The sequence below is a fragment of the Mariniflexile sp. genome, from assembly GCF_041583155.1.
In the GTDB taxonomy this organism is placed as follows: domain Bacteria; phylum Bacteroidota; class Bacteroidia; order Flavobacteriales; family Flavobacteriaceae; genus Mariniflexile.
Genome location: NZ_JBFHGK010000001.1, coordinates 115,344 through 215,727, shown reverse-complemented (window position 1 = coordinate 215,727; position 100,384 = coordinate 115,344). Strand labels below are relative to the sequence as shown.

Genomic DNA, 100,384 nt, shown 5'->3' with positions numbered 1-100,384 from the left:
GGGGCAAAATTCAAGGTGGTTATAGCGACGGGGCTCACCTCTTACCATTCCGAACAGAGAAGTTAAGCCCGTTAGCGCCGATGGTACTGCATTGTGGGAGAGTAGGTCGTTGCCTTTTTTGGAAGCCCTTCATTGAAAAATGAAGGGCTTTTTTGTGCTTGTATGTTTCCTGGATACAAGTTTTTTTTGTTTTTCGTATAAAGCGCTATGATGATTCTTCTGTTACCATTCTTCATTTTTCTATAACTTTTTTTAAAATATAACTGATTAAGGTTGTATTGGGCATAATTCTTTTTTATTTGTCTCTATTTTTTATGCTTTTAATTGAATTTTTAGTGTAAAAATGTCTATGAATTCCAGTTTTCCTGCTTATTCTATTAGAGAGTCAGTTAGGCTTCTTTATATTTTAATTCAACAAATTCAAATTATTAAATGAAGTATCTTTTTATACTTATCGTATCAATCCCTATTTTGTTAGGTTCCGGAAAATTTCAAAGCACATCACAATCAACGAACGCTACCATTACATATGATGTAGTATTTAGAGAAAGTCTTGCAGGAATTTATAAAAAGTGGTCTATTGACGATAATAGTTTTGGTTTTTCTTATGAATATACTGATAGAGGTCGCGGTCCTAAATACTTCGAAGAATTAACGCTAAACTCCAAAGGTTTTATAAAAAAACAATCCATTACTGGTGTAAATTATCTGAAAGATTCAGTTAATGAGACTTTTGAAAGCATAGACACTAAAGCGTACTGGATTAATCCGGAAGGGAAGAATGAAAGCGATTTTAATGGTGAAGCATTATATATGCGTTATGATGGATCTCCTGGGGCTTATGAAGTGCTTGCCAAACTACTATTAAAGTCAATAGATAAAAAGGTAAGGTTGTTTCCAAAGGGAGAAGTGGAGCTTGTTGATCATGTTTACGTTACTATAAAAGATTCTTTTACGGCAAAGCTTCTTACCATAAAAGGGTTAGACATGGGGCCTTCTTATCTATGGTTAGATAATGATAACCAATTAATAGCTCAAATTTCTGGAAATCTACATATAGTGCGAAAAGATTTAAATTCTTTACGTCTTGAAATGAAAAGAATTCAAGATAGTGTAGAAGATGACTACCTTTTTAATGTGGCAAGAAATTTTACGCATTCATTAGATAAAGTAGTAATTAAGAACGTAAATGTTTTTACAGAAAGGGGAACTTTAATTTTAAATCAAGATGTTTTTGTAGAATCGAATACAATACAGTTAATAGTACCAACTGGAACTAAAGATATTGCTCATGGTGTAAAAGTTATGATTGGTACAGGGAAAACACTTATGCCAGGTATGTTTGATATGCATACTCATAATGATAAATTTCGAGGAGCCATGCACATTGCTGGAGGTGTAACTTCTGTTAGGGATTTGGCCAATAATAAACAGTTAAAGAATTTGAGTAATCAGTTTGACGATAATAAGATTGTTGGCCCCCGCATTGTAACTTTTTGTGGAATTATAGATGGTTCAGGACCCTATGCCAACCAACGAAATGTAGTTGATAACTTGGAAGCTGGTTTAGCGGAAATCCAGGAATATAAGGATCTAGGATATCAACAAATTAAATTATATAGTTCCATTAGGCCAGAGTGGGTGGAACCTTTAACTAAAAAGGCTCATGAGCTGGGTATGAAGGTAAGTGGGCATATTCCTGCGTATATGACGGCATCACAAGCTATTAACAAAGGATATAATGAGATTCAGCACATTAATATGGTATTGCTTAATTTTCTTTCTGATACCATAGATACGCGTACACCCTTGCGGTTTACTATGGTAGCCAAACATAGTGCTGATCTTGATTTAAAATCTAAGGAATATTTGGATTTTATTAGTCTTTTGAAAACGAAGGAAATTCGTGTAGACCCAACGGTTTCTATTTTTGAGAATATGTTCACGGCAAATAGAGGGGAAGCCAGTGCGACTTATAACAAGATTATTGACAGATTACCATTGTTGAACCAACGAACCTATTTAATTGGTGGACTACCTAAACTTAAAGGTCAGGAAAAACGCCATGAAGACTCCTTCAATAAAATGTTGGAAGTTGTTAATGATTTATATAACAAAGGAGTTCAAATTGTGCCAGGAACAGACGGATTGCCAGGATTTTTATATCACCGTGAATTAGAACTATATGTGCAGGCGGGTATTCCTGCATCTGAGGTTTTAAAATTGGCAACAATAAAATCTGCTGAAATAACGGGCGTTTCGGATTTGTACGGATCTATTAAAGTAGGTAAACAAGCCGACCTTATATTAATTGATGGGAATCCGCTAGAAGATATTAGTAACATAAGAAGAGTGGAATGGACTATGAAAGGAGGAAAACTTTTTTATGCCAAGGAATTGTACGCCTCTATGGGAGTGAAACATTTTAAATAAGAATACTAATAACAAATAAAGTTTAAAACAAAGAATTGCAATAATTAAAATGTGTTTAAAATATTAGATATATGGAAAAAAAACGTAGAGATTTCATTAAAAAGCTTCCTTTTGGACTGCTTTTACCAGGGTATGTTTTAAATAGCTTTTCAAGTGAGTTGGTTTCAATGGATGGACTATCTGCTGGAATTTCTTATGATTATAATCAAAAACATATTGATAAATTATATAAAAATGCCATAGTTATTGATGGATTGATTATTCCAAGAGGATGGGATGAAGCTTCATTTAGAGCCTTAAAGGAGTCCGGTTATACGGGAATGAGTATTTCATTAGAATCAGGGAATTTGAATGTTGCTTTAAAATCTTTGGCAGAATGGCAAAAGCGAATTAAGGATAATCCTGATAAATTGATATATGCTACAAGCGCCGCCGATTTTGTACAGGCAAAAAAAGAGAATAAAGCAGCAGTACTTTTGGGGTTTCAAAATGCGACTATGATTGAAAAGTCGATTGACAATATCAATAAGTTATATGATGCCGGTACCAGATGGATACAATTAACTTATAATGAAAGAAATTTGTTGGGAGATGGTAGTACCGAACGTACCAATGCAGGTTTATCCGATTTTGGTGTAGAGGCTGTGGAACGCATGAATGAATTAGGGATTATAGTGGATTTATCTCATTGTGGGCGTCAAACAACAGATGATGGCATAGCATTTAGTAAAACTGGGGCGTGTTTTAACCACAGTATGTGTGAGTCTTTGCATAAGAACCACCCACGCGCTAAAACAGATAAGCAAATAAGAGCCATGGCCGATAAAGGAGGTATTATAGGTATTATTTGCCTTGGTTACATGATTGGGCCAGAACTTGGTACTAAAACGACAATTGAAACTTATGTAGACCATATAGACCATGCCGTTAAAATAGGAGGTATAGACCATGTGGGAGTTGCAGCAGATTTTGCCATTCAAGGACTTGAAGCCACGGGAGCTACTCGCGAAAATTGGTACGTACCACGTTTAACTCGCTTTAAATCGTCTTATGATGTGCAATGGCCACCTTGGATTCCGGAATTGGATAAACCTGATAGGTATTTGCAAGTCGCCAAAATATTAGATAAGCGAGGTTATAAAACTGGAGATATAGAAAAAATACTTGGGCAGAATTGGTTGCGATATTTTGGAGAGGTATTAAAATAGTTTTAACTACCTTATTTTTTAGTACTAATATAATTTAAGAAAACACAGTAAACAAGAATATTAAATTTCTTATTTACTGTGTTTTGTAGTTTTAGTAAGGTTTTTTTATTACGAAAAATAATACATATCAAATTATGGATTACTCATCAAATTCTTAATTTAATTAGATTTTAATTAAGTATTTGTGAATTTTTTAAAGGTTTTTTGTAAAAATGCTTTTTTTTATTAAAATTAATGTAATAGTGTCTATAAAATGTGGTTAGGACGCTTAATATTGTGATAGCAAGCTATAATTATAAACGCTTTAAAATTATAATTCATGCAAAATGAATATAGACAAACTTCCGCAAAAAGAATGGATTTTAATGCAGAAGAAGATTTTAATAGTAAAAGTTCTCAATTGACTACAGGTAATTTAAAAGTAGTTAAAGAGTCTGAGGCAAGTATTTGGGCAGACCTTAAAAAAGGAGATAAGATAGCCTTAGGGAAACTATACAATATCTATATAGATTCCTTATTTGCATTTGGTATTCAAAATTCACAAGACCGAAGTTTTGTGATGGATTGTATTCATGATTTATTTCTAGATTTATATAAATACCGAAAAAATTTATTGATTACAGATAATGCCAAAAATTACCTATTTAAGTCATTATCTCGTAAAATTAATAAAAAGTACTCCCGAAAAACAACTCCAGAATCGGATGAGTTTATTAACTCTAAAAATAAAATCCGTAGAAATCATACAGATTCTTGCGAGAAGGATATGATTGTTAATGAACGTAATTTAGAGAAAAAAGCCGCTTTAGAGAATGCCCTAAGTACCTTAACATCTAAGCAGCGCGAATGCTTGTATTTAAGGTTCGATCAAGAAAAATCATACGAAGAGATTTCTTTTATAATGGATGTGTCTGTTCAATCTGCAAGAACCAATATATATAGAGCTATTAAATCTTTAAGGCACTATAGAATCAACTATTAATTCTAAAAAAAAAACAACAAATAGTGTCTATATATAGTAATCATCTTACTTATTAGTATAGATGGAAAACTATAACAATTGCTTTTTAAAATAGTATTTAGGTTATATAATACCTTGATATATGAAAGAAAAACTACCATATAATGTGAAATTTTTACCAATAACGGAATTGGAAAAAGCGGATTTAAAAAATAAAATTTTTAATTCCATTCACAAATCAGATTCTCGTAAACGAAGTGTGTTTTATGCCATGATGGGCGTAGCGGCATCGTTGGTAATACTAATAGGATTAGGCTTATATTTTAAACCGAAACAAAATGAGTCTATTACCGATTTTGTTAAAACTCTAGAACCTGCCAATAACAATTCAGCAAGCGAAGTAACACTTGTTTTAGGAGCAGGAGAAAATTTAAAAATCGATGATAAAGTGGCTTCTATAAGTTATTCAAATTCGGGTGAAGAAGTAAAAATAGGATCGGCACAAACAGTAAATCAGCAATCAGTAAAAAATAACAAGTTGGTTTATAATACCCTTCTTGTTCCATATGGTAAGAGAACCAAAATTCAACTTTCTGATGGTAGTACTGTTTGGTTAAATTCTGGTTCTAGATTGGTATACCCCATCGTATTTAAAGGGAAAAGAAGAGAAGTGTATCTAGAAGGAGAGGCAATTTTTGATGTTGCCCATAACAAGAAGCAACCTTTTATAGTAATGTCTCAAAACCAGGAGGTTGAAGTGTTAGGAACTGTTTTTGGAGTCACTAATTATTTGGATGAAAATTCAATTAATACTGTGCTTAAAAGTGGTAGTGTGCAAATTAGCTATAAAAACAATTCAGCTTCACATTCAGATAAAATGAAAATAACCCCAGGGACGATAGCGAGCTACAACAAAAAAACAAAAGGTATTATTTCAGAAAAGGTAAATGTTGATAATTATTTTTCATGGAGAGAGGGCGTTCTAATATTTAAAAATAACGATTTGCAGTTTATCATGAAAAGGTTATCACGCTATTATAATATTGATATTGAAATCAGTAATGCGCTTAAGTCAACCACAGAAGAGGTTGAAACATTTTCTGGTTATTTAGATCTAAACGAAGATGTTGATAAGGTGATAGAAAGTATAGAAATGAGTACAAACTTGAATTATACTTTTAAGAACAATAAACTAACAATTAACTAACAAATATTAAAAACAGAAGAAACTTTATGATGTAAAATTAAAAATTATTTTGAATTAATCACAAAAAGCCAGAAGGTGCTCCAACAGCTTCTGGCTATTAAAAGAACATTGTTGAAATTCAACAACATTACTAACAAAAAACAAAAGTATGAAAAAAAATTTAAGTAACGCAATTCTGACGGTTATGAAGGTATTTTTACTATTTATAGCAATTGGACTTACTTCTGCCTACGCCAATACTGCAGTAGGACAAGTTAAAGTAGATATTGATGTAAAGAGTATTTCTATAGAAGAATTATTCAAGGAAATCCAAAAAACGAGTGATTATATCTTTTTTTATAAAGATGATGTGCTAAAAACTAACAAGAAAATTTCTTTGAAGTTTGATAATGCAAAAGTGACAAAAATTCTAGATGAAGCTTTTCAAAATACGAACTTAACTTATAAAATTATTGGAAAGCAAATAGTTGTAAAAAAAAATGAAAATAAAATTTCTGAATCTATTTCAGATGAAGAAATTGTTTCTCAAGAAAAAAATATAAAAGGTGTTGTGGCCGATGCTAATGGACAACCATTACCAGGTGCTAACATCATTATTAAAGGAACCACAAAAGGAGTACAAACAGATTTTGATGGTAAATATTCCATAGAGGCTAAAGCAGGGGATATTTTGGTAGCATCTTATGTAGGTTTTATAACTAAAAGTGCAACAGTAGGAAGTAGTTTGGTTATAAATTTCGTTTTAAACGAAGACGCCGCTTCTCTGGATGAAGTATTAATTGTTGGTTATGGTTCTCAAACCAAAGAATCGTTAACTGGTGCTGTTTCGGTAATAAAAGCAGATGAATTACAGCAAGCTCCAACATCATCTTTTGAACAGTCACTACGAGGAAGTGTTGCAGGTATTCAAGCTTCGGCGATTGATGGCGCTCCTGGTGCAAATACTGAAATTAGAATTAGAGGTATTGGTTCTATAAACGCATCTAGTGAGCCATTATATGTTATTGATGGTATTCCAATTTCTGCAGGTAGTCAATCTACAAATGATAATGATGGTGCTAGTTCAAACGTAATGGCATCCATAAATCCAAACGATATTGAAAGTATTAGTGTCTTGAAAGATGCTGCTTCTACAGCTATTTATGGATCTAGAGGTGCAAATGGTGTTATTTTAATCACTACTAAACAAGGTAAATCAGGTAAGGCAACTATTGAATTAAAAACCCTAACTGGTTTTAATTCACAAGCGTCAAAAAATATATTAAAGCCTTTAAATGCAGAACAGTATAAAGAATTATATATAGAAGGTTATGTAAACAAAGGGCTTACCGCTGAAGCGGCACAAGCACAATTGGATAATTTGTACACACAACAAATAGATCCTTCTACCGGTGAAGCAACAGATACAAATTGGTTAGATGCCATAACGCGTACAGGTGTTACACAAAGTTACGATTTAAGCGTTAGAGGAGCTACAGATAAAGTTAAGTACTTCATGTCTGGAGGTTACATGGACCAAGAGAGTTATATTATAGGGTATGGTTTTTCAAGGTTTAGTGGACGATCGAACATAGAATATAAAGTTAATGATTATTTAACCTTGTCTAATAATATATCAGTTTCAGATATTACCTCCAGTACAGCGCCTGATGGTGGTTCTTGGAACAACCCTTTTAAAAGTACGCTAGAGTTATCTCCACTAATTCCTATATATGATGAAGAAGGACAATTCAATTCAGAACACGTATCTTATTTTCCTATAGGAAGTAACCCTGTGGGTAGTTTAAGTGGTGATGATTTATGGGAAACCAATACATCCCGAATCATTGATAACTTTGCGGTATCCATCAATCCAATAAAGAATTTGGTATTCAGATCTCAATGGAATTTTGATGTTCTTAGCATTAACGAATCTACATATTATAACCGTCGTTATGGATCGGGTTATGAAACTAATGGTTATGCTTATGAAGCCAATACTACAAATAAGACTTGGGTAGGAACTCAAACTTTAGATTATACTTTTGATTTTCAAAGTAATCATAATTTAAACTTACTAGGAGGTTATGAGGCACAACAAACTATTCGTGAATCATTTTCAGCCTCGGGTACAGATTTTCCAAATGATGTAGTTAAAACATTAAGTACAGCTGCTGCCGAGTATTCAATTGCTGGTTCAAAAAGTGAATACACTTTTAGTTCTATGTTCTTAAGAGCTAATTACAATTTTAACAGCAAATATTACCTTTCTGGAAGTATTAGAAATGATGGGTCTTCAAGATTTGGTGCCGATAATAAATACGGAACGTTTTATTCTGTAGGTGCAAGCTGGAACATAAACAAAGAGGCTTTTATGGCCAATCTTTCGTTCATCAATATGCTAAAATTAAGAACCTCATATGGTCTTACAGGAAATGCAGCTATTGGTAACTTTGCTTCATTAGGCTTGTATGGTTATGGTAATGATTATAACGGATCACCTGGTGGAACCCCAAGCCAACTTGCAAACCCAGATCTTACCTGGGAAACACAAGAAAACTTTAATATTGGTTTAGATTTTGGTCTTTTCAAAAGAATTAATGGTACTGTTGAGTATTTCGACAGACTTTCTTCTGATCTTATTCTGGATGTTCCAATCTCTCCAACAACAGGATTTACTTCGCTTACACAAAATTTTGGTTCTATGTCTAATAAAGGTTTAGAACTTACTTTGAACGCTGATATCATTGATAAAAATGATTTTAGATGGAGTCTTGGTTTCAACACTACATTTATTAAAAATAAAATTACTGAGCTAGATGAAGATTATACAGATGGCGCTTATAGAAGACAAGTAGGTGAAGATTTTCAATCTTTCTACATGTACGGTTGGGCTGGTATAGACCAAACTACTGGTAGTGTTCAGTATTATACAGACGAAACAGAAACTACAATTACAAATAATATCGGCCAAGCTTCACGATACTTAGTAGGCAAGTCGGCTACTCCAGATTTTTACGGTGGTTTTAATACGTCGTTTTCATACAAGGGCTTTAGCTTAAATGCAAACTTCATGTATTCTTATGGAAACTATTTGCATGATAGTAGAGCAGTAGGATCTTTAGGAGATGGTAGATTAACACCTAGAAGTACTGCAACATATTTGTTTGAAAACAGATGGGTTGAAGGAAAAACAGATGCATTATTTCCTAAATTTCAATGGGGAGGACATTCTGGTAGTAACCAAGCGAATATTACAAGATGGTTATATGATGGTAGTTATATTCGTTTAAAAGATTTAACAATTGCATACAGTGTTCCAGAAAAGTACACATCCTTATTACACCTTAATTCAGCAAGGATTTACGCAAGAGGTACAAATATCTTAACATTTACAAAAGACAAAGATTTGTATATAGATCCAGAACAAGCTATTAATGGAAGCTATAGCGCATTAACTCCCGCAATGAAAACCATTTCAGTAGGATTAGATATTCAATTGTAAATTAAAAAAAGACTTATGAAAAATTATAATAAAATAATATTATTGATAATGATAGGATTTATGCTATCATGTTCAGAATCATTTTTAGAGCTTTCTCCTCAAGATTCAGTGTCCGATGAAGAAGCAATAACAAATTTAGAAGATCTAGAAACTTCTGTAACAGGAGTATATGATGAAATATCGGGAGCATATTATTATGGTAGATATATGTTTATGATTCCCGACGTTATGGCTGATGATGTTAAACAAAATTTATCAGCAAATAGAATTGTTGATTATGCAGAACACGTACAAAATGTATCAGATTCTCAGGCTAATGCTCTTTGGACTGGAATGTACTTTGCTAACAATGCATTAAATAATATCATTAATTCCGATGTGGAAGTAACAGCATCCACTCAAGATGAAAAAGATCATTTAATCGGTGAGGCTTATGCCTTAAGAGGATTGGTATATTTTGATTTAGTGAAACTTTTTGCTCAACATTATACCTTTACAGCAGATGCAAGTCATGCAGGCGTGCCAATTATTCTTGAATTTGATCCAACCTTAGAACCAGAAAGAAATACCGTTAAAGAAGTTTACGACCAAATTATTTCTGATATGACCAAGGCAATTTCTTTAATGAAAACAACTTCTAGAAGTGCAAATTCAAATACCTTATCTTCTGTAGCAGTTAAAGCATTATTGTCTAGAGTTTATTTATACAAGGAAGATTGGGTAAACGCAGAAGCAATGGCTACTGATGTTATTGAATCTGGCTATACTTTAGAAACAAATGCCAATTATTTAAATTTATGGGCGGCAGATAATTCAACCGAATCCATATTTGAAATTGCTATGACAGAAACGGACAACGTGGGTTCAAATAGTATTTCAGGTTTATACCTTTCTCCAGCTGCAGGTGGGTATGGTGATTATTTACCTTCTAATGATGTAGTTTCATTGTATGAAGCTGGCGATGCTAGATTAGGTGTTTTTATTGACGATCCGCTTTTAGCAGGCGACTATGCGCCATACCGAGTTAATAAATACCCTGAAGTTTTAGGTTATGATAATGTAAAGGTTATTCGATTAGCCGAGATGTATTTAATTAGAGCAGAAGCAAGAGCTGAAATTGGGACAAATATCTTAGGTGCTCAGCAGGATTTAGATGTAGTTCGCCAAAGAGCCTTACCAACAGCGCCAACTACAATTGCAATTGGAGATGCACTTAAGGATGCCATATTTTTAGAAAGACGTTTGGAATTATGTTTTGAAGGTCAAAGACTTTGGGACTTAATGAGAAAAAAGAAAAATATCGTAAGAACTCAATGTACATCTAGCATTTGCGAAATACCATATGGTGATGATACTAACATCTTACCAATACCTCAAAATGAAACTGATGTTAACCCAAATATTGCCCAAAACCCGGGTTATAATAAATAATATCAAAATGTAATTCTTATTGGCACTAACTGTAACCGAGTTTCGTATTCAGTTAGTGTCAATTTTTATTTAAAATATTAATATTTAGTGTACCACACTAAGTATGATACCGACTTCAAACTCTTAAACCATGAAATACACTTTTTCCTTTATTTTATTTTGCTTCTTACTATCCGTAAATGGGCAAACTTTAGAATTTTTTCACAACGACAGATTAATACTTGGTACTTCCAAGGAGCGTACAGCATCTATTAGTTTGGGCGATATTGATAATGACGGTGATATAGATGCCTTGGTTGCTAATGGCAGACATTGGCCGGGTCAAAACCGAATTTTTTTAAATAATGGTAAGGGAATATATACCGTATCTCGGCTTTTAGGAGATGAGGAAGAAACAAGTTACTCCACAGAGCTTGCCGATTTTGATGGTGATGGCGATTTAGATGTGGCAGTGGGGAATGATATGGCTCCTAACTACATTTTTATTAATGATGGTAAGGGTAATTTTACTAAAGGATCTAGTTTCGGCGTTGCTTATGCACCAACACGAAATATTGTAGTTGCAGATATCGATCAGGATGGTGACATCGATATACTGATTACAAACCGAGGAAGAGAAAATGAAATTTGCTTAAATGATGGGAAAGGCAATTTCTCAAAATCTATTGGATTTGGTTCTAAAGACGATTCTACTATTGATGTTGAAGTCATGGATATGAATGGTGATGGTCACCTCGATTTAATATTGGCGAATAGAGATGATCAACCAAATTATATCTATTTAAATGACGGTAATTTAAAATTCAATAAAAAGATCCCATTTGGAACAGGAAAAGATATCACAAGATCTATCGCAATAGCAGATATTGATAAAGATGGTTTTCTTGATATTATTACTGCCAACATTGGCGAGCCAAACGTAATATACTTTGGTAGTAAAAACCAAACTTACGAGCGAAAAATTGTATTTGATGCGAGTTTAGATGAATCTTATTGCATTGCAATTGGTGATTTAGATTTAGATGGTGATATTGATATTGTTATTGGTAATGTTAAAGCTCCAAATAATGTTTTTGTAAATAGCAACAAGGGCGCTACTTGGGAAAAAATACAGCTCAATAATGAGAATTTCAACACCTATGATATTGCTGTTTTCGATTTAAATGGTGATAATAAATTAGATATCATTGAAAGCAATTCGGACGAATTGAATAACTATTATTTTAATCGCTTTAAACCGTATTTCCCTTAATTTTTTAAAATTATAATTAAATGAAAAGCTTATTAAATTCAAAATTCCTTAATATAAAATTTGGATACACACTAAAAATAGTATCGGTTTTATTATTAACAGGATGTGCTTCAAAACCATCCCAATGGGAAAACATTACAGAAGAAGGTGTGTTTCTAGTACACAGACGTCAATCGCTAATCGGTGAAGAAACCTATAGCATTACTTCAAACAAAGATTCCATTGTTGTGAAGTCCTTACAAGGTGAAAACGAAAGAGGTAGGATAACAGGTGAAGAAACCGAGTTGCATTTAAAAATGGATTTAACACCAACTTATTACGAAAATAGACGTGTTACAGCCAAGGATACAATCAACAATTTAAAAGTGAAAGTAACTCCAAGTAAGGTTTTAGTTTGGGAATCGGATACAGAAGTTGTTACGAGTGATAAAACTAGTTTTTTTCCCCTACATAGTGGTGTCTCAACTGCAGCAGAAATGATGTTGTACTACTATTATTTTGAAAATGGAAAACCCAAAAGTATTCCAACCTTACCACGTGGTGAAGTTTCAATTACTTTCAGACAAAAAGATACTGTTGAAGTAAATGGGAATAAAATACCTTTAGATCGCTACATTGTTACAGGAATCAATTGGGGAACTCGAACAATTTGGGTAGATGAATCTAATAAACTAGTCGCTGTTGTGCAGGCTAATACTCAAATTAGGGAAATGATTAGAAAAGAGTACGGTAGCGCCTTAAAATTCTTTGTTAACGGGAACGTTGAAGAGCAAATGGCTGTGCTTTCTGGTTACACTAACAAACTTAAAAATTCAAGTGAAATTACAGCACTTGTTGGAGGTGATGTTGTTGATGGTTTAAGTGATAATACAAAAAAGGATATGACCATTATAGTTGAAAATGGTCTTATTAAAACCATTGGAAGCAGAGCCGAAGTTGTAATCCCTAAAAATGCTAAAATCATTGATGTTTCAGGAAAAACTTTAATACCGGGTTTGTGGGATATGCATGCACATTCTAACCAAGTACAATGGGCTCCAACGTACCTAGCTGGAGGTGTTACAACTATTCGCGATAATGGCAACGAGGTAGAGTTTGCTACTGCATTTAGAGACGCTATTGCATTAAATGGTGCATTAGGTCCAGATATTCTGTTAGCGGGTATGACGGATGGTGAAGGTATTCGTGGTAATGGTATTATTAGAGCAAGAACCCCAGAAGAAGCAAAAGAAGTAGTAGCTATGTACCATAAAAATGGTTATAAACAGATTAAGATTTACTCTTCAGTTGAACCTGAAATTGTAAAAATTCTTTCTGATGAAGCTCATAAAATAGGAATGACTGTAGCAGGACATGTTCCAAATCCAGTTGGTAATGCCAAACCAGCTATTGAATTAGGTATGGATTTATTAAGCCATAGCAATAGAATACTTACAGTACTTTTTCCAGAGAAGGATGCATCCGAGCTTAATGGAAATTACCTTACAGAAAATGGTGTGAGTGAAGAACGCATACAAAGAGCAATTGCTTTTTTATTAGAACATAAAACGGTGTTAGACCCAACAATTGGCTTGTATGTGAAAAGAGGTTTACTAAAAGGCGTTCCAGTTGAAACTATTATGCCACGTATCGGTGATATGCCTTATGAGTTATGGGAAGGAAAACGATTTCAGAAAGGAATGAATCCAAAAGCATCTAAAGCACATAATGAAGAGGTTGCGTTATCGATGGAAATATTGGGTCGCTTTTATAATGCAGGCATACCAGTAGTAGCTGGTACTGATAATTCTGCGCCAGGTTTTGGGCTGTATCTAGAAATGGAAACATATTGTAAATTAGGTAAGTTAACACCGTTTCAATCTCTTCAAACAGCTACCATTGTTCCTGCCAAAGCCATGGGGTTAGATTCTAAAACAGGGTCGTTAGAGGTTGGTAAAGAAGCTGATATTGCCATTTTAGATAAAAATCCATTAGAAAATATTGAGAATATAAGAACGGTAACTTCGGTAATGACCAATGGCAATTACTATGAAAGCAATCCGCTTTGGAAAGCAGCTGATTTTAATGTTAAAGAATAATAAATAGGTTATACAAAACTAAAAATTTTAAAACTATGATGAAAAAATGTTTAATACTAATAACATTTAGTATCGTTTTCGTAATATCAGGATGTGCTAATAAAGAAAAGCCTGAAGCAGATTATAACCCAGAAGGCAGACTAAAAGAACTGAACATCACCCTTCCTTCTCCACCAGAACCAATAGCTAATTATGTAAATGCAGTTAGAACTGGAAATCTTATTTTTTTAGCAGGAAAAGGCCCTAAGTATCCCGATGGGTCCGAGATGTCTGGAAAATTAGGACAAGAAATTACTATAGAACAAGGTTATGAAGGAGCCAGGCAAACGGCTATCAATCAATTAGCTGTTTTAAAAACAATGCTTGGTGATTTAAATAAAGTTAAGCGCATTGTAAAGGTTTTGGGCTTGGTGAACTCGGACCCGTCGTTTGTTGAACAACCTAAAGTGATTAATGGGTTTTCAGATTTAATGGTAGATGTTTTTGGAGAGAAAGGAAAACATGCCCGTGCAGCAATTGGTGTGGCATCATTACCAAGAGCGCAGACTGTTGAAATAGAATTGATCGTTGAAGTCTACGAATAAAAAAGTTGATGAGGTTCAGAATAAAAATGTCTTGTAACCAATAATCATTCACTATTAAATTACGTATTTAAAAACTAATTATTAAATGTTATTATTTAAAAAAAATAGGTTGTTGCCCATTACTTGCATCGCCTTGGTGTTTTGTGTCAATTTTTTAAGCGCACAAAACAATCCGCTTAAATTAAAATATTTGGGCGCTGCTGGTTGGGAAATGACAGATGGCAATGTAACTATACTGGTTGATCCTTATATTTCAAGATACAAATTAGGGAATGGTCCAGGAACAAGTAAAGAAGATACCAGAAGGAGTTATGAAGATGACGATTTTTATGAGTCGGATACAGTAGCTATTAATAAAATAATTACTAAAGCTGATTATATATTGGTACATCATTCTCATTTGGATCATTTGGCAGATGTGCCATATATCGCAAAAAAAACAGGGGCAAAAGTAATTGCTACGGAAACCAGTTGTAACATATTACGTTCCTATGGAATTCCAGAAAAGCAACTTTACACCGTAAAAGGTGGTGAAGATTATCAGTTTGAAAAATTTTCAGTTAGGATAGTGCCTTCCATCCATTCGGCTTTAGGAGGTAAACATTATTTTGAATCGGAAACTCATAATGAAATACTCCCATTGCCACTTAAACTTAAAGATTTTGTAGAAGGTGGTTCGTTAATGTTTTTAGTGCGTTTTAATTCGCATAAAGTATTAACGGCAGGGTCTATGAATTATCTAGAAAAGGAAGTAGAGGGGTTAAGACCAGATATTATTATTCCAGGTGTTAATTTATCAAGACTTGAAATTTATAACTATACGGAGCGATTACTTAAAGCAACCGGGTTTCCAAAAATAGTGATTCCAACGCATTGGGATAACTTCCGTATGCCCTATGGCTTTTCACAGGAAGATGCTATTGAGAAAAAGGTTAAGCCTTTTATTGAAGAGGTTAAAGCGGCATCTCCAAATTCTAAAGTCATCGTTCCTGTACACTTGGAGACTATAACTATAAAATAATTTACTGGTTTTTTAAATTTTTAATGTTTCACTACTAATTAACTATATTATGCGAACTATTAATTGTTTGTTTTTTTTAATAATCTTTATAAATTTTAATCTGAATGCCCAAGCAAATCCACTTTGGAAAGAGCAAAAGGTGAAAAATTATTTACCACACATGACAGTTCCAGAGGTTAAGGCGCTTTTAACCAAATCGGATATGGTAATCATTCCGGTTGGCGCTTTAGAGCAGCATGGCGATCATTTGCCCATAGGCACCGATTTTATTAGTGGTGTAGAGCGGTGTAAGCTCATTGCCCAAGAACGCGATATTTTGGTGTGTCCTGTATTAATGGCTGGCCAATCTCCGTATCATCTGGGCTTTGAAGGGAGTATTACACTAAGTGCAGAAACCATAGTTAAAGTACATTTAGAAACAGTAGAGAGTCTTATAAAACACGGTTTCAAACGATTTATATTCATGAATTCTCATGGTGGAAATAGAGCAATTACAACGTATTTGGTTGATCAAATAAACCAAACAACTAGTGCTGTTGCTGTTGATCTTGCTGATGCGATGAAGCCCTTTTTGGAATCTGTACCTAAAGAAAAACAAACTGTTTTAGATAGGCATGCCGGAACATCTGAAACTTCAAATTCGTTATACCTGATGCCTAATTTAGTGCAGTTAGATAAAGCCTTTGCTTCAAAATTAACATTGCCGGAACACTTAAGAAATATGGTGCCATTGGTAGTAAAAAATGATCCTACGGCAACAATGCTTTTTCTTGCAGAAGGTTTAAAAGCAGAAGAAACTGGTAAAAAAACATCCTCAGCTGAAATGTCTGTAACAGGTGTTTGGGGAGAGCGCGACCCAAGAGAATCAACTGCAAAAAGAGGTGAAGATGATACCAGATCTTTAGTGAATGCCACAGTTAAATTTATAGATAAATGGAATGAACTCATTAAAATTTAAAAGTTCTGATTACATTTAATCATTCATAAGTATTCTATTTTACCAACTATGCTAATTTCTAAAAAACGAATAGGATTAATTTTAGGTCCTTTATCTTTTGTATATATCTTATTTTTTTTTCATCCGGAGGGCTTAAATGCAGCTGCTAATGCGATTCTTGCCTCAACGGTTTGGATAGCTATTTGGTGGATTACAGAAGCCCTACATATTGCGGTTACGGCATTATTACCTATCGTGCTTTTTCCTTTGTCAGGTGGATTAGGTCTCGATGCAACAACGGCAACTTACGGACATAAATATATATTCCTTTTTATTGGAGGGTTTATGATTGCCATCGCTATTGAAAAATGGAATCTTCACCGTAGAATTGCCTTGTCTATTATAAATGTAGTAGGAACTAATGTTGTAAACATTATTCTTGGTTTTATGATTGCAACAGCGTTTCTGTCTATGTGGATATCTAATACGGCTACGGCAGTTATGATTTTACCTATAGGTATGGCCATCGTTAAGCAATTAATGGATAATCCTAAAACGGTTGAAGATGAAAATTTAATTTTTGGTAAGGCATTAATGTTAGCCATTGCTTACAGTTGTTCTATTGGAGGTATGGCTACTTTAATAGGGACACCTCCAAACTTAGTGCTGGCAGGTGTGGTTCAAAAATCCATGGGTGTTGAGATAACCTTTGCCCAATGGTTTATGTTTGCTTTTCCGTTTACAGTTATTTTACTAATTATTTCATGGTTGTATTTAACAAGGATTGCCTTTAAATTCAAACAGAAGGAATTTCCTGGAGGAAGTGAAGAAATAAAAAAACAATTGAAAGCCTTGGGCAAAATGTCTAAGGAAGAAAAGGTTGTTTTAGTAGTTTTTATATGTACAGCACTTGCTTGGACTACGCGTTCTTTTTTAATAAAACAATTTATTCCGGCTATAGATGACACCATTATTGCCGTTTTCTTTTCTTTAATTTTGTTTATACTCCCATCAACAAAAAAGCATGAGAACATACTGCTTTGGCAAGATGCAATAAAACTTCCTTGGGGAATCTTGCTTTTGTACGGGGGGGGTATGGCTTTAGCGTTAGGTTTTGAGACTAGCGGATTGGCATTATGGATTGGTCAGCATTTAGTGATACTAGAAACAGTTCCATTCATTTTATTATTATTGGTTTTGATAGCTGTAGTAAATTTTTTAACAGAGATAACATCAAATCTAGCCACCACTGCCATGCTTTTGCCTGTATTGGTTTCATTAGCCCCAAGTATCGGATTGCATCCGTATTATTTAATGATTAGTGCTACTGTGGCGGCTTCGTGTGCCTTCATGCTGCCCGTAGCAACACCTCCAAACGCTGTTGTTTTTGGCTCAGGATATTTAGATATCGAGGATATGGTTAAAAAAGGCGTTTGGATGAATTTGATTTCAATTATCTTATTGACCATTTTAGTCTGTGTTCTACTGCCGGTAGTATGGGATTTAAGCTAAAATTTAAACAGATGTTATTGAAATATGAAATTAGTATTTATTCAAACAGGAGGAACCATTGATAAAGATTACCCCAATAAGACGAAAGGTTGGGCGTTTGAATTTGGTGAACCTGCAACAAATCGAATTCTCGAGAATTTAAACCCATCCTTTGAATTTGAGGTCATAACAGCGTGCCAAAAAGATAGTCTTGAAATTACGGATAAAGACAGGCAACATTTGGTTGAGTTAATTAATTCTCAAAACACAAACAAATTCATCATTACTCATGGCACAGATACGATGATAGAAACAGCAATTTATCTAGGTAGTTGTATGAAAGATAAATTGATTATAATAACTGGGGCAATGCGACCTGAACGGTTTAGTAATTCGGATGCTGCAATAAATTTGGGCTGTTCCATAGCTGCCGCCAACCTTTTAGAAAAAGGCGTTTTTGTAACAATGAATGGTATTGTTAAAGAACATACAGCTATTGGAAGAAATATAGAAACTGGAAAATTTTATTGAAAATGAAGGTAATTACTACCCCAAATATGCCAAAGAGTAACGGGCACTATTCGCAGTGTATTGCACATAATGGTGTGTTGTATTTATCAGGACAACTTCCTATAAACCCCTTAACTAAATTAATTCCGGAAAGTATAGAAGACCAGGCAGATCAAGCTTTACAGAATGTAGAGTTAATTTTAATCGAAGCAGGTAGCTCTAAAGAATTGGTGCTGCAAATGCGAATTTATATATCGGATATTGCATTATGGGATAAGGTAAATGAGCGTTATAGCTTGTTTTTTAAAGCCCATAAACCCGTAAGAAGTATTATTCCAACCCGAGATTTACATTTTGGTTGCCTTATAGAAATTGAAGCGACAGCCATTCTTAATAATTGAATTATGCAACAACAGAACCTTATCGATTGTTATAAGCGTATCAAGCCTTATATCCACAATACACCCGTGTTAACTTCTCAATTGATTAATGAAATAAGTGGCGCTTCGTTGTTTTTCAAATGTGAAAATTTTCAAAAAATGGGAGCATTCAAAATGAGAGGCGCAACAAATGCTATTTTACAACTTTCAGAAGAACAAATGCAAAGGGGTGTGGTTACACATTCCTCTGGAAATTTTGCACAAGCATTAGCACTTGCAGCTAAAAGTGTTGGAGTTGCTGCTTATATTGTAATGCCATTTAATGCGCCCCAGGTAAAAAAGGATGCGGTTTTAGGTTACGGAGGTGTTATTATTGAGTGTGAACCAACACTCCTAGCGCGTGAAACAACAGCAAAGAAGGTTGAATATGAAATGGGTGCTACTTTTATACACCCTTCCAATGATAACGATGTTATTTTAGGTCAAGGTACTGCCTGTTTGGAGCTGCTTGAAAATTATCCGGATTTAGATGCTGTTTTTGCTCCAGTAGGTGGAGGTGGTCTTATAGCAGGTACAGCCTTAGCGGCCCATTATTTTGGAAAAAACTGCAAAGTAATAGGAGGGGAGCCCTTTGAGGCTGATGATGCATATCGCTCAATGCAAAGCGGAAAGATTGAAAGCAACAACACAACAAACACAATTGCTGATGGTTTAAAAACACAGTTAGGAGATAAAAACTTTCCTATAATTCAACAACACGTTAGTTATATTACGCGCGTATCCGAAACAGAAATAATGGAGGCTATGCAATTAATTTGGGAACGCATGAAGATAATAGCAGAACCATCAAGTGCCGTAGCATTGGCAGCAATGTTAAAGGAAAAAGAGATGTTTAAAAACAAGAAATTAGGTATTATTGTATCGGGAGGAAATGTGGATTTAAGTAATTTACCATTCGTTCGCTAAAAATCTCCCTTTATAAAAAGACTTTTGCAACATTCGGATTAATGAAAAACTATTTAAAATATATCATTTTACTATTAGCTTATGCTTGTGGAAATAAACAGGCTTCTAAAACAGAAGAAAGCAACTCAGATGATGTTAGAACCGAAACGGCTTCATTAGTTATTTTAGGAACTATTCAAGATGGTGGGTCGCCCCATATTGGATGTGAAAGGGATTGTTGCAGTTCCTTATTCGATAAGCCTGATAACAACAGGCAGGTTGTTTCATTAGGACTTTTTGACGCGGATACCAAAAAAAAATATTTGTTTGATGCTTCCCCAGATATGCCACGTCAATTAAAAGCTTTAAAAAACTATGTTCATAAAAGTAAAGAAGAAATACCAGAAGGCATTTTTTTAACCCATGCTCATATCGGGCATTATGCAGGGTTGATGTATTTAGGTAAAGAAGCCATGGGCGCAAAACTAGCTACGGTTTATGCTATGCCAAAGATGAAAACGTTTTTGGAAACAAATGGACCTTGGAGTCAGCTTGTATCAAGTGGAAATATAAATTTAAAACAGATTGAAAATAATCAATCAATTTCCCTATCAAATAAAATTAAGGTTACACCTATATTGGTGCCTCACAGAGATGAATTTTCTGAAACGGTTGGTTACTTAATTAAAGGCCCTAAAAAAAGCGCATTGTTTATTCCAGATATAGATAAATGGGAAAAATGGGATAGAAATATTATTGAAGAAATAAAGAAGGTTGATTATGCTTTTTTAGATGCTACTTTTTTTAGTGGAAAGGAATTAAACAATCGCGATATGTCTCAAATCCCTCACCCATTCATTGTGGAGTCTATCAAAAAATTTGAAAATTTAACAGCTTCTGAAAGGCAAAAAATAATTTTCATTCATTTTAATCATACCAATCCAGTTATTAATTTAGAAAGTGTAGAAACCATGGAAGTCTTAAAAAAAGGATTTCGAATTGGTAGAATTAACGATAGTTTTGAATTGTAATTTTTGTACTAATAATAAAATGTATTTTTTCAATTTTAATAAGCCATACTTTAGCTGATTGAAATTTTTTAATACTCAATTCACTTGTTTTAAATTGAAATATCTTCTTGTTTCATTAAACACCACAAATTATTAATTTGGTATAAAACAACCTAATATTTTAAGATATCGGTTGTTTCGGCGCTTTAAATTTCTAAATTCATTTTACTTTTGTTTTTTGTTTTAAAATTTGTACTATATTTACAACACAGAACAGAACAGAACAGATTGATAAATTTTGATCTTAATATAGATAGTGAAGTACCAAGGTACCAGCAATTAGTTAATGCAGTTAATGATGCGTTAGCCAATAATACCTTGTCTAGTGGAGATGCTTTGCCTTCAGTTAATGCTATTTGCAATGACTATAAATTATCGCGAGACACTGTATTTAAAGCTTATACTATTTTAAAGGAAAATGGCGTGGTGGAGTCTGTGCCAAATAAGGGATATTATGTAGCTAATGATACCCGGAAAGTCCTTTTGGTTTTAGATACCTTCAAAGCATATAAAGAAGTTCTTTATCATTCTTTTGTAAATAATTTGCCTAAAAAGGTAATTGTAGATGTGCAATTTCATCACTACAATATCAATAACTTCAAAACTATTCTGAATAATAGTAAGGGTAAGTATTTTAAATACGTGGTAATGACCTTCGACCATAAAGAAGTTCCAAATGTAATTGCCGATTTCGATAATGATAAATTGTTACTTATAGATTGGAATATTTATTCAAATTCATCCAATAATTACGTGTTTCAGGATTTTGGAAAAGCGTTTTCTGAAGCTTTAAAAGAAGCAGTTGTACCTTTTAAAAAATATAAAAAATTGGTGTTTGTTTATCCAACATTTACCAAACATCCCTCGGAATCGGTTACATATTTTAAGCAGTTTTGTGAAATTAATAAACTGAAGTTTAAAATAATTACAGAGCCGTCGGATTTTAATATTGTAAAAGGCGAAGCCTATATAAGTGTAAGCGACAGAATACTTGGAACTTTTTTAGAGCAATGTAAAGCAAAAAATTTTGAACCGGGTACCGATGTTGGATTTCTTTCTTATAATGAAACACCCATGAAAAAATTCATCTATAAAGGCATTTCTGTTGTGTCTACCGATTTTAAAGAAATAGGAATTAAAGCAGCAGAATTTATTAATCAAGAAAATACTGTTCAAACATATATACCAACTAAATTAATATTAAGAGAATCATTATAAATTATGTACTATTTAGGATTAGACATAGGAAGTTCCTCCATAAAAGCAGCACTTGTTGAAATTGCATCGGGGAAAAGTTTGGGAGTTGTTCAAGAACCAGAACAAGAAATGGGCATGTTTGCTCAAAAAAATGGCTGGGCAGAACAAAAACCAAACGATTGGTGGCAACATGTTTGTAATGCCATAACCAAATTAAAAAAACAACATAAGGTATCTAGGTCAGAAATAAAGGGTATAGGTATTTCGTACCAAATGCATGGTTTGGTAGTTGTTGATAAAGATGGCAATCCATTGCGAAAAAGTATTATTTGGTGCGATAGTAGGGCGGTTGAAACAGGTAATAAAGCCTTCGCATCTATAGGAGAAGAAGTATGTTCAACCAACCTTTTAAATTCGCCATCTAATTTTACCGCTTCAAAGTTAAAATGGGTAAAGGAAAATGAACCGGAAATTTATAAAAAGATTTATAAGTTCATGCTCCCAGGAGATTATGTTGCCTATAAATTTTCAAACAAAATAAATACGACAATTTCAGGACTGTCTGAAGGCATCTTTTGGGATTTTAAAAAAGATACAATTGCCGATTTCCTTTTAGAACATTATGGAATAGAAAAGGCCCTAATCCCAGATATTGTTGAAACTTTCGGTGTGCAATCTTTAGTTGATGAAAAAGGTGAAGCTGAAAGCGGTATCGCAGCAGGAACACCAATTTATTATCGTGCAGGCGATCAACCTAACAACGCATTATCTTTAAACGTTTTTAATCCTGGTGAAGTTGCTGCAACTGGCGGAACATCAGGCGTGTTTTATGCGGTAACCGATAGCTTATCTGCCAAAGAAAGTTCAAGAGTAAATAATTTTGCCCACGTTAATTACAAAAAAGGGGCCGATGCAAGAATCGGGAAACTACTTTGTATTAATGGTGCAGGTATCCAATACCGTTGGCTGCTTAATAACTTAGACGTAAGTTCTTATGAAGAAATGAACAACTTAGCTTCGGAAATCCCCATAGGTTCCGATGGGGTATGTGTTATACCATTTGGTAATGGCGCCGAACGCATGCTAAATAATAAAGAAGTAGGTACTAGAATTGTAAATATAAACCTAAACAACCATCATAAAGGACATATGTGTCGTGCCGCTCTAGAAGGTATTGCGTTTTCATTTGTATACGGGATGGAAATTCTTAAATCTGATGGCATTAAGCCAAGCGTTATTCGCGCTGGAAACGATAATTTATTCCGTTCAGAAATTTTTGCAAACACGGTTGCCACATTAATCGAGCAGGAAATTGAAATCTATAATACCACAGGTGCTATTGGTGCTGCTCGTGCTGCCAATTTGCATAAAGGTGATTTCGGCAGTTTTGGGAAAGCTATTATCAATAACGATCACGTAATGACGTTTATGCCTTTCAAAGATAAATCGGCATATCAAAAAGCGTATGAAAACTGGAAAAACGAATTAGAAATAATAATCAGTAAATAATAAACTATTTGGGCGTTACCACAAGGGTCGGGCTTTACACTATATCTTTTTTTCGTGCCTCAAAAAAGGATGTCGTTTCAATCCCTAACGCAATTAGTAACACCAAATAAACAAATCAACACATAAACAAATAAACATTTAAAACATGGCATTAATTGGAAACAAAGAGTACTACAAAGGAATTGGAGAGATTAAATTTGAAGGAAAAGAATCAGATAACCCATTAGCATTTAAATATTATAACCCCGACCAAGTGGTTGCCGGTAAAACGATGCGTGAATGGTTTAAGTTCTCGGTAGCATATTGGCATACCTTCTGCGGACAAGGTTCTGATCCATTCGGTCCTGGCACACAAAACTTTGAGTGGGATAAATCACCGGATGTGGTTCAAGCAGCTAAAGACAAAGCAGATGCGGCTTTTGAATTTATCACTAAAATGGGATTCGGTTACTACTGCTTCCACGATTACGATTTAATTCAAGAAGGTGCAACGTTTGCAGAATCTGAAAACAGATTAGCAACTATCACCGATTATTTGAAACAAAAACAAGCCGATTCTGGTGTGAAATTACTTTGGGGAACAGCTAACTGTTTTTCAAATCCACGCTACATGAATGGAGCAGCAACCAATCCAGATTTCAAGGTAGTTGCTCGTGCAGGTGGTCAAATAAAATTAGCTTTAGATGCTACAATGGCCTTAAATGGAGAAAACTATGTGTTCTGGGGAGGTCGTGAAGGTTACATGACGCTTTTAAATACAGATATGGGTCGTGAATTAGATCATATGGGTCAGTTTTTAAGTATGTGTAGAGATTACGCACGTGCTCAAGGATTTAAAGGGAACTTCTTTATTGAGCCAAAACCAATGGAGCCATCAAAACACCAATACGATTTTGATTCGGCGACGGCTATTGGTTTCTTAAAAGAATACGGTTTAGATAAAGATTTCAAAATTAATATTGAAGTTAATCATGCAACACTAGCGCAACACACCTTCCAGCATGAAATTGAAGTAGCTGCAAAAGCAGGTATGTTAGGAAGTTTAGACGCTAACCGTGGTGATTACCAAAATGGTTGGGATACGGATCAATTCCCAAATAACATTCAAGAAACTACCGAAGCGATGTTGGTTTTCCTAAAAGCTGGTGGTTTACAAGGTGGTGGTGTTAATTTTGATGCTAAAATCAGAAGAAACTCAACCGATTTAGAAGATGTGTTCCATGCACATATTGGTGGCGCAGATACCTTTGCAAGAGCGTTAATTACTGCTGATAAAATTATGACATCTTCTGCTTATAATAAATTAAGAGCCGAGCGCTACGCTTCTTTCGATTCTGGGAAAGGAAAAGATTTTGAGGCCGGTAAATTAAGCTTACAAGATTTATATGAAATTGCCCAAGAAAATGGTGAGTTACCATTAACTAGCGGAAAGCAAGAGTTGTTTGAAAATATTATCAACCAATATATCTAATCTGTTAGCTTTATGGGAACATCAGCTAATACTGGGTATTTATTAAAATTAACCCTAGTGGCAACACTAGGAGGTCTCTTGTTTGGATATGACACAGCTGTGATATCTGGAACAGTAAGTTCATTAGAAAGCTTTTTTGTGCTTCCTTTTGGATTAGATGAAATGGAAGCAAATGCTCGTTTGGGTTTTGTGGTTTCTAGTGCTTTAATTGGCTGTATTATTGGTGGTATTTCTGGCGGTATAGTAAGTAAAAAATTAGGTCGTAAAAATGGTTTGATTTTAGCTGCTATTCTGTTCTTACTATCAGCTATAGGTTCTGCTATGCCAGAAATGATTTTGAAACCTATTGGTGAAGCCGATCATACGTTTATTTATATTTTTATAGTTTATAGAATTATTGGTGGTATTGGGGTTGGTTTAGCTTCTATGTTATCACCTTTATACATCGCTGAAATTGCCCCTGCCAAAATTCGAGGTAAACTGGTTTCTATGAATCAGTTTGCTATCATTTTTGGTATGCTTGTGGTGTATTTTGTAAATTATTATATCGCGAAACAAGGTGATGATACTTGGTTAAACACCGTGGGTTGGAGATGGATGTTTGCTTCAGAAATTATTCCTGCTTCATTGTTTTTAGTCATGTTATTGTTTGTGCCAGATACGCCAAGATCTTTGGTGTTAAAGTCGCAACCAGAAAAAGCATTGGATATTTTAACTAAAGTGAATGGTGTTGATGAGGCTAAAAAAATATTGGCAGATATTCAAAACACCGTGGTTAGTCATTCAGGAAAATTATTTTCATTCGGTGCTGCTGTTATAGTAGTAGGTATCCTGTTGTCTGTATTTCAGCAATTTGTAGGTATAAACGTTGTGTTGTATTACGCTCCAGAGATATTTAAAAGCATGGGATCTGGAACCGATACCGCCTTGTTACAAACCATTATTGTAGGTGTTGTTAATCTTGTGTTTACTGTTTTAGCTATTATGACGGTGGATAAATACGGAAGAAAACCGTTGATGATTATCGGTGCTTTAGGAATGGCCATCTCCATGTTTGCTTTAGGAACCACGTTTTTCATGAAATCGGTAGGGATCGGAGCCTTGGTATTTATGCTAATTTATGTGGCGAGTTTTGCCATGAGTTGGGGGCCTGTTTGTTGGGTTTTATTGTCAGAGATTTTTCCAAATAAAATTAGAGGAAAAGCCTTGGCAGTAGCCGTAGCAGCACAATGGATTTCTAACTATTTGGTGTCTTGGACTTTCCCTATGATGGATAAAAACTCTTATTTATTAGAGAAGTTTAATCATGGGTTTGCTTATTGGATTTATGGCGTTATGGGCTTATTAGCTGTTGTGTTGGTATGGAAATTTGTGCCAGAAACAAAGGGAAAAACTCTGGAGGAATTAGAAGAAATCTGGTTGAAGAAGTAATTATTGATTTGAATTTTATAAAAAAAATGGTCTTCAATATACTAAAGACCATTTTTTTTATTTTTCTTCTTCAACAGAAGATTACGGATTTTTTACAATTCTAAATACTTTATTATTGTGGTAACGGCTCCTCTATTCTTTTTTATATAATTTGAGTTGTTTTTACCAGCCTCTAATCGTTTATCTGCGTTTTGAATAAGCTCAGTTAAAACAGCGTCTAATTCAGATTGGTTTGATATGGAAAATAGTCCGTTATTATCTATCATTTCTTGAGCTTCAGGAAATTTTTCATGATGGTTTCCAATAATAATCGGTACGCCAAAAACAGCAGGTTCTAGGGTGTTATGTAGGCCTGTGTTTCCTATAGCACCTCCTACATAGGCAATTTCAGCGTAGTTGTATATTTTTGAAAGAATACCAATGGTGTCAATAATAAACACTTGGGCACTTTCTACAGGTTTGTTATCTTTTTCAGAAAAAAGAATGCTTTCAACGTTTAATTTTTCCTGAATATTTTTTATTTGATTCGATTTTATATTGTGTGGTGCGATAATATATTTTACATCTTTTGAAGTTTCAGAGTTTATAAAATTAATAAGTAAACTTTCGTCTTCCGGCCAGGTGCTTCCGGCAACAATACATAGTTTGTCTTGTTTAAAGGTTGCAATAAAATCTAAGGTGTTATCAATTTCTAATTGACTGGAAACACGATCAAAACGCGTGTCGCCAGAAATTGTAACTTTCTTATAATGAATCGATTCTAGTAGTTTTTTAGAGCCTTCATTTTGGGTGAAAATATGTTCAAAAGCAAATAAGGCCTCATGCAATTGTTTTCCGTAGAATTTAAAAAATGATTGATTAGTTCTAAACGATGCAGAAATTAAAATGGCTCTTAATTTTCTGCTTTTCAATTCATTTAAAAAGTTAGGCCAAATATCATATTTCACAAAAACAGTCAACTCCGGATTTATTTTGTCAAGAAAATTTTTTGCATTTGCTCTAGAATCTAATGGTAAATAAACCACCAAATCGGCTATTGGTGAATTTTTTCTTATTTCGTAACCTGAAGGTGAAAAAAAGCTTAATACAATTTTATGACTTTTGTAGTGCTCTCGGAGTACTTTAAACACAGGAAGACCTTGCTCATATTCACCTAAAGATGCACAATGAAACCATAGGGTTTTATCAGACGGTTTTAAGGCTTCTTGAAGTGTTTTAAAAGTTCGGGACCTGCCTTTAACACCGCTTTTAATTTTTTTATTGAATGGTGCTGCGCATTTTAAGCCAAAATGCGCAAGATGAATGCCGATATTATAAATAAGACCCAATTCCTTTTTTTTTTGCTGCTAAAATACATTTCTTTCAAATATTTTCATTGGTTACCGTGTACTAATTCCTTAAATTCGTAGCTTATTAACTCATGATATGGAGGTTTGTAACGATTCTAATTACAACACCGTAGAAGTTGAAATTTTTTAGATGAAGAAAATTCAAATGGTCGACCTTAAAGGTCAATACGACAACATTAAAGAGGTGGTTAACACATCAATTCAAGAAGTTTTAGAAACAACAGCTTATATAAATGGGCCAAAAGTGCATCAATTTCAGAAGAATTTGGAGCAATTTTTGGGAGTAAAACATGTAATCCCGTGTGCAAATGGAACAGATGCATTACAAATTGCAATGATGGGATTAGGTTTAAAGCCCGGCGACGAAGTTATTACAGCCGATTTTACGTTTGCAGCAACCGTTGAAGTGATAGCCTTATTACAATTAACACCTGTGTTAGTGGATGTAAATGAAGATGATTTCAATATTAATATTGAAGCCATAAAAAAAGCCATTACGCCAAAAACGAAAGCGATTGTGCCTGTTCATTTATTTGGACAATGTGCCAATATGGATGCTATCATGGAAATTGCCGAGGCGCATAATTTATATGTAATTGAAGATAATGCCCAGGCAATTGGAGCTATGTACACTTCTAAAGATGGAACAAAATCACAAGCAGGTACGATGGGGCATGTTGCTTCCACCTCATTTTTTCCATCTAAAAATTTAGGGTGTTATGGCGATGGTGGTGCTATTTTTACCAATGATGACAATTTAGCGCACACTATCAGAGGCATTGTAAATCATGGCATGTATGAGCGTTACCATCATGATGTGGTAGGCGTTAATTCGCGTTTAGATTCTATTCAAGCGGCCGTTTTAGATGCTAAGTTACCACATTTAAATAGTTACAATAAGGCTAGACAAGAAGCTGCAAAAAAATACAATAAAGCTTTTGAAGGCATCGATAAAATTATAACGCCTAAATTATCAAATGGCTGTAAAACGATTTGTGATACCTGTGATTGCCACGTGTTCCATCAATATACTTTACGTGTAATTGGGGTGGATAGAGATGCATTGGTTAAGCATTTGGCCGAAAAAGCAATTCCTTGTGGTGTGTACTATCCAATTCCACTTCATCAACAAAAAGCCTATACAGATACAAGATATAATGAAGCGGATTTTACGGTTACCAATCAGTTGGTGAAAGATGTTATTTCATTACCAATGCACACCGAATTGGATGATGAACAAATAGAATTTATTACTTCAACAATTATAAACTTTATAAATGGATAAAATTTTAGTTACTGGTGGTTTAGGCTTTATAGGCTCCCACACCGTTGTGGAATTACAAAAAGAAGGCTACGAAGTAGTTATTATTGATAACTTATCAAACTCATCAATTAATGTACTAGATGGTATTACTTCTATTAGTGGTAAAAAACCAATTTTTGAAAATCTGGATTTAAGAGATAGGGCAGATGTTGAAGCTTTTTTTGCAAAACATAACGATATAAAAGGGGTTATTCATTTTGCAGCCAGTAAGGCAGTTGGAGAAAGTGTGAAAGAACCATTATTGTACTATGAGAATAATATTAGCACCTTGGTTTATATTCTGAAAGAATTAAAAAAACTACCAGAGGCAAGTTTCATTTTTAGTTCGTCTTGTACCGTTTACGGACAGGCAGATGAATTACCAATCACTGAAAATGATCCGGTAAAAAAAGCAGAATCACCATACGGAAACACCAAACAAATAGGTGAAGAAATAATAAGAGATACTTGTAAGGTAACACCAAGTATTAAAGCGATTGCTTTACGCTATTTTAATCCAGTTGGAGCACATGAATCGGTTAATATCGGCGAGTTACCTATTGGTGTGCCACAAAATTTAGTACCATTTATCACGCAAACAGCCATTGGTTTAAGAGAGCAATTGTCAGTTTTCGGAGATGATTATCCTACTGCTGATGGTACTTGTATTCGTGATTATATTCACGTGGTGGATTTGGCAAATGCACACGTAGTAGCACTAGAACGATTGTTGAAAAATAATAACAAAGCGAATTACGAAACCTTTAATTTGGGAACAGGAACAGGAAGTTCGGTGTTAGAAGTAATAAAATCTTTTGAAAAAGTTTCTGGAAAAAAATTAAATTATAAAATTGTAGGAAGAAGAGAAGGTGATGTTATTTCGGCATATGCTGATACTACAAAAGCAAATGAAGAATTAGGTTGGAAAACAAAATTATCTTTAGATGATGCAATGCGTTCAGCATGGAATTGGGAACAAAAAGTAAGAAAAGATAAATAGTTGTCTAATACATTATAGAACACAAAAAGAAAGGCTACAAATTTAATTTGTAGCCTTTACTATTTTATTAGGTAATGCCCTTTGTTATTTTACTTCTGCAGTATTTTTATTTTTCTTTTTAAAACTCACAAAAAGTAGTATAATCATTCCAGTAGTTACTGATAAATCGGCCATATTAAAAATACCGGTTCTAAAAACGCCTCCTAAATCGATAAAGAAAAAGTCGGTTACAGAACCATAAACAATACGGTCGTAAACATTTGCAATACCGCCACCAATAATACTGGCAAAAGCAAAAAGCGAACAATTATCTAAAGATTTATCTTTTAAAATATATCGTAATACAAACCCCAAAACAAGAATAGGTAAGATTAGAAGTAAAATAATCCTAAGTGTTGGGTTTAAATCACTACCCATTCCTAAAAAAGCTCCTGAATTTTCAACATTCATCATAATGAAAGCATCTCCTATAAGGGAGATACGGTCACCCATTTGAAAATCGGTTCGAGGTTCTATATTGGTTCTAACCAATATTTTTGTAATTTGATCGATTGCGATGGTTACCAAAATAACCAATAGTATGTATAAACTACGTTTTGTAAACTTCATTATAAACTTGCAGAAGCTGTTTGAGCGTCTCTATTTATTTTTTTAACCAAACCTTGTAAAACGTTTCCAGGACCTACTTCGGTAAACATGGTAGCGCCATCTGCAACCATTTGTTGCACAGATTGTGTCCAACGTACAGGCGCAGTTAATTGCGATATTAAATTTGCTTTTATAGCCGTTTCATCAATTACTGCATTAGCCGTTACATTTTGGTAAATTGGGCAATTAGGTTTACTAAATTTGGTATTTTCAATAGCTGCAGCTAACTCTTCGCGAGCAGGCTCCATTAAAGGCGAGTGAAATGCGCCACCAACAGGTAATACTAAAGCACGTTTTGCACCAGCGGCTTTCATAGCTTCGCAAGCTTTGTTAATTGCTTCAACATCACCAGAAATTACTAATTGTCCTGGGCAGTTGTAATTTGCAGCTACAACCACACCATCAATAGAAGCACATACTTTTTCAACAATGGCATCTTCCAAACCTAAAACGGCAGCCATGGTACTAGGTTGTAATTCGCAAGCTTTTTGCATAGCTAATGCACGTTGAGATACTAATTTTAAACCGTCTTCAAAGGTTAAAGCGCCAGCAGCTACTAAGGCTGAAAATTCACCTAGAGAGTGACCAGCAACCATATCTGGCTTAAAGTTATCACCTAATGTTTTAGCTAAAATCACGGAATGTAAAAAGATAGCAGGTTGTGTTACTTTAGTTTCTTTTAAAGCTTCAGGCGTTCCTTCAAACATTATATCTGTAATATTGAAACCTAAAATTGTATTTGCTCTTTCAAACATTTCTTGTGCTAAAGGAGAGTTTTCATAAAGATCTAAACCCATTCCTTTAAATTGTGCACCCTGACCTGGAAATATATATGCGTTCATAGTTGATTTATAAATTAGGCTGCAAAAATAAGAATAAAAACTTTAATAAAAATCTGAACCATTCTATTTTCACTTTATGAATGTAGTTGTTAGTTTTTTAACTATTATCTATGGTTTTAATAATTTTAGCTGGGTTTCCAGCAATAACAACATCATCGGGAAAACTTTTAGTAACAACAGCTCCAGCAGCAACCACAATATTATTTCCTAAAACAACTCCAGGGCAAATAACGGCATTTCCACCAATCCAAACATTATTGCCTATTCTTATCGGTTTGGCAAGTTCTTTACCACTATTACGCGCTTTAAACTCCAAAGGGTGAGTTGCTGTATAAATTTGCACATGTGGAGCAAACATACAATTGTCGCCAATGATGACTTCGGCAACATCTAAAATGCAGCAGTTAAAATTCATAAATACATTTTTACCAGCTTTAATATTACTACCATAGTCGCAGTGAAAAGGTGGTTCAATATATAAGTTGTCTCCTGCATTTTCAATTATTTGATATAAGATGGACTGACGTTCTTCTAAATTAGCTTCACTTAAGTGATTGAATTTATGGCATAAAATGCGCACACGATGGCGTGCCTGTACTAATTCTGGGTCGGTTGGACTGTATAATTCACCAGTCAACATTTTTTCTTTCTCAGTCATATGTTTAGTTATAAACCAACAACTGCTGCCTCTACGCAACGTTCACCATCCATGGCGGCAGAAACAATACCTCCAGCATAACCACCACCTTCCCCACATGGGAATAAACCTTGAATTTGTGGATGTTCCAAATGTTCATTTCTAGGAATGCATACTGGCGATGAGGTTCTAGATTCTACACCAACTACATTTGCTTCGGCTGTGTAATACCCATGCATTTTTTGCCCAAAAGCTTCAAAGCCTTTACGTAATCGGCTTCCAATTAATTTTGGTAATAAGGAATGCAATGGAGCTGAGTTTAAACCGGGCTGATAAGAGGTAGGATTCAAGTCGTTTGATAATCGGCCTTCCACAAAATCTGTTAAACGTTGTGCTGGTGCAGATTGACTTCGGCCACCAGCTGTATAGGCCATGCGTTCTAGGTTTTTCTGATATTCTAATCCTTTTAAAGGGCCATACTGTTCGTATTTTGGTAAATCTCGATTAACATCAATTTCAACCACAATGCCGGAATTAGCAAATAAATTATTCCGTTTTGATGGAGACATGCCATTTACCACTATTTCCCCGTTTACTGTTGCGGCAGGAACTATAAATCCGCCAGGGCACATGCAAAAAGAGTAAACACCACGCTCGTTTACTTGTTGTACTAAACTGTAGGAAGCGGCTGGTAATAATTCGTGCCTGCTACCACTGCAATGGTATTGAATGGAGTCTATAATTTGTTGTGGGTGTTCTACACGAACTCCCATAGCAAATGATTTAGCTTCTAAAGCAATTTCTTTGTTATGAAGTAAATAATAAATATCACGCGCAGAATGTCCAGTTGCTAGAATGACTCTGTTAACGGGCATTTCATTTCCATTTTGTAATAGAATTGCTTGAATTTTATTGTTTTTTATAATGAAATCGGTTACACGGGTTTCGAAATGAATTTCACCACCATGCTTTAAAATGGTTTCTCTAATGTTTTGAACTACAATGGGCAGTTTGTTGGTGCCAATATGTGGGTGTGCATCTACTAGTATCTGGTCGGTTGCACCATGAAACACCAAGTTTTCGAATATCCTTCTAACATCGCCACGTTTTAAACTTCGGGTGTAAAGTTTGCCATCGGAATAAGTTCCTGCGCCTCCTTCACCAAAGCAATAATTGGAGTCTTCATTTACAAAATGATCTTGATTTATAGCACGCAAATCTCGGCGACGATCCCTCACATTTTTACCACGCTCCAAAACGATTGGCTTAAAGCCAAGTTCAATACAACGCAAGGCAGCATACATGCCAGCAGGACCAAATCCAATAATGTGAATTGGTTTTGCTTTTGAAACGTCTTTGTAATCAAACAGATAATCGGAAGTTTTAGGGAGTGCTTCACGAATATATACAGCAACTTTATAGTTAAAAATGATTTTTGGCTTGCGAGCATCAATAGATTTCCGAAGTACTTTAACACCGGTAATGTCTTCTTTGTCAATATCGAGAATTTGTGATGCTTTTTGCACCAAAATATCGCTGCGTTCTTCCTCTTTAAGTGAAATTCGGAGCTGAAGTTCTTTTATCATGATGCAAAATTAGCAAAAAATGAGATAGTATGGCCTAGGTTAACTTATTGTAAAATTAATATTTGCTTTTTCACGTTGAAGTCGAGTTTTAAACAAACATAATCTTTCAATAATAGCAAGTAACTTAAACATAATGTTTAGCTAACAAATCTTTTTTTCATTAGTGTGATTTTTGATGAAAAATATAATTATGACTTTAAAGAGCAATTCAAGAAGAGACTTTATTCAAAAGACATTGTTTGCAGCTGGTGGTATTATTTTAGCGCCAAATTTTATTAGCTGTTCAAAAGATGATATCACAGAATTTGATTTTGATGCATCCGAATTAACTCAACAGAATTTTAATCAGGGTGTTGGTAGTTTTGATCCAACGAGTTCGAGCGTTATTATCTGGACACGTTACAGTAGCCCGGATAAAGAGATTATTTGGCAAGTAGCAACGGATGTTAGCTTTTCCAATATCGTAAGAAATGGGAAAATAATGAGCGAAGCTTCAAGAGATAACACCATTGCCATTGAGTTAACTAATCTGGAAGCTAATCAAAAATTATTTTACCGATTTGTAAATAAGGAAGAAGGTGCTATTTCAGTAGTTGGAGAAACTATAACCTTACCTATTAATGCTTCCTCTATAAAACTTGCAGTTTGTTCTTGTTCTAATTATCAGGCAGGACTTTTTAATGTTTATGATTTGATGGCAAAATCGGATGCAGATATCATCGTGCATTTAGGCGACTATTTTTATGAGTATGGGGCAGGAGGTTATGGCGCTTCTGCGGAAAATGCTTTTCTAAATAGAATGCATGAACCTAGTAACGAGATTTTGTCTTTGGATGACTATAGAACACGGTACAAGCAATATAAATCGGATGAGTCTTTGCAATTGGCACATCAAAAAAAGCCATTTATATGTGTTTGGGACGATCATGAAATCACTAATGATGCTTATATGGATGGAGCAGAAAATCATAATGAAGCAACCGAAGGTGACTACGAAACTAGAAAACAATATGCACTGAAAGCTTATAGTGAGTTTTTACCATTTTCTAGAACTTCAGAAAATGATAATAGCATCATTTATAGAACCATTAATATAGGTAATTTAGTTAACCTAATAATGCTAGATACCCGAATTATTGGCAGAGATAAACAATTAAATATTACAGATTACTTTACCGCTACTGGCTTTGATGCTAATGCATTTGAAAACGCATTAAGCGATTCCAACAGAAGTTTATTAGGAGTAACACAACGTAATTGGCTTATAAATGAGTTAAACTCAAGTGTTGCAAATTGGCAGGTTTTAGGGCAACAAGTGTTAATGGGTAAAATGTACATTCCTGCTGAATTGTTACTGGCTTTTGGCGCTCCAAATTTTATTGAAGTACTAACAGAATTAGTGACTATAAAAACAAGAATGCTAAACAATGATCCAACGCTTACTATAGAGGAAAAATCAAGAATATTAGCGGTAATACCATATAATTTAGACGCTTGGGATGGCTACCCGGTAGATAGGGAGGTAATTTACAATTCGTTAAATGGAAAAAAACTGATTACACTTGCAGGAGATACCCATAATGCATGGAGTAATAAATTGATAGCACAAAATGGTACCGAGGTAGGGATAGAGTTTGCAACTTCCAGTGTTAGTTCTCCAGGTTTTGAAACTTATTTAGGAGACACCAACCCAGCAATGATTGCTGGTTTTGAACATGCTTTAACTACGTTAATAGATAGTTTAACCTATTTTGATGCTTCAAAAAGAGGGTTTTTAATGGCAACTTTTACCCAGGCAGAGGTTAAATCTGAGTGGGTTTTTGTAGATACAATTCTATCAAAATCGTATACTTCCCAGGTAGGTCATACAATAACTTACTCCTAGGCCTAATACTTTTAAGAAGTCTTTCTAAAGAACTTTATAAGAAGCAAATACCCTTCAAAAGTATTTGCTTCTTTTTTTTAAAGGTAAATCTCCTTGATTTTTTTGTGTAAACTATGTTTTAGAAATGAATTAAAAATCATTTTTTTATTTCTAAGGAGGTCGAAAAATCAAGATTTATGTAATACTGCTTATTAAGCTTAAAATGAAAACCCTGAGATGATTTCAATAATATTTAAAACATGATAAAAGTTAGGATTTAATAAAAATATTAAAGATAATTTTATCTCGATTTAAAAAATGATAAGTTATGAGTACTGAAAAAGCATGTTTGGTTTGTAAAAAATCATCGGAAGAGACCCCTGTTACAAAATTTTATTATCAGAAAAGTGAATTTTATATTTGTCCGCAACACATTCCTGTTTTAATTCATAAGCCTCATGAATTGATAGGTTTATTGGATGGTGCAGATAAATTACAAGGTGCCTAAAAACAACTATTTCCGTTCATAGGTTAAGAAGGAATAATCGAATTGATTTTTTTCATCCTTTTTATTAAAAACATTTGCTGTTTGTTTCCAAACAGTGGTATCTATTTTAGGAAAAAAGGTATCAGCATCGAAAGACTCATGTACCCGAGTTAGTTCTATTTTATCGGCAATAGAAATGGCCTGCTTGTATATTTCACCACCACCTATAACAAAAGGCTGTTCGTCATTTTCACAAGCTTTAATGGCCGCTTCAAGAGAATTTACTAAAATAACACCTTCAGGAACTTTATAGTTAGAATTTCTTGTAATAACTACATGTGTTCTATTTGGCAGAGGTTTTGGAAAACTTTCAAAAGTTTTACGTCCCATAATAATATGGTGGCCGTTTGTTAAATTCTTAAAATGTTTTAAATCATCACTAATATGCCATATCAGTTTGTTATCTTTTCCAATAGCATCATTTTCAGCAGCGGCAACAATTATAGTTAATTTAGAGGTTTTAGGATTTGTCTTTTTTTTTAGTAAAACAGCATCTTCTGGTAGTTGTTGTTTTAGTTTCTCAATACGTTCGTTTTGTTTAGAAACAAGTTTGTTTAATTGTTCCTGCTCCCAGGCTTTTCCCATAAATTTATGTGTAATAAAAACATTAAAGGCATGGTATAAAAATAAAAACAACCAAAATAAAATGGCAAATACAAACCAATTGGTGTCTAGGGGTTTGAAATTTTCTCCAAAACCTAAGCCTAAATTAAAGAGAATAAGAAAAACAGAACCTATTAAAAAAACTACAAAATGAATGTATAAGCGTTTTTTTTGTTTGATTCTATTTTGAGCGTTTTCAATCAACTCTAATTGGTCTTTATCTATTTGCGGGATGTCTTTCTTTTTTCCGAACATAATACTAAAAAAATGATAGCAAAGTTAATGCTTTTTAAGGACTCTATAATTTATATAATTAGAAACTTAAATTAAAGAAATTTCCGCAAACGTTTTCGTTTTGAAGTGCTTGAAAATCAATAAAAAGCAAAAAAATAACATTGATAATAATACAACAAATGTGGTACAATTATTATAAACGTTAAATTTTTATGATTTGATATTACTAAATTGACAATTCTTTGTTGTTTAATACATTAAATAGTTAAGCCTGTTAAATTGTTTTATAAATTTGTGCTATTAACAACACAAAACAAGTAAATTATGGCAATTACCAAACAATATTTGAAAAGCAAACCAGTATGTAAAGTAACTTTTTCTATTGAAGCTGAAGCAGCGAAGAAAGTTTCTGTTGTAGGAAATTTTAATGATTGGGATGCTAAAGCAACACCACTAAAAAAATTAAAAAGTGGTATTTTTAAAGGTACTGTAGATTTAGATCAAGATAATTCATATGAATATAAATATTTAGTGGATGGTGAGTTTGTGAATGATTCTGCTGCAGATTCGTATGTGTGGAATGATTTTGCTGCTGCTGAAAATAGTGTAGTAACAGTTTAGTTAAATCCTAAATTATACAAAAAAGTGCCTACACATTAGAAGGCACTTTTTTAAACGGCAACTGTGCCTTTTATATGTGGGTGTGGATTATAGTCCACCAAGGTAAAATCCTCAAAAGTAAAATCGAAAATGTCTGTAATCTCCGGATTGAGTATCATTTTTGGTAATGGTCTAATATCTCTTGATAACTGCAGTTTCAGTTGTTCAACGTGATTACTGTAAATATGTGCATCTCCAAAGGTGTGTATAAATTCACCTGCCTCATAACCGCATACTTGTGCCATCATCATTGTAAATAATGCATAAGATCCAATATTGAAAGGTACACCTAGAAAGATGTCTGCACTTCGTTGGTATAATTGGCAAGATAATTTGCCGTCGGCCACATAAAACTGAAAAAAAGCGTGGCAAGGAGGTAAGGCAGCTTTTCCATTTGCAACATTTTCACTGAATGATTTTGAAGTGTCAGGTAAAACAGAAGGATTCCATGCGGAAACCAACATGCGTCGACTATTTGGATTGTTTTTTAAGGTGTCAATAACCTCCTTTATTTGGTCAATTTCATCACTATTCCAATTACGCCATTGATGTCCATAAACTGGTCCTAAATCCCCATTTTCATCAGCCCATTCGTTCCAAATGCGAACACCATTATCGGTTAAATATTTTATATTGGTATCCCCTTTTAAAAACCAAAGAAGTTCATAAATGATCGATTTTAGGTGAAGTTTTTTTGTGGTAACCATTGGGAAACCTTCACTTAAATCGAAACGCATTTGGTATCCAAAAACACTTTTTGTTCCGGTGCCGGTGCGATCTCCTTTTTCATTTCCGTTTTCTAAAACGTGCTTTACTAAATCGTGATATTGCTGCATAAATTTATTCCTGCCAAAGCAGGAATCTCTTTAAATTAAACTCAAATTCTTTGGGTAAAAGTAAAAAAAAAGTGGAAGCCTTAAAGAGAACCACTTATTGAAATATTATAAAGTTATTAACTAAAGGAGATAGGATTGCCACCTCAATAGAGAAATGTTAACCAATAATCATGCCTGCAATAGTAGCGGAAACCAAAGAAGCAATACTACCACCAATTAAAGCTTTTATGCCAAATTGCGATAGTGTTTTGCGTTGTCCTGGCGCTAAGGAACCAATGCCACCAATTTGAATACCAATGGAAGCAAAGTTAGCAAATCCACATAGCATATAGGTTGCCATGATAATGGATTTTTCGTAGTTTAAATGTGTTGCACTAGCTATATCTTTTAATTCTCTAAGTTGGATATAACCTATAAACTCACTTGCCGCTATTTTTATTCCAAGAAGTTGGCCCATTAAAGCCATGTCTTCTGTAGCAACTCCTATTAACCACATCAGCGGAGCAAATGCGTAGCCTAGAATTAATTCTATTGATAAATTTTGATAAGACGTGTTATTGGTAACCCAAGTATTTATAGTTGTAACATCGCCAATCCATCCTAAAACGCCATTAAACATAGCAATAAAAGCAACAAAAACCAGTAGCATAGCACCAACATTAACGGCTAATTTTAAACCTTCAGTAGTACCGTTTGCAATTGCATCTAAAAAGTTAGTTCCAATTTTTTCTTGAGAAACAGCCACATCTGTGTAAATATCTTCCGTTTGTGGGTATAATATTTTCGAAATAACAATAGCGCCAGGAGCAGCCATTACTGAAGCAGCTAGTAGATGTTTAGCATAAAAAAGTCGCAAAACAGGGTCGTCGCCTCCTAAAAAGCCAATATATGCGGCAAGTACGGCGCCTGCAACGGTAGCCATACCACCAACCATAACCAAAAGCATTTCAGATTTGTTCATTTTCTCCAAATACGCCTTAATTAATAGAGGGGCTTCGGTTTGTCCTAAAAAAATGTTTCCTGCAACGCTTAAGCTTTCTGCCCCCGAAATTTTTAATGCCTTTGATAATAACCAAGCCATCCCCTTTACCACTTTTTGAATGATTCCTAAATAGAATAAAACGGAGGTTAAAGCGGAGAAAAATATAATAGTAGGCAATACTTGAAAGGCAAAAATATAGCCGAACGTATCCATATCTACCACGAGACCTTCAAACAAAAATTTACTACCTGCTCTTGTAAACTCTAAAACGCTTACAAAAAGTCCTCCAACAAATTCAAAAACAGATTTTACAAACGCTACTTTTAAAACCCCTACCGCAATAATGAGTTGAAATGCCAACCCAATGCAAACAATTTTCCAGTTAATAGCTTTTTTATTACTACTGAATAAAAATGAAATAAATATTAAGGTAACCATACCTAATGCGCCACGCCACAGACTATTTAAGGAAAATCCTTGACTTGGTATTATAGGTGTCGTTTCTGTTACAGTTGTAACGATACTGTTATTGGACTCATCGTTTTTTGAAGATGCTTCAGAATTGTTTTCTATTAATTCTGAAGTTTTAGAGGTGTCCTGTAAAACCGTATCCTGAATACTAATTTTATCTTTGTCTTGCCCCGAAATTGTTGATGTTGATACTAAAAAAAGAAGTGCAATAAACAAAAATATGTTTTTCATATAGATACTAATTAGGGGCTTTAATCTCGTTTGGAAATTTCGTCACGAATATGAGCTGCTTTTTCGTAATCTTCATTTTCAACAGCCTCGTTTAATAAATGTTGTAATTCTTCAATGGATTTTCCTTTATAATTTTCTCGAGGTGAAGTTTTTGGTTCTAATTCATTAGCAATTAAATCATCCATCAATACACTATCCTGTGTATCATCTTCCTCCTCTTTCTTTGGATTCACTTTTAAGTAGATTCCAGCTTTGTCAAGGATGTTTTTGTAGGTAAAAATAGGTGCGTCAAAACGTAATGCTAATGCAATTGCGTCACTTGTTCGGGCATCTATAATTTCTTCAATTTTATCGCGCTCACAAATTAAACTAGAATAAAACACACCATCTACTAATTTGTGAATAATGACTTGTTTTACAATAATATCAAATCTGTCGGCAAAATTTTTAAATAAATCGTGGGTTAAGGGTCTTGGAGGTCTTATTTCCTTTTCTAATGCAATAGCGATAGATTGCGCTTCAAAGGCACCAATTACTATAGGTAGTTTTCGGTCGCCGTCTACTTCGTTCAATATCAATGCGTAAGCGCCATTTTGTGTTTGGCTATAGGATATTCCTTTTATATTTAATCTTACTAAACTCATAAATTTATAAAAACGCAAAGAACTGCTTAAATTAGGACTTTACCAACTGCTAGAAGCAGATTTAAGAATATAATGCTAATTTAGGCAGTTCTAATAACAATACAATTTATAAAAAAATATTTATTGTTGGGCCTTAAAGGCTTTTAATTTTTCAATAAGTTGTGGTACGACTACAAATGCATCGCCAACAACACCATAATCTGCGGCTTTAAAAAACGGAGCTTCTGGGTCGGTATTAATTACAACTTTTACTTTTGAGGCATTAATTCCAGCTAAATGCTGAATTGCTCCTGAAATGCCAATGGCAATATATAGATTGGATGCAACTGGTTTTCCTGTTTGCCCTACGTGTTCACCGTGAGGTCTCCAGCCTAAATCGGACACAGGTTTAGAACAAGCTGTAGCAGCGCCTAAAACAGATGCCAATTCTTCAATAATGCCCCAGTTCTCAGGTCCTTTTAGTCCACGTCCACCAGAAACTACTATTTCGGCATCAGCAATACTTACTTTATTTGAAGCTTTGTCTACCGATTCTACAGTCACATTTAATTCTGAAATGGAAGGAGAAAAATCTTCTTCCGTAGCGTTACCGCTTTTTTCAATCAAACCAAATGCGTTATTTGATAAACCAACAATTTTCACATCGGTGTTTATCGATAACGTTTCAAAGGCTTTATTTGTAAAAGCTGTACGTTTAACCGTAAATGGGGAAATGTTAGAAGGTGCTGCAATAACGTTAGAAGCATATCCTGCATTTAAACCAACTGCCAATAATGGCGCTAAGTATTTACTGTTTGTGCTAGAACTTAATATAACTACTTTGGTTTCTTCTTTCTGAGCAGCTTGTTTTATTGCTTCTGCATATCCGCTAGCGTTAAAGCTTTCTAAAGTTGTATTTGAAACTTTTAGAACCTTGTCTACACCATAGTTTCCTAATTCAGAAATATCGCTTACATTGATAGCAATAGCTGTAACAGTTGTGCCTAATTGGTCGGCAACTGCTTTGGCATACGAAGCTACTTCGAAAGCAGCTTTTTTAAATTTTCCTTTTTCTGATTCTGTATATACTAAAACTGACATAATTTTTAATATTTAAAATTTCAAGCATCAAATCCCAACATTTTAATTTTGGATATTGGAATTTAATGAGTTGGAATTTAGTTTTTAAATAACTTTAGCTTCATTATGAAGTAAGCTTATTAACTCGTCCAAATTATCTGGAGACACCAATTTTACCGCTCCTTTTGGTGCAGGTTTTTCAAATTTAACTGATGAAGTTTCTGTATTTGCCTCAATTGGTTCCACTACGGTCAATGGTTTTTGGCGCGCCATCATAATACCACGCATATTTGGTATGCGTAATTCGCTTTCTTCAACCAAGCCTTTTTGTCCGCCAATAACTAAAGGAAGTGTTGTTGAAACGGTTTCTTTTCCGCCGTCAATTTCTCTTACAGCTTTTACTGTAGTGCCATCAATTTCTAAACCAATGCAATTATTTACAAAGTTTGCATTTGTTAATCCTGCAATCATCCCAGGAACCATACCGCCGTTATAATCTATAGACTCTCTACCAGCAATTACCAAATCATAACCCCCATCTTTAACTACATTGGCTAACTGTTTCGCAACCGAAAAACCATCGTTAGGCATTGTGTTTATACGTATAGCGGCATCAGCACCAATAGCTAATGCTTTTCGTAAGGTAGGTTCTGTTTCGGCACCGCCAACATTAACAACAGTTACGTTTGCAGCTTGTTTTTCTTTAAACCACATAGCGCGCGTTAATCCAAATTCATCATTTGGATTGATAACAAATTGTACACCATTAGTGTCAAATTTGGAGTCGCCTTCTGTAAAATTAATTTTAGATGTGGTGTCTGGAACATGACTAATGCACACTAATATTTTCATAATAATTATGGTGTTAAATATGTGAAATCTAATTTAGGCTACGAAGTTAATTATTTTATTCGTAATATTTTTTATGCATGCATAGTAAAATTTAAATAATTCTTTTTAAAAGGTAATCCATTTATTGTTATTTTTGTCTTTCGAAATTAAAATATATTTGATGAAGACAATTCAATTTAGAGAAGCTATTTGCGAAGCTATGAGTGAGGAAATGCGCAGAGATGAGAGCATTTACTTAATGGGCGAAGAAGTAGCAGAGTATAATGGTGCTTATAAAGCATCAAAAGGAATGTTAGATGAATTTGGTCCAAAACGTGTTATTGATACCCCAATTGCAGAACTTGGTTTTGCTGGTATAGCAGTAGGTTCGACCATGACAGGAAATAGACCGATAGTCGAGTATATGACTTTTAACTTTTCTCTTGTTGGAATTGACCAAATTATTAATAATGCTGCAAAAATCAGACAAATGTCTGGTGGACAATTTAAATGTCCGATTGTATTCCGTGGTCCTACAGCTTCTGCAGGGCAATTAGGTGCAACACACTCACAGGCCTTTGAAAGCTGGTTCGCTAATACTCCAGGTTTAAAGGTGGTAGTACCTTCAAATCCATATGATGCAAAAGGGTTGTTAAAAGCTGCAATTCGTGATGACGATCCAGTTATTTTTATGGAAAGTGAGCAAATGTATGGCGATAAAGGAGAAGTTCCAGAAGGCGAGTACATCATTCCTTTAGGGATTGCAGATGTTAAGCGTGAAGGAACCGATGTAACAATTGTGTCTTTTGGGAAAATAATAAAAGAAGCATATATCGCTGCTGATGAACTTGCTAAAGAAGGTATTTCTTGTGAAATTATCGATTTACGTACAGTACGTCCTTTAGATAAGGAAACTGTTTTGAAATCTGTAAAGAAAACAAATAGATTGGTAGTTTTAGAAGAAGCATGGCCTTTTGGAAACGTGTCAACTGAAATAACATATATTGTTCAATCTGAAGCATTTGATTATTTAGATGCCCCTGTAGTTAGAATCAATACAGCAGATACACCTGCAGCCTATTCTCCTGTGTTAATGGAGGAATGGTTGCCTAACAGCGGAGAAGTTATTAAAGCTGTTAAAAAAGTATTGTATAAATAAAATTAATTTTTTTACGTTATATAAACTTCATTGGCATAAATTGCTAATGAAGTTTTTTTTATTATGAACCCAAAACTACTACTCACATTTTTCTTCTTCGGAGTTTTTTCCGCATTCGCACAAACTAAGGTTAGTGGATATGTGTTTGATGAAGATAATCAGCCTGTTTCATTTGCTAACGTTATTCTTAAAGGTTCCACTCATGGTACAATTACCGATGAAAATGGAAAATTTTATTTAGAATCTTCTCAAACTTGGACGTCTCTAACGGTTTCTTTTTTGGGTTATGAAACCTTGAATGTTCCATTGGTTAAGAAAATAAATTATGATTTGAAGCTTATTCTAAAAGAAGAAGCAGCTCAATTAAATCAGGTATTTATTGTGGCTGGAAAGCAATCAAAAAAGAACAACCCTGCCATAGATTTATTGCGTAAAATATGGGAGCATCGCCGTAAAAATGGTCTAAAACACTACAAGCAATACGAATACAATAAATATGAAAAGGTTGAATTCGATATAAATACCATTGATAGCGCCCTTATAAATAGCAAACTTTTTAGGGGTATGGAATTTGTTTTTGATGAAGTTGATACCTCTAGCGTAACAGGAAAAACATATTTACCTATATTTATTAATGAAGCAGTGTCTACCGTTTATGGAGATAATCTTATTAAAAAAGAAAAGGAGGTTTTAAAAGGAAACAAGAATTCTGGATTTAGTGATAATCAGGTTATTATAGATTTTGTGGATGATTTGTATTCGGATTACGATATCTACGATAACTATCTAAAGTTTTTTGATAAAAGTTTTGTGAGTCCGTTGTCAAGAACAGGTATTGGTACTTACAATTATGTGTTAAAAGACAGTGCATTTATTGGTAATAAGTGGTGTTATAATATTATTTATTATCCACGTAGAAAGAATGAATTGACATTTAAAGGCGATTTTTGGGTTGCAGATTCCACCTATGCCATAAAGGAAATCAATCTTCAGGCATCAAAAAGTGCAAACATCAACTGGGTAAAAGATATTTATATAGAACAAGAGTTTGATGTTGTAAATGATTCTATTTTCTTAGTAAAACGCGATTATATGATGAGTGATTTTGCTTTTAACAAGAAAGAAAAATCGAGAGGTGTTTATGGAAAGCGAACCACATTATACGATAATTATAAGTTTGATATTGAAAAAAACAAGAAGTTTTACGAGGAAGAAGTTTATAATTACGATCAGGATGTGTATGATAGAGATGATGCCTTTTGGTCTCAAAACAGGTTAGAGGAATTAAATAAGGATGAAACAGGTGTTTATAAAATGTTAGACACCTTAAAAACAGTTAAGAAGTTTAAAAGACTATATAATTTAGGAAGTATTTTGGCTTCCGGCTATATCGAATTTAACGAACTTCCATTAGATTATGGTCCTATTTTTTCAACCTTTGGTTTTAATGAGGTAGAAGGTTTGCGTTTACGCGCCGGAGGCAGAACTTATTTTGGAAGAAATGATCTTTGGCGATTAGAGGGATTCACAGCCTATGGTTTTAATGATGATAAGTTTAAATATGGTATTTCAGGGAAATGGTTATTGGATAAAAGAAGACGCTTAATAATTTCTGGAGGAAATAGACGTGATGTGGAGCAAATAGGAGCAAGTTTAACAACCAGTACCGATGTATTGGGTAGAAGTTTAGCTTCTTCGGCTGTAATTGGAACTGGGACAAATGATAAATTAACTTCTATAAACTTAACCAGTGTCGCCGTTGAGCTAGAACCATGGAGAAATGTCGTTTTTAGGTTAGGCGCCAATTACCGAACCTTGGAATCTGCTTCACCAACTTTTAGCTTAGATTATTATACAGATTCAGGTATTGAATCGGAAGTAAAACAATATGAAACTGCTTTCTCTGTTTCTTATTTCCCAAAACGAAAAATGACAGGCTTTGGCGTAGAGCGCTTGAATGCGAATGATGATTATGCCAGTATATTTGCTCAGGTTAGCCGAGGAGATAAATCAATGTTTAATAGTGATTTTGACTATACTAAAGTGCAATTGTCCTACATTCAACCTTGGCATGTAGGCGGCTTTGGTAGGTTAACAACAACTATAGAGGCCGGAAAAACTTTTGGAGAAGTGCCGTTGGGATTGCTTAGTGTAATTCCCGGTAATCAATCTTATTTTTCAATTTATAATACATTTTCTCAGTTAGATTTTTATGAATTTGTTTCGGATACCTATACATCTTTACAGTTAGAGCATAATTTTAATGGCCGATTTTTCTCTAGAATTCCTTTTTTAAGAAAACTAAATCTTCGAGAAATTGTAAGTATTCGTGGTGTTTGGGGGGAAGTATCACAGGAAAATAAGGATTTGAATGCCTCGGGATTAATTTATAGAGCTCCAGATGAAAAAATGTACTATGAATACAGTTTAGGTGTTGGAAATATTTTTAAAGTATTTAGAATTGACTTTAATTTTAGAGGAAATTATTTAGATGAAATTGAAAATCCTAATGCTCGTAAATTTGGTATTACAGGAGCTTTTGGTTTTCACTTTTAAATTTTACTTAATCAAAAGGGAGGTTAATAATCATTTTTTTTAATCACTGGTATTATTCATAAAAAAGGACACTAAAAAGTGTCCTCTAAAAGTTGGTTTTGTAAAGTAAGAAGGTTGTTATTTTTTTTCCTTTTTACTGTCTCGTAATTTTTTTACACCAAATGCAGCTGCCCCTGCCAATAAAATGGATAGTCCTCCATCTAATGGTATAGAGTCATTGTTCCTTTTTTTGTTGGAACCATTTCCATTGTTGTTAGTGGAGTTACCGTTTGTCTGGGTATAACCGCTGTTGCTATTGTGCTGCCCATGGTTGTTCGATGTGCCACCTCCATTGTTGCCATTATTCCCATTTCTATTCCCATTCCCGTTATTTGGGCTAGCATAAGAATGAAATGTGAAACTTAAAATAGCTATAAATATAGCTATGGCTTTAAAGCTAATTTTTTTCATTGAAATTATGAGTTTTTGTCTTATTTAATTTAATCAAATTTAGCAAAGGATTGACTTATTATTTTTTATATTCGATGAAAAGTATAATTATTACTTTTACCTGCCTGTGTGGTAAAATCGCTGGAAATAAGATGGTTGTGTTTTTTTTGGTTAGGTAACCTTTGGTTTTTATTATAGCTTATGTTTTTATAAAGTGAAAACGATAGGTGCTTTTTCTAAATGGTCAATTCCCATTTTTACCTTAATGAATTTGTTGAATCAAATTTGTGATTAATCCATTGTTCTATGAAAACCAAAATGGTTATTTAATTTTTGAAATTGTTTTCAATCCATAAAAAATTCAGAATCATTAAAGGTTTTTTGAAGAATGTCATAACTATTAATCCTTAGCTTTAAAAGTAATAATTTAATAATATAAAACATGTTGTTTTTATTGGTCAACGCTAATGCGTTCAGTATATTTGTCTATCTAAATAAGAAAATAATATGAGCGAAAATACCCCACTAACATTTGACGTATTAATTGAAATACCTAAAGGCAGTAGAAATAAATACGAGTACGATTTTACATTACATAAAATTCGTTTTGATCGTACCTTGTTTTCATCTATGATGTATCCTGGTGATTATGGTTTTATACCTGAAACATTAGCACTAGATAAAGATCCATTGGACGTACTTGTATTAGGGATAGAACCAACATTCCCTATGGTGGTGATGGAAGTTAAACCAATAGGTGTTTTTTATATGACTGATGAAAAAGGACCAGATGAGAAAATCATTTGTGTTCCAGTATCCGATCCGGTTTGGAGTAATCGTGATGATATTTCAGAATTGAATCCGCATCGTTTAAAAGAAATTGAACACTTTTTCCAAGTATATAAAGATTTGGAAGAAAAGAAAGTTGATGTAGGTGGTTGGGGAAATGCCCAGGATGCTATTAAGATTTATCATGAATGTGTTAAACGATACGATGAAAGCGATCACAAGAAAAAAAGAACCTTTACAATTTAATTGTAGAATCCTTATTTTTAATTAGAATAAATGAGCCATCTTTAATTAAAGGTGGCTTTTTTTATCACTTATATTTTCCTATTTTTAGTCCTTTAATAAATCAATTAACCAATATAAACTAACTGACTTAATATGGACTTAATAGTGAATTATTTGCCTCTTTTTGGGGTTTTAGCATTGGCATTTGTATTTGTCAAAAGTTCCTGGGTGAACAAACAGGATCAGGGCACGGAAAAGATGATACGAATTGCTAAAAACATTACCGATGGCGCCATGGCGTTTCTTAAAGCAGAATATAAAATTCTTTCAATTTTCGTGGTTGCCGTCGCCATTTTATTATATTTTAAAGGCACTGCAGAAGCAGGCTCACATGGTATGGTTGCCATTTCTTTTATAGTTGGAGCTATTTGTTCTGCACTAGCTGGATTTATAGGAATGAAGGTGGCAACTAAAGCAAATGTACGAACAACACAAGCAGCCAGAACTTCTCTAGGAAAGGCCTTAGAAGTTGCCTTTGCTGGTGGAGCTGTTATGGGACTTGGTGTGGTAGGTCTTGGTGTTTTGGGTTTAAGTGGTCTATTTGCTATTTATCAGGAAATATGGCCGGGCGAAGAAAATGTTACGTTAGTGCTTAATGTACTTTCTGGGTTTTCGTTAGGAGCTTCATCCATTGCATTATTTGCACGTGTAGGTGGAGGTATTTATACCAAGGCTGCCGATGTGGGTGCTGATTTAGTAGGAAAGGTTGAAGCAGGTATTCCAGAGGATCACCCACTAAATCCTGCAACTATAGCTGATAATGTTGGCGACAACGTTGGAGACGTTGCTGGTATGGGTGCAGATTTATTTGAATCGTATGTAGGTTCAATTATTGGTACTATGATTTTAGGAGCATTAATAATAACCCCAGATGTAGCTGGTGGTATGGGTGCTGTTTATTTGCCTCTAGTACTAGCTGCGGTTGGAATTATCATGTCAATCGTTGGGACTTTTTTTGTTAGGGTTAAAGATGGTGGTAATCCACAAACAGCCTTGAATATTGGCGAATTTGGTTCGGCCGGATTAATGGTTATAGCTTCTTATTTTATTATAACTTATTTTATTCCAGAGACTTATAGCTTTAAAGGTGTGGAATATTCAGCTATTGGTGTTTTTTGGGCAACTATAGCGGGATTAACAGCAGGTTTGGCTGTTGGTAAAGTAACTGAATATTATACAGGTACGGGTAAAGGGCCTGTAAATTCTATAGTCAATCAATCGGAAACGGGAGCTGCAACAAACATTATTGCCGGATTAGGTGTTGGTATGATGTCTACCATGATCCCTATCATTCTTATTGCAGCAGCAATCTTGGTATCGCATTATTTTGCTGGTTTATACGGGATTGCAATTGCAGCCGTAGGTATGTTAGCAAATACAGGTATTCAATTAGCTGTTGATGCATATGGTCCAATTTCAGATAATGCTGGTGGTATTGCAGAAATGGCAGAATTACCAAAAGAAGTTAGAGAACGTACCGATAAACTAGACGCTGTGGGTAATACAACTGCAGCTATCGGTAAAGGTTTTGCTATTGCATCAGCCGCTTTAACGGCTTTGGCATTATTTGCAGCATTTATGGAAACTGCGAATGTAATTTCTATTGATGTTTCAAAACCAGATATCATGGCAGGCCTGTTAGTAGGAGGCATGTTGCCATTTGTGTTTTCTGCTTTATCAATGAATGCGGTTGGACGTGCTGCAATGGCTATGATTGAAGAGGTGCGTAGACAATTTAGAGATATTCCTCAGTTAAAGGCTGCTTTAGCTGTGATGAGAAAATATGATTCTGATATGAGTAAAGCTACCAAAGAAGATAGAGCTATTTTTGATGCGGCTGATGGTTTTGCGGAATACGACAAATGTGTGGCTATCTCAACAAAAGCTTCTATAAAGGAGATGGTACTTCCAGGTGTTTTAGCTATAATAGTTCCTGTTTCAGTAGGTTTTATTGGAGGAGCAGAAATGTTAGGAGGTCTATTAGCAGGTGTAACAACATGTGGAGTGCTTATGGCTATCTTCCAATCGAATGCAGGAGGTGCTTGGGATAATGCTAAAAAAACTATTGAGGAACAGGGGAAAAAGGGAACTGATGCACATAAAGCTGCAGTTGTAGGTGATACTGTTGGAGATCCATTTAAAGACACGTCTGGACCTTCCTTAAATATTTTGTTAAAATTAATGAGTGTAGTGGCATTGGTTATTGCACCAAGTATTGCTTTAAATTCGGAGATTGTTAACGCATATGTTTCTGAAAGTGCTCCCGAAAAAATAGAGATTTTTAAGGAAGTAAAGGTAGATATGCATAAAAATGATGATGGCACGGTTAAAGCAGTAGTTACTACTATTATTAACAATAACGGGGTGAAATCTACAAGTTATGAAACCTTTCAAGGAGCGGAGGCCGACGTTAAGGAAAAAATTGCTTCACTAAAGGATAAAAAGACAGAAAAGACCAAAGTTCACTAAAGAAACTCCCTTTTGTCGACATTTTAAACACGCTTTTTAGCGTGTTTTTTATTTTACCGCAAATTTCACTTTGTTTTCAAGTTAAAGTTATTATATTTGGAATTGGTTAACCAGTTTGGTTATCCAATATAGTAAAGTAAGCTGATGAAAAACCGAATACTTCTTATCCTAATAATGTTTGTTTTTGTTGCACAATCACAGGTGGTTAGTAATAATACCGAACTGCAAAGTGCTATTTCAAATGCAACTGCTGGAACAACGATTATTTTGGCTAATGGTATTTGGAATAACACGATTATCAGTATTAATAAAACAGGTGCCGCTGCAAACCCAATTACAATAAAAGCTCAAAATCCAGGTCAGGTTTTCCTTCAAGGTGCTCCTCAAATTAGTTTAGGTGGAAATTTTATCATTTTTGAGGGTTTTGTTTTTAAGAACCCTTCAAATTTAGTTTCTGTTTCAGGAGGTAGCAAAACAACCATAGAACCTATTATCGAATTTAGAGATGCGAGTAATAATGAATGTAATAATTGCAAAGTAACTAACATAAAAATCGATAGTTTTAATGGTACAGCTTCGCAAGCGACGGATACTTTTAAATGGATAATTATATACGGACAGTATAACGAAATAAGTCATAGTTCCTTCATTGGTAAAAATGGAGTTGGGAGCATCATAAATGATAATCGCGATAATGCGAAGGCCAATTACACAAAAATTCATCATAACTACTTTGCGGAAAGAACACCTGTGGGCGACTTAAATGCCTTAAATGATCAAGATGCTATTAGAATAGGAAATAGTGCAACATCCTTATCGGATTCGTATACAGAGGTTTATAATAATTTTTTCTATAAATGGAGTGGTGAGATAGAAGTTATTTCCAATAAAAGCGGAAAAAACAAGTATTATAACAATACGTTTAGAGATTATAGTGGAGCCCTAACGTTAAGACATGGCAACAATTGTGATGTGTTTGATAATTACTTTTTAGCAAATAATTACCCAATGTCGGGAGGTGTCCGAGTAATGGGTGAAGGTCATAAAGTTTACAATAATTATATTGAAGGTATCAGATCTAGAAAGGAAGATGGTTCTTCATCGAATGGTACTGGAGGTATTAATATTGCCAACGGTAAATCAGATGGTGTATTAAATGGATATTTACCAGTTATTGATGCAATTATTGTGAATAATACCTTGGTAAACTGTGATTATGGAATACGCGTTGGGACTACATTTGACTCTAATACACAAAACGTGGCTCCAAATAATGTTATTATAGGCAATAATATTATATTTCTAGATGAGGTAATTACAAACGCAAGTTCAAACCGGGCATTACAAGTTGTTACCCAGTTAACGGGAGACTCAAAGTATGAAAATAACATAAAACAAACAGGTATTTGGGATTCTTTTGGAACTGTATCAGCAACAGGCAATATAAACGTTGAATCTGGATTGTTAGTTTCGGGGGCTGACTTTTACAGATTACCATCTGGAAGTTCGGCTATAAATTATGGTGCTGGTACTTATAACTTTTTAACGGAAGATGTTTTAGGTAGTTCAAGGCCAACAACATTTTTTGATGCGGGTGCTGAAGAATATGGAGGAAATGGAACAAATTTCCCTTATAAAGAGGAAGATGTCAATGTAAAAATAGGGTTTCTATCGTCCCCTTCGCCATATATTTCATTGTCTACGAATGCACTGGAGTTTAATAAAACTGAAAATAGCTCAAGTTTTGATATTAGTTCAAATGTAGATTGGAATATTTCAGAAGAAGCTTCCTGGATAAGCATTAATCCGATTAGTGGTAGTAATGGTAGCACTGTTACAGTAACTGTTTTAGAGAATTCAACGGGTGTGAATAGATCTGCTACTATTACAGTTTCCCAAAATGGTGGAGGAGAAAGTTCCACACTTATTGTGAATCAGTCAAACGGAGTTTTTATTCCTAGCAATGCTGAAAAAATTACAGGACTTACTGTAACTGGTGTTGGAACTCAGACGGGCGGTATTAATATTCCTGAAAATACGCTTGACTCTAATACAAGTACTAGGTGGTCCGGTGAATCTTATACAGGGTCTGCTTATTTAACCTATAATTTACAATGTCCTAAAATAATTAGCAGTGTAAAAATTTATTTTCTTAACGGAGATACAAGAACATCTTCCTTTAAAATAGCAACTTCAATTGATGGGGTTAATTTTACTGATGCAACAGGAATTGTAACAAGTTCTTTGGCAGCTGGTTTTCAAAATTTCCCATTAATATCAAACCCAACGGTGCAATATGTTAGAATTTTGGGCTATGGAAATTCTTCTCCAAGTGGCTGGAATAGTTATCAAGAGGTAGAAATTTATGGAGAAAACACGTGTTCTATATTAAATAATTATGATGCCGTTTTAAAAGAAAACAAATTAATATTGTACCCAGTTCCCGTGAAGGATGGGTATCTAAATTTGAATTCCAAAACCGCTAGTATTGGTAGCGTTAAAATATTTGACGTTTTGGGTAAAGTATTATTTTTTCAAAAAATTGAATCAACTACAGCTAAATTAGATGTTAGTCATCTAACTAGTGGGGTTTATTTTTTGAAAACAGATACTACGATTAGTCGCTTTGTTGTTAACTAATTATTTCTTTTGAATTCCTACAAGGATATGTGGTGCTTTTTTAAAAGGTTCCTACCAAACCTAAAGTGCCGTATCCAGCTTTGAATTGCCAGCTTATTTGTTTCGGTTTTTTATAGTTGTAGGCATTGTTCTTTTTCATAAAATTATCAACACCGTCAACCACCACAACACTAATGGCCATACCTAGGCCAACATCGCTTAACCAATGTTGTTCTGCCCACAATCTGCTAAGAGGTGCAATGGAGCCAACAGCATAAATTCCCGCCTTCGCCCAAAAACTATCAAACTGTTTGGCAATAGCATGTGCCATTGAAAACGAAAGAATAGAATGACCAGAAGGAAATGAATGATAGCCAGCGGTTCCTTCAAAAGGTTTAAAATCATTACGATCACCTGTCATTGGACGGGCACGTCCCGCTGCTGTTTTGGTAATAGATTGTATAATGCCAGATGTTGCTGCCGACGCAATAATTAGTACACCTGCATGTCTTACTTTTTCATTGTCTGTAATAAGTCCAAAACCATATACGCCTGCTGAAACCATAAAGAAGTTTTGCGGACTACCAAAATACCATCCAAATTCTTTAAAAAACTGTGGCACATCATCGTTTTGATTTTTAAAAAACGTGCGTGCTTCATTATCAGAAAGGTATAAAATACCTGAACCAGCAACAATACCTCCAGCGGTAATAAAATCATCCTTTTGCCAGCGAAGCGGTTGGGTAAACCCGTTGCCTATACTTTTTAAGGTGAATTTACCATCATATGCAAGCTGCTTCCAAACTCTGTTTTTTGTTGCAACAGTGTCAATACTATCTTGCGCAAATACATTGCCTGCATATGTGAAAACAATAGAGTATATGAGGCAAATAAAGAGTTGTCTTGCTTTCAATTAAAGTGGTTTTAAAGAATGAAAATGTTTTGTTTTTTAGTCTCTCAAACTAAAATAGACCATTAATTTCTGCATCAATGGTATTAATAACGAAACCTAAATCTTCTGGTTTGTCTACAAAATCTAATTTATCAACATCTATAATTAATAATTTCCCCTTGTTGTAACCATGAATCCAAGCTTCATAGCGCTCATTCAATCGGCTTAAATAATCAATGCTTATTGTGTTTTCATAATCGCGCCCACGTTTGTGAATTTGCGACACCAAATTTGGAATGGTACTTCTTAAATAAATCATCACATCCGGACCTTGCACCAGGGATTCCATTAAATCGAACAAAGATTTATAGTTTTCATAATCGCGATTCGTCATTAAACCCATGGCATGTAAATTGGGTGCGAAAATATGAGCATCTTCGTAAATGGTTCGATCCTGAATGATGTCTTTTCCACTTTCGCGAATTTGCAAAACCTGACGAAATCTACTATTTAAAAAATAGACTTGTAAATTAAAACTCCAACGTTCCATTTGGTTGTAAAAATCATCCAAATACGGGTTGTCCACAACATCTTCTAGTTGCGGCTCCCACTTATAATGTTTCGCTAGTAATTTTGTAAGTGTTGTTTTTCCGGCGCCAATATTTCCAGCAATTGCAATATGCATAAGTTAATTGATTTTTAATTGGTATTTATATAGAGTTTCTGCGGCGTAAAGATACAACGTTTGGTTAGCTACAGAAAACTGATTTATTAACAAATTTGGCAATGAAATTGGAAGTATGGATTCCGTGTTTTTCTTCAAGTAGCTCAGGGTGTTACCTTTTTTTAAAATAACATCTTCGTTATCTATGGCAATGCTTTCAAAGGCATCATTTTTAGTTTTTATCATCAAATTTCCAAAATAATCATACTTATATAAATGGGTTTTGGTTAAGACCCAACAATAATTATAATTACTTTTTACATCCAGAACAGGACTTTGAATGGGCAAAGTTTTGGCACGTGTGGTGTTGGTCTTATAATCAAAAAGCTCTAATTGTTGTGTGTTTTCATTGAAAATCCAAAGTGTATTATCGGAACCTGTTGAAATATGAGATATGTTTTTATACTCCGGAAGAGTACTGAAATCTATTTTAAACATTTCAGCTAACCGGTTATCTAGAATTAAAGCGGTATTAAAATCCTTGTAAAAGATATTAATTTTTAAAGGGTTGAAGGTGTTTACCGATGTAATAGCTCCTAATTGAAAGTTGCTATAACCAATATCAATACCTTTGGTATCTACGCTATTTTTAAAAAGTACGTTTTCTAAAATATAAAAGGTGGTGTCAAAATTGTTTGTGCTTACAAATGCGTCTGCAAACAATTCTTTGTTTTCTTTCAAAGTTGTTTTAATAATGTCTTGAGAAGCGATAGGTAGTGTAAAAACACAAAGTAAGTATAGATGGTATTTCATAATGAAGCGAAAAGTACGAATTTTAATAAAACAATTAAGCCGAACATTAAATTATAGTACGGCTTTTTAAATTTAAGGAATTTTTAACGTTTACGCATTAAACTTATTACAAATTTGCAAGTCAAAACTATTTAAAAATTAGTTTTAAATCTGATATACAAAAACCAGTAACATATGAAACGTCACTACACTAGAATTAGTCTTATTTTTTTTACCATTTTTTTGTCTGTTATGGCTTATGCGCAAAAGGAATTTCAAGGCAAAGCCTATTATGAATCCAGAACCACGGTTGATATGAGTAATTTTGGAGGAGGCGATATGAGTGAGGAACGCAGAAAACAAATTGCCGATCGTATGAAAAGCATGTTGGAGAAAACCTATGTTTTGACTTTCAATCAATCTGAATCTATGTATAAGGAAGAAGAAAAACTGGATGCGCCAGGAGGTGGTAATAACCGTTTTGGAGCTATGATGAGCAGTTTTACAGCCGGACCTCAGTACAAAGATATAAAGGGTAAAAGGTTGTTACAGGAGCAAGAATTTTTCGGAAAACAATTTTTAATTAAAGATTCATTGCCAAAGTTAAATTGGAAAATGGATGGAGAATCAAAACAAATAGGGCAGTATATGTGCTTTAAAGCAACCACTACAAAAACCGTAGATGCTGTGGATTTTACTAGCTTTAGAAGACCGTCAAACAATACAGAAACTGATACGCCTGCTACTAAAGAAATTGAAGTAGTTGCTTGGTATACCATGCAAATTCCAGTTAATTTGGGTCCTGATGAGTATTGGGGTTTACCTGGTTTAATTTTAGAAATTAATGCTGATAGAACCACTATTTTGTGTTCTAAAATTGTAATAAATCCAGAAGTTAAAGAAGTTATTAAAATACCTTCAAAAGGAAAAGAAGTTACAAAAGCTGAATATGCTGATATAGTAAAAAAGAAAACTGAAGAAATGCGCCAAAATTTTAGAAGCGGCGGCGGACCTGGCGGCGGCGGACGTAGATAAATTAAATCTTCCCTAAGAAAAACAGTAAATCAAGTCTATTAACTATTTTTTACTCCTAAAAGATTAATAGCAAAAATGTGTGTCCATAATTAAGCAATAAAATAAACACTTGAAACAAACAATTTTCGCGTTGCTGTTTTTAGCAACAAGTTCAGTAGCTCTTTCCCAAATAAAATTAGAAGGTATAGTAAAAGATAGTATAGGAAGTCCTCTTGAATTGGCTAATATAGTAGCCATAAACCAAGAAACCAAAGCGCTAGATGGTTATGGAATAACAACCGACCAAGGAGGTTACAAACTCACTTTAAAAAAAAACACCACCTATAAACTTCAGATTAGTTATATAGGGATGAAAACCAATGAACAAATTTTAGAAACGAAAGAATCGGATATAGTTAAGAATTTTACCATGCAAAATGATAATACTTTAGACGAAGTAAATATCGTTTACGAAATGCCTGTAGTTGTTAGGGGGGATACATTAATATATAACGCCGATTCGTTTAATAAAGGTACCGAACGAAAGTTAGGTGATGTTCTTAAAAATTTGCCAGGGGTAGAAATTAATGATGAAGGCCAAATACAGGTTGAAGGGAAAACCGTGTCTAAAATTATGGTTGATGGTAAAGAATTTTTTGATGGAGATACCAAGTTAGCTACACAAAATATTCCATCAAATGCAGTTGATAAAGTGCAAGTTCTAAAAAACTATGCAGAAATTGGGCAATTAAGTGGTGTTACCAATAACCAAGATAATGTGGCTATTAATATTAAATTGAAAGAAGGTAAAACTAATTTCTGGTTTGGTAATATTACTGCAGGCGGTGGTGCTTCAAACCAAAATGAGTTGTACTTATTGCAACCAAAATTATTTTATTACAGTCCGAAATACAGTATTAATACCATTACGGATTTAAACAATATCGGTGAAATTGCTTTTACTCGTCGCGATTATTTTAACTTTACAGGGGGTTTCAGAAGTCCAAGCAGAAGTAGCGGTACTAATATCAATTTAGGAACCAATAGTCTAGGATTTTTAACAACACAGAACGATCGCGCTAAAGCTATCAATACCAAATTTAGTGCAGCTAACTTCAGCTGGTCTCCTAACAAAGCTTTAGATTTAAGCGGTTTTGCCATTTTTTCAGGCAATAGAACAGATATGCAAGAAATTAGGGATGTACAATATTTTGATAATGAGTTAAGAAACGAGAATAAAGAAAGTAACACCCACCAAAGTAGCGATTTAGGGATGCTTAAACTTTCGGCAAAATATAAACCTAATAGTAACAATCAATTAGATTATGATGTTTTAGGTCGTATCTCGAAAGAATCACAAGATCAAAGTGTATTTTCCACCCAAATAGGAACTATTACTGAGTTGGAGGGATCAAGCCCTTTTAGTATCAATCAAAATTTAAATTATTATTATACCCTTAATGCAACTAATATTTTTGCTTTTGAGGTTCAGCATTTGTTACAAGATGAAGATCCTTTTTATAATGCCATTTTAGAGGATAAAGATAATTACGAAAGTACAGCAAATATTTTAGGCTTGGATGCTTCTCAAATAGATTATAACCTTGCCCAAGATAAGCGTGTAAAATCCAATCAGATGGATGCTAAACTAGATTATTGGAACATTTTAAATAAGAAAAGTGATATTAATTTTACCGTTGGAAGCATCTTAAGTACACAGAAATTTAATTCTGAAATATTCCAGTTTTTAGATGATGATTCGCAATTCAATCCAACGCCAAACACTAACAATGGTTTAGATGTAAACGATATTAAATATAATTTTACAGATTTATATATAGCAACACATTACAGGTTGAAATCTGGAATTTTTACCTTTACTCCGGGTTTTTCGGCACATGCATACTCAGCAAAAAACACACAGCAAAATACAGAGTATACCGATAATTTTTTCCGACTCTTGCCTGATTTTAATATGTTGATGCAATTAAAAAAGAGTGAGCAAATAACATTTAACTATAAAATGCAAACACAATTTACGGATGTGTCTCAATTTGCAAGTGGTTTGGTGCTGAATAGCTATAGTTCTTTGTTTTCTGGGGAACCTGATTTAGGAAGCGCTTTGTCCCACAATCTAAATTTGTCTTATTTTAGTTTTAATATGTTTAATTATACTAATGTATATGCGAGTCTTAATTATAATAAAAGTATTGATAATATTAGAAATGTACTAGAGCCAGCAGATGCCAATAGTGTTATATTTATAAGTTCTCCTTTTAATTCGGCTTTTGCAGATGAAAGTGCAAGTGCCAATGGAAGATTTCAGCGCACCTTTGGAAAGCTCAGAGCTTCTCTAAATGGAAACCTTAGTTATTCAAAGTTTAATCAGTTTATAAATAATACACGTTCTATTAACGAAAGCTTCTCTCAATCTTACACAACTCAGTTAAGGACCAATTTTAAAACGGCACCTAACGTTGAGCTAAATTATCGTTATAGTATTCAAGAAAACAATAATACTAAGTTTTATACTAAGTCGCCATCTATAGAAGTAGATGCGCTTATTTTAAAAGTGTTTACGTTTAAAACAGATTTTTCATATACTAATTATAGTGATGAAGATAAAACCATAAATAATTATAAATTTTGGAATGCTTCTTTGTCCTATAAAAAGAATCAAGATTCCAAGTTAGAGTATGAGTTGAAAGCGACTAACTTGTTCAATACCAAGTCACAAAACAATACAAATTCCAGTAATATTTCGGTTAGTGCCACTGAATATTTTATTCAACCATTGTTCGCATCGTTTAGATTGCGATATGAATTGTAAAATAGCGCATTTTTATTTTGGATAATAAAGAAACTGTGATATATTTGCGCACGGTTTTGGGGAGATACTCAAGCGGCCAACGAGGGCAGACTGTAAATCTGCTGACTAAGTCTTCGCAGGTTCGAATCCTGCTCTCCCCACAAAACTTTAAAAGTCTGCAAATTTGCAGACTTTTTTATTTTTAGGAAATTAAAAAAGCAAGCTAAACAGCTTGCTTTTTTGTTTATGATAGTTTTTTCTTTTTATTTTTTATCACTAAAATAAGAAGGGCCAACACCAGACAAGAAATCTTCTCTTACAGGACTAAATGTGTCAATTAATTGTCCTTCTTCTAAACAAACGGCACTATGCAATAAATTAGGCGCAATGTACACACCATCTCCCGCTTCTATAATTTGCTTTACACCATCAATTTCAAATTCAAATTTACCTGAAACACAATAGGTAGCTTGTGTGTGAAAATGTTGATGTGGGGCACCTAATGCACCTTTTTCAAACTTCACGCTCACCATCATAATTTGGTTATCATAACCTAAGAATTTTCTTGATACGCCTCCACCAAGTACTTCCCAGTCCATGTCTTTTGTGATGATGTACTTTTCGCTGAATCTTTCCATTTTTTTTAATATTTTGTTATATAATTTGTGAAATAAAAATAATCTAAGCAAGATAATTAATTTCTAATAATTAGAAAAGTAAGAATTAGAAATTTTGTGATTTTAAGACACTTGTTTTGTGATTTTTTTTTGAAAGGATTACTATGCAATAATTATGATTAATTATGGAATCCAAAATTAGTTGTTATTGATTTAATGGTTGTTAAACGAAAGTAGCTGGAATTATTTACAGAGTCAAATGTTAGGAAGTCAAAAAAGAACACCTAAAGACATTTGTTTTCATTAAATTAGTTTTCAAACTTTTCAGCCTCCATCCAAAGTATAAACTATAGGTTTAATAGTCTCATCTTCTCCTATGCTCCTTTTTAATATTATCTAGTTAGAACCAAAACCAGATTTTTATTTTATCCTACTTACAGGATAGCTTCTGTTTGAGGTAATGTTGTTAAAAATTAAGGCAACTAAAAGCAGAATAAGTACTCCTGATAACACAGGTGATAGTACATATAAATACCCTAATGATTTAATATTTTCGGTACCAATTACCGCAATTAATGCGGTTGCGCCACCTGGTGGGTGTAGTGTTTTCGTAAATTGCATTAACACGATAGATAGCGAAACGGCTAGGGGTGCGGTAAGCCATATGATATCAGGAAACACTTTATAAACGGTAACACCAATAATAGCCGATAGCAAGTGGCCGCCAATTAAGTTTCTAGGTTGTGCTAAAGGGCTTTCAATAGCGCCGTAAAGCAAAACGCATGTTGCTCCAAATGATCCCACTAAAAACGTGTTTTCTAGTTTTGGTAAATATTGAGATTGCATAAAAGCGATTAGGCCGATACCAATAAAGGCGCCTAAAAAGGACCAAAAGTGTTCTTTATAGTCTATTAAGGTTTCTCTGTAAATAACGTATTTGGAAATGCGATAGGTTCTTTTTAGTTTTTTCTTTATCATTTTAAAATACGATTAAAAAATTAAAACGATTTAAATTTTTCGCAAAAACAAACCTTGTAAAATTAATTACAAGGTTTTTGATATTTGATTGAATAAGTGTTAGTTAAAGGCTGAAAGCAGCTTTTACTTTATCAATATAATCTAATTTTTCCCAAGTAAACAGCTCCACATCTAAGGTTACGCTTTCGCCATTTGGTTGGTTAAATGTTTTTGTTACAGTTTCATTTTTACGACCCATGTGGCCATAAGCAGCAGTTTCACTATAAATAGGAGCTCGTAATTTTAAACGTTCTTCAATGGCAAATGGGCGCATATCAAATACGTTTGAAACTATTTCGGCAATTTCGCCATCAGTCATGTTAAATGGGCAGGTTCCATAGGTGTTTATAAAAATTCCCATAGGCTCTACAACACCAATAGCATAACTTACTTGCACCAATACTTCATCGGCAACACCTGCAGCAACTAAGTTTTTAGCAATATGTCGTGTTGCGTAAGCAGCACTTCTGTCCACTTTACTTGGGTCTTTTCCTGAAAATGCACCACCACCGTGAGCACCTTTTCCGCCGTAGGTATCAACAATAATTTTACGTCCTGTTAAACCAGTATCACCATGTGGGCCACCAATTACAAACTTGCCTGTTGGGTTGATGTGGTATTTAATATCGCTATTAAACAATGTTTGTAAGTTCTCTGGTAATTTAGCAACCACGCGCGGTATTAAAATGTCAACAATATCTTTTCTGATTTTTGCAAGCATCGTATCATCATCAGCAAAATCGTCATGCTGAGTTGATACGACAATCGCATCAATACGTTGCGGTACGTTATCATCACTATACTCAATAGTTACCTGACTTTTAGAATCTGGTCTTAAGTAGGTGATTTCTTTGTTTTCTCTACGTAATTCGGCTAGTTCAATTAAAATACGATGCGATAAATCCAATGCCAGTGGCATGAAATTTTCGGTTTCGTTGGTGGCATAACCAAACATCATTCCTTGGTCGCCTGCGCCTTGTTGCTCTTTGGTTGCTCTATCAACACCGCGATTGATATCGTCCGATTGCTCATGAATTGCAGAAAGCACACCACATGAATTGCCATCAAACATATATTCGCCTTTTGTATAGCCAATTTTGTTTATTGTATCTCTCGCAATTTTTTGAACATCCAAATAAGTGTGTGATTTCACTTCGCCTGCAAGAATTACCTGTCCGGTTGTTACAAGGGTTTCACAAGCTACTTTTGAATTTTTGTCAAAAGCTAAAAAATTATCAATTAAAGCATCACTAATTTGGTCTGCTACTTTGTCTGGGTGTCCTTCGGAAACACTTTCAGAAGTAAATAAATACGCCATTTTTTTTTAATATATGCAGGAGATTTGACGAAAACGTCGAAGGAAGTTTACACTGCCTTTAGCATTTTTACTTATATTGAAATGTATTCAATATAAAGAGGTTGCAATCAGTCAAATCTATCCTCTGTTATTTCTGGCGCAAAAGTAAAAAAATAAAAGGAAAAGCAAATTGTTTTTTGCTTTTTTAACGAATTAATAGGGTATTATCGATTAATTTTGAACAGGCAAATATTAAAAGATATTTTCATGATTGTTTTTGTTAATATTTGGCATCGATATAAATTCATACTTATAAGCTAGTTGAAAGATGAAGCGACTTCAGGAAATGGCAGTTTTTTTTATGGATTATTTTTTCAATTTTGAACATCATAAAAAAATCAGTTTAAATAACTGTAAAACAACACTTTAAGTTATTTTTAATTACAATGAATTTAACCTTATTTCAGAAAAAAAGGCTGTTACATAATCTTAATAAATTATTTTCGGGCGTTATTTTTTGATAGAATGAGGTTTTTTTAACGAAAATAATATCATATTATAAAAACTAAATGTCTTTAAGACAAAGCATAAATTATCCAAATAAAAAATGAATAAACTTAATAAACATAGTAGCAGATTAACACAAGATATATCGCAACCGGCCTCTCAAGCCATGTTATACGCAGTAGGTTTAACAGACGAAGATATGCAAAAGGCCCAAGTAGGTATTGCAAGTACAGGATATGATGGTAACCCGTGTAACATGCACTTAAACGGTTTAGCTGCTGAAGTGAAAATTGAGTGTAAAATTGCAGGTTTAGTAGGTTTAGGGTTTAATACTATTGGTGTTAGTGATGGTATTTCTATGGGAACTTCAGGGATGAATTATTCCTTGGCTTCTAGAGATATTATTGCAGATTCTATTGAAACGGTTATGCAAGCTCAAAGTTATGATGCGCTTATCTCAGTTGTAGGGTGCGATAAAAACATGCCAGGTGCCGTTATTGCAATGTTGCGTTTAAACCGTCCATCCATAATGATGTATGGTGGTACTATTGCATCAGGAAAATATAAAGGAAGAAAATTGAATATTGTATCAGCTTTTGAGGCTTTAGGGCAAAAAGTAGCTGGTGAAATTGGTGAAGAAGAATACAGAGAAATTATAAAAAGTGCTATTCCGGGAGCAGGCGCTTGTGGAGGTATGTACACGGCAAATACCATGGCTTCGGCTATAGAATGTATGGGCTTTGCTTTACCATATAACTCTTCTATTCCTGCTGAAAATCCAAATAAATTATCAGAAGCTGAAAGAACTGCAATTGCTATCAAAAATCTTTTGGAATTGGATTTAAAGCCATTGGATATTATTTCAAAAAAATCGATTGAAAATGCCATTGCATTGGTAAATGCTTTAGGTGGTTCAACAAATGCGGTATTACACTTTTTGGCCATTGCTCATGCAGCGGATATTGAATTTACATTGGAAGATTTTCAACGTGTTAGCGATAGGACACCATTGATTGCCGATTTAAAACCAAGTGGAAAATATTTAATGGAAGATGTTCACGGTATTGGTGGAACACCTGCAGTAATGAAATATTTATTGGATAATGGTTATTTACATGGCGATTGTATGACCGTTACCGGAAAAACCTTAGCAGAAAATTTAAAAGATGTAGAACCACTAGTTTTTGAAAACGACCAAGACGTTATTTACCCAAAAGACAAAGCATTAAAATCTTCAGGAAATCTACAAATACTTTATGGTAACCTTGCGCAGGAAGGTGCTGTTGCAAAAATTTCAGGAAATGAAGGCTTACTTTTTGAAGGAAAAGCAGTGGTGTACGATGGAGAACAAGCAGCAAATACAGGAATTTCGAATGGCGAAGTAGAAAAGGGAGATGTTGTCGTTATCCGGTATGTAGGTCCAAAAGGAGGCCCGGGAATGCCAGAAATGTTAAAGCCAACTTCCTTGATCATGGGTGCTGGTTTAGGCAAGTCGGTTGCTTTAATTACTGACGGACGTTTTTCTGGAGGTACACACGGTTTTGTAGTAGGTCATATTACCCCAGAGGCACAAGAAGGTGGTACTATTGGATTATTAAAAACTGGAGATAAGATTAGAATTAGTGCCGAAGATAATACCATTAACGTATTGCTTTCTGATGAGGAATTAGCAGAGAGAAAGGCGAAATGGGTTCAGCCGGCTTTAAAACATACAAAAGGAATTTTATATAAATATGCAAAATCAGTAGCATCAGCATCTAAAGGATGTGTTACGGATTTGTAAAAAACAGTAATGTTTTGTCGTTCTCTCAATAGAGAGAATCTCATCATTAAAAGTTGAGAATTATGAATACAAAAACAGCAAATAAAACACAAAAAGTGGCAAAAGAAACCATACGGATTACAGGGAGTGAAGCTATTATTAGATGTTTAATGGCGGAAGGGGTTGACATTCTTTATGGGTACCCAGGAGGTGCTATTATGCCAGTTTATGATGAATTATTTAAATTTAAAGACCAAATACATCATGTATTAACTCGTCATGAACAAGGTGCCGCGCACGCAGCCCAAGGATATGCTCGTATTTCTGGTAGGGTAGGTGTTGCTATGGCAACTTCAGGTCCAGGGGCAACAAATCTAATTACAGGGATTGCCGATGCACAAATAGATTCTACACCTTTGGTATGTATTACTGGCCAAGTGTTTTCTCATTTGTTAGGTACAGATGCATTTCAGGAAACAGATATTATTGGCATTTCTACGCCAGTTACAAAATGGAATCATCAAGTAACGAAAGCTTCAGAAATTCCAGAAGTTTTAGCAAAAGCTTTTTATATAGCTAAAAGCGGTCGTCCCGGACCTGTGTTAATTGATATTACGAAAGATGCACAAGTTTCTGAGTTTGATTTTAGCTACGAAAAATGCACCGGCGTTAGAAGTTATACACCAATTCCGAAAACAAAGCCAGAGGCTGTTGCGGCTGCAGCAAAATTAATTAATGGAGCAAAAAAACCACTAATTGTTTGGGGGCAAGGTGTTATTTTAGGGAAAGCTGAAGCTCAATTAAAAGCTGTTGTAGAAAAAGCAGGTATTCCTGCAGCTTGGACTATTTTAGGGGCTTCCGCATTGCCAACGTCGCACCCACTAAATGTAGGGATGGTTGGTATGCATGGTAATTATGCACCAAACAAATTAACAAATGAGTGTGATGTGCTTATTGCCATAGGAATGCGTTTTGATGACCGTGTTACGGGTAACTTAGCCTCGTATGCCAAACAAGCTAAAATAATACATTTTGATATCGATCCGTCTGAGATTGATAAGAATGTAAAAACAGATGTTGCTGTAATAGGTGATTCTAAAGATAGTTTAGCGCAATTATTACCACTACTAAACGATAATAAACATGAATCATGGTTGCAAGAGTTTAAAGACTTGTACGATATTGAATTCAAAAAAGTTATAAAAGACGATCTTTATCCTACCAAAGAAGGTTTAACTATGGGGGAAGTATTAAAGCAAATCAATATAGAATCAAAAGGAAACGCTGCAATTGTTTCAGATGTTGGTCAGCACCAAATGATAGCTTGCAGATATGCCGAGTTCACAACAACTAAAAGTAATATTACTTCTGGTGGTTTAGGGACTATGGGCTTTGCTTTACCTGCCGCTATTGGCGCTAAAATGGCCGCACCAGAAAGAGATGTGGTTGCTATTATTGGCGATGGTGGTTTTCAAATGAATATTCAGGAATTAGGCACTATATTTCAACAACAAGTACCTGTTAAAATTGTAGTTTTGAATAACGAGTTTTTAGGTATGGTACGCCAGTGGCAACAATTGTTTTTCGATAAACGTTATGCCTCTACTGAAATGACAAATCCTGATTTTATAACCATTGCTAAAGGTTATTATATAGCCGGGAAACGCATTTCAAAACGCGAAGAACTTGCAGATGCAGTTAAAGAAATGATGGATTCCAAAGAATCATATTTCCTTGAGGTTTGCGTTGAAAAGGAGGATAACGTATTTCCAATGATTCCTTCAGGAGCATCGGTGTCGGATGTGCGTTTATGTTAATTAAAATAGATTTTAGAAAATAGAATATAGACAAAGGAATAGAGATGAATACATGAAATAGATGGATTAATTATAACAATCTATTTTCTAGCATCTTAAATCTAATATCTTAAAAAAAATGAACGAAGAAATAAAAACATTAACGATTTCAATTTATACCGAAAATAACATTGGTTTATTAAATCGTGTATCAGCAATTTTTCAACGCAGACACATTAATATTGAAAGCTTAACTACGTCTCAATCAGAAATTGAAGGGGTAAATAGATTTGTAATTGTTGTAAATATTACAGAATCTCAAGCTAAAAAGATTATAGGTCAGTTTGAAAAACAAGTAGAGGTTATTAGAGCATATTATCATACCGACGAAGAAACTATTTATACAGAGTCTTGTATGTTCAAAATAAAATCAGGTTTATTGTTTGAAGAGCCTCAAATTCAAAATATAATTAAAGAAAGCAACTCTAGAATTGTTACCGTAAATAAAGAGTTTTTTGTTTTAGAAAAATCTGGAAGAAGAAATGAAATTGAATCTTTACGTCGAGATTTAAACGTATTTGGCATTATGCAATTTGTGCGTGCCGGACGTATTGCAGTAACTAAAGACGAAATGAAAATAACCGAAGCGCTTTTGGCCTTCAATAATCAATAATAACTAAAATTAAAAATGGGAAATTATTTTAACACACTATCGTTAAGAGATAAATTAACTCAACTATCTAAGTGTCGTTTTATGGACTCTTCTGAGTTTGAAGATGGTGTAAATGCTTTAAAAGGCAAAAAAATTGTAATCGTAGGATGTGGTGCTCAAGGTTTAAACCAAGGGTTGAACATGAGAGATTCTGGTTTAGATATTTCTTATGCATTACGTGCTGAAGCGATTGCTGAAAAACGTAAATCATTTTTAAATGCATCAGAAAACGGCTTTACTGTTGATACTTACGAAGCATTAATTCCAACAGCTGATTTGGTATTAAACTTAACACCAGATAAGCAACATACAAGTGTAGTAAAAGCGGTTATGCCTTTAATGAAAAAAGGTGCAACTTTATCTTATTCTCACGGTTTTAATATTGTTGAAGAAGGCACACAAATACGTGAAGATTTAACAGTTATTATGGTGGCACCAAAATGCCCAGGTACAGAGGTAAGAGAAGAATATAAAAGAGGTTTTGGCGTGCCAACATTAATTGCGGTTCACGAAGAAAATGACCCAGAAGGAAAAGGTTGGGCGCAAGCAAAGGCCTATGCGGCAGCAACTGGCGGTGATAGAGCAGGTGTATTAGCATCTTCTTTTATTGCTGAGGTGAAATCGGATTTAATGGGTGAGCAAACTATCCTTTGTGGTTTGTTGCAAACAGGATCTATCCTTTGTTTCGATAAAATGATTGAAAAAGGTATTGAACCAGGTTATGCGTCGAAATTAATCCAATACGGTTGGGAAACTATAACGGAAGGTCTTAAATATGGTGGTATCACTAATATGATGGATAGGCTTTCAAACCCTGCGAAAATTAAAGCATTTGAACTTTCTGAAGAATTGAAAAACATCATGCGTCCATTATTCCAAAAGCATATGGATGATATTATGGAAGGTCGTTTTTCTAGCGGTATGATGGCAGACTGGGCTAATGATGATAAAGATTTATTAGGATGGAGAGCAGAAACAGCAGAAACTGCATTTGAAAAAACACCAGCAGGAGATGTTGAGATTTCTGAGCAAGAATATTACGATAACGGTGTGTTAATGGTTGCTATGGTAAGAGCTGGTGTAGAATTAGCGTTTGAAGCTATGACAGACTCAGGTATTATAGACGCTTCAGCTTACTACGAGTCGTTACACGAAACGCCACTTATTGCAAACACCATTGCAAGACGTAAATTATATGAAATGAACTCTGTGATTTCTGATACAGCTGAATATGGTTGTTATTTATTCGATCATGCTTGTAAACCATTATTAGCAGATTTCATGAAGAAAATCGATACCGACGTTATTGGAAAAGCATATGCTAAAGATAACGGAAAGGCAGTTGATAATGCTAAATTAATTGCTGTAAACAAAGCATTAAGAGAGCATCCAGTTGAAAAAGTAGGAGCCTTCTTAAGAGCCTCTATGACGGCAATGAAACCAATAGTTTAGTAAGAAAATAATTTTATACGGTCTGCAAGGTTTTTTATACCTTGCAGACTTACTATAAAAATTCATTAATGGACAAGGAGAAAGAAACATATTTTCCTAGTATTAAAGATATAACAGTAGCTGCCGATACCATTAAAAAGGTATCGGCAGTTACGCCTTTAAGCCCTAGCCTAAGATATTCAAATCAATTTAAAGCGAACATTTTTCTAAAGCGCGAAGATCTTCAGCAAGTACGATCTTATAAAATAAGAGGTGCTTACAACAAGATTAGTTCCCTAACTCCTGAGGAGTCTAAAAATGGCGTTGTTTGTGCTAGCGCAGGTAACCATGCTCAAGGTGTTGCTTTGTCTTGTAAATTATTAAAGATTTTAGGTACTATCTATATGCCTACACCAACGCCTAAACAAAAGATTGAACAGGTTAAAATGTTTGGTGAGGAATATATTGAAATTAAATTAGTTGGTGATACTTATGATGATGCTTACCATGCATCCATGATAGAATGCAACGAGTTTAATAAGACTTTCATTCATCCGTTTGATGATAAAAAGGTTATTGAAGGACAGGCAACCATAGGTTTAGAAATTTTTGAACAAGCCGAGGAGCCTATCGATTATGTGCTTATAGCTGTTGGAGGTGGTGGTCTAGCAGCAGGGTTGTCTACAGTCTTTAAAGAATTATCACCAAACACTAAAATAATAGGAGTGGAACCAGAGGGCGCGCCTTCAATGACCGTTTCTATTAAAAATAATAAAAACACGGAACTAGACCATATCGAGAAGTTTGTGGATGGTGCAGCAGTTAAACGTGTAGGTGATTTAACTTTTAATATCTGCAAAGAAAATTTGCACCGCACGCTAACTGTACCCGAAGGAAAAGTGTGTGAAACCATTTTAGAGCTTTATAATAAAGACGCTATTGTGGTAGAACCTGCAGGTGCTTTAAGTATTGCTGCATTAGAGTTTTGTGCTGAAGAAATTAAAGGCAAAAACGTTGTGTGTGTTGTAAGTGGTAGTAATAATGATATTACGCGTACTGCTGAAATTAAAGAACGTGCCCTGTTGTATGCCAATTTAAAACACTATTTTATTGTTTTATTTCCGCAGCGTGCTGGAGCATTGAAAGAATTTGTGGTCGATATTTTAGGCCCCAATGATGATATAACTCATTTTCAATACACCAAGAAAACCAATCGTGAAAATGGATCGGCAGTAGTGGGAATTCAACTAAAATCAGCATCCGATTTGGAGCCGTTAATAGCCAAAATGAAACAGCGTAATTTTTATGGTGACTATTTAAATAATAAACCAGAATTGTTTCAGTTTTTAGTTTAATTATTGTTTGTATAACTGCAGAATTGACTAGTTTTTTCGAAATCGTTTTCGTTTTATGTCATTCATTTATAAAGGAATTCAGCGTTAATTCTTAGTTATTTTTTATTCCTTTGAAAGTTTTAATAAGGATTTAGAGCGAATATAAAAGTATATTTGTTTTTTAAATTCTAACCTAAAAATTTAGATTATGAAAAAGCCTTTTATAGAAATTCCCGACCCACATAAAATAACAAACCTTTTACATCAAAAAACCTATTTGGTTGATGGCGAATTAAAAACCTGGAATGGAAAATCCACTGAAGTTTATTCAACTATTTCTTCAACAGAGAATTATAAACCTACAGTGTTAGGTACGATTCCTGAATTAGGAGAGAAAGAAGCTTTAGAAGCTTTAAATTCGGCATTAGGTGCTTATGATAACGGGCAGGGCTTATGGCCAACCATGAAAGTAGCCGATCGTATCGCTTGCATGGAAAAGTTTGTAGCCCAAATGAGAACGAAACGTGAAGAGGTTGTAAAACTTCTTATGTGGGAGATTGGCAAAACGTTACCAGACTCTCAAAAGGAATTTGATAGAACTGTAGATTATATTTATGATACCATTGAGGATTATAAACAAATAGATCGCGATTCTGCAAAGTTTGAAAAAAACGATGGCGTGTATGCACATATTCGTCGAGGTCCTATTGGAACAGTACTTTGTTTGGGTCCTTATAATTACCCGCTTAATGAAACATTTACCTTATTGATACCCGCTTTAATAATGGGTAATACGGTTATTTTTAAGCCTGCAAAAATTGGAGTTTTATTAATATCCCCGTTATTAGAAGCATTTCAAAATAGTTTTCCAAAAGGTACGGTCAATGTTATTTATGGTAGGGGTCGCGTGTTGGCTACACCAATTATGCAATCTGGTAAAATTGATGTTTTGGCTTTAATAGGTAATAGTAAATCTGCTAATGCGTTGCAATCTGAACATCCAAAAGGAAACAGATTGCGTATGGTTTTAGGGCTAGAAGCAAAAAATCCGGCAATTGTTTTACCAGATGCTGATTTAGATTTAACGGTTGATGAGTGTATTGCGGGAACCTTATCGTTTAATGGGCAGCGTTGTACAGCATTAAAATTAGTATATGTACACGAGTCGGTTGTAGATGAGTTTAATAAACGTTTTGCGGCCAAAGTAGATGCCTTAAAGTTTGGGAACCCATGGGAAGCCGGTGTTAAATTAACGCCACTACCAGAGGTTGAAAAACCAGCTTATATTCAAGAATTAATTGATGATGCTGTGGCTAAAGGCGCTACTATATTAAATGCCAAAGGAGGAGAAACAACCGAGAATTTTATATTTCCGGCTGTTTTATACCCAGTTAATAAAAGCATGCGTGTTTTTGAAGAAGAACAATTTGGTCCGGTTGTTCCTGTCATACCATTTTCAGATATAGAGGAACCTCTTAACGATATGGCGGAATCTAATTACGGACAGCAAGTAAGTTTATTTGGTGGTGATATAAAAACTATAGCACCATTAATTGATACCTTAGTGAATTTAGTGTGTCGGGTGAACTTAAATAGCTCATGCCAACGTGGACCTGATGTTTATCCGTTCACTGGAAGAAAAGATTCAGCGTTTAGTACTTTAAGTGTACACGATGCTCTTCGTTCATTCTCAATAAGAACTTTCGTTGCTTCAAAAGACAACGATTATAATAATGCTATTCTTAAGGAACTGTTAGATAAAAAAGCTTCTAACTTCATAAGTACCGATTATATTTTATAAACTATAAATAAACGCCCTACTCAATAGGGCGTTATTGTTTGCTAGTGTTTTTTTTGTTTTCACCTGTTAAGTACAATATTTTTCACTGAAAAATACTGCACTAATTACTCTTTTTATATAATTATATTTGGAGTTGCTTCACTGTGAATTTATGTTTGCTGTTAAGTTGTTAACATTGTAATTTAATTAAAATAATAAAGATGAAAATTGTAAAAAATGTATTTGTATCGGTTTTTGCGTGTGGTGTATTAATAGGTTGTGGAGGTAAAGAAGAAAAAAAGAAGGATGGTTTCACTTACGAGAAAACCCAAACAACCAATAAAGAAGACATTAAAGAAGATGAGAATGTTCAAACAGTTGTTTTAGCTGGTACAGATTTAATGAAATTTGATAAAACGGAAATAAAAGTAGCAGCGGGTAAAAAAATAAAATTAACTCTCAGGCATACCGGTAAAATGGATGTAAATGTAATGGGGCACAATTTTGTACTACTTAATCAAGGGGTGGACATGGCAGCATTTGCCGCAAAAGCCGCAACTTCTAGAGACAACAAATATATACCGGTAGGTTCCGAGAAAGATGTTATAGCGCACACAGACTTAATTGGAGGTGGTCAAGTTACTACTATAGAATTTGATGCGCCAGCAGTAGGGACCTATAATTTTTTATGTAGTTTTCCTGGTCATTATATGATGATGAAAGGAACATTTATAGTGGAATAATACATTAATTACTAATGGAATTTCGTTTACGTAATTACATCAATATTACATCAATGAAATTCTATTGGATTCTTTGTGCTTTTTACTTTTTAGAAAAAGCATACAATTCATATTCAACCAAATTTAACTAAATAATGATTAAAAAAATTATACCTGTTTCTCTAGTAGCTTTGTTTTTATTTAATTGTAAGAAGAAAGAATACGTAGATAAAATCTATGAAAAACCAGAAATCGTATTAGAGGCACCTTCAAAATTTCTTTCACCAGAAGAAAGTATGAAAACATTTTATTTACCTGAAGGTTATAAGGTAGAGCTAGTAGCTAGTGAACCAATGATTGATGAGCCAGTTACCATTGCTTGGGATGGTGATGGGCGAATGTATGTTGCCGAAATGAATACCTATATGCAAGATATTGATGGTTCGGGAACCAACCGTTCTATAAGCAAAATAAAACTACTTGAAGATACTGATGGTGATGGTAAAATGGATAAAAGTACCGTCTTTATTGATAGTTTATTGCTTCCAAGAATGATTTTGCCTCTTGAAAATGAGTTAATTGTAAATGAAACGTTTTCTTATGATTTGTGGAGCTATAAAGATACAGATGGCGATGGTGTTGCCGATAAAAAAGAAAGAGTTTATTACAACGAAAATCGTCGTGGCGGAAATCTAGAACACCAGCAAAGTGGCTTGCTTTGGAATTTAGATAATTGGGTATACACAACGTATAATCCTATTCGATTTAAATTTCAGAAAAATAAAGTTATAGTAGATTCTCTTGAAAACATGCCAAGTGGGCAATGGGGTTTAACTCAAGACGATATGGGAGTTATGTATTATTCGTCCGCAGGAAGTGAAAATCCAGCCTATGGTTTTCAGCAACCCGCCGTATATGGAGACTATAATCCAGAAGGTAGATTGGCAGAAGGTTTTATGGAACCATGGCCTATAGTTGGTACACCCGATGTACAGGGAGGCCCTAAAAGATTACGCCCAGATAATACCCTAAATCATTTTACGGGTGTTGCAGGTCAGGAAATCTACCAAGGGCATAAATTACCTTCATCCTTGTATGGCGATTTATTTATTCCAGAACCTGTGGGCAGACTTATCCGTCGAGCTAAAGTAAAAATTGAAGATGGCAAAAAAGTGCTTTATAATGCCTACGATCAAGCTGAGTTTATGGCTTCAACCGATTTGAATTTCAGGCCTACCCAAGCCAAAACAGGTCCAGATGGTGCGCTTTATATTGTAGATATGTATCGCGGGATAATTCAAGAAAGTAACTGGACTAAAGAAGGGAGTTCGATTCGTCCTGTTATCATCCGTAAAGAATTGGATAAAAACATTGGTAAAGGACGAATTTATAGAATTGTACATGAAGATATTAAACCAGATAGCAACAAACCGAATTTGTTAGGAAAGAAAGCGTCTGATTTAATTGAATATTTAGGACATCCTAATGGGTGGTACAGAAATACAGCTCAAAAATTAATCATTTTAAAAGATGATAAATCGGTGATTTCAGAATTAAAGGAGATTGCATCTGATAACGAAACATGGTGGACCAGCTTATTTGGAACCGATAAAGATTTGGGTATTCAGCGCGTGCATGCACTTTGGACTTTAGAAGGGTTGGGCATGGTTGATAAAATTCTAATTAAAGAAAAGTTTTTAGATGAAGACCCTCGAGTTCGTGTAACAGCTATTCGTTTAAGTGAAACCTTTTTAAAAGCTGGTGATACTGATATGTTTTCTGACTTAGAGAAATTAGTTTCCGACCCTTCTTTAGAAGTTGCTAACCAAGTGGCTTTAAGTTTGCGTTACAGTAAAAATAAAAAGGCAACAGATATACTTAATAAAATCCAGGCGAAGTATGAAGGCAATGAAATTGTTTCGCATTCCGTAAAGGAAAGTTTAAAAACTGGCGATTCTAAACTCCAACAATTGAAAAAACGCATTGCAGGCAGAAATAACGGTGAAAAACAAAGTATTCTTAAAGGATATGATTCGTATAATCAGCTTTGTATTACCTGTCATGGTGCCGATTTAAAAGGAGTGCCTATTGATGGCGATATGCTTGTTGCACCAACTTTAATAGGTAGCCCAAGGGTGGTTGGTAATGATAAAGAAAAATTAAGTAAGATTTTGCTAAACGGACTTATAGGTCCTGTTGATGGTAAAGATTATGGTATTATGATGCCACTCAAAGCGAATGATGATCAATGGATTGCCGATGTGTTAAGTTATGTGAGAGCAATGAATGATTTAGATGGTGTTCATAAAAAGGTAGTTAGAGCTGCTAGAGCAAAATCAAAAGACCGAGAAGATTATTGGACTTTGGAAGAGTTAGAAAAAGAGAAAAAATAAAAAATAAGGTTTACAGAAACAAAAAAGGTTGAAATTAATTTCAACCTTTTTTGTTTGTTCGAAACATTTAAACATCTAAAAACTATAATTCAATTGTAAAAGTGATGCTCTTGGTAAAATGGGTACTACTATAAAACTAGCGTCGGGATTGGCTTCAATAAATTCTGAGGTGGCATCATTGGCATTAGCAGCAAAGCTATTCGCTCCAAAAAAGTTAGCTAATCCGTCAGAATTAAAAAGATTTGTGACTAATATGTTAGCGGATAAGTGTTTGTTTATTTTGTAGCCTAAGCCTGCGTCAAAAACACTGTAAGCCGCTAATTGAAATGCATTGGCAACATTACCCTCACGTTTACCCATATAACGCCATTTGACAAAAGAACTGGTTTTGTTTTTATTGTATTCAGCAATAAGGTTAAACATTAATTTGGGGTTGAAAGCTAAGGTGTTCCCAGAATAATCTGTAATGCTATCATCATTAGAGTCAACACTGCCGGCATCATCATAAATGCTCCATTTAGTAGCTTTTGGGCTCTGAATAATCCCATTAAATCGGAAGAGAAAATGATCTAAAGGTGCATATGCACTTTCCCATTCCAAACCAATAGTTCTAGATGTGTTAAATTGAATTGGTGTGTAAAAAATACTATTGGTGTCTTCATCGAAGGCAAAATCAGAAACACCAATATTTCTAAGTTCACTCCAAAATAGCGTGGTTGTAAATGAAATGTCTTTTAAATTAGATTTTAACCCTAATTCCATCTGATTAATATCTTGTACTTCACCCTTTTTATTTATTGGTACGTTCGAAAAATTATTAAAATAGTAATTCAATTCGGGTGCTTTATGTCCTTTTGAAAAACGCCCGAATAAAGCGGCATCGTCAGTTATTTTGTAGTTAATTCCAGTGGAATAGGATATGTAATTATAGTTGTAATTAAAAGCGTCTTGTTCACCAGAAGGTTGCCTAAAATTATTATCGTAGGCCGTGTTTTCATCACCATCTAATCCGCCTGTTTGCGTAAAAGTTTCATAACGATCGTTACTTCCGTTATGTTTGATGGTTTCAAAACGTACGCCCAAATCGAGTTGAATACGGTCTGAAAGTTTCCAACGATCGTTTGCAAAAGTGGCTAATTGTGTAACATTAGCTCTGCTATTGGTAAAAAATAAGCCACCATAATTACTCACACCATAAGCATCAGACAAAGCCAAAACGGGCTCTCCTGGATTTTCTAAAGTAAGCTGTAACATTTTAGGGTTGTTTTCATAGGTAGAAAAGGCTAAACTTCCTTGTGTAAAAACAGATGTTTCTGAAAAACCAGAAGCTAATCCAATATGTAAATCATGATTTTCCCATTCTTTTCTAAGGGTGAATTCTTGCATAAATTCATCGGCTTCATTGTCTTTATACCAAGTAGAAGTCCCCATGATAGCATCGTTTGGTAGGGTGCCAGTTGTTAAATATTGTGCTGAATCACCTGAAAAAATACCGCTATTATCAACTCTTGCTAACTCATTTCCCGAATTAGCATCACGAAATACAATTTGACCCACCGGGAAAGGGTTTCCGTAGCTCACCAAATAATAGCCTGTAGGATCGCTAATAGATACAAACGCATTGCTTATGGATGTTTGCCAATTAGCACTTTTTGAAGAAAATTTCATATTGTTTTTAAATGACCAGTTGTTTCCTAAATTTTTAAAAATATCAAAACCAAAAGCTAAATCTTTTGCATGAACCCCTTGTGATGGGTCAAAGCTAATGGTGTTGTTTAAGTTTCTTCCATCCGGGATTTGAGCGTGAAATTCGGGCATCATTAACGCTGTTGAATTGAAATCAAAACCAAATGCAGGTTTAGGATTGTCCCAATTGGTAGCTGCAACCCCATTATATCTGTTGGTGTAATCGTTTAGATATTTACCATAAAGTTTAAAATAACCGTTTGCGTTTTCTTTAATAATATTGAATTTTAATTGACCACCTTTGCTAAAAGTGAAATCGGTATTTCTGGCACCTTCATCAAGCCTGTAATGACCTCCGGCATTAAAAAACCAGTCGTTTCCTAAGGAACCGCTTAATACACCATCTAATCTATATAAAGGGTTGCCTTCACCTTGAATGCCGCTTTGTAATTGTATTTCTCCCGTTAATTCTTCAGAAGAACTTTTGGAAATAAAATTATAAACACCACCAGGGGCATTCATGGCTGTAATGGAAGCACTACCGCCTCGTAACGCTTCCACTTTTTGGGTGGTTAAATCGGTGCGGTGAAATAAATCAGATCCGTAATAGGAGTGTTGTACTAAACTAACTGGCAAACCATCTTCTTGTAACGATACATAATACCAACCCATATCGTCTTCGGCTGCAGCCGAAATACCTCGAGTGTAAATTTTTGTAAATACTTCGCCAGCAGAAGCATCAGTAAAAGTACCAGGTATATTTTGAAGTAAATTAGCAGTTCCTTGAGGGTAAATTTGCTGAATCTCTTTTGTGTTCAAAGCACTTATAGAAGTGTTAGATTCAATCTGTGTTCTAGGACTAAAACTGCCTGTTACTACAACGGTATGCAGGTTTAGTAAATCAGTTTGTAAAACATAAGAAAGCGGAGCATTCCTTTCGTTAACAGAAATATTAGTTTCCAAAGTTTTGTACCCCAAATGAGAAATTGTTAGTTTGTAATTGCCTGTTGGGACATTAATGATTTTAAACTCGCCATTAGTATTTGTAGTGCCATACAGACTTGAAGAGTTGTCCAATACAAGGGTGGCTCCTTCAATAGCTTTGTTGTTGTTATCGGAAATTGTTCCACTAATTGTTCCGCTAATTGTAGCTTGAGCAGAGATTAAAAATGTATTAAACGCTACGATTAGGTAAATGAAAAACTTAATTTTGTTCATAGTTGATAAAGTGCTTTTTCTGGGTTATTCAAAAGAATGCAAATTTAAATAATATATTTTCATTAGTGTTTACTTAATAACACTGAAAGCGTTTATACATCAAAACCTGTAATTTTATAGCAGTTTTCTAATTGCTAAAAAATACGTATTTTGCAAAGTGAAATAATTTAAACACAATTAGTGAAAGCCAACAAGAAAAAGATTGAACCCTATAAAGCCGATGGTATTGTTTATCATGCGGATACTTGTTTGCCATTAACAGATGCTTTTAAACGAAAAAAGATAAAATTCAAAGCCCTTGCGCGACATACCTATCCTGGTGACAGATTAGACGAAAATACATTAGGGTTGAATAGTTTGGGGTATTGGGATGCTAATGAATCTCAAGATTGGGGATTGGATTGGCATAGAAATGAAGGGATTGAATTTCATTTTTTAGAATCGGGTAGTATGCCTTACGCTCAAGAGGGCAAAGAAGTGTTGCTTAAGCCTAACGATCTTACAATCACGCGTCCGTGGGAAGCTCATAAGGTAGGGAATCCGTATATTGGTATGGGGAAGTTTTATTGGGTAATCATCGATTTGGGCGTGCGAAGACCGCATCAAGACTGGGTTTGGCCAGATTGGATTACCTTAACACCTCAAGACTTATCAAGGCTAACTACCATTTTAAGGCATAATGAAAAGTCTATTTTAAAAACAAATCAAAGTATTAAAGAGTGTTTTTCTCAACTTAATAAAGCGATTAATACAGACGAAAAAGGAAGTAACGCTTCTAAAATTCGAATCCTTATTAATTCATTACTTATTAATTTACTCGATTTATTAGATACGAATGATATTGTTTTGAATGAATCGTTAACTGATAGCTCCAGAAGTGTTGAGTATTTTTTAAAAGAACTTGAAAATAACCTTTCGGAACAATGGACCATTGAATTAATGGCGCAATCTGCCGGCGTGGGATTAACCCGATTTACATACCATTGCAAGCAAATTACCAATTTAACTCCCATGCGCTATCTAGCCATGAAACGATTGGAAATGTCTAAAAAAATATTTCAAGAGGATAAAGATTTAACGATTGCAGAAGTTGCTTACATGTGTGGTTTTACCTCTAGCCAATATTTTGCAACGGTTTTTAAAAAACATGAAAAATGTTCGCCCAACGAATACAGAATGAAGTCTGAAGCCAAAAATCTTCAACTTGTTTAAGCAAGTTTATTTAGTGTTTAATATTTTTCACTGAATAAAAATAAACGACTTTTTTATTCTAATTCCATATTTTCACAATGTTATCATAACTTAAGTGTTGCTATTTTTAATAGAGCTACACTGTTTAGTTATGTTTTTAGTTTTAATGTAAAACACTTTTTAACCATGGGTTTACAGTTTTTAAAAGGACGTAAGCACTAAAAAAATTAACCACTAAACTAAAATTTTTAAGAATGGAAGGTATTAACAAAAACAGACTTTTCCTAGCCAGTTGCCTCGCATTAATAACAACAGCCATGACTTTTGCTATTCGAGCAAGATTAGAAACCGTTTTTGGTCCGGAAGGTATGGGTTTAACTTTAGAACAATTAGGCTATGCATTTGCACCTGCTTTTTTCGGATTTACTATCGCCATGATCATTGGTGGGCCATTGGTAGATTTATTAGGCATTAAAAAAATAACTTGGATGGCGTTTGTAACGCATGCCATAGGTATTGTTTTAACACTTATGGCAGATTCCATGACGTCATTGTTCATAGCAACTTTATTTGTAGGCATAGGAAACGGTATGGTAGAGGCAGCACTAAACCCAATGATTGCCTCTATGTACACCACGGAAAAAACGAAAATGCTTAACAGATTTCATGTTTGGTTTCCAGGAGGTATTGTAATTGGCGCTTTGGTGAGCTGGTTGGTTATGGATGTTATGGGCTTAAGCTGGCAACTTATGGTGTCAACTTTATTCGTACCTTTAATATTGTATGCTGTTTTGTTTTTCGGACAAAAAATGCCGGTAACCGAACGCGTTCAGTTGGGTGTAAGTAATAAAACCATGTTTTCAAGTGTTTTAAAACCGTTATTCCTATTTATGGTTTTCTGTATGTTGTTAACTGCGGCTTCAGAATTAGGAACCACCCAACGTATAGAATCCCTTTTAAAAACTTCGGTGGAATCTCCGTTATTAGTGCTTGCATTCATTAACGGCATTATGGCATTGGGTAGGTTGTTTGCGGGTCAAATAGTACATAAATTAAAACCATCGGGCATGTTGCTATACTCCGCAATTTTCACATTCATAGGTTTATGGTTGTTAACCGTTACAAGCGGTGGGATGATATTTGTCGCTGCTGCGGTATTTGCAGTTGGTGTTACCTTCTTTTGGCCAACCATGTTGGGGTTTGTTGCTGAATATTTGCCAGAAACAGGGGCTTTAGGACTTTCCATAATGGGTGGTGCAGGTATGTTTTCGGTATCAATCGTGTTGCCAATTATGGGGAACTTAATGGATAACGCTAGCGCTAGTGAGGCGTTACGAACCATGTCTATTTTACCCGCAATTCTTATTGTAGCGTTTTTAGGCTTAAACATATATATGAATAAAAATAAAACTTTAAATAAAGTACACGTATAAATTTATGATGGGTAGAAAATTAAGAATGGGAATGGTCGGTGGCGGCATCGGTTCATTTATTGGAGATGTACACAGAAAAGCAGCCGCAATTGATGGTATGGTAGAATTAGTTTGTGGTGCTTTTAGTAGTACTGAAGAAAAATCTATCGCATCGGGAAAAGAACTTAATTTAGATGAAAGCCGATGTTACAAGACATTTGAAGACATGATTCTTAAGGAAAAAGAATTGCCAGAAGCTATTAGAATGGATTTTGTTGCGATTGTCACCCCAAATCACATGCATTTTCCACCCGCAAAAATGGCGATTGAAAATGGCTTTCATGTTATTTGCGATAAACCCGTTACGCTTACGCTAGAAGAAGCTACCGAGCTTGAAAACATTATAAAAAACAGCGGTAAATTATTTGCGCTTACACATAATTATACGGGCAATTCTATGGTTAAGCAAGCCAAGGCAATGGTTGCCAAAGGTGAATTGGGAAAGATTAGAAAAATACAAGCGCAGTATCTTCAAGGTTGGTTGTCTACGTCTCTAGAGAAAACAGGACAAAAACAAGCGGCTTGGAGAACAGATCCGAAGCGATCTGGTATTGGTGGGGCTTTGGGAGATATTGGTACGCATGCCGAAAATTTAATAGAATACATTACAGGATTAAAAATTGCAGAAATAGCGGCCGATTTAGGTGTTTTTGGTGAAGGCAGAGTTTTAGATGATGATGGCAACATGTTAATCCGAATGGAAAATGGTGCTAAAGGCAGTATTTCTATTTCGCAGATTGCTTTAGGTGAAGAAAACAATTTAGCTATTAAAGTGTATGGAGAAAAAGGAAGCTTGGAATGGTATCAGGAAAACCCCAATGAATTAATCACGCGTTGGTTAGAAGAGCCTAAAAAAATATACACACCTAACGGAAATGGTTTGCATCCAGAGGCTTTGGAAGTTTCCAGAATTCCGTCGGGGCATCCCGAAGGGTATTTGGAAGCTTTTGCTACCATTTATAAAAATTTCGCAAAACATGTTATTGCTTTTAATGCAGGTGACACCATAAAAAAACCAGATTATCCAACCATTGAAGATGGTATTAGAGGTATGAAATTTATTTATGCCGCTGTAGAAAGTGATAAGAACAATGCAAGTTGGATAAAAATAAATTAATCTTAAAAACGATTGTTGGCGGATGTTGCGTTAGGGATTGAGCGGTCTGTTTGAGCTCCCCGACAAAGGAGGGAGCGAGTAGCGAAAGCCCGACCCTTGTGGTAACGCCAAAAAAATAATATAGAAATATGAAAACAATAAAAGGACCAGCCGTTTTTTTAGCGCAATTTGCAGGAAGTGAAGCGCCATTCAATTCATTGGATGGGATGTGTAAATGGGCAGCCGATTTAGGGTACAAAGGCATTCAAATCCCCACTTGGGAATCGGGATTAATCGATATTGAAAAAGCAGCCGAAAGTCAAACCTATTGCGATGAATTAAAAGGAAAAGTAAATTCATACGGTTTGGAAATCACAGAGCTTTCAACCCATTTACAAGGCCAATTAGTGGCTGTAAACCCCGCTTACGATACCTTGTTTGATGGTTTTGCGCCGGATAAAGTAAAAGGAAACCCGAAGGCTAGAACGGAATGGGCGATTGATTTTGTTAAAAAATCAGGGACCGCCAGTGGCAGATTGGGTTTAAAATCGCACGCGTCATTTTCAGGGGCTTTATTATGGCACACCATATATCCATGGCCACAGCGTCCGCAAGGATTGGTGGAAATGGGTTTTGAAGAATTAGCGAAACGTTGGTTGCCCATTTTAAATCATTTTGATGAACAAGGCGTTGATGTGTGTTATGAATTGCATCCGGGAGAAGATTTGCATGATGGCACGTCTTTTGAGAGGTTTCTGGAAGCAACGGGAAATCATAAACGGGCTAATATTTTATACGACCCAAGTCATTTTGTGCTTCAGCAGTTAGATTATTTAAAGTTTATAGATTATTACCACGAACGAATTAAAGCGTTTCATGTGAAGGATGCCGAGTTTAATCCGTCAGGAAAACAAGGGGTTTATGGAGGGTATTCTAATTGGAAAGATCGTGCTGGGAGATTCAGATCTTTAGGTGACGGACAAGTAGATTTTTCAGGAATATTCTCAAAATTAACCACGTATGGCTGCGATGTATGGGCGGTTATGGAATGGGAATGCTGTGTAAAATCGTCTGCTCAAGGCGCTCGAGAAGGAGCGCCATTCATCCAAAGTCATATTATAGAAGCTGCAGAACGTAGTTTTGACGATTTTGCAGGTGCAAAACCAGATGAAAATTATCTGAAAAAGATATTAGGTATTTAGAAATTAAAAGAATTTTATATTAAAAATTGGTGTTGTTATGATGAAGCAAGTTGTTTTTTTAGTAATCTGTTTTTGTTTTTTTACAAAGGCTTTTTCTGTGAATGAATATAAAGATAAAATAAAGGTGTTGATTGTTGATGGTCAAAACAACCATTCGGTATGGCCAAAATCAACCATCATGATGAAGCAATATTTAGAAGAAACAGGTTTGTTTGAAGTCGATGTTGAAAGAACAAAGTACTTAACAAATAGCGAGACCCATAAAGACTGGTTACCTCTAGCAAATGTGCCCGCTGGTGTTGAGGGTAAACCTATAACCGACCCCGATTTTAACCCCGATTTTTCTAAATATGATGTGGTTATTTCTAATTTTGGATACAAAGCAGCTTCATGGCCAGAGGCAACCCAGAAAAATTTTGATGAATATGTGAAAAATGGAGGAGGTTTTGTTAGTGTACATGCAGCTGATAATTCTTTTCCAGAATGGGAAGCGTATAACAAAATAATTGGTATTGGTGGCTGGGGAAATAGAACCGAGGCGCATGGTCCGTATTTGTACGTTGATGAGCATAATAAACCCAAAAAAGATTACAAACCAGGACCTGGTGGTAAGCATGGTAAACGAGAGGCTTTCCTTGTAACTACCTTTAATACAAAACATCCCATAACTAAAGGTTTGCCTTTAACTTGGATGCATGCCGATGATGAATGTTATGCTTATTTAAGAGGTCCTGCTGAAAACGTAACCATTTTAGCTACAGCAGTAACAAGCATAAAAGTTGCTACATTGCAACAAAAAGAACCTGTAGTTATGACGATTGATTATGGTAAAGGCAGAGTATTTCATACCACATTAGGGCACGACACAACAGCGTTTGAATGTGTGGGCTTTATAACACTTCTAAAAAGAGGTGTGGAATGGGCTGCAACTGGTAAGGTAAAGCAAACAAAAATACCGGCAGATTTCCCCACTGAAAGTGAAATATCTACAAAAGCATTTCATTACAAAAAATAGCAGATTCTTATACATAATAGATCTGGATTTCCTTATAGTTTCCATATATACAGAAAATACTTTAATATTTGGTTTCTAGATTTTTAGATAATTTGTTTTTTATTGACCAAGATTGTGGTATCCATGAAATTATTAAAAATAATTTCTTAAAAAGTAGAGATATTGATAATTTTATCAAAAAAACTACCTGATTTTAACAGACGTAATGAATAAAATCATAATTTTACGTCATGAATACATTAAAAAATAAAATACGTCCTTCATCACCCGGTTTCCGCGCGAGTATTACTCGCCGCAGCTTCTAGTCTGTAAATGAGCAAAAACCAAACGTAATTTAATTTTTTTTAGAGTGTATAAAAATTCATCCACAAAGTTTCAAAGTTTATTTAATATAGTTGTTAATATCTATTTCAGGTGTCGCATTTATCCGCGTCGCCCGTAGGGAGTGTGTTTTTGTTTTTGAGCTAGGTAAGTCTAGTTCATTTGAAAGAGTAACTTTAACTTTTAATACATTTTTAGAATTTTAATGGAAATTGTAATTGCCGATATATCACATTCAAAATACGCAGAAGTTATTTGCGAAACTATTGCAGAATCTGCAGCTGTAAGAGGTACAGGTATTGCTAGGCGCACTCCAGAATATATAACTAAGAAAATGCTTAATGGAAATGCCGTTATTGCTTTAGACGGCGATAAGTTTGCGGGATTTTGTTATATAGAACTTTGGGGACATGGTAAATATGTTGCCAATTCAGGGTTAATAGTGCATCCAGATTATCGTGGTGTAGGATTGGCAAAGAAGATTAAGCATAAAGTATTCAAGCATTCAAGAACCAAGTTTCCGGATGCGAAAGTGTTTAGTATTACAACAGGTTTAGCTGTTATGAAAATGAATACCGATTTGGGTTATAAGCCAGTACCGTTTTCAGAATTAACAGATGACCCTACGTTTTGGGATGGCTGCCAAACCTGTAAAAATTACGACGTTTTAACACGAACCAACAGAAAGATGTGTTTGTGCACGGGAATGCTTTATGACCCTAAAGCAAAGAAATCTGATCCAATTAAGATAAAAGAAAAGGTTTTTAACAGGTTAAAGCATATAAAAGAAACTATGTTTTTAAAAAAGGATAAAAAATAAGGATGATGAATCAATTTGAATTAACATCTATAAACCAAATAAATTTTATTAAGCCAAATAGTCGGATAAATTAAAATGAATACAATATTAGATATAGAAATCGATCATGTGATTGAGGAGGCTGAGGCTTTTTGTGAAGCAACAGGCATTGAAATAAAATTGGTTTATAAGCTTTCTAATAAGTCGTTAGAACTTATTTCAGAAAGATCAAAAGCGCTTCCAACTCTGTACTTTGTAAGTGTGGAAATGCTTAAAAAACGTGTTGAAAACGGTTGTTTTTTATTGGTAAAGAACAATGAGATTTTAGGGCATATTTTTGTGCATGAGCATCAAGTTAAAGGACATTTTGTTTATGAACGTTCTTGTCTTTGGGTGGATGATGCCTACAGAAAATTCAATCTTGGATTGTTGTTAATGGCCAGAATGACTGAGTTTTACAGCGATACATTTTTAATTTCAATTGCCCAAACGCCAAAGGTTCATCATTATAATGAATTGTTAGGAATGACGCATGTTACCCTCTCTAAAATGTCTGCCGTTTTAGTTCAGGAGCTTGAGAAATTAGGAAAATTACGAGATGAATTAAATTTTAAGTATTATGTGAATGCCTGTTTTGAGGCTGAAATCAGACAATTAAAATAATTACAAAAAGAAAATAAGTTATACAATTAGATATTATGAAAAAACTAGTAATAGCATATAGTGGCGGATTGGATACATCGTACTGTGCAGTAAGTTTATCAAAAGAATATGACGTACATGCTGTAAGTGTAAATACAGGTGGATTTACAAAAACTGAAATAGATCATATTGAAAGTAATGCCTATAAAATGGGGGTTTCAACTTATAAAAATATTGATGCTGTAGCTACGTTTTATCAAAAAGTAGTGAAGTATTTAATATTTGGAAATGTTCTAAAAAATAATACGTATCCTTTGTCTGTTAGTGCAGAGCGTATTATTCAAGCAATTGAAATTGTAGAGTATGCAAAAAGCATCGGTGCAGAATATATTGCGCATGGTAGTACAGGAGCAGGTAACGATCAAGTACGTTTTGATATGATTTTTCAAACCTTAGCACCAGAAATTCAAATCATCACGCCTATTAGAGATGAAAAATTAACCAGACAGGAGGAAATCGATTATTTAAAAGCTAATGGCATTGATATGTCTTGGGAAAAAGCAAAATACTCGGTAAATAAAGGGCTTTGGGGTACAAGTGTAGGTGGCTCGGAAACCTTAACTTCGGATAAACCATTGCCAGATAATGCATATCCATCGCAATTAAAACATACTGAGGAAGAAAAGGTGAAGTTGACTTTTGAAAAAGGGGAGTTAGTAGCAGTTAATGGCATTGAAAACGACCCAGAAATCAATATTGAAACTTTAAATAACTTAGCAAAAGCCTATGCTATTGGTCGAGATATTCACGTGGGAGATACAATTGTGGGAATTAAAGGTCGTGTTGGTTTTGAAGCGCCTGCAGCTTTAATCACTATAAAAGCACATCATTTGTTAGAAAAGCACACGTTAACCAAATGGCAATTGCAACATAAAGAATATTTAGCGAGTTTTTATGGTATGCACTTACACGAAGGACAATATTTAGATCCTGTAATGCGTAACATTGAAGCTTTCTTAACAAGTAGTCAGGATAAAGTATCGGGCGATGTATTTGTAACTTTAAAACCATACCACTTTAATTTAGATGGAATTAGCTCTGAACACGATTTAATGAGTGCTAAGTTTGGAAGCTACGGAGAGGAAAATAAAGGTTGGACGGCTGATGAAGCTAAAGGATTTATCAAGATTTTTGGAAATCAGAATAAAATATATCATCAGGTAAATTCATAATTTATTGATGAAAAATAACACTTTCAGGGTTCTTAACCCTGAAAGCATTGAAAAACAAAGAAATGAAAAACATTCAAGTAGGTATTATTGGAGGTGCTGGTTATACAGCTGGTGAGTTAATTAGGTTGTTAATTAATCATCCTAACGCAGAGATTAATTTTGTGTATAGTACATCCAATGCAGGAAATAACATTAGCAAAGTGCACCAAGATTTATATGGTGACTTAGATTTGAAATTTACCGATACTGTTAACCCAGAAGTTGATGTGTTGTTTTTGTGTTTAGGTCATGGAAATTCGGTTAAGTTTTTATCCGCTAATACCTTTTCGGCTAATACAAAAATCATTGATTTAGGAAATGATTTCCGACTTGAAAAAGATAAGGTTTTTAACGGGAATACCTTTGTTTACGGTTTGCCAGAATTACAAAGAGAAGCCATTAAAAAAGCCAATTATATTGCAAATCCGGGCTGTTTCGCAACGGCTATTCAGTTAGCTTTATTGCCACTCGCAGAAAAAGGCTTGTTGAAAAATGACGTACATATTAACGCAGTTACAGGTGCTACGGGTGCAGGAACTTCGTTGTCTGAAACATCACATTTTCCGTGGAGAGACAATAATTTTTCATATTATAAACCTTTTACACATCAGCATTTAGGTGAAATTAATCAAACGGTTAACCAATTGCAAAGTGGTTTTTCTTCTGAAATTATTTTTATGCCAAATAGAGGTGATTTTTCTCGAGGTATTTTTGCAACATTGTATACAAATTTTGAAGGATCCTTGGAAGAAGCAAAAATGATATATAAATCATATTATAAAGATGCTAAATTTACCTTTGTTAGCGATGATATGTTGCATTTAAAACAAGTGGTAAACACGAATAAGTGTTTGGTTCATTTACATAAGCATAATAATAAATTATTGATAACGAGTGTGATTGATAACTTATTGAAAGGTGCCTCTGGACAAGCAATTCAAAATATGAATTTGATGTTTGGTTTGGAGGAAACAACAGGATTACAAATAAAAGCGACTTATTTTTAAAATAGGTTTGAAGCTGAAGTTAGCAGTGCATTTGCAAATAGTGCCGCGTTAGGGATAGTAGTGAAAAGCCCGCAGCGATAGCGAGGACTTGTAACGAATAGCCCGACCCGATAGGGTAACGACCAAAATAAATGTGATTAATGATTTAAAATAAGCCACTTCTACACACATAAAAAGATAGTGAATTTGTGGCAATAACAGGTTAAAAATGAAAATAGCCATTATAGGAACTGGAAACTTAGGAAGTTCCATTGCAAAAGGACTTATTAATAACAAGTCGTTTACATCGTTGTATTTAGCAGATAAAAATACAATGAATGTTGAAGTTTATAGAGAAGAAGATTATGTTACTGTAACCAACGATAACGTAAAGGCGGTTGAGAACAGCGATATGGTTATTTTTGCTTTGCAACCTAAACATATTAATGCTGTTTTAGAATCGGTAGCATCAAAGTTCACGGATAAACATATTGTAATCTCTGTAGCTGCGGGTGTTGAAATTCCTAGAATTGAGGGTATTATTGGAAAGGACAAAAATATTATCCGTGTGATGCCTAATACAGCCATTTCTATTGGAAAATCCATGACTTGTATTGCGGCTAACGAGAAAGCACAAGATAAAGTTAGCTTAGCGCAAGATATTTTTAATCAGTTAGGAACTACCTTGGTTATCCCTGAAGATTTAATTCAGGCGGCAACCGTAATTTGTGCGAGTGGGATTGCATTTTGGATGCGCCTTGTGCGTGCGACGACTCAAGGAGCTATACAGTTAGGTTTTGAAGCCCACGAAGCACATCAGTTAGCAACCCAAACGTGTTTTGGTGCTGCGAGTTTATTAATTGAATCTGGTAGACATCCAGAACAGGAAATAGACCGCGTTACTACACCAAGTGGCTGCACTATTGAGGGGTTAAATGCCATGGAACATCAAGGTTTAAGCTCTGCTTTGATACAAGGTATTGTTGCTTCTTTCGAGAAAATTAATCAAATTAAAAAGAATTAAAATGCCATTATTTGACGTTTATCCATTATATAATGTAACACCCGTTGCAGGCAAAGACATGCTTGTTTACGATGAAAATTGTACCGAATACCTTGACCTTTATGGAGGTCATGCTGTAATCTCTATAGGACATTCACATCCAAAATATGTGGAGGCTGTTAGTAATCAGGTTAAAACTTTAGGGTTTTATTCTAACGCCATTCAAAATCCGTTACAAGTTGAATTAGCTAATAAAATTGAAACACTTTCCGGCTGCAAGGGTTACGAACTGTTTTTATGTAATTCTGGTGCTGAGGCTAATGAAAACGCATTGAAATTAGCTTCTTTTAAAACAGGAAAGTCGCGAGTTGTTGCTTTTAAAAACGGCTTTCATGGACGTACATCGGCAGCTGTAGCAGCTACTGATAATGCCAATATTATTGCGCCAATTAACGCACAGCAAAAGGTAACTATTTTAGATTTAAATGATATTGAAGGTGTTAAAGTAGAGCTTGAAAAAGGAGATGTGTGTGCCGTAATTGTGGAGTTTATTCAAGGTGTTGGTGGTTTAGATCAAGCCACTGCCGAATTTTTCGAGCAAGTTGATAAACTTTGTAAAGCCAATAATACCTATTTTATTGCCGATGAGGTACAATCGGGTTACGGTCGTTCCGGTAAGTTTTTTGCATTTCAGTATTATAATGTAACACCTGAAGTTATTTCAATAGCTAAAGGCATGGGGAATGGATTTCCTATTGGAGGGATTTTAATTCATCCGGATATTGAAGCAAAACATGGTATGTTAGGTACTACATTTGGAGGTAATCATTTGGCTTGTGCTGCTGGATTAGCAGTTTTAAATACCATTGAAGAAGAAAACCTAATTACGAATGTTAATGAAATTTCAGAATATTTTATTAGCATTGCTAAAACCATTCCGCAGATAAAAAACATTAAAGGACGTGGTTTAATGATTGGGTTGGAATTCGACTTTGAAGTTGGAGAACTTAGAAAAAAACTTATTTACGAACATCATATATTTACAGGTGGTGCTTCTAATAAAAAATTAATTAGAATTTTACCACCGTTAACTATTAAAAAAGAACATGTTGATCAGTTTTTTGAAGCCTTAAAAAAAGCTTTGTAAAGACGAATTTAAAAATGTTAATTAACATGCAGAGTAAGAACTCTGAAACTTAAAGTTCAGAAAATCTGAGAACACTTTAAAGTTCAGAAACAAAAATTAAAAAAAATGAATACTTTATTATCAATAGAAACAAGAAACGCTGTATTACTCACAATGGCAGAACTTTTGGACAAAGAAAGAGCTGCAATTATTAAGATTAATAAAGGCGATTTAGATGCCTATGATGGTGATGATATTTCTATGTACGATCGTTTAAAAGTAGACGATTCTAAAGTAGATGAAATGATTAAATCCGCCAAACATTTGGCTTCGCAAGAAGACCCTGTTGGAGTGGAGCGCTTTAGTTTTAAACACGATAATGGCATGCAGGTTTATAATAAAACTGCATCATTTGGAACGATTTTAATTATTTATGAGTCACGTCCGGATGTAACGGTTGAGGCTGCAGGAATCGCTTTTAAATCGGGAAATAAAATTTTACTAAAAGGAGGAAAAGAATCTTTAAAATCGAATTTAAAGATTGTTGAATTATGGCATCAGGCTTTGGAAATTCATGGTGCTTCAACGGAATGGGTTGAATATCTTCAGTTCAACAGAACCGAAACGCAAGCCTTTTTAGAAAAACCAACACAGCAACTTGATTTAATTGTGCCTCGTGGTGGGGAACGTTTAATTGCTTTTGTGAAAGAACATGCCTCATGCCCAGTAATTATTAGTGGTCGTGGAAACAATTTTGTGTATGTGCACAAAGAAGCCGATGTTGATCTTGCATTAAAAGTCATCATCAATGCGAAAACAGCTAAAATTTCAGCTTGTAATGCATTGGATAAAGTGCTGATTGATAAAAATCTTCCAAATAAAGAAGCCTTCATAAAAACATTGATTTCAAAATTAAAGGAATTCGATGTTCAGATTTTAGGTGATGAAGCACTTGTGAAGTTTGAAGGAGTTGAAGCTATCGAGTCGGAAGCTATATGGTTTCAAGAATTCCTTGATTATAAAATTGCTATTGCTGAAATTGATTCGAATGAAGATTCTATCGCCATGATTAATAAATATTCTGGTGGTCATTCTTCATCAATCATTACAGCGAATAAAGCTGTAGCAGAGGTGTTTATGGCGAATGTAGATACTGCTGCAGTTTATCACAATGCATCTACCCGTTTTACCGATGGTAGCCAATTAGGTCTGGGAGGTGAATTGGCCATCAGTACCGATAAGTTACACCAACGTGGCCCTATTGGTTTACAACATTTAGTTACTAATAAATGGTATGTTCATGGTAATGGACAAATAAGATAATGCAAAAAAAGAAACGCATCCTTTTAAAAGTTGGTTCCAATACGCTTACCAAAGAAACCGATAATATTTCTTGGGGTAAAATAGAAGATTTGGCAAATCAAATGGCTAAACTGCAAGATACTTGCGAGTTTATCATTGTAAGTTCGGGCGCAATTGCGGCAGCAAAACAATTTGTAAAGTTGGAAAGTAAAGGCAAAGGAATCAAAGTAAAACAAGCCTTGGCATCTATTGGTCAACCGCATTTAATTCGTATTTATCAAGATATTTTTAGGGAATGTGGTTTAGCAACATCACAATGTTTATTGTCTTATTCCGATTTTGAGAAAGAACAAAGTCGAACTAACATTGTAAACACTATAAACGTTTTAGTTGAAAACAATTTTATCCCCATTATCAATGAAAATGATACAGTTGCTACCGACGAAATTAAATTTGGGGATAATGATAAATTGGGAGCGTTAACAGCTTCACTTTTAAAAGCAGATCTGTTCATTATAGCTACCAATACAAATGGTATTTATACTAAGGAGTCAATGGAGAGTGGAAGCCCAAAAACCATTGAAGTAGTAGAAAATTTTGAGGAATTGGCAAAGCAAGTTGTTAATTCAAAATCATCCCATGGAAGTGGTGGTATGGAGTCCAAAATTGAAGCAGCATCAGTAGCAAAAAAAGCAAATATAGAAACATGGATTGTGAATGGATTGCAGGATGATTTCATTTTGAATGCCTTCGAAAATAAAATTCAGTTTACTAAAATAAAATAGATTCAGAAATGAAACTTCCAAAACGATATTCCGGAACGCGAGATTTTGACCATTTGGAAGCTACATGTGACCAATAATAAAAAATAACACACACATGAAACATTACACCTCCATAAAAGATATAGACAATATCAATACTTGGATACAGGAAGCCAAAGCTTTAAAAAGAAATCCGCTTAATTATAAGGAATTAGGGAAAAATAAAACCCTAGGGTTATTGTTCTTTAATTCTAGTTTGCGTACCCGTTTAAGCACGCAAAAAGCAGCTTTAAATTTAGGAATGGATCCTATTGTAATGAATGTTTCTGGCGATGCTTGGGGAATTGAGTTTGGCGATGGTACCATCATGAATGGAAACACCGCTGAGCATATTAAAGAAGCAGCAGCCGTGGTTTCTCAATATTGTGATATTATTGCAGTTAGAGCATTTCCAACCTTAACAGACAAGGAAAAAGACGAAAGTGAACAAGTATTGAATGCCTTTGTTAAATATGCTTCTGTGCCTATCGTTAATATGGAAAGTGCTACGGGGCATCCATTACAAGCTTTAACAGACGCGATTACAATTTCGGAAAACACAGAAAAAATAAAACCAAAAGTAGTTTTAAGCTGGGCACCTCATATTAAAGCCTTACCGCATGCGGTAGCAAATAGTTTTGTTCAAGCTATGCAGAAAATGGACGTGGAGTTTGTTATAGCAAATCCTGAAGGGTATAATTTAAGTCCTGAAATTACTGGCGACTCAAAGATTACTCATAATCAAGAAGAAGCCTTTAAAGATGCCGATTTTGTATATGTTAAAAACTGGAGTTCTTATGAAAATTACGGTAAAGTAACCAATACAGATACTAATTGGATGATTACCAAAGAAAAACTAGGTGATGCTAAATTCATGCACTGTTTACCAGTAAGACGTAATTTAATTGTTGAAGATGCCGTTTTAGATAGTGATAGTTCTATCGTGATTCAACAAGCAAATAACAGAACTTATGCGGCACAATTGGTATTGAAAAAAATATTGGAAGATTTAAAATAATTAAGAGATCATTCTTAGGAACGAAGTACTCTGTAAGTTTTTAGTTCTTAGTTTGATTTTTAATAAAAAAATAAATGGAAAAATTATCCATAGTAAAAATAGGAGGTAACATTATTGAAAATGATGTGTCTTTAAGAGAATTTTTAAAATTATTTGCAAATTTAAAGGGACATAAAATTTTAGTTCATGGTGGCGGAAAAAGAGCTACAGCAATTGCTGCTAAATTAGGCATTGAATCTAAGATGGTTAATGGACGGCGCATAACCGATGCTGAAACTCTAGAAGTAATTACCATGGTATATGGTGGTTTGGTAAATAAAAATATTGTAGCCAAATTACAAGCTTTAAATATAGATGCTATAGGTTTAACAGGAGCCGATGTAAATAGTATTGCTTCAGAAAAGCGCCCAGTTAAAGAGGTGGATTTCGGATTTGTAGGTGACGTTAAAAAAGTGGCTCACAAATCAATTGATAAATTAATTAAAGCAGATTTTACCCCTGTTTTTTGTGCTATTACGCACGATGGTAAAGGACAGCTACTTAACACGAATGCAGATACCATCACTTCACAACTAGCAATTGGGATGAGTAATCTATACGACACATCTATTTATTATTGCTTTGAGTTGAATGGTGTTTTAAAAGACATTAACGATAAAAATTCGGTAGTAAAGCATATCGACACGAAGTTGTATTCAGAATTATTAAAACAAGGCATTATAGCTGATGGTATGCTGCCAAAATTGGAAAACTGTTTCGATGCCTTAAATAATGGCGTAAAAACCATCAATATGGGAAACACAAACATGTTAACTCAAGAAAATGATAATTTTACAAGAATAACGTTATAATATGGCAATACAAGAATTAACAAATGATGCAATTGCACTATTAAAACAGTTAATAGAAACCCCGTCGTTTTCTTCAGAAGAAGACCAAACCGCATTGCATATTGAAGCTTGGTTAAAGCGCTACGATATCACCTATAAACGAACTAAAAACAATGTATGGGCGGTTAATAAACATTTTGACGCCAGTAAACCAAATATGCTGCTAAATTCGCATCATGATACGGTAAAACCAAATACGGCATATACTAAAGACCCATTTAAAGCTATTGTTGAAGATGGAAAATTATACGGTTTAGGGAGTAATGATGCAGGAGGAGCTTTAGTATCTTTAATTGCAACCTTTACTTATTTTTATAATCATAAAGATTTAAAGTATAATTTAATTTTGGTAGCTTCCGCTGAAGAAGAAAGTAGCGGGCCGAATGGATTAAACTCCATGCTAAAAATCATTCCAAAGATTGACGTAGCCATTGTAGGTGAACCAACCCTCATGAATTTAGCTGTTGCCGAAAAAGGTTTGGTGGTTTTTGATGCTAAGGTTAAAGGAACGGCTAGTCACGCAGCACATCCAAACGATGATAATCCTATTTATAAACTAATAGAAACTTTGCAATGGTTTAAGGACGTTAAGTTTGAGAGAACTTCTGAGGCATTGGGAGATGTGAAGTTAACAGTTACACAATTAAATGCAGGAAAGCAACATAACGTCGTGCCTGCAGATGTAGAACTAGTGATTGATGTACGTGTTAATGATAAATATACCAACGCTGAAATTGCAGAATTTTTGCAAAAAAATGCACCTTGTGATAGTATCATTCCACGTAGTTTACATCTAAATTCTTCATCTATTCCAGTAGATCATGGTTTAGTTAAGGCAGGAATTGCAATGGGGAGAACAACCTATGGTTCTCCAACATTATCAGATCAGGCTTGGTTATCATGTAAGTCCTTAAAATTAGGGCCAGGTGATAGCCCGCGTTCACATTCAGCTGACGAATTTATTTATTTGCGTGAAATTGAAGAAGGCATACAAATTTATATTGAATTGTTAAATCGAGTAATCGTTTAAACAATTCAACAAATAAACATATAAACATTACGAAATGAAACTCTGGGATAAAGGCATATCAATCGATAAGAAAATAGAACAATTTACAGTAGGAAACGATCGTGAAATTGATATTCATATAGCGAAGTACGATGTTATTGCATCAAAGGCACATGCTAAGATGCTTCAAAAAATTGGTATTCTAACCACTAATGAGCTAATTGAATTATTAGGTGGTTTAAAAAAGATTGAAACACAAATTGAAAACGAAACCTTTGTTATCGATGCTCAATTTGAAGATGTGCACTCTAAAATAGAATTTGAATTGACAAAGTCACTAGGTGAAGTAGGTAAAAAAATCCATACAGCGCGTTCTAGAAATGATCAGGTTTTAGTAGCTTTACAACTATATTATAAAGAGAATTTAGGTATAGTAAGAGCAAAAACTAAAACTCTTTTTGAAACACTTTTAGGGTTAGCCGATACCTATAAAGACAAGGTGCTTCCCGGTTACACACACTTGCAAGTTGCCATGCCATCATCTTTTGGGTTGTGGTTTTCGGCCTATGCAGAGGTATTGATTGATGATGTCTATATGTTAGATGCTGCTTTAAGAACCGTAGATCAAAATCCATTAGGTTCAGCAGCAGGTTACGGAAGTTCCTTTCCAATTGATAGAGAATTCACCACTAAAGAAATGGAATTTGCAACTCTTAAATATAATGTAGTTGCAGCACAGATGAGTCGCGGTAAAAGTGAGCGCACCATTGCTGCTAGTTTAGGAAGTTTATGCAACACCATGAGCCGTTTTGCTATGGACGTGTGTTTGTATATGAGTCAGAATTTCGGATTTATTTCCTTTCCAGATGAATTAACAACAGGAAGTAGCATCATGCCACACAAGAAAAACCCAGATGTTTTTGAGTTGATTCGTGGGAAATGTAATAAAGTACAAGCGCTCCAGACAGAAATGCTTTTAATAACAAATAATTTACCTAGTGGTTATCATCGCGATTTTCAATTGCTAAAAGAAAATATGATTGCTGCTTTTGAAGACGTAAAAGATATTCTCGATATTTTTAATTTCTCTATAAAACAAGTCATTGTTAAAGATGTGGATGTACATAACGATTTGTATAAATACCTGTTTACAGTTGATAATATTAACACCCTTGTTGTAGAAGGACAAAGTTTTAGAGAAGCTTACCAAAAAATTGGAGGACAAGTTCAAAATGGGACTTACAAACCAGATACTTCTAAAAAACATACGCATGTGGGCAGTATTCATAATCTATGTTTGGATAAAATTAGAAGCAAGTTTCCTGATTAAATGACAGTTCCCGTAGAAGTAAAACAATCGCCATTACACGGAAAAGGTGTATTTGCAAGTAGAAACATTGCTAAGGGCGAAATGTTGGCTAAATGTTATATGGTACTGATTCATGTAAATGAAAATTTACCGGAATGTTTGGCAACACTTCAATTCCCTTGGATTGAAGAGTACGATGCCATTTGTATTAGCGATGTGGGAAGTTTTTTTAATCATAGTAAGGAGCCAAATGCAGAGGTTTTTGATCGTGATTATGAAAACCTAATCCAAACATTTGTTGCTAAAACCGATATCTTAGAAGGTAACGAAATTACGATTTATTATAACGATGCTTTTGAAGCATTTGTTTCGGAGAGATAGTTTAACGATTCGTTATTAATTGTAGTTTTAAAAACTAACAACTTTATGGAGGTTATTTTTGATTTTAAGGAAACTACTGGTGTAGCGGATTGGGTGATTGTTAATGATGCCGTTATGGGAGGTAAATCGGCAGGAAGTTTCAGCTTAACTGAAGATGGTTTTGGATTGTTTCAAGGTGAGTTGTCTTTAGAGAATAACGGCGGTTTTTCGTCTGTTAGATGTCAGTTTAAACCCTTAAAGGTTAAACAGTATGAATCTATTTTTATAAAATTAAAAGGTAAACCGACTAGTTTTCAATTTAGAATTAAAGATGATTTAAACAATAATCATTCTTATGTAAAATTGTTCCACACTTCAGGTGAGTGGCAAGATATTGAAATTTCACTTAAAGACATGTTACCTAAATTTAGAGGAACAAAGCTAGATTTACCAGCATTCTCTGGTGATTTCATTGAACAAATAGGTTTCCTGATAGCGAACAAAAAATCTGAAAAATTTGAACTTTTAATTGAAAGGATAGAATTGCGCTAATAATTAATCAAGTCAAGTCTTTTTTAGATATTAAAAAAGCGCATTATTTAAAATGCGCTTTTAAGGACTAATCCAATGATTTTAATTTCCCGGTGACTAACTCAAATAATCAAATAATTGTGGACTGCCCTAAATGTATGTTGGTAAAGTTCAAATTGGTTTCATCTGGATTGTTAATAAAATCTTCGATGAAATCTCCAACTTTTGTGGTGGTAATGTTATCGTACTTGGTGTTTAAATCGGGTGTTGTAATATGTAATTTTAACGATTTATCTACACCTTCGCGTACTAATGCAGCCTCGTCATCTAAGCCAAAATGTTCTAATAACATGGCTGCTGCTAAAATTGCAGCTATAGGGTTTGCAACACCTCTATTTGCAGCATTGGAGTAGGCACCATGAATAGGTTCAAACATAGCATGTTCATCACCTAAGGATGCAGATGCTAATAGACCTATTGAACCCACAATGACACTAGCTTCTTCTGAAAGGATATCGCCAAACATATTTTCTGTTAAAATAACATCAAACTGTCTTGGGTTCATAATAAGTTCCATTGCGGCATTATCAATGTACATAAAATTTAAACGTACATTGGGGTATTGTGGTGCTAATTCTTGTACAACACGACGCCATAGTCTAGAACTTTCCATAGCATTGGCTTTGTCAACCAATGTTAATTTACGTTTTCTAGATTGTGCTGCTTTAAATGCTAAATGTGCAATGCGCTCTATTTCAAAACGGGTATATTCACAAATATCCGAAGCGGTATTTCCATCTTCGCTTAACTTTTTCTCACCAAAATAAATACCTCCTGTAAGTTCGCGGTAAATAAGAATATTGGTGTTCGCAATTTGCTTTTTCTTTAAAGTCGAGTTATTTAATAAATCGTCGTAAGCAATTACGGGTCTGATATTCGTGTAAAGGCCTAAAGATTTACGTAACCTTAAAAGCCCTTGTTCAGGTCTTATTTTAGCATAAGGATCTAAATCGAAAGCAGCATTCCCTATGGCTCCAAATAAAATGGCATCGGCATTTTCACAAATACTAACAGTTTCTTCGGGCAGTGGATTGCCTGTTTTTTCAATAGCACATGCGCCAACTAAAGCATGTTGAAATGTAAATACATGGTCAAATTCCATAGCAATGGCTTTCAAGACTTTTTCAGCTTGAGCGATTACTTCTGGTCCTATACCATCGCCAGGTAAAACGGCTATATTTAATTTCATTTCAATTAATTATTTAAATTATTTCTATTTTAGTTTAAATATAAGCTATTATGCTGAAATAATTTCTTTATATAATCTACTATTTTCAATAATGGTATGAATATCATCATCGTTAACTTCTTTCTTTTTGTCGGCGAAATCTAAAAAGTTCTCATAAATTTCATCTAACTGAAGCTTTGTCAATTCGTAACCCACATTTTTTGCTCTGTATGCTAGGGCAGCACGTCCGCTTCTTGCGGTTAAAACAATGGCAGATTCTGTTACACCTACATCTTTAGGGTCTATAATTTCATAGGTTTCACGATTTTTAATAACTCCATCTTGGTGAATTCCAGAACTATGGGCAAAAGCATTCGCGCCTACAATGGCTTTATTTGGTTGTGTATAAATACCCATACTATCCGAAACTAACTGGCTTATGCCATAAAGCATTTCAGTTTTAATATTAGTATCTAAGTTTAAATACGGGTGTTGTTTTAAAATCATAACAACCTCCTCTAAAGCTGTATTTCCAGCACGTTCGCCAATTCCGTTAATAGTACATTCAATTTGGCGCGCACCATTAATAACACCTTCAATAGAGTTAGCCGTTGCTAATCCTAAATCGTTATGGCAATGACATGATAGAATTGCTTTTTCAATACCTTTAACATTTTCTTTTAAATATTTAATTTTAGCACCGTATTCGTGTGGCAAACAGTATCCTGTAGTATCTGGTATGTTTAACACCGTTGCTCCTGCTTTAATTGCGGTTTCACAAACACGTGCTAAATATTCATTATCTGTTCTTCCGGCATCTTCTGCATAAAATTCTACATCTTCTACGAAAGATTTTGCGTAACTTACGGCTTTAAAAGCACGTTCAAGAATAGCCTCTCGTGTAGATTTAAATTTGAATTTTATATGAGAATCGGAAGTTCCAATTCCTGTATGAATTCTAGGGGTTTTTGCATATTTTAAAGCTTCGGCAGCTACTTTTATATCGTTTTCAACAGAGCGGGTTAAACCACATACTGTTGCATTTTTTACAATTTTAGATATAGCTTCAACCGATTTGAAATCGCCAGGACTAGAAACAGGGAAACCAGCTTCAATAATATCAACACCTAAAAGGTCTAGCTGTTCGGCTATGATTAACTTTTGTTCGGTATTTAATTTGCAGCCAGGGACCTGCTCTCCATCGCGAAGCGTTGTGTCAAAAATTTGTACGTTAGTATTAGACATTTAATGAAATAAATTTTTCTTTTGTACTACGAATGTATATTTTGGTTTGCTTAAATGATAATGCAACTCGCTTTTTTTACGATGTTTAACTCGTTTATATTTTAATTAAAAAACTGAAAATCAGCAATATAGTACTGATTTTGTAACTATGACAAAAGAACAAAAAGATAATTTGTTTGTACTCGTAAAATCGCTTTCTAAGTCTGAAAAGAGACAATTTAAGCTTTATGTAGGTCGATTGGGTGTTAATGAAGATTCTAAATTTTTAACCCTTTTCAATATATTAGAAAAGCTATCAAACTACGATGAATCGGCCATTTTGAAAAAAGGAATTGTAAAGAAGGAACAATTATCAAATTTAAAAGCACATTTATATAAGCAGATCCTTATTAGCCTAAGATTAAATCCTTCTCATCAAAATATTAGAATTCAAATTCGAGAGCAATTAGATTTTGCTACCATTTTATACCATAAAGGTTTATATAAGCAAAGTTTGAAAATTTTAGATAAGGCCAAAAACTTAGCCATCGCCAATGAAGAAAAGAATGTTGCTTATGAAATTGTTGAGTTAGAAAAAGTAATTGAATCTCAATATATAACAAGGAGTTTAGGAGATAGGGCCGATGAACTTTCCATTCAAGCGAAAGAGTTAAGTCAGCAAAACGTACTGGCTAGTAAGCTTTCAAACTTATCACTTCAACTTTATGGATTGTTTTTAAAAACGGGTTATGTAAAAAATGACAAGGAAAGTCTTCGTGTTACTAAATATTTTAATGCGCGGCTTCCTAAGTACGATATCAACACGTTAGGTTTTCGCGAAAAATTATGGCTTTACAAAGCCTATTTATGGTATAGTTTTTTAACCTTAGATTTTTTGGCTTGTTATAAA

General features: G+C 34.5%; 81 protein-coding genes, 1 tRNA gene and 1 rRNA gene (1 of these 83 running past the window's edge). 62 read left to right on the top strand and 21 right to left on the bottom strand.

Annotated features, from left to right (window positions below; translation table 11 throughout):
- Positions 1-11: 11 nt before the first annotated feature.
- The 21 genes from rrf (at position 12) to xylE (ending at position 26,600) form a co-directional block, all read left to right on the top strand.
- Positions 12-118 (top strand): 5S ribosomal RNA (gene rrf, locus ABYI63_RS00875).
- Positions 119-432: 314 nt separating this feature from the next.
- On the top strand, positions 433-2,433 hold the full coding sequence (locus ABYI63_RS00870) for an amidohydrolase family protein (protein ID WP_372752432.1): 2,001 nt from the start codon (positions 433-435) through the stop codon (positions 2,431-2,433).
- 71 nt (positions 2,434-2,504) lie between these two features.
- A complete protein-coding gene (locus ABYI63_RS00865) occupies positions 2,505-3,641 on the top strand; it encodes a dipeptidase (protein ID WP_372752430.1) in 1,137 nt (378 codons plus the stop codon).
- A gap of 319 nt (positions 3,642-3,960) precedes the next feature.
- Positions 3,961-4,623 (top strand): RNA polymerase sigma factor, encoded by a 663-nt coding sequence (locus ABYI63_RS00860; protein WP_372752428.1) that lies wholly within the window; start codon positions 3,961-3,963, stop codon positions 4,621-4,623.
- 121 nt (positions 4,624-4,744) lie between these two features.
- Positions 4,745-5,809, top strand: coding sequence for a FecR family protein (locus ABYI63_RS00855; protein WP_372752426.1), 1,065 nt, complete (start codon positions 4,745-4,747; stop codon positions 5,807-5,809).
- A 148-nt stretch (positions 5,810-5,957) separates the two neighbouring features.
- Positions 5,958-9,293, top strand: coding sequence for a TonB-dependent receptor (locus ABYI63_RS00850; RefSeq protein WP_372752424.1), 3,336 nt, complete (start codon positions 5,958-5,960; stop codon positions 9,291-9,293).
- Positions 9,294-9,308: 15 nt separating this feature from the next.
- Entirely contained in the window at positions 9,309-10,724 is a 1,416-nt protein-coding gene (locus ABYI63_RS00845) for a RagB/SusD family nutrient uptake outer membrane protein (protein WP_372752422.1), read from the top strand.
- A gap of 130 nt (positions 10,725-10,854) precedes the next feature.
- The gene (locus tag ABYI63_RS00840; protein ID WP_372752420.1) at positions 10,855-11,976 is read left to right on the top strand and encodes an FG-GAP repeat domain-containing protein; all 1,122 of its coding nucleotides are present in this window, start codon (positions 10,855-10,857) and stop codon (positions 11,974-11,976) included.
- A gap of 20 nt (positions 11,977-11,996) precedes the next feature.
- Complete coding sequence (locus ABYI63_RS00835; RefSeq protein ID WP_372752418.1) at positions 11,997-14,054, top strand: amidohydrolase family protein; 2,058 nt, start codon at positions 11,997-11,999, stop codon at positions 14,052-14,054.
- Between the two features lie 35 nt (positions 14,055-14,089).
- Positions 14,090-14,638, top strand: a complete 549-nt coding sequence (locus ABYI63_RS00830; protein ID WP_372752416.1) for a RidA family protein — start codon at positions 14,090-14,092, stop codon at positions 14,636-14,638.
- Between the two features lie 85 nt (positions 14,639-14,723).
- Positions 14,724-15,659 (top strand): MBL fold metallo-hydrolase, encoded by a 936-nt coding sequence (locus tag ABYI63_RS00825; protein WP_372752414.1) that lies wholly within the window; start codon positions 14,724-14,726, stop codon positions 15,657-15,659.
- A 49-nt stretch (positions 15,660-15,708) separates the two neighbouring features.
- Entirely contained in the window at positions 15,709-16,617 is a 909-nt protein-coding gene (locus ABYI63_RS00820; protein WP_372752412.1) for a creatininase family protein, read from the top strand.
- Positions 16,618-16,665: 48 nt separating this feature from the next.
- On the top strand, positions 16,666-18,108 hold the full coding sequence (locus tag ABYI63_RS00815) for a DASS family sodium-coupled anion symporter (protein WP_372752410.1): 1,443 nt from the start codon (positions 16,666-16,668) through the stop codon (positions 18,106-18,108).
- Between the two features lie 24 nt (positions 18,109-18,132).
- The gene (locus ABYI63_RS00810; RefSeq protein ID WP_372752408.1) at positions 18,133-18,618 is read left to right on the top strand and encodes an asparaginase domain-containing protein; all 486 of its coding nucleotides are present in this window, start codon (positions 18,133-18,135) and stop codon (positions 18,616-18,618) included.
- Positions 18,619-18,620: 2 nt separating this feature from the next.
- A complete protein-coding gene (locus ABYI63_RS00805; protein WP_372752406.1) occupies positions 18,621-18,998 on the top strand; it encodes a RidA family protein in 378 nt (125 codons plus the stop codon).
- 3 nt (positions 18,999-19,001) lie between these two features.
- Complete coding sequence (locus ABYI63_RS00800; protein WP_372752404.1) at positions 19,002-19,943, top strand: pyridoxal-phosphate dependent enzyme; 942 nt, start codon at positions 19,002-19,004, stop codon at positions 19,941-19,943.
- Between the two features lie 41 nt (positions 19,944-19,984).
- On the top strand, positions 19,985-20,953 hold the full coding sequence (locus ABYI63_RS00795) for an MBL fold metallo-hydrolase (RefSeq protein WP_372752402.1): 969 nt from the start codon (positions 19,985-19,987) through the stop codon (positions 20,951-20,953).
- Positions 20,954-21,223: 270 nt separating this feature from the next.
- Positions 21,224-22,210, top strand: a complete 987-nt coding sequence (locus ABYI63_RS00790) for a GntR family transcriptional regulator (RefSeq protein ID WP_372752436.1) — start codon at positions 21,224-21,226, stop codon at positions 22,208-22,210.
- A 3-nt stretch (positions 22,211-22,213) separates the two neighbouring features.
- Entirely contained in the window at positions 22,214-23,698 is a 1,485-nt protein-coding gene (locus tag ABYI63_RS00785; RefSeq protein WP_372752400.1) for a xylulokinase, read from the top strand.
- Between the two features lie 145 nt (positions 23,699-23,843).
- Positions 23,844-25,169: a xylose isomerase gene (gene xylA / locus ABYI63_RS00780; protein WP_372752398.1), complete on the top strand. Its 1,326-nt coding sequence runs from the start codon at positions 23,844-23,846 to the stop codon at positions 25,167-25,169.
- Between the two features lie 12 nt (positions 25,170-25,181).
- A complete protein-coding gene (gene xylE, locus ABYI63_RS00775; RefSeq protein ID WP_372752397.1) occupies positions 25,182-26,600 on the top strand; it encodes a D-xylose transporter XylE in 1,419 nt (472 codons plus the stop codon).
- Positions 26,601-26,692: 92 nt separating this feature from the next.
- Here xylE and ABYI63_RS00770 read toward each other — a convergent pair whose 3' ends face one another.
- Positions 26,693-27,928, bottom strand: a complete 1,236-nt coding sequence (locus ABYI63_RS00770; protein ID WP_372752395.1) for a 3-deoxy-D-manno-octulosonic acid transferase — start codon at positions 27,926-27,928, stop codon at positions 26,693-26,695.
- A gap of 151 nt (positions 27,929-28,079) precedes the next feature.
- Here ABYI63_RS00770 and ABYI63_RS00765 point away from each other — a divergent pair, with 151 nt between their 5' ends.
- The gene (locus tag ABYI63_RS00765) at positions 28,080-29,234 is read left to right on the top strand and encodes a DegT/DnrJ/EryC1/StrS family aminotransferase (RefSeq protein WP_372752393.1); all 1,155 of its coding nucleotides are present in this window, start codon (positions 28,080-28,082) and stop codon (positions 29,232-29,234) included.
- On the top strand, positions 29,227-30,252 hold the full coding sequence (galE, locus tag ABYI63_RS00760) for a UDP-glucose 4-epimerase GalE (RefSeq protein WP_372752391.1): 1,026 nt from the start codon (positions 29,227-29,229) through the stop codon (positions 30,250-30,252). The genes ABYI63_RS00765 and galE overlap by 8 nt, the downstream gene beginning before the upstream one ends.
- Positions 30,253-30,336: 84 nt before the next feature.
- Here the strand turns inward: galE and lspA are convergent, their stop codons facing one another.
- From lspA to ABYI63_RS00740, 4 genes are all read right to left on the bottom strand, one after another.
- Entirely contained in the window at positions 30,337-30,861 is a 525-nt protein-coding gene (gene lspA, locus ABYI63_RS00755; protein ID WP_372752389.1) for a signal peptidase II, read from the bottom strand.
- Positions 30,861-31,742 carry an ACP S-malonyltransferase gene (gene fabD, locus ABYI63_RS00750; protein WP_372752387.1) on the bottom strand — a complete coding sequence of 294 codons (882 nt, stop codon included), beginning with the start codon at positions 31,740-31,742 and terminating at the stop codon, positions 30,861-30,863. The genes lspA and fabD overlap by 1 nt, the downstream gene beginning before the upstream one ends.
- A gap of 97 nt (positions 31,743-31,839) precedes the next feature.
- A complete protein-coding gene (locus tag ABYI63_RS00745) occupies positions 31,840-32,400 on the bottom strand; it encodes a sugar O-acetyltransferase (protein ID WP_372752385.1) in 561 nt (186 codons plus the stop codon).
- 8 nt (positions 32,401-32,408) lie between these two features.
- A complete protein-coding gene (locus ABYI63_RS00740; protein ID WP_372752383.1) occupies positions 32,409-33,965 on the bottom strand; it encodes an NAD(P)/FAD-dependent oxidoreductase in 1,557 nt (518 codons plus the stop codon).
- A gap of 190 nt (positions 33,966-34,155) precedes the next feature.
- Between ABYI63_RS00740 and ABYI63_RS00735 the strand changes: the two genes are divergently transcribed.
- Both ABYI63_RS00735 and ABYI63_RS00730 read left to right on the top strand, forming a co-directional pair.
- The gene (locus ABYI63_RS00735) at positions 34,156-35,850 is read left to right on the top strand and encodes an alkaline phosphatase (RefSeq protein WP_372752381.1); all 1,695 of its coding nucleotides are present in this window, start codon (positions 34,156-34,158) and stop codon (positions 35,848-35,850) included.
- Positions 35,851-36,157: 307 nt separating this feature from the next.
- Positions 36,158-36,337, top strand: a complete 180-nt coding sequence (locus ABYI63_RS00730) for a hypothetical protein (RefSeq protein ID WP_372752379.1) — start codon at positions 36,158-36,160, stop codon at positions 36,335-36,337.
- A gap of 6 nt (positions 36,338-36,343) precedes the next feature.
- On the opposite strand, the gene ABYI63_RS00725 is transcribed toward ABYI63_RS00730, so the two are convergent.
- Positions 36,344-37,234, bottom strand: a complete 891-nt coding sequence (locus ABYI63_RS00725; RefSeq protein ID WP_372752377.1) for a dihydrofolate reductase — start codon at positions 37,232-37,234, stop codon at positions 36,344-36,346.
- Between the two features lie 303 nt (positions 37,235-37,537).
- On the opposite strand from ABYI63_RS00725, the gene ABYI63_RS00720 reads away from it, so the two are divergent.
- Complete coding sequence (locus ABYI63_RS00720; protein ID WP_372752375.1) at positions 37,538-37,834, top strand: isoamylase early set domain-containing protein; 297 nt, start codon at positions 37,538-37,540, stop codon at positions 37,832-37,834.
- Between the two features lie 50 nt (positions 37,835-37,884).
- Here ABYI63_RS00720 and ABYI63_RS00715 read toward each other — a convergent pair whose 3' ends face one another.
- The 5 genes from ABYI63_RS00715 to ABYI63_RS00695 all read right to left on the bottom strand — a co-directional run bounded on the left by ABYI63_RS00715 (position 37,885) and on the right by ABYI63_RS00695 (position 42,948).
- A complete protein-coding gene (locus ABYI63_RS00715) occupies positions 37,885-38,709 on the bottom strand; it encodes a thymidylate synthase (RefSeq protein WP_372752373.1) in 825 nt (274 codons plus the stop codon).
- Positions 38,710-38,866: 157 nt separating this feature from the next.
- Positions 38,867-40,393, bottom strand: coding sequence for a NupC/NupG family nucleoside CNT transporter (locus ABYI63_RS00710; protein ID WP_372752371.1), 1,527 nt, complete (start codon positions 40,391-40,393; stop codon positions 38,867-38,869).
- 20 nt (positions 40,394-40,413) lie between these two features.
- A complete protein-coding gene (locus ABYI63_RS00705; protein ID WP_372752369.1) occupies positions 40,414-41,037 on the bottom strand; it encodes a bifunctional nuclease domain-containing protein in 624 nt (207 codons plus the stop codon).
- Between the two features lie 120 nt (positions 41,038-41,157).
- Complete coding sequence (locus tag ABYI63_RS00700) at positions 41,158-42,117, bottom strand: electron transfer flavoprotein subunit alpha/FixB family protein (protein WP_372752367.1); 960 nt, start codon at positions 42,115-42,117, stop codon at positions 41,158-41,160.
- An 84-nt stretch (positions 42,118-42,201) separates the two neighbouring features.
- On the bottom strand, positions 42,202-42,948 hold the full coding sequence (locus tag ABYI63_RS00695) for an electron transfer flavoprotein beta subunit/FixA family protein (protein ID WP_372752365.1): 747 nt from the start codon (positions 42,946-42,948) through the stop codon (positions 42,202-42,204).
- A gap of 160 nt (positions 42,949-43,108) precedes the next feature.
- Between ABYI63_RS00695 and ABYI63_RS00690 the strand changes: the two genes are divergently transcribed.
- The gene (locus ABYI63_RS00690) at positions 43,109-44,086 is read left to right on the top strand and encodes a pyruvate dehydrogenase complex E1 component subunit beta (RefSeq protein WP_372752363.1); all 978 of its coding nucleotides are present in this window, start codon (positions 43,109-43,111) and stop codon (positions 44,084-44,086) included.
- Positions 44,087-44,149: 63 nt separating this feature from the next.
- Positions 44,150-46,642 (top strand): DUF5686 family protein, encoded by a 2,493-nt coding sequence (locus ABYI63_RS00685; RefSeq protein ID WP_372752361.1) that lies wholly within the window; start codon positions 44,150-44,152, stop codon positions 46,640-46,642.
- A gap of 117 nt (positions 46,643-46,759) precedes the next feature.
- Here ABYI63_RS00685 and ABYI63_RS00680 read toward each other — a convergent pair whose 3' ends face one another.
- Positions 46,760-47,092: a PID-CTERM protein-sorting domain-containing protein gene (locus tag ABYI63_RS00680; protein WP_372752359.1), complete on the bottom strand. Its 333-nt coding sequence runs from the start codon at positions 47,090-47,092 to the stop codon at positions 46,760-46,762.
- Positions 47,093-47,578: 486 nt separating this feature from the next.
- Here ABYI63_RS00680 and ABYI63_RS00675 point away from each other — a divergent pair, with 486 nt between their 5' ends.
- The 3 genes from ABYI63_RS00675 (at position 47,579) to ABYI63_RS00665 (ending at position 53,254) form a co-directional block, all read left to right on the top strand.
- Positions 47,579-48,106 carry an inorganic diphosphatase gene (locus ABYI63_RS00675; protein ID WP_372752357.1) on the top strand — a complete coding sequence of 176 codons (528 nt, stop codon included), beginning with the start codon at positions 47,579-47,581 and terminating at the stop codon, positions 48,104-48,106.
- Between the two features lie 132 nt (positions 48,107-48,238).
- The gene (locus tag ABYI63_RS00670; protein ID WP_372752355.1) at positions 48,239-50,614 is read left to right on the top strand and encodes a sodium-translocating pyrophosphatase; all 2,376 of its coding nucleotides are present in this window, start codon (positions 48,239-48,241) and stop codon (positions 50,612-50,614) included.
- Positions 50,615-50,758: 144 nt separating this feature from the next.
- Entirely contained in the window at positions 50,759-53,254 is a 2,496-nt protein-coding gene (locus tag ABYI63_RS00665) for a chondroitinase-B domain-containing protein (RefSeq protein WP_372752353.1), read from the top strand.
- 40 nt (positions 53,255-53,294) lie between these two features.
- Here ABYI63_RS00665 and ABYI63_RS00660 read toward each other — a convergent pair whose 3' ends face one another.
- The 3 genes from ABYI63_RS00660 to ABYI63_RS00650 are packed head-to-tail and all read right to left on the bottom strand — an operon-like array spanning position 53,295 to position 55,602.
- Positions 53,295-54,146 carry a phosphatase PAP2 family protein gene (locus ABYI63_RS00660; protein ID WP_372752351.1) on the bottom strand — a complete coding sequence of 284 codons (852 nt, stop codon included), beginning with the start codon at positions 54,144-54,146 and terminating at the stop codon, positions 53,295-53,297.
- 49 nt (positions 54,147-54,195) lie between these two features.
- Positions 54,196-54,810: a deoxynucleoside kinase gene (locus ABYI63_RS00655; protein WP_372752349.1), complete on the bottom strand. Its 615-nt coding sequence runs from the start codon at positions 54,808-54,810 to the stop codon at positions 54,196-54,198.
- Between the two features lie 3 nt (positions 54,811-54,813).
- Positions 54,814-55,602 carry a hypothetical protein gene (locus ABYI63_RS00650; protein WP_372752347.1) on the bottom strand — a complete coding sequence of 263 codons (789 nt, stop codon included), beginning with the start codon at positions 55,600-55,602 and terminating at the stop codon, positions 54,814-54,816.
- Positions 55,603-55,776: 174 nt separating this feature from the next.
- Here ABYI63_RS00650 and ABYI63_RS00645 point away from each other — a divergent pair, with 174 nt between their 5' ends.
- From ABYI63_RS00645 to ABYI63_RS00635, 3 genes are all read left to right on the top strand, one after another.
- A complete protein-coding gene (locus ABYI63_RS00645) occupies positions 55,777-56,616 on the top strand; it encodes a GLPGLI family protein (protein WP_372752345.1) in 840 nt (279 codons plus the stop codon).
- A 109-nt stretch (positions 56,617-56,725) separates the two neighbouring features.
- On the top strand, positions 56,726-59,425 hold the full coding sequence (locus tag ABYI63_RS00640) for an outer membrane beta-barrel protein (protein ID WP_372752343.1): 2,700 nt from the start codon (positions 56,726-56,728) through the stop codon (positions 59,423-59,425).
- A gap of 58 nt (positions 59,426-59,483) precedes the next feature.
- Positions 59,484-59,565, top strand: a tRNA-Tyr gene (locus ABYI63_RS00635).
- 102 nt (positions 59,566-59,667) lie between these two features.
- On the opposite strand, the gene ABYI63_RS00630 is transcribed toward ABYI63_RS00635, so the two are convergent.
- The 3 genes from ABYI63_RS00630 to metK form a co-directional block, all read right to left on the bottom strand.
- Positions 59,668-60,042: a cupin domain-containing protein gene (locus ABYI63_RS00630; RefSeq protein WP_372752341.1), complete on the bottom strand. Its 375-nt coding sequence runs from the start codon at positions 60,040-60,042 to the stop codon at positions 59,668-59,670.
- Positions 60,043-60,441: 399 nt separating this feature from the next.
- Entirely contained in the window at positions 60,442-60,999 is a 558-nt protein-coding gene (locus ABYI63_RS00625; protein WP_372752339.1) for an HPP family protein, read from the bottom strand.
- A 103-nt stretch (positions 61,000-61,102) separates the two neighbouring features.
- A complete protein-coding gene (gene metK, locus ABYI63_RS00620) occupies positions 61,103-62,356 on the bottom strand; it encodes a methionine adenosyltransferase (protein WP_372752337.1) in 1,254 nt (417 codons plus the stop codon).
- A 586-nt stretch (positions 62,357-62,942) separates the two neighbouring features.
- Here metK and ilvD point away from each other — a divergent pair.
- The 8 genes from ilvD to ABYI63_RS00580 all read left to right on the top strand — a co-directional run bounded on the left by ilvD (position 62,943) and on the right by ABYI63_RS00580 (position 74,772).
- The gene (gene ilvD, locus ABYI63_RS00615) at positions 62,943-64,625 is read left to right on the top strand and encodes a dihydroxy-acid dehydratase (RefSeq protein WP_372752335.1); all 1,683 of its coding nucleotides are present in this window, start codon (positions 62,943-62,945) and stop codon (positions 64,623-64,625) included.
- A gap of 62 nt (positions 64,626-64,687) precedes the next feature.
- The gene (gene ilvB / locus ABYI63_RS00610; protein WP_372752333.1) at positions 64,688-66,421 is read left to right on the top strand and encodes a biosynthetic-type acetolactate synthase large subunit; all 1,734 of its coding nucleotides are present in this window, start codon (positions 64,688-64,690) and stop codon (positions 66,419-66,421) included.
- Between the two features lie 118 nt (positions 66,422-66,539).
- Positions 66,540-67,073, top strand: a complete 534-nt coding sequence (ilvN, locus tag ABYI63_RS00605) for an acetolactate synthase small subunit (RefSeq protein ID WP_372752331.1) — start codon at positions 66,540-66,542, stop codon at positions 67,071-67,073.
- A 15-nt stretch (positions 67,074-67,088) separates the two neighbouring features.
- On the top strand, positions 67,089-68,564 hold the full coding sequence (gene ilvC, locus ABYI63_RS00600) for a ketol-acid reductoisomerase (protein WP_372752329.1): 1,476 nt from the start codon (positions 67,089-67,091) through the stop codon (positions 68,562-68,564).
- A gap of 68 nt (positions 68,565-68,632) precedes the next feature.
- Positions 68,633-69,898 (top strand): threonine ammonia-lyase IlvA, encoded by a 1,266-nt coding sequence (gene ilvA, locus ABYI63_RS00595; RefSeq protein WP_372752327.1) that lies wholly within the window; start codon positions 68,633-68,635, stop codon positions 69,896-69,898.
- A 187-nt stretch (positions 69,899-70,085) separates the two neighbouring features.
- Positions 70,086-71,678 (top strand): NADP-dependent glyceraldehyde-3-phosphate dehydrogenase, encoded by a 1,593-nt coding sequence (locus ABYI63_RS00590; RefSeq protein WP_372752325.1) that lies wholly within the window; start codon positions 70,086-70,088, stop codon positions 71,676-71,678.
- A gap of 200 nt (positions 71,679-71,878) precedes the next feature.
- Positions 71,879-72,400: an azurin gene (azu, locus tag ABYI63_RS00585; RefSeq protein WP_372752323.1), complete on the top strand. Its 522-nt coding sequence runs from the start codon at positions 71,879-71,881 to the stop codon at positions 72,398-72,400.
- Positions 72,401-72,534: 134 nt separating this feature from the next.
- Positions 72,535-74,772, top strand: a complete 2,238-nt coding sequence (locus ABYI63_RS00580) for a c-type cytochrome (RefSeq protein WP_372752321.1) — start codon at positions 72,535-72,537, stop codon at positions 74,770-74,772.
- Positions 74,773-74,847: 75 nt separating this feature from the next.
- On the opposite strand, the gene ABYI63_RS00575 is transcribed toward ABYI63_RS00580, so the two are convergent.
- Positions 74,848-77,676 carry a TonB-dependent receptor gene (locus ABYI63_RS00575; RefSeq protein ID WP_372752319.1) on the bottom strand — a complete coding sequence of 943 codons (2,829 nt, stop codon included), beginning with the start codon at positions 77,674-77,676 and terminating at the stop codon, positions 74,848-74,850.
- A gap of 180 nt (positions 77,677-77,856) precedes the next feature.
- On the opposite strand from ABYI63_RS00575, the gene ABYI63_RS00570 reads away from it, so the two are divergent.
- From ABYI63_RS00570 to ABYI63_RS00480, 19 genes are all read left to right on the top strand, one after another.
- Positions 77,857-78,888 (top strand): AraC family transcriptional regulator, encoded by a 1,032-nt coding sequence (locus ABYI63_RS00570; RefSeq protein ID WP_372752317.1) that lies wholly within the window; start codon positions 77,857-77,859, stop codon positions 78,886-78,888.
- Between the two features lie 233 nt (positions 78,889-79,121).
- On the top strand, positions 79,122-80,300 hold the full coding sequence (locus tag ABYI63_RS00565; protein ID WP_372752315.1) for a sugar MFS transporter: 1,179 nt from the start codon (positions 79,122-79,124) through the stop codon (positions 80,298-80,300).
- A 4-nt stretch (positions 80,301-80,304) separates the two neighbouring features.
- Positions 80,305-81,456: a Gfo/Idh/MocA family protein gene (locus tag ABYI63_RS00560; protein ID WP_372752313.1), complete on the top strand. Its 1,152-nt coding sequence runs from the start codon at positions 80,305-80,307 to the stop codon at positions 81,454-81,456.
- Positions 81,457-81,584: 128 nt separating this feature from the next.
- Positions 81,585-82,637: a sugar phosphate isomerase/epimerase family protein gene (locus ABYI63_RS00555; RefSeq protein WP_372752311.1), complete on the top strand. Its 1,053-nt coding sequence runs from the start codon at positions 81,585-81,587 to the stop codon at positions 82,635-82,637.
- Positions 82,638-82,734: 97 nt separating this feature from the next.
- The gene (locus ABYI63_RS00550) at positions 82,735-83,652 is read left to right on the top strand and encodes a ThuA domain-containing protein (protein ID WP_372752309.1); all 918 of its coding nucleotides are present in this window, start codon (positions 82,735-82,737) and stop codon (positions 83,650-83,652) included.
- A gap of 526 nt (positions 83,653-84,178) precedes the next feature.
- A complete protein-coding gene (locus tag ABYI63_RS00545; RefSeq protein ID WP_372752307.1) occupies positions 84,179-84,793 on the top strand; it encodes a GNAT family N-acetyltransferase in 615 nt (204 codons plus the stop codon).
- Positions 84,794-84,868: 75 nt separating this feature from the next.
- Positions 84,869-85,435, top strand: a complete 567-nt coding sequence (locus ABYI63_RS00540; RefSeq protein ID WP_372752305.1) for a hypothetical protein — start codon at positions 84,869-84,871, stop codon at positions 85,433-85,435.
- A 35-nt stretch (positions 85,436-85,470) separates the two neighbouring features.
- Positions 85,471-86,646 (top strand): argininosuccinate synthase, encoded by a 1,176-nt coding sequence (locus ABYI63_RS00535; RefSeq protein WP_372752303.1) that lies wholly within the window; start codon positions 85,471-85,473, stop codon positions 86,644-86,646.
- A 62-nt stretch (positions 86,647-86,708) separates the two neighbouring features.
- Positions 86,709-87,692 (top strand): N-acetyl-gamma-glutamyl-phosphate reductase, encoded by a 984-nt coding sequence (argC, locus tag ABYI63_RS00530; RefSeq protein WP_372752301.1) that lies wholly within the window; start codon positions 86,709-86,711, stop codon positions 87,690-87,692.
- Between the two features lie 208 nt (positions 87,693-87,900).
- On the top strand, positions 87,901-88,695 hold the full coding sequence (proC, locus tag ABYI63_RS00525; RefSeq protein ID WP_372752299.1) for a pyrroline-5-carboxylate reductase: 795 nt from the start codon (positions 87,901-87,903) through the stop codon (positions 88,693-88,695).
- Between the two features lies 1 nt (position 88,696).
- The gene (locus tag ABYI63_RS00520) at positions 88,697-89,821 is read left to right on the top strand and encodes an aspartate aminotransferase family protein (protein ID WP_372752297.1); all 1,125 of its coding nucleotides are present in this window, start codon (positions 88,697-88,699) and stop codon (positions 89,819-89,821) included.
- A gap of 105 nt (positions 89,822-89,926) precedes the next feature.
- Positions 89,927-91,123, top strand: coding sequence for a glutamate-5-semialdehyde dehydrogenase (locus ABYI63_RS00515; protein ID WP_372752295.1), 1,197 nt, complete (start codon positions 89,927-89,929; stop codon positions 91,121-91,123).
- Entirely contained in the window at positions 91,123-91,887 is a 765-nt protein-coding gene (gene proB / locus ABYI63_RS00510; RefSeq protein WP_372752293.1) for a glutamate 5-kinase, read from the top strand. The genes ABYI63_RS00515 and proB overlap by 1 nt, the downstream gene beginning before the upstream one ends.
- 94 nt (positions 91,888-91,981) lie before the next feature.
- Positions 91,982-92,923 (top strand): N-acetylornithine carbamoyltransferase, encoded by a 942-nt coding sequence (locus ABYI63_RS00505; RefSeq protein WP_372752291.1) that lies wholly within the window; start codon positions 91,982-91,984, stop codon positions 92,921-92,923.
- Between the two features lie 74 nt (positions 92,924-92,997).
- Positions 92,998-93,774, top strand: a complete 777-nt coding sequence (gene argB, locus ABYI63_RS00500; protein WP_372752289.1) for an acetylglutamate kinase — start codon at positions 92,998-93,000, stop codon at positions 93,772-93,774.
- Position 93,775: 1 nt separating this feature from the next.
- On the top strand, positions 93,776-94,843 hold the full coding sequence (locus ABYI63_RS00495) for a M20 family metallo-hydrolase (RefSeq protein WP_372752287.1): 1,068 nt from the start codon (positions 93,776-93,778) through the stop codon (positions 94,841-94,843).
- A gap of 34 nt (positions 94,844-94,877) precedes the next feature.
- Positions 94,878-96,152, top strand: a complete 1,275-nt coding sequence (gene argH, locus ABYI63_RS00490; protein ID WP_372752285.1) for an argininosuccinate lyase — start codon at positions 94,878-94,880, stop codon at positions 96,150-96,152.
- The gene (locus ABYI63_RS00485) at positions 96,153-96,512 is read left to right on the top strand and encodes an SET domain-containing protein-lysine N-methyltransferase (RefSeq protein ID WP_372752283.1); all 360 of its coding nucleotides are present in this window, start codon (positions 96,153-96,155) and stop codon (positions 96,510-96,512) included.
- 45 nt (positions 96,513-96,557) lie between these two features.
- Positions 96,558-97,043 carry a CIA30 family protein gene (locus ABYI63_RS00480; RefSeq protein WP_372752280.1) on the top strand — a complete coding sequence of 162 codons (486 nt, stop codon included), beginning with the start codon at positions 96,558-96,560 and terminating at the stop codon, positions 97,041-97,043.
- Between the two features lie 109 nt (positions 97,044-97,152).
- Here the strand turns inward: ABYI63_RS00480 and leuB are convergent, their stop codons facing one another.
- Positions 97,153-98,271: a 3-isopropylmalate dehydrogenase gene (leuB, locus tag ABYI63_RS00475; RefSeq protein WP_372752278.1), complete on the bottom strand. Its 1,119-nt coding sequence runs from the start codon at positions 98,269-98,271 to the stop codon at positions 97,153-97,155.
- Positions 98,272-98,319: 48 nt separating this feature from the next.
- Positions 98,320-99,495 carry a 2-isopropylmalate synthase gene (locus tag ABYI63_RS00470; RefSeq protein WP_372752276.1) on the bottom strand — a complete coding sequence of 392 codons (1,176 nt, stop codon included), beginning with the start codon at positions 99,493-99,495 and terminating at the stop codon, positions 98,320-98,322.
- Positions 99,496-99,643: 148 nt separating this feature from the next.
- Here ABYI63_RS00470 and ABYI63_RS00465 point away from each other — a divergent pair, with 148 nt between their 5' ends.
- A protein-coding gene (locus ABYI63_RS00465; RefSeq protein ID WP_372752274.1) for a hypothetical protein crosses the window boundary here: on the top strand, positions 99,644-100,384 show its 5' portion. Its footprint extends 810 nt past the window's final position; 741 of the gene's 1,551 nt are visible here — the first part of the coding sequence; it begins with the start codon at positions 99,644-99,646; the stop codon falls past the right edge of the window.

Excerpts from the sequence above, each read along its gene's own strand:
- ABYI63_RS00870 (WP_372752432.1), top strand. The coding sequence starts at position 433 with ATGAAGTATCTTTTTATACTTATCGTATCAATCCCTATTTTGTTAGGT.
- ABYI63_RS00865 (WP_372752430.1), top strand. The coding sequence starts at position 2,505 with ATGGAAAAAAAACGTAGAGATTTCATTAAAAAGCTTCCTTTTGGACTG.
- ABYI63_RS00860 (WP_372752428.1), top strand. The coding sequence starts at position 3,961 with ATGCAAAATGAATATAGACAAACTTCCGCAAAAAGAATGGATTTTAAT.
- ABYI63_RS00855 (WP_372752426.1), top strand. The coding sequence starts at position 4,745 with ATGAAAGAAAAACTACCATATAATGTGAAATTTTTACCAATAACGGAA.
- ABYI63_RS00850 (WP_372752424.1), top strand. The coding sequence starts at position 5,958 with ATGAAAAAAAATTTAAGTAACGCAATTCTGACGGTTATGAAGGTATTT.
- ABYI63_RS00845 (WP_372752422.1), top strand. The coding sequence starts at position 9,309 with ATGAAAAATTATAATAAAATAATATTATTGATAATGATAGGATTTATG.
- ABYI63_RS00840 (WP_372752420.1), top strand. The coding sequence starts at position 10,855 with ATGAAATACACTTTTTCCTTTATTTTATTTTGCTTCTTACTATCCGTA.
- ABYI63_RS00835 (WP_372752418.1), top strand. The coding sequence starts at position 11,997 with ATGAAAAGCTTATTAAATTCAAAATTCCTTAATATAAAATTTGGATAC.
- ABYI63_RS00830 (WP_372752416.1), top strand. The coding sequence starts at position 14,090 with ATGATGAAAAAATGTTTAATACTAATAACATTTAGTATCGTTTTCGTA.
- ABYI63_RS00825 (WP_372752414.1), top strand. The coding sequence starts at position 14,724 with ATGTTATTATTTAAAAAAAATAGGTTGTTGCCCATTACTTGCATCGCC.
- ABYI63_RS00820 (WP_372752412.1), top strand. The coding sequence starts at position 15,709 with ATGCGAACTATTAATTGTTTGTTTTTTTTAATAATCTTTATAAATTTT.
- ABYI63_RS00815 (WP_372752410.1), top strand. The coding sequence starts at position 16,666 with ATGCTAATTTCTAAAAAACGAATAGGATTAATTTTAGGTCCTTTATCT.
- ABYI63_RS00810 (WP_372752408.1), top strand. The coding sequence starts at position 18,133 with ATGAAATTAGTATTTATTCAAACAGGAGGAACCATTGATAAAGATTAC.
- ABYI63_RS00805 (WP_372752406.1), top strand. The coding sequence starts at position 18,621 with ATGAAGGTAATTACTACCCCAAATATGCCAAAGAGTAACGGGCACTAT.
- ABYI63_RS00800 (WP_372752404.1), top strand. The coding sequence starts at position 19,002 with ATGCAACAACAGAACCTTATCGATTGTTATAAGCGTATCAAGCCTTAT.
- ABYI63_RS00795 (WP_372752402.1), top strand. The coding sequence starts at position 19,985 with ATGAAAAACTATTTAAAATATATCATTTTACTATTAGCTTATGCTTGT.
- ABYI63_RS00785 (WP_372752400.1), top strand. The coding sequence starts at position 22,214 with ATGTACTATTTAGGATTAGACATAGGAAGTTCCTCCATAAAAGCAGCA.
- xylA (WP_372752398.1), top strand. The coding sequence starts at position 23,844 with ATGGCATTAATTGGAAACAAAGAGTACTACAAAGGAATTGGAGAGATT.
- xylE (WP_372752397.1), top strand. The coding sequence starts at position 25,182 with ATGGGAACATCAGCTAATACTGGGTATTTATTAAAATTAACCCTAGTG.
- ABYI63_RS00765 (WP_372752393.1), top strand. The coding sequence starts at position 28,080 with ATGAAGAAAATTCAAATGGTCGACCTTAAAGGTCAATACGACAACATT.
- galE (WP_372752391.1), top strand. The coding sequence starts at position 29,227 with ATGGATAAAATTTTAGTTACTGGTGGTTTAGGCTTTATAGGCTCCCAC.
- lspA (WP_372752389.1), bottom strand. The coding sequence starts at position 30,861 with ATGAAGTTTACAAAACGTAGTTTATACATACTATTGGTTATTTTGGTA.
- fabD (WP_372752387.1), bottom strand. The coding sequence starts at position 31,742 with ATGAACGCATATATATTTCCAGGTCAGGGTGCACAATTTAAAGGAATG.
- ABYI63_RS00745 (WP_372752385.1), bottom strand. The coding sequence starts at position 32,400 with ATGACTGAGAAAGAAAAAATGTTGACTGGTGAATTATACAGTCCAACC.
- ABYI63_RS00740 (WP_372752383.1), bottom strand. The coding sequence starts at position 33,965 with ATGATAAAAGAACTTCAGCTCCGAATTTCACTTAAAGAGGAAGAACGC.
- ABYI63_RS00735 (WP_372752381.1), top strand. The coding sequence starts at position 34,156 with ATGACTTTAAAGAGCAATTCAAGAAGAGACTTTATTCAAAAGACATTG.
- ABYI63_RS00730 (WP_372752379.1), top strand. The coding sequence starts at position 36,158 with ATGAGTACTGAAAAAGCATGTTTGGTTTGTAAAAAATCATCGGAAGAG.
- ABYI63_RS00725 (WP_372752377.1), bottom strand. The coding sequence starts at position 37,234 with ATGTTCGGAAAAAAGAAAGACATCCCGCAAATAGATAAAGACCAATTA.
- ABYI63_RS00720 (WP_372752375.1), top strand. The coding sequence starts at position 37,538 with ATGGCAATTACCAAACAATATTTGAAAAGCAAACCAGTATGTAAAGTA.
- ABYI63_RS00715 (WP_372752373.1), bottom strand. The coding sequence starts at position 38,709 with ATGCAGCAATATCACGATTTAGTAAAGCACGTTTTAGAAAACGGAAAT.
- ABYI63_RS00710 (WP_372752371.1), bottom strand. The coding sequence starts at position 40,393 with ATGAAAAACATATTTTTGTTTATTGCACTTCTTTTTTTAGTATCAACA.
- ABYI63_RS00705 (WP_372752369.1), bottom strand. The coding sequence starts at position 41,037 with ATGAGTTTAGTAAGATTAAATATAAAAGGAATATCCTATAGCCAAACA.
- ABYI63_RS00700 (WP_372752367.1), bottom strand. The coding sequence starts at position 42,117 with ATGTCAGTTTTAGTATATACAGAATCAGAAAAAGGAAAATTTAAAAAA.
- ABYI63_RS00695 (WP_372752365.1), bottom strand. The coding sequence starts at position 42,948 with ATGAAAATATTAGTGTGCATTAGTCATGTTCCAGACACCACATCTAAA.
- ABYI63_RS00690 (WP_372752363.1), top strand. The coding sequence starts at position 43,109 with ATGAAGACAATTCAATTTAGAGAAGCTATTTGCGAAGCTATGAGTGAG.
- ABYI63_RS00685 (WP_372752361.1), top strand. The coding sequence starts at position 44,150 with ATGAACCCAAAACTACTACTCACATTTTTCTTCTTCGGAGTTTTTTCC.
- ABYI63_RS00680 (WP_372752359.1), bottom strand. The coding sequence starts at position 47,092 with ATGAAAAAAATTAGCTTTAAAGCCATAGCTATATTTATAGCTATTTTA.
- ABYI63_RS00675 (WP_372752357.1), top strand. The coding sequence starts at position 47,579 with ATGAGCGAAAATACCCCACTAACATTTGACGTATTAATTGAAATACCT.
- ABYI63_RS00670 (WP_372752355.1), top strand. The coding sequence starts at position 48,239 with ATGGACTTAATAGTGAATTATTTGCCTCTTTTTGGGGTTTTAGCATTG.
- ABYI63_RS00665 (WP_372752353.1), top strand. The coding sequence starts at position 50,759 with ATGAAAAACCGAATACTTCTTATCCTAATAATGTTTGTTTTTGTTGCA.
- ABYI63_RS00655 (WP_372752349.1), bottom strand. The coding sequence starts at position 54,810 with ATGCATATTGCAATTGCTGGAAATATTGGCGCCGGAAAAACAACACTT.
- ABYI63_RS00650 (WP_372752347.1), bottom strand. The coding sequence starts at position 55,602 with ATGAAATACCATCTATACTTACTTTGTGTTTTTACACTACCTATCGCT.
- ABYI63_RS00645 (WP_372752345.1), top strand. The coding sequence starts at position 55,777 with ATGAAACGTCACTACACTAGAATTAGTCTTATTTTTTTTACCATTTTT.
- ABYI63_RS00630 (WP_372752341.1), bottom strand. The coding sequence starts at position 60,042 with ATGGAAAGATTCAGCGAAAAGTACATCATCACAAAAGACATGGACTGG.
- ABYI63_RS00625 (WP_372752339.1), bottom strand. The coding sequence starts at position 60,999 with ATGATAAAGAAAAAACTAAAAAGAACCTATCGCATTTCCAAATACGTT.
- metK (WP_372752337.1), bottom strand. The coding sequence starts at position 62,356 with ATGGCGTATTTATTTACTTCTGAAAGTGTTTCCGAAGGACACCCAGAC.
- ilvD (WP_372752335.1), top strand. The coding sequence starts at position 62,943 with ATGAATAAACTTAATAAACATAGTAGCAGATTAACACAAGATATATCG.
- ilvB (WP_372752333.1), top strand. The coding sequence starts at position 64,688 with ATGAATACAAAAACAGCAAATAAAACACAAAAAGTGGCAAAAGAAACC.
- ilvN (WP_372752331.1), top strand. The coding sequence starts at position 66,540 with ATGAACGAAGAAATAAAAACATTAACGATTTCAATTTATACCGAAAAT.
- ilvC (WP_372752329.1), top strand. The coding sequence starts at position 67,089 with ATGGGAAATTATTTTAACACACTATCGTTAAGAGATAAATTAACTCAA.
- ilvA (WP_372752327.1), top strand. The coding sequence starts at position 68,633 with ATGGACAAGGAGAAAGAAACATATTTTCCTAGTATTAAAGATATAACA.
- ABYI63_RS00590 (WP_372752325.1), top strand. The coding sequence starts at position 70,086 with ATGAAAAAGCCTTTTATAGAAATTCCCGACCCACATAAAATAACAAAC.
- azu (WP_372752323.1), top strand. The coding sequence starts at position 71,879 with ATGAAAATTGTAAAAAATGTATTTGTATCGGTTTTTGCGTGTGGTGTA.
- ABYI63_RS00580 (WP_372752321.1), top strand. The coding sequence starts at position 72,535 with ATGATTAAAAAAATTATACCTGTTTCTCTAGTAGCTTTGTTTTTATTT.
- ABYI63_RS00575 (WP_372752319.1), bottom strand. The coding sequence starts at position 77,676 with ATGAACAAAATTAAGTTTTTCATTTACCTAATCGTAGCGTTTAATACA.
- ABYI63_RS00565 (WP_372752315.1), top strand. The coding sequence starts at position 79,122 with ATGGAAGGTATTAACAAAAACAGACTTTTCCTAGCCAGTTGCCTCGCA.
- ABYI63_RS00560 (WP_372752313.1), top strand. The coding sequence starts at position 80,305 with ATGATGGGTAGAAAATTAAGAATGGGAATGGTCGGTGGCGGCATCGGT.
- ABYI63_RS00555 (WP_372752311.1), top strand. The coding sequence starts at position 81,585 with ATGAAAACAATAAAAGGACCAGCCGTTTTTTTAGCGCAATTTGCAGGA.
- ABYI63_RS00545 (WP_372752307.1), top strand. The coding sequence starts at position 84,179 with ATGGAAATTGTAATTGCCGATATATCACATTCAAAATACGCAGAAGTT.
- ABYI63_RS00540 (WP_372752305.1), top strand. The coding sequence starts at position 84,869 with ATGAATACAATATTAGATATAGAAATCGATCATGTGATTGAGGAGGCT.
- ABYI63_RS00535 (WP_372752303.1), top strand. The coding sequence starts at position 85,471 with ATGAAAAAACTAGTAATAGCATATAGTGGCGGATTGGATACATCGTAC.
- argC (WP_372752301.1), top strand. The coding sequence starts at position 86,709 with ATGAAAAACATTCAAGTAGGTATTATTGGAGGTGCTGGTTATACAGCT.
- proC (WP_372752299.1), top strand. The coding sequence starts at position 87,901 with ATGAAAATAGCCATTATAGGAACTGGAAACTTAGGAAGTTCCATTGCA.
- ABYI63_RS00520 (WP_372752297.1), top strand. The coding sequence starts at position 88,697 with ATGCCATTATTTGACGTTTATCCATTATATAATGTAACACCCGTTGCA.
- ABYI63_RS00515 (WP_372752295.1), top strand. The coding sequence starts at position 89,927 with ATGAATACTTTATTATCAATAGAAACAAGAAACGCTGTATTACTCACA.
- proB (WP_372752293.1), top strand. The coding sequence starts at position 91,123 with ATGCAAAAAAAGAAACGCATCCTTTTAAAAGTTGGTTCCAATACGCTT.
- ABYI63_RS00505 (WP_372752291.1), top strand. The coding sequence starts at position 91,982 with ATGAAACATTACACCTCCATAAAAGATATAGACAATATCAATACTTGG.
- argB (WP_372752289.1), top strand. The coding sequence starts at position 92,998 with ATGGAAAAATTATCCATAGTAAAAATAGGAGGTAACATTATTGAAAAT.
- ABYI63_RS00495 (WP_372752287.1), top strand. The coding sequence starts at position 93,776 with ATGGCAATACAAGAATTAACAAATGATGCAATTGCACTATTAAAACAG.
- argH (WP_372752285.1), top strand. The coding sequence starts at position 94,878 with ATGAAACTCTGGGATAAAGGCATATCAATCGATAAGAAAATAGAACAA.
- ABYI63_RS00485 (WP_372752283.1), top strand. The coding sequence starts at position 96,153 with ATGACAGTTCCCGTAGAAGTAAAACAATCGCCATTACACGGAAAAGGT.
- ABYI63_RS00480 (WP_372752280.1), top strand. The coding sequence starts at position 96,558 with ATGGAGGTTATTTTTGATTTTAAGGAAACTACTGGTGTAGCGGATTGG.
- leuB (WP_372752278.1), bottom strand. The coding sequence starts at position 98,271 with ATGAAATTAAATATAGCCGTTTTACCTGGCGATGGTATAGGACCAGAA.
- ABYI63_RS00470 (WP_372752276.1), bottom strand. The coding sequence starts at position 99,495 with ATGTCTAATACTAACGTACAAATTTTTGACACAACGCTTCGCGATGGA.